Origin of the sequence: Cellulosilyticum sp. WCF-2, assembly GCF_003990395.1 — a bacterium.
Classification (GTDB): Bacteria; Bacillota; Clostridia; order Lachnospirales; family Cellulosilyticaceae; genus Cellulosilyticum; species Cellulosilyticum lentocellum.
This window is the reverse complement of record NZ_CP034675.1, coordinates 576,715-692,057: the sequence shown is the minus strand read 5'-3', so window position 1 is coordinate 692,057 and position 115,343 is coordinate 576,715. Positions and strand designations below refer to the sequence as shown.

Annotated in this window: 95 protein-coding genes, 9 tRNA genes, 3 rRNA genes and 1 riboswitch (1 of these 108 running past the window's edge); of the genes, 62 read left to right on the top strand and 45 right to left on the bottom strand. The window is 33.2% G+C overall.

The window, feature by feature from the left end:
* Position 1 precedes the first annotated feature (1 nt).
* From EKH84_RS03050 to EKH84_RS03030, 5 genes are all read right to left on the bottom strand, one after another.
* Positions 2–1,162, bottom strand: coding sequence for an ROK family transcriptional regulator (locus tag EKH84_RS03050; protein WP_127065101.1), 1,161 nt, complete (start codon positions 1,160–1,162; stop codon positions 2–4).
* Between the two features lie 98 nt (positions 1,163–1,260).
* Positions 1,261–2,583, bottom strand: coding sequence for a xylose isomerase (xylA, locus tag EKH84_RS03045; protein WP_127065100.1), 1,323 nt, complete (start codon positions 2,581–2,583; stop codon positions 1,261–1,263).
* Positions 2,584–2,618: 35 nt separating this feature from the next.
* Positions 2,619–4,160: a xylulokinase gene (xylB, locus tag EKH84_RS03040; RefSeq protein WP_127065099.1), complete on the bottom strand. Its 1,542-nt coding sequence runs from the start codon at positions 4,158–4,160 to the stop codon at positions 2,619–2,621.
* A gap of 224 nt (positions 4,161–4,384) precedes the next feature.
* Positions 4,385–4,987: a pentapeptide repeat-containing protein gene (locus EKH84_RS03035; protein ID WP_127065098.1), complete on the bottom strand. Its 603-nt coding sequence runs from the start codon at positions 4,985–4,987 to the stop codon at positions 4,385–4,387.
* A gap of 178 nt (positions 4,988–5,165) precedes the next feature.
* Entirely contained in the window at positions 5,166–5,939 is a 774-nt protein-coding gene (locus EKH84_RS03030) for an endonuclease/exonuclease/phosphatase family protein (protein WP_127065097.1), read from the bottom strand.
* Between the two features lie 247 nt (positions 5,940–6,186).
* Here EKH84_RS03030 and EKH84_RS03025 point away from each other — a divergent pair, with 247 nt between their 5' ends.
* The 5 genes from EKH84_RS03025 to EKH84_RS03005 all read left to right on the top strand — a co-directional run bounded on the left by EKH84_RS03025 (position 6,187) and on the right by EKH84_RS03005 (position 9,549).
* The gene (locus tag EKH84_RS03025; RefSeq protein ID WP_013655085.1) at positions 6,187–6,474 is read left to right on the top strand and encodes a hypothetical protein; all 288 of its coding nucleotides are present in this window, start codon (positions 6,187–6,189) and stop codon (positions 6,472–6,474) included.
* 101 nt (positions 6,475–6,575) lie between these two features.
* Positions 6,576–7,010 carry a hypothetical protein gene (locus EKH84_RS03020; protein WP_013655084.1) on the top strand — a complete coding sequence of 145 codons (435 nt, stop codon included), beginning with the start codon at positions 6,576–6,578 and terminating at the stop codon, positions 7,008–7,010.
* Between the two features lie 179 nt (positions 7,011–7,189).
* Positions 7,190–7,594 carry a DUF4342 domain-containing protein gene (locus EKH84_RS03015; protein WP_127065096.1) on the top strand — a complete coding sequence of 135 codons (405 nt, stop codon included), beginning with the start codon at positions 7,190–7,192 and terminating at the stop codon, positions 7,592–7,594.
* Between the two features lie 67 nt (positions 7,595–7,661).
* Entirely contained in the window at positions 7,662–8,375 is a 714-nt protein-coding gene (locus tag EKH84_RS03010; protein ID WP_270049180.1) for a response regulator transcription factor, read from the top strand.
* The gene (locus EKH84_RS03005; RefSeq protein WP_127065095.1) at positions 8,362–9,549 is read left to right on the top strand and encodes a sensor histidine kinase; all 1,188 of its coding nucleotides are present in this window, start codon (positions 8,362–8,364) and stop codon (positions 9,547–9,549) included. Before EKH84_RS03010 ends, EKH84_RS03005 begins: the two co-directional genes overlap by 14 nt.
* 161 nt (positions 9,550–9,710) lie before the next feature.
* Here the strand turns inward: EKH84_RS03005 and EKH84_RS03000 are convergent, their stop codons facing one another.
* The 29 genes from EKH84_RS03000 to dnaA all read right to left on the bottom strand — a co-directional run bounded on the left by EKH84_RS03000 (position 9,711) and on the right by dnaA (position 35,048).
* The gene (locus EKH84_RS03000; protein WP_127065094.1) at positions 9,711–10,403 is read right to left on the bottom strand and encodes a TIGR00266 family protein; all 693 of its coding nucleotides are present in this window, start codon (positions 10,401–10,403) and stop codon (positions 9,711–9,713) included.
* A gap of 150 nt (positions 10,404–10,553) precedes the next feature.
* Positions 10,554–11,396, bottom strand: a complete 843-nt coding sequence (gene rsmI, locus EKH84_RS02995; protein ID WP_127065093.1) for a 16S rRNA (cytidine(1402)-2'-O)-methyltransferase — start codon at positions 11,394–11,396, stop codon at positions 10,554–10,556.
* A 598-nt stretch (positions 11,397–11,994) separates the two neighbouring features.
* Entirely contained in the window at positions 11,995–12,756 is a 762-nt protein-coding gene (locus tag EKH84_RS21840; RefSeq protein WP_013655078.1) for a tRNA1(Val) (adenine(37)-N6)-methyltransferase, read from the bottom strand.
* Entirely contained in the window at positions 12,725–13,621 is an 897-nt protein-coding gene (locus EKH84_RS21835) for a PSP1 domain-containing protein (RefSeq protein WP_013655077.1), read from the bottom strand. Before EKH84_RS21835 ends, EKH84_RS21840 begins: the two co-directional genes overlap by 32 nt.
* Positions 13,618–14,637 (bottom strand): DNA polymerase III subunit delta', encoded by a 1,020-nt coding sequence (gene holB / locus EKH84_RS02985; protein ID WP_127065092.1) that lies wholly within the window; start codon positions 14,635–14,637, stop codon positions 13,618–13,620. The genes EKH84_RS21835 and holB overlap by 4 nt, the downstream gene beginning before the upstream one ends.
* Before the next feature lie 99 nt (positions 14,638–14,736).
* Positions 14,737–15,183, bottom strand: a complete 447-nt coding sequence (locus tag EKH84_RS02980) for a YaaR family protein (protein WP_127065091.1) — start codon at positions 15,181–15,183, stop codon at positions 14,737–14,739.
* 514 nt (positions 15,184–15,697) lie between these two features.
* Positions 15,698–16,285: a guanylate kinase gene (locus tag EKH84_RS02975; protein ID WP_127065090.1), complete on the bottom strand. Its 588-nt coding sequence runs from the start codon at positions 16,283–16,285 to the stop codon at positions 15,698–15,700.
* Between the two features lie 160 nt (positions 16,286–16,445).
* The gene (locus tag EKH84_RS02970) at positions 16,446–17,834 is read right to left on the bottom strand and encodes an aminotransferase class I/II-fold pyridoxal phosphate-dependent enzyme (RefSeq protein ID WP_190283466.1); all 1,389 of its coding nucleotides are present in this window, start codon (positions 17,832–17,834) and stop codon (positions 16,446–16,448) included.
* A 150-nt stretch (positions 17,835–17,984) separates the two neighbouring features.
* A complete protein-coding gene (locus EKH84_RS02965; protein WP_127065088.1) occupies positions 17,985–18,308 on the bottom strand; it encodes a hypothetical protein in 324 nt (107 codons plus the stop codon).
* Between the two features lie 91 nt (positions 18,309–18,399).
* Positions 18,400–18,867 carry a transcription elongation factor GreA gene (gene greA, locus EKH84_RS02960; protein ID WP_013655071.1) on the bottom strand — a complete coding sequence of 156 codons (468 nt, stop codon included), beginning with the start codon at positions 18,865–18,867 and terminating at the stop codon, positions 18,400–18,402.
* 121 nt (positions 18,868–18,988) lie between these two features.
* Positions 18,989–19,061: transfer RNA gene (locus tag EKH84_RS02955), tRNA-Lys, on the bottom strand.
* Positions 19,062–19,064: 3 nt separating this feature from the next.
* Positions 19,065–19,140 (bottom strand) — tRNA-Phe (locus tag EKH84_RS02950).
* Positions 19,141–19,143: 3 nt separating this feature from the next.
* Positions 19,144–19,220 (bottom strand) — tRNA-Met (locus tag EKH84_RS02945).
* Between the two features lie 12 nt (positions 19,221–19,232).
* A tRNA-Tyr gene (locus EKH84_RS02940) sits at positions 19,233–19,313 on the bottom strand.
* A 34-nt stretch (positions 19,314–19,347) separates the two neighbouring features.
* Positions 19,348–19,420: transfer RNA gene (locus tag EKH84_RS02935), tRNA-Thr, on the bottom strand.
* Between the two features lie 7 nt (positions 19,421–19,427).
* A tRNA-Val gene (locus tag EKH84_RS02930) sits at positions 19,428–19,500 on the bottom strand.
* 60 nt (positions 19,501–19,560) lie between these two features.
* Positions 19,561–19,634, bottom strand: a tRNA-Asp gene (locus EKH84_RS02925).
* A gap of 55 nt (positions 19,635–19,689) precedes the next feature.
* Positions 19,690–22,592 (bottom strand): 23S ribosomal RNA (locus EKH84_RS02920).
* Positions 22,593–22,824: 232 nt separating this feature from the next.
* Positions 22,825–22,897 (bottom strand) — tRNA-Ala (locus EKH84_RS02915).
* Positions 22,898–22,901: 4 nt separating this feature from the next.
* Positions 22,902–23,019 (bottom strand): 5S ribosomal RNA (gene rrf / locus EKH84_RS02910).
* A gap of 79 nt (positions 23,020–23,098) precedes the next feature.
* Positions 23,099–24,623 (bottom strand): 16S ribosomal RNA (locus EKH84_RS02905).
* The 16S, 23S and 5S rRNA genes sit together here with 9 tRNA genes alongside, the layout of an rRNA operon.
* 207 nt (positions 24,624–24,830) lie before the next feature.
* A tRNA-Ser gene (locus EKH84_RS02900) sits at positions 24,831–24,920 on the bottom strand.
* 421 nt (positions 24,921–25,341) lie between these two features.
* The gene (locus EKH84_RS02895) at positions 25,342–26,361 is read right to left on the bottom strand and encodes a C39 family peptidase (RefSeq protein WP_127065087.1); all 1,020 of its coding nucleotides are present in this window, start codon (positions 26,359–26,361) and stop codon (positions 25,342–25,344) included.
* Between the two features lie 12 nt (positions 26,362–26,373).
* Complete coding sequence (gene gyrA / locus EKH84_RS02890; RefSeq protein WP_013655069.1) at positions 26,374–28,908, bottom strand: DNA gyrase subunit A; 2,535 nt, start codon at positions 28,906–28,908, stop codon at positions 26,374–26,376.
* 18 nt (positions 28,909–28,926) lie between these two features.
* Entirely contained in the window at positions 28,927–30,831 is a 1,905-nt protein-coding gene (gene gyrB, locus EKH84_RS02885; RefSeq protein ID WP_127065086.1) for a DNA topoisomerase (ATP-hydrolyzing) subunit B, read from the bottom strand.
* Between the two features lie 111 nt (positions 30,832–30,942).
* Positions 30,943–32,025, bottom strand: coding sequence for a DNA replication/repair protein RecF (recF, locus tag EKH84_RS02880; RefSeq protein WP_127065085.1), 1,083 nt, complete (start codon positions 32,023–32,025; stop codon positions 30,943–30,945).
* Between the two features lie 17 nt (positions 32,026–32,042).
* Entirely contained in the window at positions 32,043–32,249 is a 207-nt protein-coding gene (locus EKH84_RS02875; protein ID WP_190283465.1) for an RNA-binding S4 domain-containing protein, read from the bottom strand.
* A gap of 103 nt (positions 32,250–32,352) precedes the next feature.
* Entirely contained in the window at positions 32,353–33,459 is a 1,107-nt protein-coding gene (gene dnaN / locus EKH84_RS02870) for a DNA polymerase III subunit beta (protein WP_013655065.1), read from the bottom strand.
* 248 nt (positions 33,460–33,707) lie between these two features.
* Positions 33,708–35,048: a chromosomal replication initiator protein DnaA gene (gene dnaA, locus EKH84_RS02865; RefSeq protein WP_127065083.1), complete on the bottom strand. Its 1,341-nt coding sequence runs from the start codon at positions 35,046–35,048 to the stop codon at positions 33,708–33,710.
* Between the two features lie 1,309 nt (positions 35,049–36,357).
* Here dnaA and rpmH point away from each other — a divergent pair.
* The 14 genes from rpmH to EKH84_RS02795 all read left to right on the top strand — a co-directional run bounded on the left by rpmH (position 36,358) and on the right by EKH84_RS02795 (position 50,229).
* On the top strand, positions 36,358–36,492 hold the full coding sequence (rpmH, locus tag EKH84_RS02860; RefSeq protein ID WP_013659213.1) for a 50S ribosomal protein L34: 135 nt from the start codon (positions 36,358–36,360) through the stop codon (positions 36,490–36,492).
* A 53-nt stretch (positions 36,493–36,545) separates the two neighbouring features.
* Complete coding sequence (gene rnpA, locus EKH84_RS02855) at positions 36,546–36,884, top strand: ribonuclease P protein component (protein ID WP_013659212.1); 339 nt, start codon at positions 36,546–36,548, stop codon at positions 36,882–36,884.
* Positions 36,885–36,914: 30 nt separating this feature from the next.
* Positions 36,915–37,193: a membrane protein insertion efficiency factor YidD gene (yidD, locus tag EKH84_RS02850; protein WP_127065082.1), complete on the top strand. Its 279-nt coding sequence runs from the start codon at positions 36,915–36,917 to the stop codon at positions 37,191–37,193.
* A gap of 10 nt (positions 37,194–37,203) precedes the next feature.
* Entirely contained in the window at positions 37,204–38,388 is a 1,185-nt protein-coding gene (locus EKH84_RS02845) for a YidC/Oxa1 family membrane protein insertase (RefSeq protein WP_127065081.1), read from the top strand.
* A 58-nt stretch (positions 38,389–38,446) separates the two neighbouring features.
* Positions 38,447–39,235: an RNA-binding cell elongation regulator Jag/EloR gene (jag, locus tag EKH84_RS02840; RefSeq protein ID WP_013659209.1), complete on the top strand. Its 789-nt coding sequence runs from the start codon at positions 38,447–38,449 to the stop codon at positions 39,233–39,235.
* 44 nt (positions 39,236–39,279) lie between these two features.
* Positions 39,280–40,662 (top strand): tRNA uridine-5-carboxymethylaminomethyl(34) synthesis GTPase MnmE, encoded by a 1,383-nt coding sequence (mnmE, locus tag EKH84_RS02835; protein WP_127065080.1) that lies wholly within the window; start codon positions 39,280–39,282, stop codon positions 40,660–40,662.
* 10 nt (positions 40,663–40,672) lie between these two features.
* Positions 40,673–42,583, top strand: a complete 1,911-nt coding sequence (gene mnmG / locus EKH84_RS02830) for a tRNA uridine-5-carboxymethylaminomethyl(34) synthesis enzyme MnmG (protein WP_127065079.1) — start codon at positions 40,673–40,675, stop codon at positions 42,581–42,583.
* Complete coding sequence (gene rsmG, locus EKH84_RS02825) at positions 42,583–43,299, top strand: 16S rRNA (guanine(527)-N(7))-methyltransferase RsmG (RefSeq protein WP_127065078.1); 717 nt, start codon at positions 42,583–42,585, stop codon at positions 43,297–43,299. The genes mnmG and rsmG overlap by 1 nt, the downstream gene beginning before the upstream one ends.
* A 944-nt stretch (positions 43,300–44,243) precedes the next feature.
* Complete coding sequence (gene noc, locus EKH84_RS02820) at positions 44,244–45,044, top strand: nucleoid occlusion protein (RefSeq protein WP_127065077.1); 801 nt, start codon at positions 44,244–44,246, stop codon at positions 45,042–45,044.
* Positions 45,045–45,440: 396 nt separating this feature from the next.
* A complete protein-coding gene (gene argS, locus EKH84_RS02815) occupies positions 45,441–47,156 on the top strand; it encodes an arginine--tRNA ligase (RefSeq protein WP_127065076.1) in 1,716 nt (571 codons plus the stop codon).
* 467 nt (positions 47,157–47,623) lie between these two features.
* Complete coding sequence (locus EKH84_RS02810; protein WP_127065075.1) at positions 47,624–48,388, top strand: ParA family protein; 765 nt, start codon at positions 47,624–47,626, stop codon at positions 48,386–48,388.
* A gap of 2 nt (positions 48,389–48,390) precedes the next feature.
* Positions 48,391–49,260 (top strand): ParB/RepB/Spo0J family partition protein, encoded by an 870-nt coding sequence (locus EKH84_RS02805; protein WP_127065074.1) that lies wholly within the window; start codon positions 48,391–48,393, stop codon positions 49,258–49,260.
* A gap of 24 nt (positions 49,261–49,284) precedes the next feature.
* On the top strand, positions 49,285–49,788 hold the full coding sequence (locus EKH84_RS02800) for a DUF4446 family protein (protein WP_127065073.1): 504 nt from the start codon (positions 49,285–49,287) through the stop codon (positions 49,786–49,788).
* A gap of 42 nt (positions 49,789–49,830) precedes the next feature.
* On the top strand, positions 49,831–50,229 hold the full coding sequence (locus EKH84_RS02795; RefSeq protein ID WP_127065072.1) for a GtrA family protein: 399 nt from the start codon (positions 49,831–49,833) through the stop codon (positions 50,227–50,229).
* Between the two features lie 445 nt (positions 50,230–50,674).
* Here EKH84_RS02795 and EKH84_RS02790 read toward each other — a convergent pair whose 3' ends face one another.
* A complete protein-coding gene (locus tag EKH84_RS02790; RefSeq protein ID WP_127065071.1) occupies positions 50,675–51,175 on the bottom strand; it encodes an SseB family protein in 501 nt (166 codons plus the stop codon).
* A gap of 73 nt (positions 51,176–51,248) precedes the next feature.
* Positions 51,249–51,626, bottom strand: coding sequence for a hypothetical protein (locus EKH84_RS02785; protein WP_127065070.1), 378 nt, complete (start codon positions 51,624–51,626; stop codon positions 51,249–51,251).
* A gap of 197 nt (positions 51,627–51,823) precedes the next feature.
* Here EKH84_RS02785 and EKH84_RS02780 point away from each other — a divergent pair, with 197 nt between their 5' ends.
* From EKH84_RS02780 to EKH84_RS02755, 6 genes are all read left to right on the top strand, one after another.
* A complete protein-coding gene (locus EKH84_RS02780; protein WP_127065069.1) occupies positions 51,824–52,966 on the top strand; it encodes a metallophosphoesterase family protein in 1,143 nt (380 codons plus the stop codon).
* Between the two features lie 275 nt (positions 52,967–53,241).
* A riboswitch (glycine riboswitch) is annotated at positions 53,242–53,333 on the top strand.
* Positions 53,334–53,556: 223 nt separating this feature from the next.
* Positions 53,557–55,017, top strand: a complete 1,461-nt coding sequence (locus EKH84_RS02775; protein ID WP_127065068.1) for an alanine/glycine:cation symporter family protein — start codon at positions 53,557–53,559, stop codon at positions 55,015–55,017.
* Between the two features lie 257 nt (positions 55,018–55,274).
* A complete protein-coding gene (locus EKH84_RS02770; protein ID WP_127065067.1) occupies positions 55,275–55,664 on the top strand; it encodes a GntR family transcriptional regulator in 390 nt (129 codons plus the stop codon).
* Between the two features lie 50 nt (positions 55,665–55,714).
* Positions 55,715–56,413, top strand: coding sequence for an ABC transporter ATP-binding protein (locus EKH84_RS02765; RefSeq protein ID WP_127065066.1), 699 nt, complete (start codon positions 55,715–55,717; stop codon positions 56,411–56,413).
* Positions 56,407–57,171 (top strand): ABC transporter permease, encoded by a 765-nt coding sequence (locus EKH84_RS02760; RefSeq protein ID WP_127065065.1) that lies wholly within the window; start codon positions 56,407–56,409, stop codon positions 57,169–57,171. Before EKH84_RS02765 ends, EKH84_RS02760 begins: the two co-directional genes overlap by 7 nt.
* Before the next feature lie 58 nt (positions 57,172–57,229).
* A complete protein-coding gene (locus EKH84_RS02755) occupies positions 57,230–57,439 on the top strand; it encodes a zinc ribbon domain-containing protein (RefSeq protein WP_013659191.1) in 210 nt (69 codons plus the stop codon).
* Positions 57,440–57,520: 81 nt separating this feature from the next.
* Here the strand turns inward: EKH84_RS02755 and EKH84_RS02750 are convergent, their stop codons facing one another.
* From EKH84_RS02750 to glnA, 4 genes are read right to left on the bottom strand one after another with little or no spacing between them, the layout of a single operon-like run.
* Positions 57,521–58,729, bottom strand: coding sequence for an LL-diaminopimelate aminotransferase (locus EKH84_RS02750; protein ID WP_127065064.1), 1,209 nt, complete (start codon positions 58,727–58,729; stop codon positions 57,521–57,523).
* A gap of 1 nt (position 58,730) precedes the next feature.
* A complete protein-coding gene (dapF, locus tag EKH84_RS02745) occupies positions 58,731–59,576 on the bottom strand; it encodes a diaminopimelate epimerase (protein WP_127067956.1) in 846 nt (281 codons plus the stop codon).
* Positions 59,577–59,599: 23 nt separating this feature from the next.
* Entirely contained in the window at positions 59,600–60,169 is a 570-nt protein-coding gene (locus EKH84_RS02740) for an ANTAR domain-containing response regulator (protein WP_127065063.1), read from the bottom strand.
* Between the two features lie 41 nt (positions 60,170–60,210).
* On the bottom strand, positions 60,211–61,527 hold the full coding sequence (glnA, locus tag EKH84_RS02735) for a type I glutamate--ammonia ligase (RefSeq protein ID WP_127065062.1): 1,317 nt from the start codon (positions 61,525–61,527) through the stop codon (positions 60,211–60,213).
* A gap of 474 nt (positions 61,528–62,001) precedes the next feature.
* Between glnA and gltB the strand changes: the two genes are divergently transcribed.
* The 8 genes from gltB (at position 62,002) to EKH84_RS02695 (ending at position 76,305) form a co-directional block, all read left to right on the top strand.
* Positions 62,002–66,552 (top strand): glutamate synthase large subunit, encoded by a 4,551-nt coding sequence (gene gltB / locus EKH84_RS02730; RefSeq protein ID WP_127065061.1) that lies wholly within the window; start codon positions 62,002–62,004, stop codon positions 66,550–66,552.
* Between the two features lie 11 nt (positions 66,553–66,563).
* Entirely contained in the window at positions 66,564–68,051 is a 1,488-nt protein-coding gene (locus EKH84_RS02725) for a glutamate synthase subunit beta (RefSeq protein ID WP_127065060.1), read from the top strand.
* A 488-nt stretch (positions 68,052–68,539) separates the two neighbouring features.
* Positions 68,540–68,824 (top strand): Asp-tRNA(Asn)/Glu-tRNA(Gln) amidotransferase subunit GatC, encoded by a 285-nt coding sequence (gatC, locus tag EKH84_RS02720; protein WP_013659184.1) that lies wholly within the window; start codon positions 68,540–68,542, stop codon positions 68,822–68,824.
* Between the two features lie 18 nt (positions 68,825–68,842).
* Positions 68,843–70,303: an Asp-tRNA(Asn)/Glu-tRNA(Gln) amidotransferase subunit GatA gene (gatA, locus tag EKH84_RS02715; protein WP_127065059.1), complete on the top strand. Its 1,461-nt coding sequence runs from the start codon at positions 68,843–68,845 to the stop codon at positions 70,301–70,303.
* 9 nt (positions 70,304–70,312) lie between these two features.
* Positions 70,313–71,752, top strand: coding sequence for an Asp-tRNA(Asn)/Glu-tRNA(Gln) amidotransferase subunit GatB (gatB, locus tag EKH84_RS02710; protein ID WP_127065058.1), 1,440 nt, complete (start codon positions 70,313–70,315; stop codon positions 71,750–71,752).
* A gap of 22 nt (positions 71,753–71,774) precedes the next feature.
* Positions 71,775–73,091 (top strand): aspartate--tRNA(Asn) ligase, encoded by a 1,317-nt coding sequence (aspS, locus tag EKH84_RS02705; RefSeq protein WP_013659181.1) that lies wholly within the window; start codon positions 71,775–71,777, stop codon positions 73,089–73,091.
* 59 nt (positions 73,092–73,150) lie between these two features.
* A complete protein-coding gene (locus tag EKH84_RS02700) occupies positions 73,151–75,238 on the top strand; it encodes a glutamine synthetase III family protein (protein ID WP_127065057.1) in 2,088 nt (695 codons plus the stop codon).
* A gap of 251 nt (positions 75,239–75,489) precedes the next feature.
* Positions 75,490–76,305 carry a CAP domain-containing protein gene (locus EKH84_RS02695; RefSeq protein WP_207669754.1) on the top strand — a complete coding sequence of 272 codons (816 nt, stop codon included), beginning with the start codon at positions 75,490–75,492 and terminating at the stop codon, positions 76,303–76,305.
* An 83-nt stretch (positions 76,306–76,388) separates the two neighbouring features.
* Here the strand turns inward: EKH84_RS02695 and EKH84_RS02690 are convergent, their stop codons facing one another.
* Positions 76,389–77,897, bottom strand: a complete 1,509-nt coding sequence (locus tag EKH84_RS02690; RefSeq protein ID WP_127065056.1) for an IMP dehydrogenase — start codon at positions 77,895–77,897, stop codon at positions 76,389–76,391.
* Between the two features lie 358 nt (positions 77,898–78,255).
* Between EKH84_RS02690 and EKH84_RS02685 the strand changes: the two genes are divergently transcribed.
* Positions 78,256–79,572 (top strand): IS4 family transposase, encoded by a 1,317-nt coding sequence (locus tag EKH84_RS02685; protein ID WP_127065015.1) that lies wholly within the window; start codon positions 78,256–78,258, stop codon positions 79,570–79,572.
* 215 nt (positions 79,573–79,787) lie between these two features.
* Here the strand turns inward: EKH84_RS02685 and EKH84_RS02680 are convergent, their stop codons facing one another.
* Complete coding sequence (locus EKH84_RS02680; RefSeq protein WP_127065055.1) at positions 79,788–80,387, bottom strand: HEAT repeat domain-containing protein; 600 nt, start codon at positions 80,385–80,387, stop codon at positions 79,788–79,790.
* A 429-nt stretch (positions 80,388–80,816) separates the two neighbouring features.
* On the opposite strand from EKH84_RS02680, the gene kduD reads away from it, so the two are divergent.
* The 3 genes from kduD to EKH84_RS02665 all read left to right on the top strand — a co-directional run bounded on the left by kduD (position 80,817) and on the right by EKH84_RS02665 (position 82,849).
* Positions 80,817–81,584 (top strand): 2-dehydro-3-deoxy-D-gluconate 5-dehydrogenase KduD, encoded by a 768-nt coding sequence (kduD, locus tag EKH84_RS02675; RefSeq protein WP_127065054.1) that lies wholly within the window; start codon positions 80,817–80,819, stop codon positions 81,582–81,584.
* 195 nt (positions 81,585–81,779) lie between these two features.
* Positions 81,780–82,541: an IclR family transcriptional regulator gene (locus EKH84_RS02670; protein WP_127065053.1), complete on the top strand. Its 762-nt coding sequence runs from the start codon at positions 81,780–81,782 to the stop codon at positions 82,539–82,541.
* An 11-nt stretch (positions 82,542–82,552) separates the two neighbouring features.
* On the top strand, positions 82,553–82,849 hold the full coding sequence (locus EKH84_RS02665) for a hypothetical protein (RefSeq protein ID WP_127065052.1): 297 nt from the start codon (positions 82,553–82,555) through the stop codon (positions 82,847–82,849).
* 143 nt (positions 82,850–82,992) lie between these two features.
* Here EKH84_RS02665 and thiT read toward each other — a convergent pair whose 3' ends face one another.
* On the bottom strand, positions 82,993–83,658 hold the full coding sequence (gene thiT, locus EKH84_RS02660) for an energy-coupled thiamine transporter ThiT (RefSeq protein WP_127065051.1): 666 nt from the start codon (positions 83,656–83,658) through the stop codon (positions 82,993–82,995).
* A 737-nt stretch (positions 83,659–84,395) separates the two neighbouring features.
* Between thiT and EKH84_RS02655 the strand changes: the two genes are divergently transcribed.
* Both EKH84_RS02655 and EKH84_RS02650 read left to right on the top strand, forming a co-directional pair.
* The gene (locus EKH84_RS02655) at positions 84,396–86,102 is read left to right on the top strand and encodes a proline--tRNA ligase (protein WP_127065050.1); all 1,707 of its coding nucleotides are present in this window, start codon (positions 84,396–84,398) and stop codon (positions 86,100–86,102) included.
* A 140-nt stretch (positions 86,103–86,242) separates the two neighbouring features.
* The gene (locus EKH84_RS02650) at positions 86,243–86,542 is read left to right on the top strand and encodes a hypothetical protein (RefSeq protein WP_127065049.1); all 300 of its coding nucleotides are present in this window, start codon (positions 86,243–86,245) and stop codon (positions 86,540–86,542) included.
* Positions 86,543–86,771: 229 nt separating this feature from the next.
* Here EKH84_RS02650 and EKH84_RS02645 read toward each other — a convergent pair whose 3' ends face one another.
* Together EKH84_RS02645 and asd are read right to left on the bottom strand one after the other, a co-directional pair.
* A complete protein-coding gene (locus EKH84_RS02645; protein ID WP_243118635.1) occupies positions 86,772–87,776 on the bottom strand; it encodes a patatin-like phospholipase family protein in 1,005 nt (334 codons plus the stop codon).
* 365 nt (positions 87,777–88,141) lie between these two features.
* Complete coding sequence (asd, locus tag EKH84_RS02640; protein WP_127065047.1) at positions 88,142–89,233, bottom strand: aspartate-semialdehyde dehydrogenase; 1,092 nt, start codon at positions 89,231–89,233, stop codon at positions 88,142–88,144.
* Between the two features lie 359 nt (positions 89,234–89,592).
* On the opposite strand from asd, the gene EKH84_RS02635 reads away from it, so the two are divergent.
* From EKH84_RS02635 to EKH84_RS02525, 23 genes are all read left to right on the top strand, one after another.
* Positions 89,593–91,134 carry an FAD-dependent oxidoreductase gene (locus EKH84_RS02635; protein ID WP_127065046.1) on the top strand — a complete coding sequence of 514 codons (1,542 nt, stop codon included), beginning with the start codon at positions 89,593–89,595 and terminating at the stop codon, positions 91,132–91,134.
* A 90-nt stretch (positions 91,135–91,224) separates the two neighbouring features.
* Entirely contained in the window at positions 91,225–91,677 is a 453-nt protein-coding gene (locus tag EKH84_RS02630; RefSeq protein ID WP_127065045.1) for a DUF6882 domain-containing protein, read from the top strand.
* A gap of 95 nt (positions 91,678–91,772) precedes the next feature.
* Positions 91,773–93,551 (top strand): M3 family oligoendopeptidase, encoded by a 1,779-nt coding sequence (locus tag EKH84_RS02625; protein ID WP_127065044.1) that lies wholly within the window; start codon positions 91,773–91,775, stop codon positions 93,549–93,551.
* Between the two features lie 65 nt (positions 93,552–93,616).
* Positions 93,617–94,726: a stalk domain-containing protein gene (locus EKH84_RS02620; RefSeq protein ID WP_127065043.1), complete on the top strand. Its 1,110-nt coding sequence runs from the start codon at positions 93,617–93,619 to the stop codon at positions 94,724–94,726.
* Between the two features lie 93 nt (positions 94,727–94,819).
* The gene (locus tag EKH84_RS21830; RefSeq protein WP_190283464.1) at positions 94,820–94,957 is read left to right on the top strand and encodes a hypothetical protein; all 138 of its coding nucleotides are present in this window, start codon (positions 94,820–94,822) and stop codon (positions 94,955–94,957) included.
* 207 nt (positions 94,958–95,164) lie between these two features.
* Positions 95,165–97,327: a GNAT family N-acetyltransferase gene (locus EKH84_RS22700; protein ID WP_190283463.1), complete on the top strand. Its 2,163-nt coding sequence runs from the start codon at positions 95,165–95,167 to the stop codon at positions 97,325–97,327.
* Positions 97,328–97,470: 143 nt separating this feature from the next.
* Positions 97,471–98,031 carry a biotin transporter BioY gene (locus tag EKH84_RS02600; protein WP_127065042.1) on the top strand — a complete coding sequence of 187 codons (561 nt, stop codon included), beginning with the start codon at positions 97,471–97,473 and terminating at the stop codon, positions 98,029–98,031.
* Positions 98,032–98,134: 103 nt separating this feature from the next.
* The gene (locus tag EKH84_RS02595; RefSeq protein WP_127065041.1) at positions 98,135–98,458 is read left to right on the top strand and encodes a hypothetical protein; all 324 of its coding nucleotides are present in this window, start codon (positions 98,135–98,137) and stop codon (positions 98,456–98,458) included.
* A gap of 157 nt (positions 98,459–98,615) precedes the next feature.
* Positions 98,616–99,500 carry a YitT family protein gene (locus tag EKH84_RS02590; protein ID WP_127065040.1) on the top strand — a complete coding sequence of 295 codons (885 nt, stop codon included), beginning with the start codon at positions 98,616–98,618 and terminating at the stop codon, positions 99,498–99,500.
* Between the two features lie 131 nt (positions 99,501–99,631).
* Entirely contained in the window at positions 99,632–99,997 is a 366-nt protein-coding gene (locus tag EKH84_RS02585; protein ID WP_013659159.1) for a hypothetical protein, read from the top strand.
* A 313-nt stretch (positions 99,998–100,310) separates the two neighbouring features.
* Entirely contained in the window at positions 100,311–101,075 is a 765-nt protein-coding gene (locus EKH84_RS02580; RefSeq protein ID WP_127065039.1) for a DUF2087 domain-containing protein, read from the top strand.
* A 111-nt stretch (positions 101,076–101,186) separates the two neighbouring features.
* Entirely contained in the window at positions 101,187–101,486 is a 300-nt protein-coding gene (locus EKH84_RS02575; protein ID WP_127065038.1) for an ATP-dependent Clp protease adaptor ClpS, read from the top strand.
* A gap of 3 nt (positions 101,487–101,489) precedes the next feature.
* A complete protein-coding gene (gene clpA / locus EKH84_RS02570) occupies positions 101,490–103,742 on the top strand; it encodes an ATP-dependent Clp protease ATP-binding subunit ClpA (protein WP_127065037.1) in 2,253 nt (750 codons plus the stop codon).
* 263 nt (positions 103,743–104,005) lie between these two features.
* The gene (locus tag EKH84_RS02565; RefSeq protein WP_127065036.1) at positions 104,006–106,459 is read left to right on the top strand and encodes an ATP-binding protein; all 2,454 of its coding nucleotides are present in this window, start codon (positions 104,006–104,008) and stop codon (positions 106,457–106,459) included.
* A gap of 58 nt (positions 106,460–106,517) precedes the next feature.
* Positions 106,518–107,657, top strand: coding sequence for a 3-dehydroquinate synthase (gene aroB, locus EKH84_RS02560; protein ID WP_127065035.1), 1,140 nt, complete (start codon positions 106,518–106,520; stop codon positions 107,655–107,657).
* A 116-nt stretch (positions 107,658–107,773) separates the two neighbouring features.
* Positions 107,774–108,655, top strand: coding sequence for an SPL family radical SAM protein (locus tag EKH84_RS02555; RefSeq protein WP_127065034.1), 882 nt, complete (start codon positions 107,774–107,776; stop codon positions 108,653–108,655).
* A 175-nt stretch (positions 108,656–108,830) separates the two neighbouring features.
* Positions 108,831–109,256, top strand: a complete 426-nt coding sequence (locus EKH84_RS02550; protein ID WP_127065033.1) for an HIT family protein — start codon at positions 108,831–108,833, stop codon at positions 109,254–109,256.
* A gap of 115 nt (positions 109,257–109,371) precedes the next feature.
* Positions 109,372–109,719 carry an NUDIX domain-containing protein gene (locus EKH84_RS22725; protein ID WP_330547583.1) on the top strand — a complete coding sequence of 116 codons (348 nt, stop codon included), beginning with the start codon at positions 109,372–109,374 and terminating at the stop codon, positions 109,717–109,719.
* Positions 109,720–109,755: 36 nt separating this feature from the next.
* On the top strand, positions 109,756–109,947 hold the full coding sequence (locus EKH84_RS22720) for a hypothetical protein (RefSeq protein WP_330547582.1): 192 nt from the start codon (positions 109,756–109,758) through the stop codon (positions 109,945–109,947).
* A 429-nt stretch (positions 109,948–110,376) separates the two neighbouring features.
* On the top strand, positions 110,377–112,017 hold the full coding sequence (gene abc-f, locus EKH84_RS02540) for a ribosomal protection-like ABC-F family protein (RefSeq protein ID WP_127065032.1): 1,641 nt from the start codon (positions 110,377–110,379) through the stop codon (positions 112,015–112,017).
* Positions 112,018–112,385: 368 nt separating this feature from the next.
* The gene (gene rsgA, locus EKH84_RS02535) at positions 112,386–113,459 is read left to right on the top strand and encodes a ribosome small subunit-dependent GTPase A (RefSeq protein ID WP_127065031.1); all 1,074 of its coding nucleotides are present in this window, start codon (positions 112,386–112,388) and stop codon (positions 113,457–113,459) included.
* Position 113,460: 1 nt separating this feature from the next.
* On the top strand, positions 113,461–113,994 hold the full coding sequence (locus EKH84_RS02530; RefSeq protein ID WP_013659148.1) for a GNAT family N-acetyltransferase: 534 nt from the start codon (positions 113,461–113,463) through the stop codon (positions 113,992–113,994).
* Positions 113,995–114,120: 126 nt separating this feature from the next.
* Positions 114,121–115,343, top strand: partial view of a methyl-accepting chemotaxis protein gene (locus tag EKH84_RS02525; RefSeq protein WP_127065030.1) — the 5' portion only. Its footprint extends 487 nt past the window's final position; 1,223 of the gene's 1,710 nt are visible here — the first part of the coding sequence; it begins with the start codon at positions 114,121–114,123; its stop codon lies off the right edge, out of view.

Sequence of the window (115,343 nt, the reverse complement as noted above, 5' to 3'; positions counted from 1 at the left end):
TTTATGCTTCACTTTCATTACTAATTTTATAGAAATCTAAGATTGGTAGAAGTGCTGCTCCTAAAGTAGTCGTATTCTTGATATCTGAAAAAGTAATATCCAAATCTAATCTTTCCATAATTTCATTGTATTTGTTAACAACATTTTGTAAGACAGTAGGTTGCGTCTTTATTAATCTTCCTACCTTTCCACCTATGATAAGTGTCTGAATATCTAAGACCATCGTGAGGTTATAGATAGTCATCATCAAAATCTCTATACCTTCTTCAAGTATCTCACATGCAATAGGATCATTCATTTTCACTAGCTTTTCAAATTTTAAAAAGCTCTTTATATTTTCTCCTGTACGTTGTTTGTAGCGATTAAGTAAGCTACGAGTAGATATATGATCCTCCACTTTATACGCTCGTCCAGTATCCTTTTCTACTAAACGCATATGGCCAAATTCACCCGCACGTCCACTTGTTCCTGTGTAAATTTCTCCATTTACAAAAATACCGCCACCTAAACCTTCATTTATACCAATATAAATCAGATTTTTAAGTTCTTCATATTTACCAAGATTCTTTTCTGCTAATAAAGAAAGATTGGCTTCATTTTCTACATATACTGTATCGTCAAACAAATCATAGATTTGATTTAATGGAATTTCTTTATATCCCATATTTGTTTGTTCTATAGTACCTGAATTCTGATTAAGTGTTCCAGGAATAGAAATGCCAATACCTAATAAATTTTCTTCTGGTATTTTAAGTTCTTCTATAACTTCATCTACTAGCTTTTTACCTTTTATGAAGTAAGTCATGAGTTGCTCTTCTTCGCAATCAACCTCCTTAGAAATAAGTACTTCATTTAATAAGTTCATTGCAGCTACTGCTACTTTATATTTCGTAATGCTCATCCCAATAGAAATTCTCGCATTAGGAATAAGCTTAATAATCTTAGGCTTTCTTCCACCTGTATAAATATCAGATTCTACCTCTTCAATAATACCAGCCTCTTTTAATTCGTTAATATTAGTAGTAACAGTAGGGATGCTAATTTTGAGTGTATAGGCAATATCTAGTTTGGTTAGGTTTTCACCTTTACCTATTAACTTTAGGATTTTCTTATAATTTGTTTCTTTTATTAAATTACCTTTTAAAATGACTCTTTTATTCATTACTCCTCCCCTTTACACTGTTATTTCTGTTTATATTATATATGATTTAAGTCTCTAAAGGTAGTTAAATCTGCCTTTAGAGACTTATTAATTCATATTTATTTATTGTTATAGATATATTGGTTAACTACGGTTTCTAACCATTCTTGTCTACCAGACTTATTAACGATAGGTTGTTGTTTAAGTGCATATGCTTCTAACTCTTTAAAACCTACGTTACCACTTACAATATCTTTACCAATACCTTCATTAAAGCTTGCATAACGATCTGCTACAAAATCTTCTAACACGCCATCTTTTAGTAAGTTATAAGCTACTTTTAAACCTTTTGCAAAGGTATCCATACCCGCAATATATGCGATAAATAAATCCGCTTCTTCAAATGAGCCTCTTCTTACTTTTGAGTCAAAGTTAAATCCACCTGGTGCAATACCGCCTGCTTTTAACACTTCGTACATAGCCAGTGTTGCATCATAGATATTTGTTGGGAATTGGTCTGTATCCCACCCTAGCATAAGGTCTCCCTGGTTCGCATCAATACTTCCTAATACGTTGTTAATTCGGCTCATATTGAGTTCATGTTGGAAAGTATGCCCTGCAAGTGTAGCATGGTTAGCTTCGATATTCATTTTGAAGTATGTATCTAAGTTGTATTTTCTAAGGAATGCAAGTACGGTTGCTGTATCAAAGTCGTATTGATGTTTTGTAGGTTCTTTTGGTTTTGGCTCGATAAGGAATTGTCCTGTGAAACCAATTTCTTTAGCATAATCTACTGCCATTTGTAAAAGTCTTGCAAAGTTGTCAAGTTCAAGACCTGTATCTGTGTTTAAGAGTGTTTCATAACCTTCTCTACCACCCCAGAATACATAGTTTTCTCCTCCTAATTCTTTTGTTACTTCGATTGCTTTCTTAATTTGAGCTGCCGCATAAGCAAATACTTCTGCATTGCAAGTTGTTCCTGCACCATGCATGAAACGTTTGTTATTAAAGCAGTTAGCTGTTCCCCAAAGAAGTTTAATGCCTGTTTCTTGCATTTTAACTTTGATGTAAGCTACTACTTCATCAAGAATTTGATTAGTTTCAGCAAGGTCTTTACCTTCTGGTGCAATATCTCTATCATGGAAACAGAAATATTCAATCCCTAATTTTTGCATAAATTCAAAGCCAGCATCTACTTTAGCTTTTGCCATTTCAATAGGATTAGCTATTTGGTTCCAAGGTCTAGCTGCTGTAGTAGAACCAAATGGATCTCCACCTTCAGCACAAAGTGTGTGCCAGTAAGACATTGCAAAACGTAAATGTTCTGCCATTGTCTTATCACCTACTTTTTCGTCTTTGTTATAATGTTTGAATGCAAGTGGGTTTACTGAATCTGCCCCTTCAAATGGGATTACCCCAATTCCTTTAAAAAATTCTGCCATTTTTTATTCCTCCTTAGGATTAAAATTATTTTATTTTAGTTATTTAAGCCACTAAGCTTATCATGATGTTCTTTAAAAGTATCTTTTAGCTGGGTATATAAAGTCTTATAAATTGGATAGAAGTTCTTATAATAAGCTACATTTTCTGAAATAGGTGCTTGTGTTGTTTTAATGCCTATTATTCTTTCACAAGCTTCTTTCTCATCTTTATAAATACCAGTTCCTACACCGGCCAGTATAGCTACACCCAAAGCAGGTCCTTCTGATACATTGATTGTTTTGACTTCTGTATCAAATAAATCAGCATGGATTTGACGCCATACATCACTTTTACCACCGCCACCTGATATTTTTACACTAGTGATTGGAATATTGTTAGCTTTAATGAGTTCGAAACAGTCTAATAAGCTATATCCTACACCTTCCATAATAGCTTTTACCATATGACCTTTACCTTGAGATGCTCTTACGCCAAAGAATACACCACTTGCGTAAGGATCCATATGTGGTGTGCGTTCCCCCATAAGGTAAGGTAAATAAATAAGGCCTTCACTACCTGTACTTACTTCTCTAGCCTGATCAGTCAAAATTTCATATACATCACAATTTTTTTCTATTGCTATTTCCTTTTCTTCTTTGCAAAAAGTATCTCTATACCACTTCAAAGATAAACCAGCGCCTTGTGTAACTCCCATAACATGCCAGGTATTAGGAATAGCATGACAGAAAGTTTGTATACGTCCTTCTGGATCTGTTACAACTTCATCTGTATAAGCAAATACAACTCCTGAAGAACCAATAGTTGCTGATACATCTCCTGTAGCTACAATACCATTTCCTATAGCTCCAGCTGCTTGATCTCCTGCTCCTCCTACTACGGCTGTTGTTTCACTTAATCCTGTTTCAATAGCCACCTTGCTTGAAACATAGCCCGTTATTGCATGAGATTCTACTACTGGTGCCAAAAGAACTTTATCAATATCTAGAATTTCTAATAGTTCATCGCTCCAATCTCTCTTATGTATATCTAACATCTGCATACCACTAGCATCCGATACTTCTGTCATAAATTCTCCGGTTAACTGGTAGCGAATGTAATCCTTTGGCAAGAGTACCTTATGAATACGTGCATAAACTTCTGGCTCATGTTTTCTTACCCAAAGTAGTTTAGATAAAGTGAAGGCTGGTATAGCTACATTTCCAGTTATAGAAGCGAGTTTTTCTCTACCTACCTGCTCTTCCATCTCCTTAGCTACTTCTGTTGTTCTATTATCACACCAAATAATAGCATCTCTTAATACTTTGCCATTCTCATCTAATAGCACTAAGCCATGCATTTGGCCTGAAAGTCCTATACCCTTAATTTCACTTGTATCAATAGCTGACTTTTTTACAATCTCTATTAAGCTTGCCTTAGTTGCTTCCCACCACGACTCTGGATCTTGTTCGGCCCAACCAACCTTTTTTTGAATAATGTCATACTCTTTCAATGAGCTACTGATAACCTCTCCTGCCTCATCAAATAGTACAGTTTTAGTTCCAGATGTACCTATATCTATCCCTATTAAATATGCCAAGCTCCTTCCCTCCTTTTATTTTAATTAACTTGATTTTAATACTTTTCAAATTATTTTTCAATACTTTTTATAACTATTTTAAAAAGTTTTTTATTTATTTTGTTTAACTAGTTTTCAAACGGAATATTACTTATGTTTTTCACTACTTTTTTCATATAAAAAAAGCAGTAGTCAAGTTGCTTTCAACCTTACCTACTGCTTTTTAACTATAAACAATCTAAATCCTATATACTGCCTTCTCTTTCCTCCATCACCTGTATTCCTAACATCTTACTAAAGTCCACAGCTTGGGTTGGTGATAATCTTAATCCTCTTACATCTTCTATCCTTAAATTAATACCGTCAATAATGCAGCTACTTAGATCTATGCCTTTTAGCTTTGTTCCGCTTAACTCTGCTCTTTGCATTTCACAATATTTAAACTGTACATTGTTCATCTTGCATACGCTAAAACCTGCTTGATTCATACGACATTCATTAAAAGTAACACCTTTTAGATTGCTTCCTCCTAATACAAGGTAATCGCACTGACAACCATTAAAAAGTACTTCTCTCATAGAAGATTCCATTAAATGTGTTCCTATTAATTTACAACTAATAAACTCGCTATGATGAAAAATGGCTTTATCAATGTTAATATTAGATAAATCACAGTTTTCAAATCTCACATGAAGAAACTCAGTACTTTCCCAATCAATATCCATAAAGCTAACATTTTTAAAAACTACATCTCTAAAAATAACATTACATGCATTTGACTCCTCTATACTACAATCTTTGATTGTTAGCTCATTGAATTCATCCTCATCATTAATGATATAACTCATTGTATTTCCCCCCTTATCATTTTGTATTTCGCCTCTGTATCTTCTGTAGTCTTATATATTTTGGGTTTTATCTGATTCCAATAACTCTTTTTACTACCTACTTATCCTATTTATTACATTCTATTTTTTAGACAGTCTCCCTTTTTATTATTATGACATATGCTATGGGTATACCTTATCACAAATTAATCTCTGCTAAAATAGGATAATGGTCTGAGGGATATTTATTATTTTTTTGATATTTGATAATCTCTACATCTTTAATTTCAAATTCCTCTGATACAAAAATATAGTCTATGTGTAACCCTCTTGTTTTTCCTTTGAAATGCCCCATTGTCGCCTCATTGTAAATTTCCTTCTTAACATCTTGAACTGCTATAAAACGTTTATCGCTATAGCTTCCCTGTGAAAACTGTTGGATTAATTTACTTTGTGGCCCAGCATTAAAGTCCCCCATTAAAATACAAGGTAATTTTTCCTTTTGATAACACTCCCCAACATACTCTCCAATCTTTTTTAAACCATATTCTCTAGCAGATGGTAGTAAACAATCAAGATGTGTATTATAAATTCTTATTTTTAAGTTATTAGCTAATTGAATAACAGCCGTAGTACAAATACGAGGAAACATAGAATACCAGACAGAACTTCCTGTTTTGCTAGGTGTTTTTGATAACCAAAAGGTTTCCTCTTCTAAAAGATTATAATCCTCTTTAACCAATAAATTATTCCTCTCATTAAAATAACGTTTTGTTCTACCCTTGCCTATCATATAGTAGCCATCTATGGCTTTATTTAAATCCATATACATACGATCTGTTACTTCTTGTAAGCCTACTACATCACAATCATACTTTTTGATAACTTCATAAACTATCTCGGAACGATGCCTCCATCTATTACGTACATCCAATATACTATCTGCTCTTACATTAAAACTCATTACTTTCATTTTTAGTGCCTCTTTCTCCATCGTTTATATCTACTATTTTATTGTGTCTTAAAATTTATTCTTTGAAACCATGTATATTATTTAAATTTTAGCAAATACTATGTTTCTAAGTTTCCTATTTTTTAACATATCTGTGTTACTTGCCTCATAGTTATAATAATAGGGACTTTAACCTTAGTTATAATACATCATCTAAAAATAATCCATAGGTTATTACACTATAATAAAAAGGAGGTTATGTATAGCTATGGACAAAAAACAACAACTACTTCAATATCTTAATTCTCACCTTTTTCTACCTGTATTAGAATCCCCCTATGCATCCTCACAACTCAAGTATGATTTTGAGCATACTAGACAAACCTTAGAAGAGTTCTCAGCCGAAGGCATATTGTTTTACATTTGGAACTCCTTTGCTAATAGTGAATCTCAAAGGATTTTATCTAATCGATTACTAGATGAAGGATTTATTAACTATGAGCATACTCTAGATCAATTTAAGAATGAATACACTTACGAATGGCTTATGTCTTAATATTACAAAGTTGATACTCTCCTTTAATTTGGTTATAATAAGATTAATAGAATTTAATATCAATCTTAATTAATCCACGAAGGATAAGGAGCTACTATTTTATGAGACGCTACGCCAAATTATCATCTATTGATAAAAAACTTTTCATAGACATTCTTAAATTCTTTTTTGATAAATGTGATAAAGTGAATATCTATTTTCCTAATACAACTAAAAATGCCCAAGCTAAAGAAATTAATACTTTTAAAACAAATTTTTTAGCTGCTACTCATATCATTGAAAACCCAGAAGAACTAGGAAACCTAGAAGAATCACTTGAAGAAAAAGATGGTTTCTCTATGATTATTGCTTCTCTCACTGAAGAAGTAAAAGAGCTTATTATTCAGATGAAATCTAATCTTTCTTTAAATCTTGGCCTTATTCAAGGTGATAAAGTGCTTTTCTATCTAGGGGATGAAGATGAATGTGTTGTTGAGGCAGATGAAGATTCTGATATCTTTAAGTCTACCCTCTTTGATACTTTTAAAACGATTTAATCTAGAATACATGATTTTTCTTAAAGCCATATTCTCCTACTTTACAGAGAATATGGCTTTATTGCTTTTCTCATTAATTTTTAATAATCCATTTATGTTACTCTCATGAATAAAGGGTATATTATTACTATAGGAATATATCCTATTCATTAATAAACTTATAGAAAGGAGTTTACCTCATGGGAAATATAACTTTAGAACAAATTGATCTTATCATGCAACGTACACATGTTTCTTATTCAGAAGCTAAAGAAGCCTTAGAACAAGCTAATGGGGATATTCTAGAGGCATTGCTCCTACTAGAAAGAAAAGAAAAAGCGCCTAAAAAGGATAATCACTCTACTACCGAAAAGGTTACTTCTTTTGTCGATAATCTTAATAATACTACCTTTATTATGGAAAAAGATGGGCGTACTTATATAGATGTTCCTTTGTCTATTGCTATCATTACATTTATTCTTTGTTTTCATGTATCTCTTATTGCTTTGGTTATCTCTTTAATCATTGGTATAAAAATTCAGGTTAAAGGTGAGAATGAAATTGCTCGAAAAATTAAATCTACCTTTGACGATTTTACTAAATAATTTAGACTGACTAAATTTCTTTTAATTTCTTTTATTATGGTATAATAAAAGAAAACATTTAAGCTTTTTGTTTATTTATAAAGAGGGTGATTTTATCAAACGTATATTAATCATTGAAGATGAGGTAAAAATTGCACGTTTTCTTCAGTTAGAACTCCAGCATGAAGGCTATGAAGTTAATATGTCTCATGATGGACGCGAAGGCCTTAATATGGCACTTGAAAATAACTATGATCTACTTATTTTAGATGTTATGCTTCCTTCTTTAAATGGTATGGAAGTTTTAAGGCGTATTAGACAAGTTTCAAGTTTGCCTGTTATTATGCTAACAGCTAAAGATGATGTCATGGATAAAGTAATGGGATTAGATTTAGGGGCACAAGATTACATGACTAAACCTTTTGCCATTGAAGAACTTTTAGCTAGAATCCGCGTACTTTTTAAATTAAAAGCTACTACTCCAACTGCTACTCCTGAAGTTCTTAAATGTGGCCAGTTAACTTTGGATCCAGAACGTTATGAGGTAAGCTATAATAATATTCCTTTAGCGCTTACTAAAAAGGAATTCGAATTACTTCAATTCCTTATGCTGAATAAAAATTTACTTATTACTAGAGAACAAATTCTCGAAAAGGTATGGGGATATGACTATTTAGGGGATACTAATGTTGTAGATGTTTATATCCGTTACTTAAGAAATAAAATTGACCAAAGGTTTGAAGATAAATTAATTTATACGGTTAGAGGAATGGGGTATCAAATAAAAGATGGAGAAAGCTAATTCTAAGAAAAAATCACCTGTTAGACTTATTGGCTCCGGCTTTATTTTTATCCTGAAAATTTTAGGTGCCATTTTAAATGGTACCTTTCTTGTTATCTTTAATCTTATAGGTTCTTTTTTTAAGAAATATCGTTTTTCTATTAGTTTCAAGGTCAACTTACTTTATAGCGTACTTTATACCTTCCTTTTTTGTTTAACTTATTTTACTACTCAATCTATCTATGTTTCGCACTTTAGAGATAATGCCGCCTTGCACCCTATTCTTAGAAATTTTAATGTACTTTTAAGTGTAGCTATTTTAATATCTTTACCTCTATTTTTAAGTATAGGACATTACTTGGTAACCATGATGCTTACTCCTATTAAAGATATGACTACTAAAGTGCAGAATATTAACGGTAATGATTTAATGACTAGATTAGATACAGACCTCTCTAAGGATGAATTAAAGGACTTAGCTATTACCTTTAATCAAATGATGGACCGTATTCAAGTTTATGTAGAACGACAAAAACAATTTGCTTCGGATGTCTCTCATGAGCTGCGTACGCCTCTCGCTATTATTCAAGGCTACGCTGATATGCTGGAACGTTGGGGAAAAGACAATCCTCAGATCCTAGAAGAAAGTATTTCTTCAATTGCCGAAGAAACAGCCAATATGAATACCCTTTTGGAAAAGCTTCTTTTCTTATCTCGTAGTGATAAACATACTTTAAAGGTGGATATCAATACCATAGATTTATCTGCTCTTTGTAATGATATCTTGAGAGAAACCAGCTTTATTGATGATGCTCATGAACTTATCTCTAAAGTCAGTCCTAATGTTATGCTTAAAGGGGATAGTGCTCTTATTAAAGAACTTATTCGTATACTAGTAGACAATGCTTTAAAATATACTCCTGAAGGAGGTAGTATTACACTAGGTTGTGCTACCACTAATCAAAATATCGTATTATCCGTCAAGGATACTGGTATAGGTATTCCCAAAGAACATATTCCTAAACTCTTTGAACGCTTTTATAGAGTAGATGAGGCCCGAAATAAAAACACTGGTGGAACAGGCTTAGGTTTAGCTATTGCACATGAAATTGCCGAGACCCATCAAGCTAAGATTTTTGTTAATAGTGATATTGATGAAGGTACAGAATTTGTTATCTTTTTTCCACACGAATAGTTCTAATAGTGTGAAGGAATCTTTGAATAGAAAAATACCTAAATAAATTTCTCTTATGGACATAGAAAAACGTCTTAAAAAAGCTATAACCTAATTAAGACGTTTTTCCATAAACAATTTTACTTCACACACATACTTAATGAATAAGCTAACAATGATATTTAATTATGACTTGCCTTTGTAAATCCCATTTTACATAACCAACCATCAAAGCCTTTAGGATTACGAGTCTGAATTAATACAACTCCTGGCCCACGAAAGCGACATACGAGACATTCTCCGGAAGCAATACTCCTTAACCAGCCATTATTAGAAGCTTTTTCAATATTATATTGCATATAATCGGCCCATGCTACCAGATGTCCATTATCTACTATGTACTCTTCTCCTGGTTCTAAATTAATGGCATGAATAGAACCATACGAGCTTAAAAACACAGTTCCTCTTCCACTCACATTTAAAATGAAAAATCCTTCTCCTGAAAACATACCTCGAACTAAATTTTGAGCTTTGGTACTTACCTCAACACCTTCTGTAGATGCTAAAAATCCATCTTTTTGTACACGTAAACCATATGACCCATCTAATTCTACATCAATAATACCTCCTGGAAGAGGATGTCCAAATAATACTTCTCCATCCCCTCTGGCAGCAGTCAAATATTGAAAGAAGAAACTCTCTCCCGCTAACATACGTGTAAGACCTCTTACAATGCCTCCTTCTGTTCCTCCTGTAATATCAATCGTATTAGACATGCCTATCATGGCATCTGATTCTGCCTTGATTCGTTCGCCTCTACTTAATTGACACTTTACAATAGGAAAAGCCCCTTCATACAAAATTTCGTACTTCATTTCTTGTCCCCCTTAAATTAATAAAAAATATATTTCTAGCTATATCAACTCTGCCTATGAAAATGTTAACAATCTTATATTACTTATATTTATATTACTTATACTTATATTACTTTTTTACGTATTCTTATTCTTTAACAAATACGACCACTACTGATGAATAACAGCATAAATATCTCTTTTACTCACACCTCTATCCTTTGCTACCTGTTTCATCGCATTCTTTTCATCCATTCCTTTACTGGTATAGATTTTCATATGCTCTTCAATAGACATGTTACTCCATCCTTCTTGGATTTCCTCTTGAAGTTCTTTTTCATCTTTACCTGCTAGAATTAATACATATTCTCCTCTAGGTTCGTCTATTTCAAAGTGTCCAATAGCTCCTGATAAAGTAGTTTTCAATACAGTTTCGTACTTCTTAGTCAATTCTTTAGTTACTGTAATCCCTCTATCACCTATTGCTTCATATAAGGTTTCCAAAGTCTTAATTAAACGATGTGGTGCTTCATACAGAATTACTGTTCTTGTTTCATCTTTTAATCTATCTAGAACTTGAACTTTTTCTTTTTTATTAGTTGGCAAGAAACCTTCAAATATAAATCTTCTTGTAGATTGTCCAGAAATAATAAGTGCTGTAATCCCTGCTACTGCTCCAGGTGCAGAAGTTACAGTAATACCTTCCTCTAATGCTAATCTAGTTAAATCTTCCCCCGGATCCGAAATACCTGGTGTCCCTGCATCTGTTACTAAAACGATATTTTTTCCTTCTTTTAAAAGATGAATTAATTCTGGCCCTTTTTCTATTTTATTATGTTCATGATAACTAATTAATTTTGTATGAATATCAAAATGATTTAATAATTTCTTTGTATGTCTAGTATCCTCTGCTGCAATAAAATCTGCTTCTGTTAGTAATCTAACTGCTCTATATGTTATATCTTCTAAATTACCTATTGGTGTCGCACATAAGGTAAGTATGCCATAATCCATTTCATGGTCCTCTCTTATCTTTCGTATTAATACTCTTTTTATATTATATAGCCTTTTTTAAAATTTATATACCCTCCTATATAGAACTTATTATTTTAAGATTATATGGTAGCACACTTATCTCACCATTTAATTTTATAAAAGTACTAATCTTTACTATGCACCATTTATTTTATATGAAGCTATCTACTATGCTACTACCCTTTTTCCTCTAGTATATCTATTTTCTATTCTAGATTTCCTATTAAATATCATATTTGTACATCTTCTCCTGCCGATATGATAGATTAATAAATTCAATTTATTTACTATATTTATCATGTTATTTATACCTCAGAGATTTGCCTACTCCTTATTAAATATACGAATCATATCTTACATATTATAGTTTGCTCAATACTTTTATCATTTTTTATACTGCAAATGTCTTTCTTATAAAAAGAGCTTTTAAAAATTAGTGTCTATTAATCTCAATAAATAAAAGCGCTATATAACTAGAAATTTATACTAGTTATATAACGCTTTTATATTTAGAAAAATCCCTCTTCTATTTCATAGAGTATTTATGCATTTCATGGCTGAGCTTTTATTCTAAGCCTTATTCTTGACGGCCCTTTTTTCCATAAATCTCATTAATTTCATCGGTATAAGTGCCATCCTCATTATAGACGGTTAAAGGTGATTGAACCCTTAATTCAGGTTTCCCATTCTTAACCCCCTCTACTAATACCATAGTTGGTTCCTTGCCTTGCTTAGGATAAATCATTCGCATAACCTTTGGCTCAATATTATATTGTCTCATGGTAGCAAAGATATCCACCAAGCGATGAGGTCTATGAATCATACACATCTTTCCACCATATTTTAACATATAGCTTGTCGCAGAAATAATATCTTCTAATGTACATGCTACTTCATGCCTAGCAATGGTTTTCGAAGGATGTTCATTTTTAAGACCTGCATGTCCTTTCATATATGGTGGATTACAAGTAATAATATCAAAATAGCCTGTGCTAAAGTGTTCCTTATAATCTTTAATATCCATAACCTTCATTGTTACATCTGTATCTATTTCATTTAACTTAACGGACCTGCTTGCCATTTCTATCATTTCTTCTTGAATATCAATACCTGTAAAATGACCTTTACCATAAATAGCATGCATGACAATAGGAATAATTCCCGTTCCAGTACCTATATCTAATACCTTCTGCCTTTGATTATTTACCTTTGCAAAATGAGCCAATAAAATAGCATCAATCCCGAAGCAAAATACCTCGGGATTTTGTATTAATTTATAACCATTTCTCTCTAAGTCATCAACTCTCTCATTCGAGCGTACTAAAGTCAAATCCTTCATACTCTTTGTCTATTTCTCCTCCATTGTGGCAACCTCCACATTTCTTCTTCTTAACAATCTTAAGGTCTGTAGAATGATACATAATTGCCTCTTTTTCATCTTTATCTTTCTTCTGAACAGCTACTTTAATTTGCTCACGAAGAACATTTACAGACAATACTTCACCTTTTCCATCTGGTGTTATAACAATATCGCCTACAACAGGTAGACGTCCTCTGATTTCAACATAGCAATCCTGCTCATACTTTAAACAACACATTAATCTACCGCAGATTCCTGATATCTTAATAGGATTAAGTGATAAACTTTGCTCCTTCGCCATTTTTATAGATACAGGTTGAAAATCTCCTAAAAATGAGTTGCAGCATAAAGAACGTCCACAAATTCCTATACCACCGCACATTTTAGTTTCATCTCTTACACCTATTTGTCTAAGTTCAATACGTGTCTTAAAGATAGAAGCTAATTCTTTGACTAACTCTCTAAAATCTACACGTTCGTAAGACGTAAAATAAAATAGAACTTTATTATTATCAAAAGTATATTCTACATCGATTAGTTTCATATCTAATTGATGCTTGATAATCTTTTCTTTACAAATAAAGAAGGCCTCTTTTTCCTTTACTTTATTCTGCTTATATCTCTCATCATCTTCTTCTGTTGCCAATCGAATTACCTTTTTTAGAGGTTGTACCACTTCTTCTTCCGCTACCTCTTTATTAGGAATTACGACTTCTCCATATTCTACTCCCCTTGCTGTTTCAACAATGGCATGTTGCCCTTGATTATATAACACATTATCCTCGGGTGCAAAATAATAGACTTTACCGGCACGTCTGAATCTTATACCAATAACAGTTATCATTTTTTTCTCTCCTTCAATTTGAGTAATAAATTCTCTATAACAAACGTACTATATATATTCTGCTTTATATCTAAAATTGCATGTTTAATCGATTCTATATTCTGACTAACTTTATTATACGTTAATTTTTGGGACATGTCCAACAACTGTTTTTGGTAATCCAAATAATATAAATCTCTACTATTAGTGGTCTTTATTACTGCTATATCTCTATACCAAAATAACCAAAATTCTAAAATTTTCTCTATGTCTTCTTTTTGGTCTGTTATTTCCTTTACTAAGTCATATAATTGTAATAAGTTGGCTTTATTTAGTCTCTCTATATACTCTACACTTTGCTTTCTAAGTTGTAAATAAAGTTCATCTTGAAGAATATCATTGATAACGCCTATGCTACCTTCTGACAGCTTAGTATATACCTCTTTTTCTTCTCCACTTATACCTTTACGTTCCAAATACGAACTCATTTTTTCCTTACTTAATGGATTAAATCTTACTGTTATACAACGAGATTTAATAGTAGGTAACATGCTAGCTAAATTCTCACAAACTAAAACAACAATACCATAGCTAGGTGGCTCCTCTATAGTTTTTAGCATTGCATTTTGACCTTGTACATTAATAGTATCTGCTGCATTAACAATAATAATTTTATGTTCAGCCTGATAAGGTTTAATCTCCATTTCTCTTACGATATTCTCTCTAATGTTATCTACCTTTGTAACCTTTGTATCTTTTTCAATCGTAATAATGTCAGGATGAGTTCCTGCTTCAACCATATGGCAAGATTGACACTCATTACAAGCCTTATCATTTTTTCTTTGCTCACACAAAATAGCCTTTGCTAACTTTCTAGCAAAAGTTTTTTTTCCTACACCATAAGGCCCTTCAAATATATAGCTATGGGATAAATGATTTTTAGTTAATGCTTTAATGAAATATTCTTTTGCATCTTCATTACCTATTATATCTTGAAATTCCTTCATTCCCAGTCGCAGTAAGGAAATATTCCTCACTACCCTCCTTTTATCTTAGTAAACTTTAAATACCCTATTAATCCGTCTTTAAATACATATTTTATTGTATTAAAAATGTTCGTGAACTCTTCACGAACATTAAGTAATAATATCTAATACTAACCCCTGTATCTCACCGATACGGTCTAAAATATTAACTTGGTTTTTTTCTGAACTAATTAATTCCTGTGCTAATTCATCTAGCTTATCATTTACTAGCCTAACAATACCGTAAACACGATGTCTACCTCTTTTATCTAGAAAGTTCTCTCGAGAAAATTTATGAGAATTTGCTACTACCTCATTAATAAAATTAGAAATCATCGTCCTATAAACTTTTAAATCTCTAATATCCATATGCTCTGAAATTTTTTGACCTTGCTTAGTAATTTCGTCAACCATTTCCTTAAGTTTTTCTTGAAGCTCTGACTGATCAATTTGACTCAGTAGGGTAAATTTAAAACCTTTATCCACCTTAGCTTCAGATACTGTAGAAATTTCTCTTAGAGTTGGCATCTGAACCTGATTAATTTGTATGTTAGCCATAGTAAATTCCCCCACTTTCCCTTTTTTAATGCAACTTCCTTCAATTTATTCTATGATAATAATCTATTAATTGCAAGCATGTACGTTATCTTAATCGACTTATTTTAACTTATAATATATTCTTATACCTATATTTATATTATCTTCTATAGTATATAAACTATATATTATATCTAACCCCTAATCTATAATACACTTATTGCTTTCTTGAATCGGATTTTTTATTATCCTTGTTTAAATATAATCTTTTCTGTACAAACCAATGGATCTTTATAGATATGAATCTAGGTTTATAATCCCATAATCTTACTTATACATATGTAAGTTTATAGGCTCAAACACCTACATTCAAATAGAGCTTGGCTTATATACCATTATAAAAAACATAAACTTATCAATGTAGATACTATATAAATACTAGTTTATAAACATATATATCTAATTTACTCTTAATCTAATTAAAGCATATCCATTCTTTTATCTATCTAATCACTTGTTTAAACTTATTACATTATTAACTAATCGTCCTTATTCTATCTTTAATCTCTTTAATACATTGATCTAAGTTTAAATTCTGATATCTTTTGGTTATTCTATTAATATTGAGCCTTTCCTCACTAAAATCTTTATTATCGGCTAAAAACCTCCTACATAACTCATCATAGTTGGGCTGAATTTGTTGCTTTTCCCTACTTAAGGCTCTTTCCAAACGTAAACCATCTTCTACTTCTATATATATCGGGATGATATTTTCCATATTAAAGTATTTTAACAAATTACTATATGCCTCTAACGTGACAATAACAATATAATTATTATTATTCAAATCGATTTGTCCATCATCTATAGTGGCATAATACCAATTCCCATTAATAGTTTTATAACATCTTTGTTCAATAACTTTTCCTTCTCGAGTATAATGCTCTAACTTCTCTATATCTATGAAATAATAAGCTTCTCCATCTAATTCGTTAGTTCTTTGCGGTCTTGTTGTATAGGGTACAATAGGCTTTAAATTTAATACCCTATCATTTTTTAGCGCTTCAAAAATAGTATCTTTTCCTGTACTACTTTTTCCCATTAAACAAAATATTTTACCCATAATTACCTCCCTACATTTTATTCTTAAACTAAAATGCTACTATTTCTTAGTTTTACTTTAGATATGATTCTTTAATTTATATATTTACTTATTTTTGAAATCATTTAGCCCATCTACAACCTAATCTTATTTCATATAAAATTATTAGCTTATATAAATTCTATATTGTATAAATCAATATTTCATCATCTATTAATTGAATACCTTGTAACTTGTCTTTAAAATAATAAATTAAATCTATATGTTGCTGCTCAATCAATTCTCCTATGCAAACTAAAGGTATCCCTGGTGGATATAACATGATATTTTTAGCTGATTTTCTTGTTATTGCATCTTTAATACCTACCCATGCTTTATCACTATAGTAAATTTTTCTAGGACTAAATCCTTTTATAATGTCTGATACAATAAAGTTATTTATACCTTTGTTACTCTTACCTACTTCTAGTTCTTTATCTATCTCTTCTAGGGCTATTCTTAGTCTTGTCATATTCGAGCTATTATCTGCCATTGTCGTCATTAAAATAACATATGTTTCTAATGCTGCCTCTACTGAAATATCATACCTTGTATTTAGTATGTCAGCTAATTCATATCCATCTATGTTAGATTCTATCGTTGAAATAATTATCTTACTCTTATCATATTTTTCTTTTTCCATATCTAATAGCCTTAAAACCATAAGATGATCATTTAATTCTTTTCTAAATACTAGTAATTCATCTACATATTGCTGTTGTATCTTATTCTTGTTTTCTATAATATACGATCTTATATAATCCATAAGCCCCATCATCATATATGAAGGGCTACTAGTTTGTATCATTCTAAGACTTTCTATAACATTATCATATCTTATTCGTTCAGAACATATATGTAATAACCCACTTTGTGTAAGTGCTGGTAAAGTCTTGTGCATACTGTTAATGACTAGGTCTGCTCCTTGATGTATACTACTTAGTGGAAAATCTTTCCCTAATACAAAATGTGCACCATGGGCTTCATCTACAATAAGTACCTTGTTATATTTATGAACTACTCTAGATATCTCTTTGATATCTGATACTATCCCTTCGTAAGTAGGGCTAACCACTAATACCCCCTTTGCCTTAGGATAATCTATTAGCGCCTTTTCAATTATATCTGCACTTATCTCTCCCAACATATCGTCTTCAGGTCTGTACTGTGGACTAATATATATAGGAGTAATTCCCCCTAAAATAAGTGCACTCCAAACGCTATGATGAGAATTTCTTGCTATAATTAATTCATCACCATCCTTGCAAACAGATAAAATACTTGCTATTATTCCACTAGTTGAACCATTTGTTAAGAATAATGTTTCTTTAGATCCATAAAAATTAGCCATTAATTCCATTGCTTCCTTTATAATGCCCTGTGCATCATATAAATTATCCATACCTATAGCTTCTGTATTATCTAATTCAATTATACTAAGATTATTAAGTTCTGCAGCAATTCCAAACTTATGCCCAGGCATATGAAATGCCAATTTTGACCTACTATATTGTAGTAATTTGTCATACAAAGGTGTATTCACCTAATCAACCCTTTTCTATTATTAATTATTACTTCTTATAGTTTACCTTACTATAGCTTCAAATACAAACGACTTAAAAGTTAAAGTAATTAGTAAAATAAGAATAAATAATGGACCAAGCTAAACTAACTTGGTCCATTATTTATTCTTATCTCCTTCTGGCGTCGAGAGTATAATCTCTTTAGCTACATTATAAAATTGGTCTACTAAAATAGACTCATTCTTTCTATGATATTCACATAATCTACTAAATTCTATTTCCAATCGTTCCCTACTCTCTTCAAATAAACCTACATTAACACAATCTTTGCTATATCTCCTAATAATTTCTTGATATCTCTCAGGATTTTTCTTCACTTGGGTTAAATTAACCCCTTGATTAGCTAAAAATGTTTTTAGTTTATCAATTTCTTTTGCATTCTCTTGTGCACGTTTAAGTATTTTAAACTCCATCTGATTCATATAACATCCCCCATAATCTATTTATAAATTATATTCTAGCTTGTCGCTGTTTATTCTCTATAAATAGATTTATCTACTAAGTATGTTATATCTAACTTTTCCTTATTGATTGTATACGTACACTATATTCTCCATCTGGAGAGTCTATATTTACTATATCGCCTACTCTCTTTTTATAAATCATCTTTCCTAAAGGCGATTCAATACTTATTTTATTATTTATAGCATCGGTTTCCATAGTAGTAACTATTTCATACTCTATATTCATATCATCTTCTATAAAATAAACATCTACTAACTTTCCCAGTCCAACTTCTCCTGCCTCTGTATTATCAGTAATGATAGTTGCTGTTTTTATCATTCGCTCTAAATATTTTATACGCCCCTCATTCCTACCTCTTTCACGTTTAGCGGCCTTGTATTCATAATTCTCGCTCAAATCCCCATGTGCTCTGGCTTCTTTAACTTCTTCATTCCTTTGTTTTCTTACCACTACTTTTCTATATTCTATCTCTTTTTTCATATTATCAATGTCTTGTTGTGTAAGATAATTGTTCATATTATTCCTGACCCTTTTTACTCTTATATATTATAAAAAATTATAGAAAAATACTTTTTTTACTTAAATACTAAAAAGGTCTTACAACTAACAATTTGTTAACTGTAAGACCTTTGATGTATGAGCCACCCGGGAATCGAACCCGGGACAACTTGATTAAAAGTCAAGTGCTCTACCGACTGAGCTAGTGACCCACATGGTGCCCAGAGCCGGAATCGAACCAGCGACACGAGGATTTTCAGTCCTCTGCTCTACCGACTGAGCTATCTGGGCATGTGGTAGCGGGAACAGGATTTGAACCTATGACCTTCGGGTTATGAGCCCGACGAGCTACCTAGCTGCTCCATCCCGCGTTATAAGGTATATGGAGGGAGAAGGATTCGAACCTTCGAAGCTATCGCAACAGATTTACAGTCTGCCCCCTTTGGCCGCTCGGGAATCCCTCCATATTAATACAAAGACCATATTAGTCCTGTATCAAGCCGACGATCGGACTCGAACCGATAACCTGCTGATTACAAGTCAGCTGCTCTGCCAATTGAGCCACGTCGGCATGTAAATGGTCGCTATAGGGCTCGAACCTATGACCCCCTGCTTGTAAGGCAGGTGCTCTCCCAGCTGAGCTAAGCGACCATATCTAATAAGTAATAATTATTACTTATTCTAATATATTTAATACATTAAGTATTAAAACGACCCAGAAGGGACTCGAACCCTCGACCTCCGCCGTGACAGGGCGGCGTGCTAACCAACTGTACCACTGGGCCATTAGAAGTTTATACTTCCAAAACTAAACACAATTTTTATTCAACCTTTATTATCTAGGTCAAACCCTCGAACCGTTAGTATTGGTCACCTTAATGTATTACTACACTTACAGCTCCAACCTATCTACCTCATAGTCTCTAAGGGGTCTTACTCCTTTCGGATGGGAAATCTTATCTTGTGGTCTGCTTCACGCTTAGATGCCTTCAGCGTTTATCAGATCCAGACTTGGCTACTCTGCTATGCCATTGGTATGACAACAGATGCACCAGTGGTCCGTCCATCCCGGTCCTCTCGTACTAAGGACAGCTCCACTCAAATTTCCTGCGCCCACGACGGATAGGGACCGAACTGTCTCACGACGTTCTGAACCCAGCTCGCGTACCGCTTTAATGGGCGAACAGCCCAACCCTTGGAACCTGCTTCAGCTCCAGGATGCGATGAGCCGACATCGAGGTGCCAAACCTCCCCGTCGATGTGAACTCTTGGGGGAGATAAGCCTGTTATCCCCGGGGTAGCTTTTATCCGTTGAGCGATGGCAATCCCACTTTCATACCACCGGATCACTAAGTCCTACTTTCGTACCTGCTCCACCCGTCGGTGTCGCAGTCAAGCAACCTTATGCCTTTGCACTCTTCGAATGGTTTCCGACCATTCTGAGGTTACCTTTGAGCGCCTCCGTTACTCTTTAGGAGGCGACCGCCCCAGTCAAACTGTCCACCTGACATTGTCCCAGACCCGGGTAACGGGCCATGGTTAGAAGTTAAGTATTACAAGAGAGGTATCCCACCGGCGACTCCACCTAGACTGGCGTCCAGATTTCTCAGTCTCCCTCCTATCCTGTACATGTAATACCCAACCTCAGTATCAAGCTACAGTAAAGCTCCACGGGGTCTTTCCGTCCTGTCGCGGGTAACCAGCATCTTCACTGGTACTACAATTTCACCGGGTGCGCTGTCGAGACAGTGCCCAAATCATTACGCCTTTCGTGCGGGTCAGAACTTACCTGACAAGGAATTTCGCTACCTTAGGACCGTTATAGTTACGGCCGCCGTTTACTGGGGCTTAAGTTCAAAGCTTCGTCCTTAGACTAACCTCTCCCCTTAACCTTCCAGCACCGGGCAGGCGTCAGCCCTTATACATCACCTTTCGGTTTAGCAAAGACCTGTGTTTTTGTTAAACAGTTGCTTGGGCCTATTCTCTGCGGCCTACCTAAGTAGGCACCCCTTCTCCCTAAGTTACGGGGTCATTTTGCCGAGTTCCTTAACAACGCTTCTCCCGTCGGCCTTAGGATTCTCTCCTCATCCACCTGTGTCGGTTTACGGTACGGGTACCTATCACGCAATAGCAGCTTTTCTCGGCAGTGTGGATTCAGCAACTTCTCTACTTTTATTTCGATCCCCATCACACTTCATCCTCGCCTAACGGATTTGCCTGTTAGGTGCGACTTTGTGCTTGGCCCAGGATACCATTCCTGGGTTTGCTTATCCTCCTGCGTCCCTGCAGTTCTGATAATAGGTAGTACTGGAATATGAACCAGTTGTCCATCGACTACGACTTTCGTCCTCGCCTTAGGTCCCGACTTACCCAGAGCAGATCAGCTTTACTCTGGAAACCTTGGATATTCGGCCTACAAGATTCTCACTTGTATCTCGCTACTCATTCCGGCATTCTCACTTGTAATTACTCCACAGCTCCTTACGGTACTGCTTCTGCGTCGTTACAACGCTCCTCTACCAATCCACTATTGTGAATTCCATAGCTTCGGTGGTGTGTTTTAGCCCCGGACATTTTCGGCGCAAGATCTCTCGACTAGTGAGCTATTACGCACTCTTTGAATGAGTGGCTGCTTCTAAGCCAACATCCTAGTTGTCTTCGAAATCTCACATCCTTTTCCACTTAACACACACTTGGGGACCTTAGCTGATGGTCTGGACTGTTTTCCTTTTGACCACGTGTCTTATCACTCGTAGTCTGACTGCTGACGGTATCTTGATGGCATTCTTAGTTTGATATGCTTCGGTAAGCTTGTGGGCCCCCTAGGCAATTCAGTGCTTTACCTCCATTAGACTCCTATCAACGCTAGCCCTAAAGCTATTTCGAGGAGAACCAGCTATCTCCGGGTTCGATTGGAATTTCTCCGCTACCCACACGTCATCTCCACCTTTTTCAACAGATGTGAGTTCGGACCTCCATTACCTTTTACGGTAACTTCATCCTGCACATGGGTAGGTCACCCGGTTTCGGGTCTACTAACAATGACTATTTTGGCGCCCTATTCAGACTTGGTTTCCCTTCGGCTTCGTACCTCCTGGTACTTAACCTTGCCACAGCTAGTAACTCGCCGGACCGTTCTACAAAAAGTACGCGGTTGCGCATCATATGGCGCTTCCACTGCTTGTAAACATAGAGTTTCAGGTTCTCTTTCACTCCCCTCCCGGGGTTCTTTTCACCTTTCCTTCACAGTACTATGCGCTATCGGTCACCGAGGAGTATTTAGGCTTGGGGGGTGGTCCCCCCGGCTTCCCACAAGGTTTCTCGTGTCTCGTGGTACTCTGGATACTGCTAGGCTTCACTTGGATTTCGCTTACGGGATTATCACCCTCTTTGATGAGACTTTCCAGACTCTTCAGCTATCCGCAGTCTTGCCATGACGCAGTCCTCAACCCCAGATTACAAGTAATCTGGTTTGGCCTGTTTCCCTTTCGCTCGCCGCTACTTAGGAAATCGATGTTTCTTTCTCCTCCTGAAGGTACTTAGATGTTTCAGTTCCCTTCGTTCCCTTCCTATAGTTATGGATTGGCTATAGGATGACAGAGGTTTGCTCTGCCAGGTTTCCCCATTCGGATATCTACGGATCAAGGTTTATTTGCAACTCCCCGTAGCTTTTCGCAGCTTATCACGTCCTTCATCGGCTCTCGGTGCCAAGGCATCCACTCTACGCTCTTAGTAGCTTGACCTATAATGATTAACTTTCGTTAATCGGTCGTTTGTGCCTTGTTAATCAACTTTCGTTGAATACAAAGAATATTTATTATCGGTTAAATTGTAGATTTTACACCCTGACAAACATTTTGCATTATACAATGCGTGTACATTTATCGTTAGGCGCAAGTTATATTGCTATAACTTACAAATCTATTTTAATTGTGTTTAGTTTTCAAAGTACAAATTGTCCTATTGTAAGGACAGTGGAGATTAAGGGATTCGAACCCTTGACCCCCTGCGTGCAAGGCAGGTGCTCTCCCAACTGAGCTAAACCCCCATAAATGTGGCAACCACTTACTCTCCCAGTCAGTCTCCCGACAAGTACCATCAGCCGCTTAGGTCTTAACCTACGTGTTCGGAATGGAAACGGGTGTTTCCCCTAAGCGCATCATCACCACAAATGAGTGAAATATTCATTTAGTTCAATGAACTTTCAAAACAAAATAGCAACTAACAAACCTTCGATTTCTATCCTTAGAAAGGAGGTGATCCAGCCGCACCTTCCGATACGGCTACCTTGTTACGACTTCACCCCAGTTATTGGTTTTGCCTTAGACGGCTCCCTCCCCGAAGGGTTGGGTCACCGGCGTTGGGCCCCCCCAACTCCCATGGTGTGACGGGCGGTGTGTACAAGACCCGGGAACGTATTCACCGCGACATTCTGATTCGCGATTACTAGCGATTCCAACTTCATGTAGTCGAGTTGCAGACTACAATCCGAACTGGGACTGCTTTTTTGAGGTTTGCTGACTCTCGCGAGATCGCTTCCCTTTGTAGCAGCCATTGTAGCACGTGTGTAGCCCTAAACATAAGGGGCATGATGATTTGACGTCATCCCCACCTTCCTCCAAGTTATCCCTGGCAGTCTCTCTAGAGTGCCCAACTTAATGCTGGCTACTAAAGATAGGGGTTGCGCTCGTTGCGGGACTTAACCCAACATCTCACGACACGAGCTGACGACAACCATGCACCACCTGTCACCAATGTCCTAGCAAGCTAGGAAAGAAGGCATTACCCTTCGGTCATCGGGATGTCAAGTTTAGGTAAGGTTCTTCGCGTTGCTTCGAATTAAACCACATGCTCCACCGCTTGTGCGGGTCCCCGTCAATTCCTTTGAGTTTCAATCTTGCGATCGTACTTCCCAGGTGGAATGCTTAATGTGTTAACTTCGGCACCGAGACCCGTAAGCCCCGACACCTAGCATTCATCGTTTACAGCGTGGACTACCAGGGTATCTAATCCTGTTTGCTCCCCACGCTTTCGTGCCTCAGCGTCAGTTATGGTCCAGAAAGCCGCCTTCGCTACTGGTGTTCCTCCGAATCTCTACGCATTTCACCGCTACACTCGGAATTCCACTTTCCTCTCCCACACTCTAGTTCATCAGTTTCAGAAGCAGCTTAGAGGTTGAGCCCCTAAATTTCACTTCTGACTTAACAAACCGCCTACGCACCCTTTACACCCAGTAAATCCGGATAACGCTCGCTCCCTACGTATTACCGCGGCTGCTGGCACGTAGTTAGCCGGAGCTTCTTAGTCAGGTACCGTCATTTTTTCTTCCCTGCTGATAGAAGTTTACAATCCGAAGACCTTCTTCCTTCACGCGGCGTCGCTGCATCAGGCTTGCGCCCATTGTGCAATATTCCCCACTGCTGCCTCCCGTAGGAGTTTGGGCCGTGTCTCAGTCCCAATGTGGCCGTTCACCCTCTCAGGCCGGCTATGGATCGTCGCCTTGGTGGGCTGTTATCTCACCAACTAGCTAATCCAACGCGGGTCCATCCTATGCCGATAAATCTTTACTATAATAATCATGCGATTACCGATAGTTTATGCGGTATTAGCGTTCGTTTCCAAACGTTATCCCCCTGCATAGGGCAGGTTACCCACGCGTTACTCACCCGTCCGCCACTAAGTTCTAGGAGCAAGCTCCTATCACTTCGTTCGACTTGCATGTGTTAAGCACGCCGCCAGCGTTCATCCTGAGCCAGGATCAAACTCTCATAAAAAAGTTTGTCCGTGTAGTATTTCTACTACTGACTATTTTACTTAGTACAAGTTGTACTGATTCTCATCTCTTATTAGAGACGTAATGAATCGACTGGTTTATAGTTACTATTTTGTTTTCAAAGTTCATTTTTAAGCACTTTCATAAGTATAAATTATACCTTAACTTATGTCAAGCTTTTTTGTTTTTTCTTCAAAAAAAAACAAAGCGGAGAAGGAGGGATTCGAACCCTCGCGCCGGTTAACCCGACCTATACCCTTAGCAGGGGCACCTCTTCGGCCAACTTGAGTACTTCTCCGAATTATCAATATTTATTATTCCCTGTTTTCTCAGGACAAGATATATATTATCAAATGTTATTCTTTATGTCAAGCCTTTTTTAATATCATTTTTTTAATATAAAAAGACCCTTCCGTATTAAAACGTAAGGGTAAAATTTGTTGGAATATCTTTGATGCTTTACCTTTCACGTATAAAAATATCTTAACTCATTTATTAATTTGTTATTTGCACAGTTTCTTATTTCATAGGAAAAGAATACTTTTTACTAGCTTATATTCTTATTCCAATTTAAATGAGTAAAGTATTTGTTGGAATGATAAATAATAACATCTTATGTATTATGATATCATCTTATACAGTAGTTTACAATTAATATTTAGTATAAATTAAATATTTTTAAGTAAAATAAGAATTTTTATTATTATTCCTCCCTATTTCTATTTTATAATTGTAATTGCTTGATGTCCCATTTGTTCCCACGCTAATTTAAAATCATTTTTATTTACGGCTTTATTAGGATAAGTCGAAAAAGGATCATTAATATATACATTCTCTTTATCAATACCAGTTATTATAACAGCATGTAATTTATTAGTCGTTTTTACAATTCCAGATGGAGTATGCCAGATTTCAAAATATGTATCATCTAGAGGTTTATATGTTGCATTAGTAATCACCCATATAGGATATCCCTGTTTTAAAAAATAAGTAATGTCACTAAATTCTACTCCTGTTAAATCGATTGCACTATCTCCAACATATTCTTTAGCTAACTCAGTTATTGGTCCATGATACACACCATATCCATTATTTTTGATATTGTACATGTCTCCCACAAATCCATCATATGGATTACCATAATAGATTCTTCCCTTATTATCTTTATAATAAGGAGTATCGTCTTTTTTTATGTTTTTAGCCAATGTCATTTTATCAATATCTATATTCATATATTGAAGTAGCATTGCAAGTGAAGTTACTTCACAGCCTCTGGGTAATTCTGGATATTGCCTAATCAAAGGAACATTAAGGGGCTCTATCTCTATTTCCTTATTTTGATTTTTCCAAATAAGGTTTGAGTCACTATTAAAATAGATTTTATCATGATTATTATCTTTAGCATAATTAACTGCTTCTTTAAAGTTATCAAAGTCATGCACTGCTGTATCTGTAATAATAAGAAAAGGTTTAAAACTACTATAAACCCATTCATTATTCAATGTATTAATCGCTATACTCCTTTTAATCTTTTCTGCTTTTGACACAGCTTCTTCTTCAGTATCAGCCTCTGCTACAATGTTCCCTGCTTTTTTGATGATATACTTTTTACTTGATGTAGGTTTATTTATAAAAGTAGGCAGCGCACCACCATTATGTTTAACATAATAGATATATGCCCCACCTACACTTGTTATTATTAATACTGTGCAAAGAATAAATAAGATTACCTTCTTCATTTATTCCTCTACTTATTCTTGTTCATCAACAATGTCTTCATCAGATACTTCTGTTATAGAAGCTTCTTCAACATTATCATCAATGAATTCTTCATTTACTTTTTCCATACATACAACCTGTACATCATCAGCAACATTTATTAATTTAACACCTTGAGCATTACGGCCTATAGAAGAAATTTGTGCAACTTTAATACGAATAATAATACCCTGAGAAGTAATAAGTAGTAACTCATCTTCTTCACTTACTGAAGCAACACCAATAATACAACCTGTTTTTTCAGTAATTTTATTAATTCTTAAGCCCTTACCACCACGTTTTTGAGCCCTGAAAGCTTCTATTTGTGTTCTCTTTCCTAACCCTTTTTCTGTAGTTGTAAGAATCTGTTCACCTTCTTTTGGTACAGTTGCTCCTATTACCTCATCAGTTTCACCTAGATTAATAGCACGTACACCTCTTGCTGTTCTACCCATTGGTCTTACATCTGTTGCATCGAACATAATACCTTGACCATTTCTAGTGGCTACCAAGATAGCATCTTTTGATGTAGTTTGATGTACATCAACTAGCTCATCTTCTTCGTTAAGAGAAAGTGCAATAAGCCCACCTTTCCTAATGTTCCTAAAATCCTTTAGAGGTGTTTTCTTAATTTGTCCTTTTTTAGTAACCATTGTTAAGAATGTATTATCTTCAAATTCTTTAATTGGAAATACTGCAGTAATTTTTTCATCTTTATCTAACTCTAATAAGTTAACAATAGCTGTTCCTCTAGCAGTTCTTCCTGCTTCAGGAATTCTATAACCTTTTATACGATATGCCTTCCCTTTATTAGTGAAGAACATAATATAATTAAAGTTAGTGGTTACGAAAAGTTGTTTGATAAAGTCATCCTCAATTGTATTAACACCAATGATTCCTTTACCGCCTCTATTTTGATTTTTATAGGTATCTAATGGAATACGTTTGATATAACCTAATTGAGTGATTGTTACAACGATATTCTCTTCATCAATAAGATCTTCAATATCATATTCATCTTCATCAATCGTAATATCAGTTCTACGCCCATCACCATATTTTTGTTTTACTTCTGTAATTTCATCTTTAATAACACTTAATAATTTATACTCGCTAGCTAAAATTGATTTTAAGTATTCAATTTTTTCAAGGAGTTCTGCATACTCTTGATCAATCTTTTCTCTTTCAAGACCTGTTAAAGCACGAAGCCTCATCTCAACAATTGCCTGAGCTTGAATTTCAGTAAGCTCAATAGCTTCCATTAACTTATCTTTAGCTTCTTGAACATTTGCTGATTCACGAATAAGAGAAACTACTAAATCAATATTATCTAAAGCTTTACGAAGTCCTTCTAATATGTGTGCTCTAGCCTCAGCTTTATTTAATTCAAACTGCGTTCTTCTTGTTACAACTTCTTTTTGATGTTTTAAATACTCTTCAAGAATTTGCTTTAAGTTAAGAACTTTAGGTTTATCATCTACTAAAGCAAGCATATTGATACTAAAAGTATCTTGTAATTGGGTATATTTATAAAGCTGATTTAAGATAACTGTTGGATTTACATCTCTTCTAAGCTCAATCACCATAGAAATACCATTTCTATCTGATTCATCGCGAATATCTGTAATACCATCTATTTTTCTTTCTTTAACTAAGTCTGCCATCTTTTCAATAAGTGATGACTTATTAACCATGTAAGGAATCTCTGTAACAACAATGCGATTCTTTCCACCTTGCATTGCTTCAATTTCAGCTTTAGCTTTAACTTTTACTTTACCTCTACCGGTCCTATAAGCTTGGTCAATTCCATATCGTCCATATATAGTAGCACCTGTAGGGAAGTCTGGGCCTTCAATGATAGCCATAAGCTCTTCTATCTCTGTTTCACGGACTTCGTGCTCTTCATTTTCTCCCATATAGTTATCGATCATTCTAATAACACCGTTTACAACCTCAGTCAAGTTATGAGGTGGAATATTAGTTGCCATACCTACAGCAATACCTGATGAACCATTAACCAATAGGTTTGGAAATCTTGATGGTAAAACACAGGGTTCCTTAGATGATTCATCAAAGTTTGGTCTAAATTCAACCGTATCTTTATCAATATCAGCTAGCATGAGAGCTGTCATTTTACTCATACGTGCTTCAGTATAACGCATAGCAGCTGGACTATCGCCATCAATAGAACCAAAGTTACCTTGTCCATCTACAAGAGGATATCTCGTAGAGAATTCTTGCGCCATACGTACCATCGCACCATAAATTGAAGAGTCACCATGAGGGTGATATTTACCCATGGTATCCCCGACAATACGTGCTGATTTTCTATATTGTTTATCTGAACCTAACCCTAATTCACTCATAGAGTATAAAATACGACGATGAACTGGTTTTAATCCATCTCGTACATCTGGAAGGGCACGAGATACGATTACACTCATAGCGTAATCAATATAACAGTTTTGCATCTCATCGTTAATATCTCTATGAATAATTCTGTCATAAGTTACATCATTTGTATCCATTTATTATTCTCCTTGCCCTTAAATATCTAGATAAGTTACTTTATGAGCATGTTCATTAATGAACTGGCGCCTTGGTTCAACATCATCACCCATAAGCTTAGTAAAGATTTCATCTGCTGCTGCTGCATCATCAATATTTACTTTAACAAGTACTCTTGATTCAGGATCCATAGTTGTTTCCCAAAGCTGTTCAGCATTCATCTCTCCTAGACCTTTGTATCGTTGCATACGGGTAATACCTGTTCTACCAACTTCTTCGAGTAACTTTTCTAATTCTTTATCATCAAATGCATAATGCTTTTTCTTATTTTTTTCAACTAAATAAAGTGGTGGTTGAGCAATGTATACATGGTCTTGCTCAATAAGTTCTCTATAGTATCTGTATAAGAATGTAAGTAGAAGGGTCCTAATATGGGCACCATCTACGTCGGCATCAGTCATGAGAATGATTTTTCCATATCTTAATTTACTAATATCAAAGTCATCACTAATTCCAGCACCAAACGCTGTAATCATATTACGGATTTCTTGATTTTCTAGCATCTTATCAATTCTAACTTTTTCTACATTAAGAATTTTACCTCTAAGTGGTAAGATTGCTTGTGTTTTAGGGGAACGTGCACTCTTTGCAGAACCACCAGCTGAATCCCCTTCGACAATATATATTTCACATTTTGAAGCATCTTTTTCTGAACAATCTGCAAGTTTGCCTGGAAGGGCATTTCCCTCTAAAGCACTCTTTCTACGTGTAAGCTCTCTTGCTTTACGTGCTGCATCTCTAGCTCTTGCTGCCATTACACCTTTTTGAACAATTACTTTTCCTACATTAGGATTTTGTTCAAGGAAATAAGTTAATTGGTCACCAAATACAGATTGAACTGCTCCAGCTGCTTCACTAGATCCAAGTTTGGTTTTAGTTTGTCCTTCAAATTGAGGATCTCCGATTTTAATACTGATAACAGCAGTCATACCCTCACGGATATCATCTCCTGTTAGGTTTTTATCTGAGTCCTTTAAAAGACCCATTTTTCTTGCATAATCATTTAGATTTTTTGTAATTGCCGTTCTAAATCCTGAAAGGTGAGTTCCACCTTCTGGTGTATTTATATTATTAACAAAACTAAAAAGGTTTTCAACGTAACTATCATTGTGTTGGAACGCTACTTCTACTGCTATTCCGTCCTTCTCTCCTTCACAATAAAAGATCTCGTCATAGATAGGTGTTTTATGTTTATTAAGATGTTGTACAAACTCCTTAATACCACCTTCATAGTGGAAGGTCTTATTTTGCTCTTGACCTTCTCTCTCGTCTACTAGTTGAATCTTAAGAGCTTTAGTTAAAAACGCAGTTTCTTTTAAGCGTTGTTCTAAAACTTTATAATCAAAAATAACTTCTTCAAAGATCTCAGTATCTGGTTTAAAACGTACATAAGTTCCAACTTTATCAGTATCACCAATAACAGTGAGAGGTTGTACTACATCACCTCTTGAAAACTTTTCTTGGTGTACTTTTCCATCTGTATACACTTCTACTGTAAGCCATTCTGAAAGTGCATTTACTACTGATGCACCTACACCATGTAAACCTCCAGATACCTTATAACCTCCACCACCAAATTTTCCACCTGCGTGTAAAATGGTAAATACGACTTCTACTGTTGATATGCCTTTTTGTGGGTGAATTCCTACAGGAATACCACGCCCATTATCGATAACAGATATTGTATTATCTGCATGTATCGTAACTTTAATAAAGCTACAAAATCCAGCTAATGCCTCATCAACTGCATTGTCTACTATCTCATATACTAGATGGTGAAGACCTTTGGAAGAGGTACTGCCTATATACATACCAGGCCTTTTTCGTACCGCCTGCAGCCCCTCTAATATTTGTATTTGATTTTCATCGTACGTTGCTGCCATAACTAAGATCTCACTCCTTTAATATTTACTCATAATCATCCAAGTTTTATTATATACCAAAGTATTAATAAAGGCAAATTTACTAACAATTATAAAAAATACACCAAATTATTATATGCCGATATTTTCTATACTTCCTGCTTTTACATTATATAGTTTTCCAATTTTTTGTGTATTCCATACACTTTGTTCAATTCCTGTGCAAGTTATTAAGGTTTGAATATTTTGTGTGTACTTAAATAAGTCCCCCTGCCTATTATGATCTAATTCAGAAAGAACATCATCAAGTAAAAGAATAGGCTCTTCCCCTATATATTTTTTCATAATATTTAATTCTGCTAGTTTCATAGAAAGAACTACACTGCGTTGTTGTCCTTGAGAGCCATAGGTCTTAACATCCATATCATTAATCAAAAAGGTTAAATCATCTCGATGCGGACCTATAGAAGTTGTCTGATAAAGAATATCTTTCTCTCTATACTTTAACATTTTCTTTCCAAAGTCTCCAACTTCTACGTTAGGCTCATATATAACTTGAAGCTTTTCTTTATGACCAGATATATCATCATGAATTTTAGAAGCAATTTCATTAATTTCCTGGATAAATTCATGCCTTTTCTTAATAACAGCAGAAGCATATTCTTCAAGTTGCATATCCCATACATCTAGCATAGATGCGTCTTTATTACTAAAGTATTGCTTTAGAGCTAAGTTACGTTGTTTAAGAACCTTATGATATTGACGAAGAGAGTAATAGTATAATTTATCAATTTGACACAATTCAATGTCTATAAAACGCCTGCGTTCTTTAGGACTATTTTTTATAAGCTGCAAATCTTCAGGAGAAAACATCACAATATTAAGACATCCGAATAGTTCACCTAATCTACCGATTGGCATGCGATTAATTATAGCCGACTTTGCCTTAGATGTTAAATGAAAATCGATAATATCTTGTACATAATTTTTCTGAACGGCAAGCTTTACATGTGCACTTTCTTCATTCCACCTGATAATTTCTTTCTCTTTATGAGTCCTATGTGATCTAGCAGTTGCACAAAGGTAAATAGACTCAAGAATATTGGTTTTTCCTTGAGCATTATCACCTTTAAAAATATTAATACCTTTATCTAGGGAAATGTTTAGCTCTTCATAATTTCTGAAATTCGTTAAAGCTAACTCTTTAATATACATAAAGCCTCCCTCGTTAGTTAATTAACTTTATAGGTTTCTCCATCAAACAAGACCTCATCACCAGGTCTTATTTTTTTGCCTCTTTGAGTACAAATCTCTCCATTCACTAAAACTAACTCTCCTGCAATAAGCATTTTAGCTTCTCCGCCAGTTTGTACCATTGACGCATATTTCATAAGCTGATCTAACTTAATAAACTCAGTATCAATCTTAATCTCTTTCATTTTCATTCTCCTTCGCTTTTAAAGTATATTGTATACAAAATACCAATGAATAAATCGCTCTAAGATTCTAAAATGAATTGTAGAGCGATTATATCTCATATAATTATGCATTTACACGGATTGGTAAAATTAAATATTTATAGTGTTCCCCTTCTTCAGGTTGAATAATACAAGGTGTAAGGGATGAGATAAAGTGAATACATACATTATCATCATCAATTGCTTTAAGTGCATCTATTAAGTACTTAGGGTTAAATGCAATTGTAATTTCCTTACCTTCAAGTATTACATCAAGTTCCTCACGAGCAGTACCAAGCTCAGCATTAGAAGTAATAATCATCTTTTCACCATTAATTTCTACGCGAATAGGATTCTTCTTACCTTCTCTAGAAATTAAAGCTGCACGTTCAATACTCATTAAGAAGTTTTTACGATCTACCAAGATTTTTGTTTCATAATCAGGCGAAAATACTTGCTCATATTTAAGGAATTCACCTTCAAGTAAACGAGAAACAACTTTACTATCTCCTAAATCAAAGAGTACATGTTTATCGCCAAAATAAACTGTTACATCTTCTTTTTCTTCACTAGTCAAAATTTTATTGATTTCAGATAATGTCCGTCCTGGAATGACAACTTCAATTTCACCATTCTCATTTGAGAGTTGAAGCTGTCTATATGAAATACGATAACCATCCACAGATACCATATTTAGATTATTATTTTTAATTTGTAGCATTTCACCTGTAAGAATAGGCCTCGTTTCATCTTGTGCTACTGAGAAAATGGTTTGGCGAATCATTTCTTTAAGGGCTAATTGATTAACAGTGCAAATATTTGCTTTTTCTACGTCCGGAAGAGCAGGGAAATCTTTACCCGATTGACCAGCAATCTGGAATTTAGACTTTTCACTAATAATACTAGTCATAAAATTATCATCTGTTGAAATTTCAACAACTTCTCCGGGCATTCTTCTTATAATTTCTGAAAAAATCTTAGACTCTAGAGCAATATAACCTTCATTGATAACATCAGCATCAATAGTACTTTCGATTCCTAATTCAAGATTATTACCTACTAAAGTAAGTTTGTTATTAGAAGCCTTCAAAAGAATACATTCTAGAATAGGCATCGTAGTTTTTGTTGAACATGCTTTAAGCACAGTATTGATGCTATTAAGCAAAAGATCTTGTCTGCAATAAATATGCATGTGGATATCTCCTTTCGTGTAAAACCAATACAATTATTAAAGTTAATTTAGCAATAATAGTAGTAGGGGGTGTGGGTACTGTGGATAACCCCTTCAAGCCATTACTATCGTTATAAAAAATGATGTTTATACACATGTGGATGAGTTAAAGTTTTACTTTAGGCTTATCCACAATACTAACATCAAAAAAAAATCACAAAAATAATCCACAAAACATTCACGTTAATTTCACATGAATATACACAGATTTATTTAGCTGTAATTTTAGATTCAAGTTCATTAAGCATTTGAGTAAGCTCAATATCAGTTTGAAGTTCCCTAGAGATTTTTTCAAAGCCATGAATAATAGTAGTATGGTCACGACCACCAAATTTTTCACCAATCTTAGGTAATGAGAGATCTGTGAGCTTTCGACAAAGATACATTGCTATTTGTCTTGGATAAGCAATATTACGAGTTCTCTTAGAAGATTTTAGTTCTTCTGGTTTGAGGTGAAAGTAAGTTGCTACTATTTCTTGAATATATTCAGCTGTAATAATTTTAGGCCTGTCCTTAGAAATAAGATCTTTAAGAGCTTCATTAGCAAGCTCTACTGTAATAGGTTTATTAGTAAGAGAAGAAAAAGCTAAAATGCGATTTAAAGCACCTTCAAGCTCACGAATATTAGATATAACAGTTTTAGCAATGAATAAAAGAACGTCTTCAGGTACAGATAAGCTTTCTATTTCGGCTTTCTTCCTTAAGATGGCGATTCTAGTTTCTAAATCAGGACTTTGAATATCAGCAATAAGGCCCCATTCAAATCTAGAACGTAAACGCTCTTCTAAAGTTTCAATTTCTTTAGGAGGACGGTCACTAGAAATAATAATTTGCTTATTAGCTTCATAAAGTGCATTGAAAGTATGGAAGAACTCTTCTTGAGTACGTTCCTTACCTGTGATGAATTGAATATCATCTATTAAAAGCACATCAATATTTCTGTATTTATTACGAAAACTTTCGTTTTTATCATCACGAATTGAATTAATAAGTTCGTTAGTAAATTTCTCAGAAGAAGCATAGATAATTTTAGCACTAGGGTTTTGATCCAAAATATAGTGAGCAATTGAATGCATAAGGTGAGTCTTACCAAGACCTACACCACCATATAAAAAGAGTGGATTATAAGCTCTAGCAGGTGCTTCTGAAACAGCTAAAGCTGCAGCATGAGCCATACGATTACTATTACCTACTACGAAACTATCAAAAACGTATCTAGGGTTTAAGTTACTAGGATTATTTAAAGGGTCTTGAAGCTGCTCATTTCTTTTTGCAGCTTTTTGTTCAGTAGTAGTTTGTTCATTTGGAAGCATGAACTTTATATTGTAATCCTTATTAAGAACTTGGAGAGCACTATTACGAATAAGCTCTATATAGCGTGTATTAAGAATTTCCTTTGTAAATTCGTTTTTTACACTAATGAATAGAGTATTATCTTCTATAGATAAGAGCTCAGTTTCTTTAAACCAAGTATTAAAGCTTACACTTGATGTCTCCAGTTCTATAATACTAAGGATAGCTTCCCATTGCTTTTGATACAGCGGCGACATACTTAATCCTCCTATTTTATTTATTTATGCACAAGTTATTAAAGTATTGTCAACATGTGAATAAAGTAATCAACATATATGATAAAAATTTAAAATTTAAAAAGTGAAATAAACGTACTAAACAGTGTGTGGATAAAGTTATTAAGATGAAAAAAAACCTTAAAACATTAAAAAATGCAAAAAAAAAGGAAAAAATATAAGTTATACACAACTTTATCAACAGAATGTGAATAACTTAATGAAATTAACAACTTATCTACAAGTAATTTTATAATATCAAATTACCTGTGGAAAATCAACCTTAGATAAAAAATATCCACAAGATAGGATGTCAAAAAACATGTGGATATTTTGTGTAATAAATATAGAAAGAAATATTTCAAGAGAAATAAGAAAAAAAATAAAGAGAAAAAGATGAAATTAAAGAAAAACTTGAAGTTTAAGTAAAGAAAAGGAAAAAAGTGTAGAAAGGAATAAGTTAAAGTGAATAAATAAGTAAATAGGAATAAAAGTAATAAAGATAATGGAGAGGTGATAAGTAAAATGTAAAGGGAGTAAAGTTTAATGATCTAAGATATAAGGGGGAGATTATGAATAATTAGAGGAGTAAAAATAAGAAAAAAGATTATTAAGGTAATGAAATAAAAAGAGGTATATTAGTAGGATAAGGTTATAAAAGAAGTCATAAAAAAAGAGTAGGAGTTTGTTAATTAAAATGATTAAAGTAAAAGTAGCATTAAAGAAGTGGATTAGTAAGTGAATAAAAATATTGATATAAATAAAAAGGATAGTTAGTAAATAAAATAAGTATATTATTACAGAAGTAATTAAATTATTCGTAGACAAAATAGTAGAAGCATATAATTGAAAGAGTAAAGAAGATAATAATAATATGAAATGAGCAATAAGAGATCAATAATGGGAGATTTAATATAAAAAGTAGAGAGCTACTATTAAGGAAAGAATAATTTTTATAAAAGTAGGTAAGGTTAAAAAAGAGTATGAATAATGAAAAGCTATCACAAATATTGTCGTATAAAATATACAGAATTGATAAAACATAAAATAGCATATATAAGGAAGAGGAAATTTAAATTACCAGTTATTTATTCTGATAATATAGTAAGTAAGGCTTGACTACAAATTATAAATCTTCTATACTATCCATAGTGCTTATTTACATTCAATAAGTTTAATGTAAATATTTTTTATTATTGGTGTGAAGATAGATAGCGCATGTGCAGTGGCTATTTATCGATTTTTATGTGCATATTGTGTGGTAACTTATCCAATAAAGGAGGTGCTCACAATGAAAATGACTTATCAACCAAAGAAACGTCAAAGAAGTAAAGAACATGGTTTTCGTAAAAGAATGAGAACTAAAAATGGTAGAGCGGTACTCGCTAGAAGAAGAGCAAAAGGTAGAAAAAAACTAACAGCATAAAACAAGGCCGCTTATGTGGCCTTGTTTTGCTATAAAATTTAGGAGTACTAAGTATGAAATATGCGCAGTCGCTAAAGAAAAACTACGAATTTAGAACTGTATATAGAAAAGGAAAATCTTTAGCAAATAAATATTTAGTGGTTTATAGATATAAAAACAACTTGCCTGAGAATCGCTTAGGTATTTCAGTGAGTAAAAAAGTTGGAAATAGTGTAGTACGTAGTCGCGTAACTAGACTTATTAGAGAAAGCTATAGGTTAAACGAAGAGTTTATTGATAAAGAAGGCTGGGATTTTGTAGTTATTGCAAGATCAGCAGCTAATGGTGCATCATATCAAGATATTTCTAATGCACTGATAAATTTATTAAAACAACATAAAGTGTATGTATAATATACAATATTGTGTTAGTGAGATATTGCTATGGCTACAGAAAGGATTGTAATTATGAAAAATATCCCTAAGAAAGTAGCACTTATACTTATTAGATTTTATCAAAGAGGAATATCACCTATGCTTGGAGGACACTGTAGGTTTACTCCAACATGTTCACAATACACTTACGAAGCTATCCAAATTCATGGTTTTATAAAGGGCACATTTCTTGGAGTAAAGAGGATATTAAAATGCCATCCATTTCACTCAGTTATGTATGATCCAGTACCAGAGAAAAAGGTAAAAAATAGCGATAAGAAAAACTAGGAGGAATAAAATGGGATTTATTAATGACATTTTTGGTGCCATACTAAGCTTTATTTTTGATGGGGTTATCCTTATATCTCCAGTAGCTGCACTGGGTATATCAATTATTTTATTTACATTAGTAGCACGTATACTTTTAACACCACTTCAATTATCTTCTCAGAGAACATCTAGAGGTATGAGTAAGATTCAACCAGAGATGCAAAAGATACAAAATAAATATAAAGGGAAAAAGGATCAAGAATCTCAGCTTAAACAGAGCCAAGAGATGCAAGCTTTATACAAAAAGTATAAAATTAATCCTTTTGCAGGTTGTTTACCATTATTAATTCAGTTACCATTAATTATGGCTTTATTTAATGTATTACGTGAGCCAGCTAAATACATTGCAAAATTAGGACAAGAGTATACTGTTATTGCAGATAAAATTATGGCCTCTGTATCTAACTATGTAAGTTTACTAGAACCATTTAAATCCAATATTGAGATGACTACTCGTGCAACATTTGATTTAAATAACAACGTGCAGTTAGGACAATTTCTAAGTCATTTAAATACAACACAATGGAATGAATTCTTAAATAAAATGGGTGGTACAGCAGATGTTGTAAGACCGGCTTTAGATCTTAAATATAGCATTGAAAACTTCTTAGGTTTTAATGTAGTAGATACACCAAGTGTCTTAATGAGCACACAATGGTGGGTAATATTAATTCCTATTATTGCAGGTGCATCAACATATATCTTTACTAAACTTACTATGGCAGCAAATGGACAAGTTCAAAGTGCAGCAGCTACTTCAAACAATGGAGCAGCAAATCCAGGTGAATCTATGATGAAAACGATGAATATCGTTATGCCAATCATGACAGGTGTATTTGCATATACTATGCCTATAGGTTTGGCTTTATACTGGATTGCAGGTAACGTGATTATGATGGGACAACAATGGATTGTTAATAAGATTCTAGAAAAACAAGATGCAAAACTTGATGCTCAGCTTGAAAAAGAACGTGAAGAAGCTAGAAAGAATAATAAAATTCAAACTAAAAAAGTAATGAAAAAAGTTCCTGTTGAAAAGAAGCCAGTAACTAAAGTAGAAGCTCCAGTGGAGAGTGATAACAAGCCAAAAACTTATACTAAAAAAGTAATGAAAAAGGTACCTGTTCAAAAGAAAACAGACAGTCAAGAATAGCCCAAAATGAAGGTAAGTAGTTAAAATAATAAACCTATAAAGAGTTGGGGGTATGGATATGAAATCTATTGAAAAAGTAGCAAGAACCGTTGATGAAGCTATAACAGAGGCTCTTATTGAACTTGGAGCAAGTACAGATGAAGTTAATATTGAAATTATATCTAAAGGTTCAAAAGGATTATTAGGAATAGGTGCAAAACAAGCTAAGGTTAAAGTTACACTTAAAGAAGATGTAGTTAAAGAAGATATTGAGCTTCAAGTAAGCAAAGTTGAAGCAAAGGTAGAACCGGTTATTAAAGAAAAACCAGCATCAACTAAAAAAGCCGAAGTAATAAAAGACTCAGAAGATGCAGTTATAGTAACTGAAGAAGAGCTAAATAGAGTCATAGAACGTGCCAAAGACTTCTTATATAAGTTATTAAAAGAAATGAATATTGATTGTGAAGTAAAAGCTCAGGTTGTTAATAATAACCGTATCAGTATTTGTTTAGAAGGTAAAAATATGGGTACAATAATAGGTAAGAGAGGTGAAACTCTCGATGCTATTCAATACCTTGTTAATATTGTTGCCAATAAAGAAAGACAAGAGTATATTAAAATTATGTTAGATACTGAGAACTATAGAGCAAGAAGAGAAGAAACACTCAAGAATCTTGCTTATAAACTCAGTAAAAAGGCTCAGAAAACGAGAAAACCAATTATACTTGAACCAATGAATCCATATGATCGTCGTATCATTCATTCAGCACTTCAAGATAGTAAAATTGTAAAAACGCATAGTGAAGGTAAAGAACCATTTAGAAGAGTGGTTATTACACCTAACTATCAAAATAGATCATATAGATAAAACCAGTTTAATACTGGTTTTTTTTTTAGAAAGGATGAACCACGTTGTTATTTGAAGATACTATTGCAGCTATATCTACTCCAATTGGTGTTGGTGGGATTGGCATTATTAGAGTGAGTGGAAAAGAAACAATAGAAATTGTTGATAAAGTATTTAGAGCGGCCAATAAAAAATCTCTTAAGGAAGTGGATTCCCACACAATTACCTATGGACATATTGTAAGTGATAGTGGTAAAGTTCTAGATGAGGTACTAATCATGTTAATGAAAGGACCTAGAACTTTTACAAGAGAAGATATTATAGAAATTAACTGTCATGGTGGTCCAGTACCATTAAATGCAGTGTTAATGGAAGTTATTAAAGCTGGAGCAAGAATGGCTGATAATGGAGAGTTTACAAAAAGGGCTTTCTTAAATGGTCGTATAGATTTAGCACAAGTAGAAGCTATTATGGACATTATTGAATCTAAAACAGAACTTTCATTGTCACAAGCAGTTGGTCAGCTTGAAGGAAATTTGTCAAAAAAAATTAAGGAATACCAAGATACTTTAATTCAAGTGATAGCTAGAATTGAAGTATCTATTGACTATCCAGAATATGATGATGATGAGCCAATTACTAATGATTTCGAAGCTGAATTAAAAGACTTGCTAGAAGAATTACGAGAACTTTTAAGAACAGCTGATACAGGAAAAATGATTAGAGAAGGTGTTAAAACCGCTATTGTAGGTAGACCTAATGTTGGTAAGTCATCCTTGCTAAATGCCTTACTTGAAGAAAATAAAGCTATTGTTACTGATATTCCAGGTACTACAAGAGATGTAGTAGAAGCTTATTTAAATATTGATGGTATACCATTTCAATTACTAGATACAGCAGGAATTAGGGAGACAGAAGATATAGTAGAAAAGATAGGTGTAGAAAGATCTAAATCTTCTATTGAAGAAGCAGATTTAGTATTAATGTTAGTAGATAGTCATGTAGGACTTCTAGATAAAGATCAAGAGATATTAGAGCAAGTAAAAAATAAGCATGTTATTTATATTTTTAATAAAACTGATTTAGAGAGCAATATTACCCAGGAAATGTTAGAGACTCACTTTAGTAATGGTGAAGTTATAAAAGTTTCAGCTAAAGAGCAGTCAGGCCTTAATGAATTAAGACAAGCTATGAAGCATTTTGTGATTAAAGGTAGTGCCGCTGTTCATAATGAAGCTACCATTTCTAATCAAAGACAAAAACAATCTCTTATTAATGCAATTAAGAGTTTGGAAAAAGTAATAGATGCTATTGAATTAGGGCTTCCTGAAGATTGCTTAGCGATAGATTTACATGATGCATTCGGCCATCTGGGGATGATCGTAGGTGAATCGTTAAAGGAAGAGATTATTAATCAGTTATTTAGTAGATTTTGTTTAGGAAAGTAGGAGAGAAAAAATGTATGTTGCAGATAAAGTAGACATTGTTGTAATAGGAGGCGGTCATGCGGGTTGTGAAGCTGCACTTGCAGCAGCTCGTATGGGTAAGAAAACTATTATGTTTACAATGTCATTAGATAGCATTGCTATGATGCCATGTAATCCTAATGTAGGGGGAACTTCAAAAGGGCATTTAGTAAGAGAGATTGATGCGCTTGGTGGAGAAATGGGAAAGAATATTGATAGAACATATATTCAATCTCGTATGCTTAATACAGCTAAAGGACCAGCTGTACACTCACTTAGAGCACAAGCTGATAAAACTAAATATAGTCATGCAATGAAAAAAGTACTTGAAAACGTAGAAAAATTAATAATTAAACAACAGGAAGTTGTTGAAGTACAAGTAGAAGATGGTAAAGTAAAAGGTGTAGTAACTAATACAGGAGCAATATATGAATGTAAGGCAATTGTTTTAGCAGGAGGTACTTATGTACGTTCTAGATGTCTTACTGGTGAATGTATTGAATATACAGGTCCTAATGGTCTTAAAACTTCTAATAAGTTAAGCGAGGCTTTAAAAGAATTAGGTATTGAATTAAGACGTTTTAAAACAGGAACACCAGCGCGCGTTGATGCTAGAACAGTCGATTTTTCTAAGATGGAACCACAACACGGAGATGAACGCATTGTACCATTTTCTTTTGAAAACAAAGAAAAGGATATTAAAAGAGATCAATATCCTTGCTATTTAACTTATACAAATGAAAAAACACATCAAATTATTAGAGATAATTTACATCGTTCTCCAATGTATTCAGGTGTTATAGAAGGAACAGGGCCAAGATATTGTCCTTCAATTGAAGATAAAGTGGTACGTTTTGCAGATAAAGAGAGGCATCAAGTATTTATTGAGCCAGAAGGCGAAGATACAACAGAGATGTATGTTCAAGGGATGAGTTCATCTTTACCAGAAGAAGTACAAATTGCTATGCTTAGAACGCTTAAGGGACTCGAAAATGTTGAAGTAATGAGAATAGGTTATGCTATTGAGTATGATTGCATTAATCCAATGCAACTTAAACATTCACTTGAACTTAAAGCTATTGAAGGTTTCTTTAGTGCAGGACAAATGAATGGAAGTTCTGGTTATGAAGAAGCAGCAGCACAGGGACTTGTAGCAGGTATTAATGCAGCTTTAAAAGTAGATGGTAGTGACCCTATGATTATTGATAGATCTGAGGGATATATAGGTGTTCTAATAGATGATTTAGTAACCAAGGGAACTAAGGAACCTTATCGTATGATGACATCAAGAGCTGAATACAGATTACTTTTAAGGCAAGATAATGCAGACCTTCGTTTAACGCAAAAAGGTTATGAAGCAGGTCTTATATCAGCGGGAAGATATGAACATTTTGCAGCTAAGAAATCAGCGATTGATGCCGAGCTTGAAAGATTAAAACATGTATATGTGGGAACAAGTGAAAAGGTACAAGCTATATTAGAGAAAAAAGGAAGTACACCTCTTCGTTCAGGTATTGCATTAGCTGAAATTTTAAAACGACCAGAGCTTGAATACGAAGATTTTACTGAAGTAGATACAGATAGACCAGATTTATCACTTGATGTTATTGAACAAGTTATGATTGAATTACGCTATGAAGGCTATATCACAAGACAAATGCGTCAAGTAGAGCAATTTAAAAAGCTAGAAAAAAGACTTATTCCAGCAGATATCAATTATGATGATGTCTATAGTTTAAGACTTGAAGCTAAACAAAAACTTGAACAAGTAAGACCTATTTCTATCGGTCAAGCTTCACGTATTTCAGGGGTTTCACCAGCTGATATTTCAATGTTATTAGTTTATTTAGAGCAAAGAAACCGCAGCCACAAAGATGAAAGTACTGAGAAAGAGGAAGTTTAATGAAACAATTATTATTAGATGGAGCAAAAGAATTAGGAATTAACCTAACTGAAACTCAATTAAATCAGTTCATAATGTACAAGTCATTGTTACAGGAATGGAATGAAAAGATGAATTTAACAGCTATTACAGAAGATAGAGAAGTAATGACAAAACACTTCCTAGATTGTATGACCATTCAAAAAGCAATTGACATGAATACTCAAAAAACAGTCATTGATATTGGAACAGGTGCAGGTTTTCCTGGTTTAGTCATTAAAATAGCATTTCCTCATTTAGAAGTAACCTTAGTTGATGCTTTAAAAAAACGATTAACTTTTTTAGAAGAAGTGATTAATCAATTAGGACTTAAAGGAATAAAATGTATTCATTCTAGAGCAGAGGATTTAGGTAAAAATAAAGCTTACCGTGAAGGATTTGATATCTGTGCTTCTAGAGCAGTAGCGAATTTAGCTGTGCTTAGTGAATATACTCTACCTTTTGTAAAAATAGATGGCTATCTTATGGCCCTAAAAGGTCAAAAGATAGAGGAAGAATTAGAGCAAGGGAAAAAAGCAATTAAAATATTAGGTGGTCAACTTGAAGAAGTTATTCATGCAGGCGTACCATTTACAGATCTAGATCATAAAATTGCTAAGATTAGAAAAGTAAAACCAACCGCGACTAAATATCCAAGAAAAGCAGGAGAACCGACAAAAGCTCCTCTTGGAGTATAAAATGTAACATGTAAAATTATAGACTATTAGTTATCAGGATAATAGTCTATAATTTTTTTATATAGGAACCTGCATCAGGGATAAAGATAATAGTCTAGAAGAATATATAATGTGGATAAATAAATAAAAAATAAGTTGTGGATAATAATAAAATAAAAGGTATAAAATTTATCAACAGGTATAAGATGATTAAAAAGTAAGGGGACTATATGGTTTTATCAAATACAAAGGATACAATGATGTTGGTTGTAACGGGGGATGAATTTCCAATAAGCAGGTAAGTTATTTTAGATACTTATATAAAATCCACAGAGAGATAAGTTACATAAGGAGAGGTTAAGAACACAACTAGGAAAAAATACTTTAAAAAATTAGGTGAATACCATACTGATAACATATATAAGTGAAGTAAATAAGATAAAGCTTTCTAGCATCCCCAGCGCCAATTATCAGCTACTATTGTAGTCAGCTCTAGCACTTGCGGTCAATATAAGTTGAAAAGAAAGATTGAGTAGCTTATTCCTCTATATTGTATTACCAGTTTCCAAAGTATGAAAGCTTTCGGGCCCATAACATATGGATAGCTTTTATGTACCCCTCCTTGGTAAATGTTTTTTTGAACTACCTTATATGTTTTGAAGATCTTCTGAAGGAAACTGAGGGATATTCCTAAGGCCGATAGAAAAGATGTAAAAGTAGTGTTGACCAAGATACCAGGTTGGGTATTAAAATAAGCTTAAGTGCATATAAAAATGAACTTAGGCTTATTTGCAGTGTATATTTTAATAGATTTTTAGGCTATAACAGATACTATGGTCTGTTTTTGTTTATATCATATAAAAAAGTAGAAAAGTGTTCGACTTATTATATTATGGCTTTTATAGGTAAAATATGTTATACTGATAGATAGCAAAACTGTTATTTTAGAGGGGAGCAGAACTTAAATGCAAAAAGATTTAAAAATAGAACATGTTGCAATTGACCGCGTTATACCTAACCCATATCAACCTAGAAAGGTATTTAGTGATGCGGCATTACAAGAACTTGCAGATTCTATTTTAGAACATGGACTAATGCAACCTATTACAGTAAGAATGATAGGTAACTCCTATGAGCTTATTGCAGGAGAACGAAGATTAAAAGCATCTAAATTAGCTGGACTTGAAACTATACCTGCAGTAATTGTAGAAGTAACCACAAAAGATAGTGCTGTACTTGCTCTAATTGAAAATTTACAGCGTGAGAACTTAAATTTCCTAGAAGAGAGCCAAGCTTATCATAAAATTATGCAAGACTATGGTTATACCCAACAGGAATTGGCAGCAACATTAGGTAAAAATCAATCTACAGTAGCTAATAAACTAAGGGTATTAAAATTGTCTCCAATGGTTCAAAAATTACTAATAGAAAACAATTTAACAGAAAGACATGCAAGAGCACTGTTAAAGTTACCTAATGAAGAATATCAGTTAATGGCTTTAGAAAAGGTCATTAAACAGGAGCTTAATGTAAAAAGAACAGAACAAATCATTGAACAGATGCTAGTGGATATCACCAAAGAAGATATGATTAAACACAAAGCTAATCAAAAGGTAAAATCATATATAAGAGATATGAGATTAGTTACTAACACAATTACAGAAGCTGTTAATTTAATTCAAAAAGCAGGTGTAGATGCAAAATACACTATGAAAGAACATGCAGACAGCTATGAAATTAGAATTAAAATACCAATCAACCAATAGTTTACATAAAAATCATGCGACTTCTAGTTAGAATAGAAAGTCGCTTTTATTTTGAGTAAAAGATTAATTTAATCAAATGCTTAATATGTATTACTATAGGTAACAATAAGGCAATGAGGTATTTTATTTCTTGTAGATTTCAAATATGAGGAAGAGTTTAATGTAATAATAGAACAATGAGACTTATATTGAAAGGTAGAATGAATGGTTGCATTAAACAGATAAATAGGTATTGATCGTAGAAAAATAAGATAAAGACAATCACTAATTAAATTTGAAAGGCTATGAGTAATATGATGAGTAGGTTAATAGAAGATAATCTGTAATATAACTTGATATAATGTGTATATTTCGATAAAATATAATAATACATTGAGTGGACGAAGGAGAATATAAATGAAAGATTTTAAATTAGAGTTAGCCAAGCTTTTAAATACAAAAATTGATACATTATCAGTAGAAGAAATTTATAGCATGATTGAAGTACCTAATAATGTGGCTATGGGTGATTATGCATTTCCATGTTTTAAATTAGCTAAAGCTTTAAGAAAGGCACCTCCTATGATTGCAAAAGATATTGTAGATACTTTAAGTGAAATTGATTTTATAGAAAAAGCTGAGAACGTAAATGCTTATATTAACTTTTTCCTTAATAAATCTGTGTTTGTAAAAGAGATTTTATTAGCAGTATTAGCTGATAGAGAAAGTTATGGTTTGGCAAAAGAAAAGAATAAAGGAAATGTTGTTGTTGACTATTCTTCACCAAATATTGCGAAGCCATTTCATGTAGGACACTTGCGTTCGACAGTAATAGGTAACAGTTTATATCATATTTTTGAAGCATTAGGGTATAATTGCATAGGTGTTAATCATTTAGGTGACTGGGGAACACAGTTTGGTAAATTAATTGTAGCTTATAAGAAATATTCTAGTAAAGAAGAAGTTGAAGAAAAAGGTATTTCTGAGTTACTTAGAATTTATGTATTATTCCATGACGAAGCAAAAGAGCATCCTGAAATGGATCAAGAAGCAAGAAATTATTTTACAAAAATGGAACAAGGTGATGAAGAAGCATTAGCACTTTGGAAATGGTTTAAAGAAGTGAGTTTAAATGAATTTGAGAGAGTATATAAGATGCTAGGTGTAACTTTTGATAGTTACAATGGCGAAGCTTTTTATAATGATAAGATGGATGCAGTTATTAAAGACTTAGAAGATAAAGGACTTATTGAGATAAGTGAAGGTGCAAAAATCGTACGTTTAGATGAAGAGAATATGGCACCATGTTTAATTACTAAAAATGATGGTAGCTCATTATATGCTACTCGTGATATTACAGCAGCTAAATATCGTAAAGAAACTTATGATTTTAAAAAATGTATTTATGTTACTGCACTCCAACAAAATCTTCACTTTGCACAATGGTTTAAGGTGATTGAAAAAATGGAATGGGAGTGGGCAAAAGATTTAGTTCATGTACCATTCGGTATGGTAAGTATGGAAGGTGGTGCTAAATTATCTACCCGTTCTGGAAATGTTATTTTCTTAGAAGATATCTTAAAAGAAGCAGTAGATAAAACAAAGAAAATTATTGAAGAAAAAAATCCAGATCTTGATAATAAAGATGAAGTTGCAAATCAAGTAGGTATTGGTGCAGTTATTTTTGATGATATGTATAATAATATTATTAAAGACATTCAATTCTCATGGGAACGTGTTTTAGACTTCCAAGGAGAAACTGGTCCATACGTACAATATACTCATGCAAGGGCGTGTAGCTTACTTAAAAAAGCAGGATTAGATATTGATAATTTACCAGATCTTGAAATATCAGAATCAGCGATTGCAGATGATACTGTTTTAGCAGTAGCAAAAGAATTAGCTGATTTTAAAAATGTAATTGAATCAGCAGCAGCTAATTTTGAACCATCTTATATTGCAAGATATGCAGTAGATTTAGCACAAGCTTTCAATAAATTTTATAATGAACAACCAATTCTAGTAGAAGATGAGGCAGTGAAAAATTCAAGATTAGCAGTTGTTATAGCTACAAAGTATACTATTAAGAACGCGTTACACTTACTAGGAATTAAAGCACCTGTACAAATGTAATATTATGGCGAAAGGTAGAAAATCTAAGTCGGATTTTCTACCTTTTTTGATATGTTTCACGTGAAACATCTATGTTAATGTTTTAAAATGTTTCACGTGAAACATATAGGAAGTACATATTATCGAAAATAACAAAACAAAAAGTAAATAGAAATTAAAACAGATATTTCTAACATAATTAGCTAATAAAATGACTTGTTATAAATTAGTATAATGAATTACGCTAGTTCAGTATGAGAATAATTATAAAGTAATTTAGTTATAAATTATGGAATGGCATAACGAGAAAAATAGATTCTTCCTTTGTAATAAAATATATAATATGAAAGAATAGATAGTACTGAGAGATAAATATGGAAAACTTTATAAATAAAACTTATCAAAATACTAGCATAAACAGTTTATAAAAAAACTATCCTATGATATACTTGATTAAAGAAGTACAGAAGAAAAAGAAGGAGAATGTTATGGGTAAAATCATTGCAGTAGTTAACCAAAAAGGTGGAGTTGGAAAGACAACTACAGTTGTCAATTTAGCAGCTGCACTCGTTGAAAAGAAGAAAAAGGTTCTAATTGTAGATATTGACCCGCAAGGAAATGCAACAAGTGGTTGCGGTGTACTAAAAGGTCAAAACCAAGCAACAATATATGATATTTTAGTAAATGAAGCAAATATAAAAGATGTAATAAAAAAAGCAGAGCATGAAAATATATACATTATACCTTCCAATATGAATTTAGCAGGAACAGAAGTAGAGCTAGTAAACACAAAGCAACGTGAATTTATCCTTAAGAAACAGCTAGAGACAGTAAGCAATGAGTATGATTACATATTTATTGACTGCCCGCCAGCAGTTAATATCCTTACTATTAATGCTTTAACTGCTTCAAATTCTGTACTTATACCAATGCAGTGTGAGTATTACGCATTAGAAGGGTTATCACAATTAGTACAGACTATTGGATTGGTAAAAAAGAATACGAATAATAAGTTGGTTTTAGAAGGAATTCTATTTACTATGTATGACAATAGAACTAACTTATCTTCACAAGTAGTAAAAGAAGTAAAAAATCATTTTAGTAGTACAGTATATAATACTAAAATTACAAGAAGTGTAAGATTAAGCGAAGCACCAAGTTTTGGGATGTCTTGTATTTGTTATGATCCAAAATCAAAAGGTTCAGAACAATATAGATCATTAGCAAAGGAATTTATAGAAAGGAACAAATAATAATGAAGCCACAAAGAGGATTAGGGAGAGGATTAAATGCGCTCTTGTCAGATGAAGCACTAAATATAACAGCAGAAGGCGAAGCAACAATTAAAATTGTAGATATCAATGATATTGAACCAAATTTTGGACAACCAAGAAAGAAATTTAGTGAAGAAGAATTACAAGAGTTAAGCCAATCTATATTAGAATATGGTGTCATACAGCCGCTCATTGTAAGAGAAAAAAATAATAAATATGAAATAGTAGCAGGAGAAAGACGTTATAGAGCTGCAAGATTAGCTGGTTTAACAGAGCTTCCTATTATTATTAAGCTCTTTTCTGATCAACAAACTCTAGAAGTTGCTTTGATTGAAAATATACAGAGAGAAGACCTTAATCCTATGGAATTAGCTTGTGCATATAGCTTATTAATGGAACGCTTTGATTTAACACAAGAACAAGTAGCTGATAAAGTAGGTAAAAGTAGAACAGCTGTAACTAATATCATGAGATTATTAAAATTAACGCCATATGTACAAGAAAAGTTAAGAGAAGATGCTATTAGCTATGGGCATGCGAGAGCTATTCTTGCGGTAAAGGATATAAAACTGCAAAAACAACTTACTGATTTAGTAATTGAAAAACAACTAAGTGTACGAGAAATAGAAAAATATATTCAAAACTTATCAAGTAATAAGGATAAAAAGAAAAAAGATAAAGAAAAAGAATTATACAATCCATTCTATAGAGAAATACAAGAAGACTTACAACGTGTTTTAGGAACAAAAGTAGCTATTTCTAAAGGGGCCAAAAAGGGGAAAATAGAAATAGAGTATTATTCAGATGAAGAATTATCTAGAATCATACAAATTATTAATGCTAATAAGTAAAATGAAAGAAGATGAGTAAGTGACATGGAACAAATAGAGTTACTATTAAATGATTATTTAATTTATATCGTATTAGGGTTAGGTTTATTAGTTATTATACTTATGATTTTAGTATGTGTTAATGCGGCTAAAATGAAAAAAATTCAGCGTAGGTATGAAATGTTTATGTCTAAAGAAGATATTAATTTAGAAGAACTGTTAGTCCAGTATACTAAGAAACTCAATGTTTTATTACAAAATGAAAAGGAAATGCAAACCTCTATTGAATATATGGAAAAAACCGTTAAGAATTGCGTTCAAAAAGTGGGAGTAGTGAGATATCAAGCTATTGCTAATATGGGAGCCGATCTATCATATATAGTGGCGTTATTAGATGAACAGAATGATGGAGTAGTATTAAATGGAATCTATGGTAGAGATGGATGTTATACATATGCTAAACCAATCAATGGAGGTAAGTCTACTTATAATTTATCAGAGGAAGAAATTCAAGCAATAGAACAAGCAATGAATAAAAAGAGTATGTAATTCACATACTCTTTTCTTATAAAAGGATAAAGGAAAGTTAAAATGAATGGAATAACAAAAGTAAAACAAATATTCTTTAATAAACAGTTTATATGTTTTTTAATTATTGGATGTATCAATTCATTGAGTGGTATTGTTTTTTCGTGGTTTTATTCAGAAATCATGGGACCTATTATTGCCTTTATACCGGGTTATATAAGTGGAATTGTTGTGTCATATGTTTTAAATAGTGTATTTACCTTCAAAGAAGGATTCTCATTAGAGAAATTTATTAAATTTGTACTCTCTACGATTCCTAATTTCTTAATACAGTTTATTGCCGTCTTGATTATTGTTAATCTATTAGGGCTTCATAAATTGGTTGCTTATGCATTAGCAGCTATAGTGGGTGTACCAGTGACTTTTATTATCTTAAAACTTTTTGTATTTATAAAAAGATAAGAGAGAAAAAGAGCTATAAATGATTTAAATCATTTTATAGCTCTTTTTCTGATATATAATGAGTAATACGATAAGGATTGTTACTAAAATACTAAATAAATTGAACCATTTAATATTTAAGATACATAAGAAAAACATTAATAAAAGTAAAAAGAAGTGAAAAATACATATCATACGAATGATTTTAAAGGTATCTTTTTTTTCATACATATACCAAGTATATACAAGTAATATAATTTGCAAGATGATGAGAATAAGTATATAGAGCAATACATAGGTGGTCAAAGGTATATACCAGGGCGAAATAGGTATTTTAGAAGAAAAAAGGAAAAAAGATATACCTAACAACAAGTATTGCAGATAACGGCAGATGGTTAGATTCTTTGTTGAAAGCTTAGAATTCATTTAAATAGCCTTTCTAGATAAAGTAAGCATTAATAGACATCTAATCATGAATAATGTCATCTAAAAGTGAACGAATGTGGTCGTAATTAATAGTCCAACCAATACTTCCAGGGTTAATAACAATACCTGCAAAATTATTTTGAGATAAAACAAATTTCCATAACCATTCCGCAGGAACAGAGATTGTATTAATAGATTCCGTACACCAATTTTGAAGTTCAGTAGTAGTAGTAAAGGCTGGAAGGTATACTTCTCGCTCTTTGGTAGAGCAGATTAGTAAATGTAAATCATCATATTTACTAATAGTTATCTGAGTAGAATTTTCAGCAGAATTATCACTAGGGAAAAAGCCAATCAGGTAGTTAATGGTGTTTAAATAACTACCAAGCTTGTCTTGGTTTTCTTCAGTAGGATGATCTGCATAAATATTAAATAATTCATAAAATGTATCATTATGTAGTGGTAGATTAATATCTAAGGTAACGTGATTAGAGGTTTCAGGTGATGAATGATTAGGATTAAGATTATAAAAGTTATACATAGAAAGTCCCCTTTAATAAAATAAAATTTATATTTATCATAGCATATATAACGTAAAAATGGAATGTGAACCTTTATTTGGAATTTTGATTAGCCATAAATTCTTTAATATATGGAGAGGTAAGTAAAAGAGCGCCTGAAACAAGATAAATTATACTTATAATAAGAAGGATGAAACTACCTGAACTAGTATATTGTAAGAGTAGTATAATACTTGAAAAGGCAAGAATAACACATAATATCCATTTTGCCCAAGCATGACCTTTATAGCAGAATATGACTAAAGCAATCTCGATTAATAATCTAAAAATACCCTGACTAATAGTGTAGCTGATAAGACTCGGTTCTTTAAGGAATGTATAGATAGAAAAAACAGTAGATAGCAAATCAAATAAAATAGCGATACAGCCAATAGTAAGAAGCAAGTTTCTACCTTTAATTTCAGATTTCATAAAAGCCTCCTTGGATTATACAAAAGAATATAAATATATAAGTGTATCATAGCATAATTAGTGTGAAAATAGAATCAGATATAAGAAATACCAGAAAAAAAACTTATTATACAAGGACAATATTAATTAATTTGTATTATTGACGAAATAAATAATAGAAGAGTCAGTTAAAGAGATTTGGGGAGGTCTATTTTTGTATGAAAGCAAAAAAAGTAGCAGTTATCTCAGACCTTCATGCTAGCTTATCGATGCTAGATGCATTTATAAGTTATATAAATAAGCAAGATGTAGAGCTTATTTTAAATTTGGGGGATTATATCAGTAATGGGCCAAATCCATGTGAAGTATTTGATCGGATTTGGGTAGATAAAAGATTTATAAACATTAAAGGCTATGACGAAGATAGTCTATTTCATAGTGTGAAAAAATCAGAAGGAATTGCTCAAGGAGAATGGATAAGAAAAAAACTGGGTAAAGATAGATTAAAAAAAATAGAATTATCACCTAGTATAAAAATGATAAATATTAATAATAAGAAACTGTTAATGTGTCATATAAATGGATGGGCAGAAATTCTTCAAAAGTCAGCCCATCATATTATGGGAAAATTAAAAGATGAGGATTATAACTATATTTTAATGGGTGGAAGTCATAGACCAGAAATGACTTATCAAAATAAGATTTTTTTAAAAGGAAATGTTATTGATCCGGGGGCTATGACAAGTAGTGAAAATAGAGGAAATTTTGTTATATTAGATTTTAGTCAAGAGGAGCCTAATATCAGTTTTCATAGTCTATATGCAGAAAAAATTCATTTAAATCAAATAAATAGTAAAGAGCAAAGAGATATAATAAAAGAAGAAGTAGAAGAAAATACCTTAAAAGATACTCTACTTTATATACATGGAAAGAAGAAAAGTGGAGAGGTATATATAGACCAGGATGTTGTACAGAGAATACTAGAAATAGGATTAGAACAAAGTAAGTATATCTGTATTGGATGCTGGAACCATGAAAAGCAGATTATTAGAGAGTTATTATACTATCTTAAGTGTAGAAAAATAAAAGCATCTGAAGAGGGCTCTCAAGAATGGTATATAGGAGAAGTTACTGATCAGGTAAGGGAACTAGTATTAAATAGACGCTTATTACCATGTGGAAGATTAAAGTGGTTTGAAATATCCTTTCAATATCATATTAATAGTACAGCACCATTATATAGTATCTATCATTATGGTAAAGAAGGATTTATAAAGAGATTATCATTGAAGGAATTATATAGTATGGAAGAGATGTTAAAAAGATATGATATTCCATATACTATACCAATAAACCAATAAATAGAAAAATTTATTATGAAGTAGACCCATTATTATAGAAGAGATATCCTAATTTTAAATTAGAATGTAAGACCTAGTTATTATGACAGTGGCCTACTTTTTATGTCTAAAAAAGACATTAAACTAAAAATATTGACAACTAAACAATAATAAGCTATCATCACTTTATGTAATATAAATACTGGATGAAGCTATACAGAAGAGTGGCCGTAAAGCCCACCGAAGGAGTAACACTCTCAGGTACTTATAAATATTATAAGTGGTGACTGCATAGCTGACAGTACTCTGGAGAGACTCAAGTTATGAGCGCCGAAGGGGCAAAAGCAATTTTGCTTAATCTCTCAGGCAAAAGGACAGAGCAGGCTATATTAATCATAATTAATTATTAATTAGGGATAAAGACATATTTTTTTAGAATAAATAATCAGTTTATTTATGGAAACAATAATGCTATAAGTTGATTAGAGTAGTAATCTTTACTTATAGTATTTCAGTTATTGAAAAGTATGGGATTAATATGGAAAGCAAGTCTATAAACTTAAGGAACTCCTCTTATTTTAAGGTTAATTAAAAGAAGGGAGTATTTTTTTATGGATTTATTAAAGGTGTTAAACACAATTAACGATTTTGTATGGGGACCACCATTATTGGTTCTATTAGTAGGAACAGGCATTTTATTAACTGTTAGATTAAAACTAATTCAAGTATTAAAATTACCAAAGGCCGCTAAACTTATCTTTAAAGCAGAAAATAAAGGGAGCGGAGATATTAATAGCTTTGCAGCTCTATGTACAGCTTTAGCTGCAACTGTAGGAACTGGAAATATTGTAGGGGTTGCTACAGCTATTGGTACAGGTGGCCCAGGAGCCTTATTTTGGATGTGGATAGCAGCCTTTTTTGGAATGGCAACTAAATATGCGGAAGGTGTACTTGCTATTAAGTATAGAACAGTAGATGCAAATGGTCAGATTTCAGGTGGACCGATGTATTACATAGAAAAGGGACTTGGGAGGAAATTTAAACCATTAGCGATTTTCTTTGCAGTAAGTGGTATTTTAGTGGCTTTATTGGGAATAGGTACATTTTCACAAGTAAACTCGATTTCTACAAGTATTAATATGGTAGCTGGTATTGATGTTTACGTAGGAAATATAATAGTAAGCATGTTAGACCAATTACATATTTTATCAGGAGCAAGAGAATGGATTGCAACAAATGGTTTTCCTGTTATTAGTATGGTAGTAGCCATACTTGTAGCTATTATTGTTTTTGGTGGCATTAAAAGTATCTCAAAAGTATCAGAAAAAGTTGTACCAGTGATGGCTATTGTATATATTGTCTTATCAGGTATTATTTTAGGTGTGAACTATCAAAGTATTTTACCAGCATTAGGAGAAGTATTTACTGGAGCTTTTTCAGGAAGAGCAGCCGTAGGAGGTTTCTTAGGAGCAACCATGGCTAAAGCTATACAAAAAGGGATTGCTAGAGGTGTGTTTTCGAATGAATCAGGTCTTGGTAGTGCGCCTATTGCAGCGGCAGCAGCAAAAACAGAGTGGCCTGCTGAACAAGGGCTTATTTCTATGACAGGAACATTTATTGATACAATTATTATTTGTACATTAACAGGTCTTACTATTCTTGTTACTGGGACATGGTGTCAAGAAGGTATAGAAGGAGCAGCAGTAACACAAGCAGCCTTTTTACAAGTATTTCCTAAAACAGGATCAATACTTATTACGATTTGTTTAACCTTGTTTGCATTTACAACTATACTAGGATGGTGCTATTACGGGGAACGTTGTTTAGAATATTTAGCTGGTGTAAAAGGAATTAATATCTATCGTTGGGTATTCATTGGCATGCTGGCTATTAGTGGTTTCTTAAAATTACAAGAAATCTGGGCTTTAGCTGATATTGTAAATGGACTTATGGCATTTCCAAATCTTATTGGTTTAATAGGTCTCTCTGGGGTAGTAGTAACTGAGACAAGACTTTATATGGAACATTTGAAAAAACAGGAGATAAAAGAATCGCAAAGCAAAGTAGCATAAAGAGCTAAAAATAAAATCAAGGGATTATGATAAAATTCATAGTCCCTTGATTTTATTTTTGGATTTAAATATTGAGTTAATCTTATATTTATATGAAATTGGAGGACATATGATTTTATTTATATTAGAGGAGAACTATTAGAAGCACATTATAACGATATTAATATAAGTTCAAAATAAAATAAAAAAGTGTTGACAATTTAAAACGGGAGTCATATTATTGTATTAAGTAATTAATACAGTAAGGAGGTAACACAATGCCATGGGACTTTGATAATAGCAAACCTATTTATATACAATTAGTAGAAGAATTAAAACTAAGAGTTATATCAGGGCGGCTAGCAGCAGGTAGTAAACTTGATTCTGTAAGGGACCTAGCAGAGGAAGCAGGAGTTAATCCTAATACCATGCAAAGAGCATTAGCAGAATTAGAAAGAGATCAATTAGTGTATAGTCAAAGGACAAGTGGGCGTTTTGTGACAGAGGATATGGAATTAATAAAAACCATGAGAAACCAATATGCAACCACTAAAATTAAAGAAGTAACAGTAGCACTATTACAACTAGGCTATACCAAGGAAGAACTTTTAAAATTGATTGAAGAAGACTTAAAAGAGCAAGAAGAGAAAAAGATAGAATATATATAAAATTCATGAGTAAGGGTTTTGGCATAAAAAGAATTAGAGGAGGCAGTTAAATGAGTGAGCTTTTAAAGTTAGAAAAAGTGAGTAAACAATATGCTCATAAAGAAGCACTTAAGAGCGTAGATATTACCATACCACCTGGTAAAATAGTGGGGTTACTTGGGCCAAATGGTAGCGGTAAAAGTACAATGATCAAGTTAATTAATGGATTACTAGAGCCTACATCAGGAATGGTAACTATAAATGGATATAAACCAGGGATTGAAACTAAAAAAGTAGTGGCATATTTACCAGAGAGAACTTATCTTAACAACTGGATGACAGTAGAAGATTTATTAAACTTCTTTAGTGATTTTTATAGTGACTTTGATATGAATCGAGCACTAGATATGTTTGATAAGTTAAATATTGATTTAAAAGCTAAGTTAAAAACAATGTCTAAAGGAACTAAAGAAAAAGTACAACTTATTTTAGTCATGTCAAGGAAAGCAGAGCTTTATATTTTGGATGAACCTATTGGTGGCGTTGACCCAGCTGCTAGAGATTATATTATTAAAACAATTATTAAAAACTACTCTGATACAAGTTCTATTTTAATCGCGACTCATTTAATTCAAGAGATAGAAAATATTTGTGATGAGGTTATATTCTTATCAAAAGGCGAAGTAGTACTAAAAGGTAATGTAGATGAGATTAGAGAGGAAAAAGGTAAGTCAATTGATGCCCTCTTTAGGGAGGTATTTGTATGCTAGGAAAATTATTAAAGTATGAATTTAAAGCTACTTCGAGAACATTTTTACCTATTTATGGTGCATTAATACTAGTAGCTTTAGGGAATCGTCTATTTAGAATGGGAAATATAAATTTAGGATTTGGGTTAACGACTGCAATACTAGTAGGCTTGTTTGTGGCTCTTGGTGTATTAACACTTATGGTGACAATACAAAGATTTAATAGAAATTTATTAGGTGATGAAGGGTACTTAATGTTTACTTTACCTGTAGGGCCTAATCAATTAATTTTTTCTAAGCTTATAACAACTGTTATTTGGGGAATTTTAAGTGGAATTGTAGGAGGAATGACATTTGTTATATTAATGGGTGACTATCAAGTATTTAGAGAATTTATAAATGCATGGCCTGAGTTATGGAATGAGCTAATGAAAGGAATACAAACAGAGTTTAATGGGCAAGTAGCATTAGTATTAGTTGCTATTCCGGTAATAGGGATACTTTCTTATATAGAAGGCATATTGATGATTTATTTAGCATTAGCGACAGGGCAATTGCCAATATTTTCAAGGTACAGAGGAATCATTTCTTTTATAGCATTTTTTATTATTAATAGTGTATTACAATTAATAACCGGGCTAATTGGGAATTTCATACCATTTGAAACTATGTCTAGTACGACAACTTTAATGGTTGTTATGAGTGGAATAATGGTATTAGATGTAGCATTATTTATGGGAATTAATTATATAGTAAGTAAGCATTTAAATCTAGAATAAGGTATAGTATAAATAGAGTACTTATATAAAGCTAGCTAGATGCTGAGGGGGAAATAGAATGGAAAAAAGAGAATATAGCTGTCCTAAATGTCAATGTAGTACGTACGAAAGTGATCAGTTCCAAGCTACAGGTGGTAACTTTGCAAAAATATTTGATGTACAAAATAAAAAGTTTGTTACCATAAGTTGTACAAAATGTGGATATACAGAGCTTTATAAAGCACAGACTTCAGATGGATGGAATATCTTAGATTTCTTCACGAACTAAATAGAATAATAAAGATTAAATATCTAAAAAAGTGATATCCTAAGCAAATAGCAAGGATATCACTTTTTTTGTTATCAATAATTATTTTTTATATAGGGTTTTAAATCTTTCCATAGCTTCTACTGTATTATCAGCATCACCAAATGCTGTTAAGCGGAAGTAACCTTCACCATTAGAACCAAAACCAGCACCAGGTGTTCCAACTACAGCAATCTCATTCAAGAGGTAATCAAAGAAATCCCATGACTTCATATTATTTGGACACTCGAGCCAAATATATGGAGAATTATCACCACCATAATAAGTGATGCCACATTCCTCCATAGTAGCAGCAATAGTACGTGCATTTTTCATATAGTAATCAATGTTTTCTTTAATTTGTTTTTGACCCTCTTCAGTAAAGACAGCAGCAGCACCTTTTTGAATAATATAAGGTACACCATTGAATTTAGTTGTTTGCCTTCTAAGCCAAAGCTTATTTAAGCTTACAGCATCACCATCAACGGAAAAAGCAGTAAGTGATTTAGGTACGATTGTATAACCACAACGCGTACCTGTAAAACCAGCTGTTTTAGATAAACTGCAGAATTCAATAGCACATTCTTTAGCACCTTCGATTTCATAGATGCTTTTTGGAAGAGAAGGATCATTAATGAAACATTCATAAGCTGCATCATACAGGATAACAGCACTATTTTCATTAGCATAGTTAACCCAAGCTGTTAATTGTTCTTTATTATAGACAGATCCAGTTGGGTTATTTGGTGAACATAAGTAGATAAGATCTGGGGCGATTTCATCATCAGTTGGTGGCATAGGGCAAAAGTTATTTGTAGCATTAGAATCTAAATAAACAATATCTCTTCCAGCCATAATATTTGTATCAACATATACAGGATATACAGGATCTGGAATCATAACAATATTCTCATTTCCAAAAATATCTGTAATGTTACCAACATCACTTTTAGCACCATCACTAGTAAATATTTCATCTGATGATAAATCTACACCGTGACTTTTATAGTAGGACTGAACAGCATCATGAAGAAAACTATAACCTTGTTCAGGTCCATATCCTTTAAAAGTCTCTTTTTGGCCCATTTCATCAACTGCATCATGCATTGCTTTAAGTACAGCTGGAACTAAAGGGCGAGTAACGTCGCCTATACCCATGCGAATAATTTTTTTATCAGGGTGAGCTGCTACGTATTCATTTACCTTTTTTGCAATAGTAGAGAATAAGTAGCTATCTTGTAATTCTAAATATTGATCATTAATAAATGCCATTTTAAGCCTCCTCGTATTCTATAGTACCCTCAAAGACCTTAGTAGCAGGTCCTTTCATTAAGACAGTACCATCTTCCTTATAGGTGATTTTTAAGTCACCTCCACGTAATTTAACAGTAATTTCTTCATTGATTTTGCAGTAGCCATTTAAAACACAGCTTACAGCAACAGCACATGCGCCTGTTCCACAAGCCCAAGTTTCTCCAGAACCTCTTTCCCAAACACGCATTTTAACAGTGCTATCATCTATTATTTGCACAAACTCTGTGTTTATTCTTTCAGGAAAGAGTGGATTAAATTCAAATTTGGGTCCAATACTTTCTAAAGATAATAGGTCTACATCTTCGCAGTAAACTACTACATGAGGATTACCCATTGAAACACAAGTACCATAATAAATTTCATTATCAATAGAGATAGGTGTATTAATAAAGGTTTCTTGATCAGAGATAACAGGAATATCTTGTGGTTTAAGAATAGCTTTTCCCATATCAACCTCTACATAAACCACCTTTCCATCTTCGACTGTAAGTGTAAGATATTTAATACCACTTAAAGTTTCGAGAGAAATATTTTTTTTATCAGTATAACCTGTTTCATATACAAATTTGCCAATACATCTAGTAGCATTGCCACACATTTTACCTTCTGAGCCATCTGCATTAAACATACGCATTCTAAAATCAGCTATTTCAGAAGGTAGAATGATTACTAACCCATCTGAACCTATGCCAAAATGGCGGTCACTAATAAATTCAGAAAATGCATTGGGATCTTTTAGTGTTTGTTTGAAACCATCTACATAAACATAGTCATTGCCTATGCCATGCATTTTAGTAAAATTAATTTTCATGTCTTCACATCCCTACATTATATTTCATACGTTTTAAGAATATTATCTGCCACTGCACGCTGTGCAATACGCAGGTCCATAGCTTGTTTTTGTATATACCTGTGAGCTTGTTTTTCATCTAGACCTAAGTATTTGATAAGACAAAACTTGGCACGTTCAATGACTTTTACATCATCCACCTTACGTTTAAGTGCTTGGTTTTGTTCACGTAAAGTAGCAATGATTTGTTTTGAATTTAATACAAACGGTATTGTTTGCAATAAGACTTGGCGATTAATAGGCTTTCCTACTACAAATGCGCCTGTAACAGAAACTTTATCTTGTACTTGCTCCTTGATGTCTGATTTAACTAGTAAAAGAATGGCAGATAAAGATTTTTCAGCTATATCTAAAGCAAGATCTGTACCAAATTCATCGCTTAAAGGAGTATTAATAATAGTGAGGTCAAAATCCATATAATCAAACTTTCTTCTTGCTTCACCACCGGAAGCAGCGTAGTCGTAACTAGAAAAATCAAGAGGTTTGATAATATCGAATAAGGTGTCTGAAGACTCTTTTTGGGTCGAAATAATTAAGACCTTTTCCACGGTTCCAGCTCCTTTACAATAGTTTCACAATGCCTCTTTTCCTAAAGATAGTTTTGAATTTCCCACTGATGTACGGTCTGATTGTAGTCATTCCATTCTTTAGTCTTTTCTGCTAAGTAACTATCAAAGAGATGTTCACCCAGTATGTTTTTAACAAATTCACTTTGTTTCATGCATAATAGAGCATCATTTAAATTAGCTGGTAATAAATTAATTTCTTTACATAAAAGTTCTGTTGGAGACATTTCATAAGCATTTTCTGTAAGAGCAGGAGGAAGTACTAATTGTTTATCAATACCCTCTAAGCCAGCAGCTAACATAAGCGCTAGAGTAAGGTATGGATTACACATAGAATCAGGGCTACGGAGTTCGATACGATTGTGACCATGCATGGTAGCAGGCACTCGAATTAAGCAAGAACGATTTTTATAAGACCAAGCAATATGTCTAGGAGCTTCAAAGCCAGAAGCAATACGTTTGTAGGAGTTGACAATAGGATTACTAATGGCAGTCATTTCTTTAATATGTGTTAAAATACCAGCTATAAATTGTTCAGCAATAACTGGAAGGGTACCATTTTGTTTGCTCGTAAAAATGTTTTCACCATTTTTAAAGAGTGACATATTAATATGCATACCTGAACCACTGGTATTCATGAGAGGTTTTGGCATGAAAGTAGCATGAAGACCGTTACGACCAGCAATGGTTTTAACAACAGTCTTAAAGGATAATATATTATCAGCAGATTCTAACACACTATCGTATTTAAAATCTATTTCATGTTGACCAAGAGCGGATTCATGATGAGAAGATTCAATTTCAAATCCCATTTGTTCAAGTGTTAAGCAGATTTCACGCCTCGTATTTTCACCCTGATCTAGAGGAGCAATATCAAAATAAGTAGCTTTGTCAGTAGTTTCTAGTGTAGGATTTCCTTCTGCATCTGTTTTAAATAAAAAGAACTCGCATTCAGCGCCTACTTTAAAAACAAAGCCTTTTTCTTTTGCCTTTTCAATAATACGTTTTAGTATATAGCGACTATCTCCCTCGAAGGTTTTTCCCTCAGAAGTCTTTATATCGCAGAAAAATCTAGCTACCTTACCATGTTGAGGACGCCAAGGAAGAATACAAAGGGTAGTAGGATCCGGGAATAAAAATAACTCTGAATCTTCAATAGGAGTAAAACCAGTAATTGATGAAGCATCAAAGGCTACACCTTCATCGAAGGCTTTGCTAAGTTGGTTCGAAGTAATAGAGATATTTTTAAGTTCTCCAAGTAAATCACAAAACTGAAGTCTAATAAATTTAACATCATTTTCTTCAATAAATCTTAAAGCGCCAAGCTTATTATAAGACATAAATCATTCCTCCTTATATCTTTATCGACTTACCTAAATAGTTAACAACATTTTAAGTGATTTAGTAGGACGTGTAAAGTAAATTATATTTTCAGCTAAAAATTTTAGAAGCATTATTTCTTTACACTTTTCTTACTAGGTAAATAAAAAGCAACAGGAAATAATAAATTATAGAATGCATATTTATTAGAATGAGGATATAAAAAATATTTTTAAAAAATAATAGCAAAATAACTTGACAATTTTCAGATTATATAGTATATTTAACTCCAATTGTTTTGGATGTTATTTTGGATATAATTGAATAAGATTATGAAACTGATTTTTGTGTTATGTTTCATTTACAAGTTATGAAATCAAAATTTGTATTTTTACAAGTTCTATTCTTTATGCAATTTTTAGCATAAAGGAGAAGTTGTATAAATCGGTTTTGATTTTTTTCGCTATATACACTAATTTATAGGGGGATTAACTATGAAGGATAACTTTAAAAATCAAAATCCGTATCAGCAGCAGGGTCTCTACGACCCAAGATTTGAACATGATAATTGTGGTATCGGAGCAGTCGTAAACATTAAGGGCATTAAGTCAAGAGAGGTTGTTGAGAATGCACTTAGAATTGTTGAAAATCTAGAACACAGAGCGGGAAAAGATGGTGAAGGAAAAACTGGAGATGGAGTAGGTATCTTACTTCAAATAAGTCATGATTTCTTTAAACAAGAGGCAAAATCAGTAGGGATAACTATTGGGAATGAAAGAGATTATGGTATTGGTATGTTTTTCTTCCCACAAAACGAATTAAAAAGGAATCAAGAAAAGAAATTATTTGAGGTCATTGTTCAAAAAGAAGGAATGGAATTCTTGGGCTGGAGAACAGTACCTACTAATCCAGAAGTTCTTGGACAAAAAGCTTTTGATAATATGCCTTGTATTATGCAAGGTTTTGTAAAGCGTCCTCATGGATGTAAAAAGGGAATTGAATTTGATCGTAAACTCTATATTGCAAGGAGAGTATTTGAACAAAGCTGTGAAGGCACTTATGTGGTATCCTTGTCAAGTCGTACAATCGTGTACAAAGGAATGTTCTTAGTAAAAGAACTTCGTCAATTCTTTGATGACCTTCAAAGTGAAGCATATACTTCAGCTATTGCTACGGTACACTCTCGTTTTAGTACCAACACAAATCCAAGCTGGCAAAAAGCACATCCTAATCGTTTTATTGTACACAATGGAGAAATCAATACCATTACAGGTAATGCAGATAAGATGCTAGCTAGAGAAGAGTCTGTAAGTTGCAAACCACTTAAGGAACATATGCATAAGATTCTTCCTATTATAGATACTAATGGTTCTGACTCTGCAAGACTTGATAATGCACTAGAATTTATGGTGATGTCAGGTATGGAGTTACCACTTGCGGTTATGATTATGATTCCTGAACCATGGAATAATAATAGGGCAATGTCACAGGAGAAAAAAGATTTTTACCAATATTATGCAACGATGATGGAACCTTGGGATGGGCCAGCTTCTATTTTATTCTCAGATGGTGATCTCATGGGTGCTATCTTAGATAGAAATGGTCTTAGACCTTCACGTTATTATATTACAGATGATGATCATTTAATCCTTGCTTCTGAAGTTGGAGCAGTGGATATCCCAGCAGAAAAAATCATCAGAAAAGAGAGATTAAGACCAGGTAAAATGCTTTTAGTGGATACTAGGAAAGGTCAACTTATTGATGATGAAGACCTAAAGACAGAGTATGCAAGTCGCCAGCCTTATGGAGAATGGTTAGATAGTAATTTAGTAGAATTAAGTTCTCTACATATTCCAAATAAAAACGTAGAGAAATACTCAGAAAAAGAGCTTAAAAGATTACAAAAAGCATTTGGATATTCCTACGAAGACATTAGAACAACGATATTACCAATGGCTAAAACAGGAGAAGAACCAGTAGCAGCTATGGGTGCTGATAGTGCATTACCTCCACTTTCTAAGACTAATCCACCACTATTTAATTACTTTAAACAGCTTTTTGCACAAGTAACCAATCCTCCTTTTGATGCAATACGTGAGGAAATTGTAACTTCTACATGTGTTTATGTAGGAGCAGATGGTAATATCCTAGAAGAAAAGGCAAAAAACTGCCATGTACTCAAGGTAAACAATCCAATTTTAACAAGTACAGATATGCTTAAAATTAAATCTATGAAGGTACCAGGTTTTAAAGTAGAGGTACTTCCTATTACTTATTACAAAAATACTTCATTAGATAAGGCAATTGAGCATTTATTTATCGAAGCAGATAAGGCCTATCGAGATGGTGCAAACATCTTAATTCTCTCAGATAGAGGAGTAGATGAATACCATGTGGCTATGCCAGCTTTATTAGCTGTTTCTGCTATGCAGCAGCATTTAGTATCAACGAAGAAGAGAACTTCTGTAGCGATGATTCTTGAAAGTGCAGAGCCTAGAGAAGTACATCATTTTGCTACACTTTTAGGCTATGGTGCTTGTGCTATTAATCCTTATTTAGCACAGGATACAATTAGAGATTTAATAGATACAAATGTGCTTGATAAGGATTATTATGCTGCAGAATACGACTATAACAAATCTATTCTTAAGGGTATCGTAAAAATAGCTTCTAAGATGGGTATTTCTACAATTCAATCATACCAAGGCTCAAAGATATTTGAAGCTATGGGTATTAGTAAAGAAGTTATCGATAAATATTTTACTAATACAGTAAGTAGAGTGGGTGGTATTACCCTTAAGGACATCAATAAACGCGTACAACAGCTTCACTCAAGTGCTTTTGATCCATTAGGATTAGATGTAGCTAGTGATGTAGATAGTATTGGTAGCCATAAGTTAAGAAGTGGAAAAGAGGAGCATTTATATAATCCAGAGACCATTCATTTACTTCAAGAAGCAACAAGAACAGGTGATTATAATACTTTCAAAGAATTTAGCACAGCTATTAATAAAGAAAATCGTACAATGAATCTTAGAAGTATATTAGACTTCAACTTTGCTGAAGATGGTGGTATTCCTATTGAGGAAGTTGAAAGCGTAGAAAGTATTGTAAAACGCTTTAAAACTGGGGCTATGTCTTATGGTTCTATTTCTCAAGAAGCACATGAAACAATGGCTATTGCAATGAATAGAATAGGTGGTAAGTCTAATAGTGGTGAAGGTGGAGAAGATCCAGAACGTTTAAAGGATAAGATAAGATGTTCAGCAATTAAACAAGTAGCATCAGGGCGTTTTGGTGTAACTTCAGAATACCTTGTAAGTGCTAAAGAAATCCAGATTAAAATGGCACAAGGTGCAAAACCAGGTGAAGGTGGTCAATTACCAGGTGCAAAAGTATATCCATGGGTTGCTAAAACAAGGCATTCAACCCCAGGTGTAGGTCTTATTTCACCACCTCCACATCATGATATTTATTCAATCGAAGACTTAGCACAACTTATTTATGATCTTAAGAATGCCAATAAAGATGCTCGTATTTCTGTAAAACTTGTTTCAGAAGCAGGAGTAGGAACTGTTGCAGCAGGTGTAGCTAAAGCTGGAGCTGGTGTTATCCTTATTTCAAGTTTTGATGGTGGAACAGGAGCAGCACCAAGAAACTCTATTTATAATGCTGGTCTGCCATGGGAGTTAGGTCTTGCAGAAACCCATCAAACACTTATTATGAATGGACTTCGTTCAAAAGTAGTTATTGAAACAGATGGAAAGCTTTTAACGGGACGTGATGTAGCTGTAGCAGCACTTTTAGGCGCAGAAGAATTTGGTTTTGCAACAGCACCACTTATTACAATGGGCTGCGTTATGATGAGAGTATGTAACTTAGACACTTGTCCTGTAGGTATTGCAACTCAAAATCCAGAATTAAGAAAACGCTTTAAAGGTAAACCAGAATACGTTGTTAATTTCATGCACTTTGTAGCACAAGAGCTTAGAGAATATATGGCTAAGTTAGGTGTTCGCACAGTTAATGAATTAGTAGGACGTTCAGATTTACTAACAGTCAAAGCATTCGATGAAAATGATAAAGCAAGTAAGATTGATATGAGTAATATCTTAAATAATCCATATGTTAATCAAGATCTACCAAGAATATTTAATCCAAAGGATGTTTATGATTTTGAACTTCAAAATACAATTGATGAAAGAGTTATTTTAAGCAAGTTACAAAATGCACTTAAACATAAACAGCCTAAATCTATAGAAATTGATGTAAAAAATGTGGATAGAACAGTAGGCACTATATTTGGTTCAGAAATTACGAAACTCTATGGTAATACTTTAGGGGATGATACGTATGTTATTAAATGTAATGGTAGTGGTGGGCAAAGCTTTGGGGCCTTCATTCCCAGAGGTTTAACTTTAGAATTAGTAGGAGATAGTAATGACTACTTTGGTAAAGGTCTATCTGGTGGCAAGTTAGTTGTTTATCCGCCAAAAGGTTCTAAGTTTAAACAAGATGAAAATATTATTATCGGAAATGTTGCTTTATATGGTGCAACAAGCGGTAAAGCCTTTATTAATGGTGTAGCAGGTGAACGTTTCTGTGTTAGAAATTCAGGGGCACTTGCGGTTGTTGAAGGTGTAGGTGACCATGGCTGTGAATACATGACAGGTGGTAGAGTTGTTGTCTTAGGTAAAACAGGCAAAAACTTTGCAGCAGGTATGAGCGGCGGGGTAGCTTATGTTCTAGATGAAGACCGAGACTTGTATAAGAAATTAAATAAGTCCTTAGTTTCGCTAGATGAAGTTACTGAAAAATATGATGTCCTTGAACTTAAACAACTAATTGAAGAGCATGTGGCTCATACTCATTCTGTTAAAGGTAAAGAGGTACTTGATCATTTTGATGAGTATCTATCTAAATTTAAGAAGATTCTTCCTCATGATTATGCACGTATGAGACAGACGATTTTGCTTATGGAAGAAAAAGGTATGAGTAGTGAACAAGCACAAATTGAAGCATTTTATGCTAATACCAGGAAATAAGGAGGCCGCATATGGGAAAGCCAACAGGATTTATGGAGTATGATAGAACAACAAGCAGGAGCATTGCCCCTGCTCAGAGAGTGAAAAATTTCAAGGAATTTCACATACCACTTGCTAAAGAAAAGCAGGAGGTACAAGGAGCAAGATGTATGGATTGTGGCGTGCCTTTTTGCCAATCAGGAATAATGCTTAAGGGAGCAACATCAGGTTGTCCTCTTAACAACCTGATTCCTGAATGGAATGACCTAATTTTCAATGGACAATGGGAAGAAGCAGCTAGAAGGTTACTACTTACTAATAATTTCCCAGAGTTTACAGGTAGAGTTTGTCCAGCACCTTGTGAGAATGCATGTACATGTTCGCTTAACGGAGATGCAGTTGACATTAAAGAAAATGAAGAAGCTATTATTGAAAATGCATTTGCTAAGGGACTTATTAAGCCTAAAAAGCCTTCTGTCAGAACAGGAAAAAATGTTGCTATTGTAGGATCAGGTCCAGCAGGACTTGCAGCAGCAGCACAACTTAATAAAAGAGGTCATACTGTCACTGTATATGAGAGAAGCGACAGGGTGGGCGGATTATTAATGTATGGTATTCCTAACATGAAAATAGAAAAGCATATCATAGAAAGACGCGTAGATTTAATGGTACAAGAAGGTATTAAGTTCATTACCAATGCAGACATAGGAAAGAAGTATAAAGCAAATAAGCTTTTAAAAGAATATGATGCAGTTATTTTAGCTTGTGGTGCTTCTAATCCTAGAGATATTAATGCACCAGGTAGAGATGCAAAAGGAATTTATTTTGCAGTAGATTTCTTAAAATCAACAACTATGAGTTTATTAAACTCTAATTTAGAAGATGGAACTTATATGAGTGCAAAAGATAAAAATGTAGTTGTTATTGGTGGTGGAGATACTGGTAATGACTGTGTAGGGACTTCTATTAGACATGGCTGTAAATCTGTTGTTCAGATAGAGATGATGCCTAAACTACCAGATCAAAGAGCAGATAATAATCCTTGGCCGCAATGGGCAAGAGTTTGCAAAACTGATTATGGCCAAGAAGAAGCTATAGAGACCTTTGGCTCTGATCCTAGAATTTATGAAACAACAGTTAAAGAGTTTTGCAAGGATGAAAATGGTGATTTAGTAGGTGTTAAAGTAGTTAAAGTGAAGTTTGCTACTAATGAAGAAACAGGCAGAAGGGAAATGCGAGAAGTGGAAGGTTCTGAGCAATTATTAGATGCAGACCTTGTTTTAATTGCAGCAGGTTTCTTAGGTTCTGAAAACTATGTAACAGATAGCTTTGGGGTGGATGTAGATGCCAGAACAAATGTAACTACTGAGCTTGGAGAGTATAAGACTAACATAGAAAAAGTATTTACAGCAGGAGATATGCATAGAGGACAGTCTTTAGTTGTATGGGCTATTAGAGAAGGACGAGAAGCAGCTAAAGAAGTAGATGAGTACTTAATGGGATATACTAATTTAAGATAATAAATAAAGGAGGTTAAAGTAACCTCCTTTATTTATGCTTAAGAATAAAGTAAATGATTAACGTCCACTAAAGTAAAAATAGATAATATTTTAACTTGTCCAATGAATTTTTTGTAAATTAGTGAAAAAATGAAAATTAGGTCTTGATATTTTGAAAAAAACGTTATAATATGGTTTCAATAGAACATGAACTTAGCAAAGGCGCTAACTTTAAACACAATTTATTTGTGTTTAGTTAGCGCCTTTATTTTTGTTTCTGTTCTTGAGGAGTAACTTGTATTGAGAGTAGAAGACAGGAGTAGGAGTAAGCAAAACAAATAACACAAAAGTATTATTCAAAAATCCAAAAACAATAACAAACCAAACAATCCAAAGAACAATTGAAAACCAAAGTAAGAAAACAATGAAGTAAGCAAGAAAGACTAGGAGTAGTTAGAAATTAAAGTAAAAAAATGAATTTGGAGTAATCATGAGGCAGGTGATAGGAGTTGTTAGACACAGACTTAATTACTTATTTAGCTAAACTGTCTAAGATAGAAATTGATGAGACAGAAAAAGAGAGATTAGTATCTGAGATGAGCGCAATAGTAGAACTAATGGACACCATGAATGAGGTAACTATGGAAGGTGATGAAAATCTTAATGGTGAAGGAGTAAGCCTAAAAGATTTAAGAGCAGATGAAATAGTATCTTCTTATGACAGAGAAGTCGTTCTAAATAATGCTTCTCATAAGAAAGATGGATTTTTCGTAGTACCGAAGATTATGGAGTAGTTAGTGAGGAGGAGAGTTATGTCACTATGTGATAAGAGCCTATTTGAGCTCAGAGAGATGCTTGATCAAAAAGAAATCACGTCAGTAGAGTTAACCAAGTATTATTTAGATAGAATAAAACAATTAGATGATCAGATAGATAGCTATATTACAGTTTGTGAAGAAGAAGCAATCAAAGCTGCTGAAAAAGCAGATAAAAGGATTGCGGAAGGTAACAGCAACCTACTTACAGGTATTCCAATAAGTATTAAGGATAATATTTGTACAGAAGGTATCTTAACAACCTGTGCTTCAAAGATGCTATATAATTTTGTACCACCTTATAATGCAACGGTCATCAAAAAGTTACTAGCTGAGGATGCAGTTATCTTAGGTAAAGTAAGTATGGATGAATTTGCTATGGGTGGTTCAACACAAACCTCATATTATAAGAAAACAAAAAATCCGTATGATATAACGAGAGTACCTGGTGGTTCTTCTGGTGGGAGCGCAGCAGCAGTAGCTGCAAAACTTTCAGTAGTAGCCCTTGGTTCAGATACAGGAGGTTCTATTAGACAACCAGCTGCTTTTTGTGGCGTAACAGGTATGAAACCAACTTATGGCACAGTTTCTCGTTTTGGTCTAGTTGCTTTTGGTAGTTCCTTAGATCAAATTGGACCTATTGCACAAAGTGCAAAAGAATGTGCAGCACTTTTAAAAGTTATATCAGGTTACGATGGTCATGATGGTACATCATCTCATAAAGAAATAGATTTTAGCAGTCAATTAGATATGGATATAAAAGGTCTAAAGATTGCTGTTCCAAAAGAATTTTTTGGAGAAGGTATAGATGAAGAGGTAAAAGAATCTGTATTAGAAGCAATTAAGAAATATGAAAGTTTAGGGGCAGAAATCGTAGAGGTTTCCATGCCAAGCTTAAAATATGCTATTGCAGCCTATTATCTTTTATCATCAGCTGAAGCAAGTTCAAATCTTTCTAGATATGATGGTATCAAGTTTGGTTATTGTACACCAAAAGCAAAAACTTATGAAGAACGTATTACACGTACACGTAAGGAAGGCTTTGGTAATGAGGTAAAAAGAAGAATTCTTCTTGGAACTTATGCTTTATCAAGTGGCTATTATGATGCTTATTATAAAAAAGCATTGTATATTAGACAAAAAATAAAGCAAGAATATGAAGAAATCTTTAAAAGCTGTGATGTCATGATTACACCAACAGCACCTACAATTGCATATAAAATAGGAGCTATTGAAAATGACCCAGTTAAGATGTATTTAGCTGATATTTGTACTGTAACAGTTAATATTGCAGGACTTCCAGCTATTAACACAACATGTGGTTATGATTCAGATGGTATGCCAATAGGCATGTCTATCGTAGGTAAAGCTTTCCATGATGCAAAAGTGATAGGAGTAGCTAATGCATTTGAAAAAGAATTTACGAGGATAGATCCTAGTATGCTAAAGAAAGTGTAGGTGATTAATATGGTAAATTATGTTCCAGTTATAGGACTTGAAATACATGCTCAGCTTCTTACTAAAACAAAAATATTTTGTAGTTGTGAAGTGGATTTTGGAGGCGAGCAAAATACACGTTGTTGTCCAGTTTGTACTGGACTTCCAGGTACTCTACCAGTTATTAATCAGCAAGTTGTTAAATATGGTATTAAAGCGGCACTTGCTTTAGGCTGTGGTGTAGGAAGCTTTACTAAAATAGATAGAAAAAATTATTTTTATCCAGATCTTCCTAAGGCTTATCAAATTTCACAATTTGATTTACCTATTTGTTTATCAGGTAAGGTAAAAATAGAAGCTGATTTAGGAGAAAAATATGTTCGTATTCATCATGCACATATTGAAGAAGATGCAGGTAAGCTTATTCATGATGATATTGAAAATACAAGCCTAGCAGATTATAACCGTTGCGGCGTACCGCTTTTAGAAATCGTATCTGAGCCAGATATGAACTCTGCAGAAGAAGCAAGAGCTTATATTGAAAAAGTAGCAGGACTTCTTCAATATGCAGGGGTTAGCCTTTGTAAGATGGAGGAAGGTTCTTTAAGAGCTGATGTTAACATTTCTCTTAGAAGAGCAGAAAGTAATACTCTAGGAACAAAGGTAGAAATAAAAAACTTGAACTCACTTAAATCTATTGTAAGAGCTATTGATTATGAAATAGAACGTCAGACTAAGCTTTTAAATAATGGAGAAGAGATTGTTCAAGAAACAAGAAAGTTTAATGATAATAGAGGTATTACCTTACCAATGCGTTCAAAGGAAGATGCTCACGATTATCGTTACTTTAAAGAGCCAGATGTAATGCCTATTGTAATTACAGATGAAGATATAGAAACTATTAAAGCAGAATTGCCTGTACTGATTGATGAAAGAATGGAGATTTATCTAAATAGTTATGGTTTAAATCAGGCAGATGCCAACATTCTTGTAGCAGACAAAGCTATATCTGATTTTTATAATGAAGCAGTAACAAGTTATTCTAATTATAAAGCAGTTGCTAATTTTGTAGTAGTAGAGCTACTCAAATATGTAAATGAAGGAGAATTAGATAGCAAAAATATTCCCTTCACAGCAGAAGCATTTGCTCATCTGGTAAAAATGGCAGAGGAAGATATTGTTAATAGAAACAATGCAAAAGCCATTCTGAAATTAATGTTAGAACAAAATAAATCACCTGAGCAAATAGCTAAGGAAGAAGGTTTCCTTATGAATGATAATCAGGAAGAAATAAAAGAAGTAGTTTTTGGAGTAGTAGAGGAGTTTACTGCTGAAGTAGAAGGCTATTTAGCAGGAAAAGAAAAGTTATTTGGATTCCTTATGGGACAATGTTCAAAGAGACTTGCAGGTAGGGCCAATCCGAAAACAATTAAAGGTTTACTTGAAGAGGAATTAATGAAGCGCAAGTAGCCTTGGAAAGGAGAGTAGTGTTATGCAGAGTATAGATGGAGTATCGCTTAAACGAGTATTAGATGTAGAGGGCATTAAGAAGAACCCAGATGAATTAGTCATTATAGAAGCTTGCGTTCATAAAATAAGAACAATGAGTGAGTTTGCGTTTGTTATTCTTAGAACTGGAAGATATATTGTGCAAGCTATTTATGAAAAAGATAGATGTAAAGCAAGCATTGAACAGCTTAAAGTTGGTGCTTATGTAAGAGTTAAGGGTCATATTAGAGAGGATGAAAGAGCTAATTTAGGCTTTGAACTTCAACTTGAAGACCTTGAGATTTTAAGTATGCCAGCAGCAGATTATCCATTAAATGTAGGACATAAAAAATTAGGCTGTGGTTTAGAGGCAAACTTAGATAATCGTAGTGTGGCTCTCAGAAATCCTTATGAAAGAGCAATCTTTAAAGTGCAAGAAGGCGTCGTATCTGGGTTTAGAGAGTTTATGGAAAGCCAAGGTTTTACTCAAGTGCATACGCCAAAGATTGTAGCTGCAGGGGCTGAAGGTGGTGCTAATATCTTTAAGTTAGACTACTTTAACCAGGATGCTTTCTTAGCTCAAAGCCCACAATTTTATAAACAAACTTGTGTTGCTTTTTTTGATAGAGTTTTTGAAATAGCACCAGTCTATAGAGCAGAGAAGCATAACACTTCTAGACACCTTAACGAATATATAGGCCTAGATTTTGAAATGGGATATATAGATAGTATGTACGATGTTATGGAGATGGAAACAGCCATGATTAAGTATGTAATGAATTATTTAGAATCTCATTGCAAGGAATACTTAGACTTATTAGAGGTTAAACTCCCTATTATTAAGGATATTCCTTCTATAACTTTCGTTGAAGCTTTGGACCTTATTAAAGGTAGAGGTGGAAAGAATAAATATGATTTAGAGCCAGAAGATGAAGTACTTCTTTGTGAATATGCAAAAGAGCATTGGAATAGTGAATTCCTATTTATCACTCATTTTCCAGCTTCTAAAAGACCATTCTATGCGATGAATGATAAAGAGGATAGCAGATTTGCACTAAGCTTCGACTTACTTTTTAGGGGACTAGAAATTACAACAGGTGGGCAACGTATTCATGATTACCAGCAACAAGTTGATAAGATGAAAGAAATGGGTATAGATCCTGAAGAATTGAGTCATTATCTGAGTATTCATAAATATGGAATGCCACCACATGGTGGACTTGGTATAGGACTAGAGAGGTTCGTTATGAAGCTCTTAGACCTACAAAATGTAAGGCAAGCAAGTATGTTCCCTAGAGATGTACATCGCTTAGAACCTTAAGTAAAAAATGGTGATATCAAGTAAAAAAATATAAAGAGATATTTGAGGAGGAATTTAGTATGGCAAATGTAAGTGAAATTTTTGGATGTAACGTATTTAATGAAACAGTTATGCAAGAAAGATTACCAAAAAACACCTTCAAAGCATTGAAGAAAACAATGGCAGAAGGTAAAGAACTTAGTAGAGATATTGCTGATGTAGTAGCAGCTGCTATGAAAGACTGGGCAGTTGAAAAAGGAGCTACACACTATACACACTGGTTCCAACCTATGACAGGTATTACAGCAGAAAAACATGATGCATTTATCTCACCATCTGCAGATGGAAAGGTTATTTTAGAGTTTTCAGGAAAAGAACTTATCAAAGGTGAACCAGATGCTTCTTCATTTCCATCAGGTGGTCTTCGTGCAACATTTGAAGCTCGTGGATATACAACTTGGGACCCAACATCGTATGCATTTGTAAAAGATGACACCTTATATATTCCAACAACTTTTGGGTCATACGGTGGAGAAGTACTTGATAAGAAAACACCACTTCTTCGTTCAATGGAAGCACTTAACAAACAAGCGATTAGAATTCTTAATAAATTTGGTAAATCAGTAACTAGAGTAACAACAACTGTTGGACCAGAACAAGAATATTTTCTAGTAGATAAAGAAATGTACGCAAAACGTAAAGATCTTATCTTAACAGGTAGAACACTTTTTGGTGCTAAACCAGCAAAAGGTCAAGAATTAGAGGATCATTACTTTGGTAATATCAGAACTAGAGTATCTGAGTACATGAAAGATTTGGATAATGAGCTTTGGAAATTAGGTATTTTAGCAAAAACAAAGCACAATGAAGTTGCACCAGCACAACATGAATTAGCACCTATCTTTGGTACCACTAATATTGCAACAGATCATAACCAATTAACAATGGAAATGATGAAGAAGGTAGCAGAAAGACATGGTCTTGTATGCTTACTTCATGAAAAACCATTTGCAGGTGTTAATGGTTCAGGTAAACACAATAACTGGTCAATGTCTACAAGTGAAGGAGAAAACCTGCTTGAGCCAGGTAAATCACCAAAGGATAATACTCAATTCTTATTATTCTTAGCTGCTGTTATTAAAGCAGTAGATGAATATGCAGATCTTTTAAGAGTATCTGTTGCTAGTGCAGGAAATGATCACAGACTTGGAGCTAATGAAGCACCTCCAGCAATTATTTCTATGTTCTTAGGTGATGAGCTTACTAATATCTTAGAATGTATTGAAAAAGGTGAAGCAGCTAGTGAAACAGCTAGATGCTTTATGGAGACAGGAGTATCTGCACTTCCTAGATTTGTAAAAGATACAACTGATCGTAATAGAACATCTCCATTTGCTTTCACAGGTAATAAATTTGAATTTCGTAGCCTAGGTTCATCAGTATCTATTTCTGGCCCTAACATTGTGCTTAACACAAGTGTAGCAGAAGTACTTGAAGAATTTGCAGATAGATTGGATGCAGCGACTGACCTTGAAGCTGAAGTTATGGCAATTGTAAAAGAAACTATGAAAGACCATAAGAGGGTTATTTTTAATGGTAACAACTACAGTGATGAATGGGTAGAAGAAGCAGAAAGAAGAGGTCTTCTTAACCTTAAAACATCTGTGGACGCTATTCCTAGATTTGGAATGGAGAAAAGTATTAAACTCTTTGAGAAACATGGTATTTTCACAGCAACAGAAGTTAAATCACGTTGTGAAATCCTATTAGAAGGCTATGCTAAAACAATTAATATAGAAGCATTAACAATGTTAGACATGGCACAAAAAGAAATTTTACCAGCCGTGCTTAAATACAACAAAGAAGTATTTGAAATACTTAAAGTTAAACAAGAGCTTGGCTTAAATGTAAGTGTTGAAAAAGAAGTAAGCTATGCTACTAAATTATCAAATCTTACAGAATCATTAATGAGCAAAATTGAAGAGCTCGATAAAGTATTACTTGAAGCTAAAAACTATGAAGATGCTCTTGAATCAGCTAAATACTACAGAGAATATGTATTTGAAGCAATGCAAACTCTTAGAGTAGTAGCTGATGAATTAGAGACAATGGTAGCTTCAGTTGCTTGGCCATTTCCAACATACGTAGACCTACTCTTCTACGTATAATCACATAGATACTCCAAAAAAAGGCGCCGCTACTCCCGGCGTCTTTTTTTTGTGCTATTATGGTTGAATCACAATCATAATATGTAATAAATATGTAATAAATGCAGGAGGATGGAATTAATAGGAAGCTAATAAAGGTTGAAAATATGGTGAAATCATGTATAATAAATATTACAAAGTTGTTACACGAATTAAACAAAATGTAATAATTTTGAATCCAAATTGAGACCAACGATAAGAGGAGAAAAAACATGAAATCAAAAAAATTAGTTACAAAAGCAATGACATTAACACTTATTGGAGCAACTATCTTAGGATCAAGCTCTTCCTTATATGCAAAAAGCCATAGACCAGGAGGTAGTCGTCCTCATAATCAAGCGAGCCACAAACCAGGAACAGCTACTAAACCACAAAAGCCAAATAATAGTACAAACGTTGGAACAGATAACGAAATAAGCAATGATACCAATACAGGAATTGATTGCGAAATAAACAATGGAACAAATGCAGGAACTAATAATGGGACAAGCAATGGAGGAAATACAGATACTGATTGCGAAATAAACAATGGTAACAATATAGGAACGGATAACGGAACTAATAATGATACTAGTACAGGGACTGATAACGGAACTAATAATGATACAAACACAGGAAATGACTCTACTACAGATACTGATGTAAGCACACAAACAGCTTATGAGAATAAAGTACTAGAACTTGTAAATGCAGAAAGAGCAAAACAGGGATTAAAACCACTTGAAATGGATGAAAGTGTGAGAAACGTAGCACGTCTTAAATCACAAGACATGAAGAAAAATAATTATTTCAGTCATACAAGTCCAACTTATGGAACGCCATTTGAAATGTTAAAGAAATATGGTATTAGCTATAAAAGTGCGGGAGAAAATATTGCACAAGGATATCAAACACCAGAGCAAGTTGTAAAAGGCTGGATGAATAGTTCAGGCCATAGAGCAAATATTCTAAATGCTAGCTATACTCATATTGGTATTGGTTATGAAGCAGATGGAAACTATTGGACACAAATGTTTATCGGTAAATAAGCTATGTCATTAAAAGTATAAAATAAGGAGGTCTAAGTATTAGCTTAGACCTCCTTATTTTATCTTAATAAAATCACTATTAGTTATTTTACTGGAAAACGATGTTGATCTTTTAGAAGAACATCATGAGCGCCACCTTCAATAATACTTGTGTTGGAAACAAGGGTAATCTTAGCATTTTTTTGAAGCTCAGGAATAGTAAGTACACCACAATTACACATAGTAGACTTTACTTTATTAAGAGTAAGTCCTACATTATCTTTAAGGCTACCAGCATATGGAACATAAGAGTCAACACCTTCCTCAAAGGAGAGCTTGCTATCTCCGCCCATATCATAACGCTGCCAGTTTCTAGCTCTGGCAGAACCTTCGCCCCAGTATTCTTTCATATAGTTACCATTAATATTAACTTTATTGGTTGGGCTTTCATCAAAACGAGAGAAATAGCGTCCCAACATAATGAAATCAGAGCCCATTGCTAAAGCTAAGGTAACATGGTAATCATGAACAATTCCACCATCTGAACAAATAGGTATATAAATACCAGTTTCTTCAAAATACTCATCTCTAGCCTTAGCGACTTCAATAACAGCAGTAGCTTGACCACGACCAATACCTTTTTGTTCACGAGTAATACAGATAGAGCCTCCTCCAATACCTACTTTAATGAAGTCAGCACCTGCTTTTGCTAAGAATAGAAAGCCTTCTTTATCAACTACATTACCAGCACCAATTTTGACAGTATCGCCATATTTTTGACGAACAAATTGCAAGGTGCGTGCTTGCCATTCAGAAAATCCTTCTGAAGAGTCAATACATAGTACATCAGCTCCAGCTTCTATAAGAGCAGGAATACGTTCTTCATAATCACGAGTATTAATACCGGCACCCACCATATAACGTTTAGAACCGTCTAAGAGTTCGTTAGGATTTTCTTTGTGAGAATCATAGTCTTTTCTAAATACAAAATAAAGTAACTTTTGTTCATTACTGATGACAGGAAGAACATTAAGTTTATGATCCCAAAGCATATTATTAGCTTCAGAAAGGGTAATGCCCTCATGACCGTATATAAGCTCATTAAATGGTCTCATAAAGCTGCTAATAAGTGTGGTAGGTTCCATACGGCTTACACGATAATCACGGCTTGTAACGAGTCCTACAAGCTTTCCATTAGCAGTGCCATCATCAGTAATAGCTACGGTGGAATGACCAGTTTTCTTTTTAAGTGCCAAAATATCGGCTAAAGTTTGCTCTGGTCTAAGATTTGATATACTTTCTACAAAGCCTGCTTTATAGCTTTTTACACGTCTTACCATAGCGGCTTCATTTTCGATGGATTGTGATCCATAGATAAAAGAAATACCACCTTCTTTTGCTAAAGCAACAGCCATCTTATCATCAGACACAGATTGCATAATAGCAGATACAAGAGGAATATTAAGAGAAATAGCTGGGGTTTCACCTTTTTTAAATTTAGTGAGTGGGGTTTTTAAACTTACATTTTTAGTCATGCATTCTACAGAGGAATACCCAGGAACGAGAAGATATTCACTAAAGGTACGAGAAGGTTCTTCAAAATAATATGCCATTTTAAATTGCTCCTTATTATTAAATTTAGTGAATATTATAGTATTTTAAAAAGAAAAATACAATATAAAAATAAATATTTTTATTAAGTTTGTACACTATCATAGAATAGATGAAGATATTGAGTGATTTTATGTGAAAAACATAATTAAAAAGGTATGCCTCCTATGAGAGCAATGTCATTAAGTTAAGATGACGAAAAAAGATCTCTATACCAATCAAATGGTATAGGGATCTTTTTTTGAAAAAGTAGTTGACAAGACAAAGAAAATGTGTGGCCGCTCTCACTACTGATTGAATAAAGAGGTAGTGAGAGCGGCCCTTGTAATTAAAGGAAACTTAGTTACAAGGAGGACACATATGAAACCCAAACAAATTAAAAAGCTTTTAGTAGATGAAATCCAAAAGTTAGCTGACAATCCGCAAGATTATTGTACCAATCCAGGTAGTGATTTTTTACGCAAAAGAAAATTGCCCATGAATAAAATTTTAGCTGGAATTATTGGAATGGGAAGTGGGAGCCTTACAAACGAATTATTAGATCTATTTGGTGCATCTGCAGATACACCCACTTCTTCTGCGTTTGTTCAGCAGAGGAAAAAGATAAAGCCCGAAGCGTTTAAGAAGATATTTGACGGCTTTTCAAGTAAACTTATAGATAACTTTAATGAAGATATGCCCATACTTGCTGTTGATGGGTCTGATGTACAGATTCCTACCAATCCTGATGATTTAAATTCATTTCATTCTGGAAAAGATGGAAGAAAATCATATAATCTTCTGCATATAAATGCGTTGTATAATATAAATTATTCTATTTATCATGATGTGATAATACAAAAATCTAAAGAAAAGAATGAACATAACGCTCTACAAGAAATGGTTGATCGTTCTGAAATTCCTAAAGCACTCGTGATAGCTGATAGAGGTTATGAATCTTTCAACAGCATGGCTCACATTCAAGAAAAAGGATGGTTCTTTCTTATTCGTGTCAAAGATGGAATTAATGGTATAAAGAATGGATTGGATTTACCCAAAACAGACTGTTTTGATATTGATATTTCTTTAAAACTTACAAGAAAGAAAACGAATGCAGTCAAAGAACTTTTCAAAGACAAAAATCATTATCGAAGTGTTTCTTCAGCCCAACCGTTTGATTATTTACCACTTAAAAACAAGAAATCTGAACCTGCTAAATTCTATGAATTACACTTCCGAATAGTGAGATTTCCTATTTCAGAAACTTCCTATGAAACAATAGTTACAAATCTAAATAGTGAAAAGTATCCTCCTGATGAGGTAAAAAAACTGTATGCTTCTCGTTGGGGGATTGAAACATCTTTTCGAGATTTGAAATATACGATTGGAATGTTAGATTTTCATTCAAAAAAGGTGATGTGTATCCAACAAGAAATCTATGCACATATGATAATGTATAACTTTGCAGAAATGATTACCTCCCACGTAGTCATTGAAAAAAAGCAAAGAAAGCATACATATAAAGCAAATTTCTCAGTTGCAGTGCATATGTGTAGGTTATTCTATCATGGAAAAGCAACATCACCTGATGTAGAAGCCATAATTGCAAAAAATCTCATTCCTATAAGACCTGATAGGCATAGGGAACGAAACTTAATTGTTAAGATTTTTCATGGCTTCCTTTATAGAGTAGCATAAATCTTTGTAAAAGAATATAAATTTTGAGTCAGATGCAAATCTGTCTATTTGTGGTACCTGGAAATAGAAAAAGAAGCTGAAGAAATAAATCTTCAACTTCTTTTCCTAGGGATGCGTTTCTATCACAATGTTAACTTAATGACATTGCCTATGAGAGAGACATACCTTTTTAAAATATCTATATTAGGAGTGAGCATGACATATTTATAGAAGAGTTAAAAGTAACTTTTATACTTTTCCCACCATTCTAAAGCTATCATTTTTTGAGCGTTATGAGTATTAGTATTAAAGTCTAAATGAGTATGGATATAATCATTCCCCGTAAAAACTTTAACATTTTCAGCTTGAGAAGCTAGAAGAAGAGCATAAAATACGAGTGACCGTTCATAGGGATTAGTAGTATCTAAACGTTTAATAAGAGCAGGGATAGAAGGTTTTCCTAGCTCTCCAAGTGCTTCTGCTGCAGTATACCAAGTATAGTCTGTATTATAAGTAGTGACATAAGTAGGATCTGATAATTTATCCATATAATAAGAAACCAACATTGTTTGAGTAGTAGTGATGTTGCTTTCTACAATAGAGAGCCTTTGGTTATAAGAATTGAGGCTATCAGAGGTTTTAGCTAAGTCTAGTTTTAACGCTTCTAATGTGGCTTCTAAATCTTTTTGTTTGATTGCTAAACTTTCTAAACTAATAGATTGATGCGTAGTAGCTGCCTCTATGGTATTAAGGCCAGGATAAGCAAGTAATACACAGATTATAGAGCAAAAAAGCAGCAAAAAAATGCAGGGTGTAAATATATTTAATTTTTTCATTTGTACCTCTCTCCATGAGTTTTTTAAAAGTGTAGCATAAAAACTGTAAATAATTAGGCGAATTAATGTAGCGTTATCTATAAAATTATCTACACAATAGTACAAAATTAATCATATAAAATGCTTAAATTGGGAGATGGATGACGAGGCTGAGGAAAGGAATATACTTTGATATAAACTTAACTAAGTCTTTGATAATCAATAGATATCGTTAAAAAAATAATTAATAAAATAGTGTTGACGTCTAGATATAAAAGTAATATTATTACATTATAAGAAACATTGTTACATATAATGAAATAAAATGAGCAACCGTATTGCAAGGTGAAACAAAAAATAATAAATTTCGTAAACCTATTTATCAAAAATAAGCTCATCTAGAAAGAAGATTAGAGGGCAGAAATAGAAACAATAATGGAGGGATATAGGATGAATAATATATTGAATAAATTTTCATTAGCAGGTAAAGTAGCAATTGTAACTGGCGCAACAAGAGGTTTAGGGCAGGGTATAGCAGTAGGATTAGCTAGTGCAGGAGCGGACATCGTTGGGGTTGGAACAACAGATTTGTCAGGGACAGAAGATAAAGTAAAAGAATTAGGAAGAAGATTTATTGGAATCAAAGCTAACTTGATTTCACAAGAGTCAATAGCTGAGATTCTACAAGAAACATTAAAGGCATTTGGGAAAGTTGATATTTTAGTAAATAATGCGGGGATTATTAGAAGAGAAGATACTATAGACTTTTCAGAGAAAAACTGGGATGATGTTATTAATATTAACTTAAAGACAACATTCTTCTTATCACAAGCAGTAGCAAAACAGTTTATTTTACAAGGAAATGGCGGAAAGATTATCAATATAGCTTCTATGCTATCTTTTCAAGGTGGGATTCGTGTACCTTCCTATACAGCAAGTAAGAGTGCCATAATGGGTATTACAAAATCAATGGCAAATGAATGGGCGGTGCATCATATTAATATTAATGCTATTGCACCAGGCTATATGGCAACAGATAATACAGCAGCTTTAAGAAGTGACGAAGAGAGACAAACAAGTATTTTAGAACGTATACCTGCTGGGCGTTGGGGAACTCCCGAAGATTTAGCAGGAGCAGCAGTCTTTTTAGCTTCAGAAGCAGCAGAGTATATCAATGGATATACTCTAGCAGTAGATGGAGGATGGCTAGCGAGATAAAAGGTAATAATGATTAATAAGGATTTAATAGAGCATTCGAGTATTACATGAAAGATATAACCATTAGAAAGGTTATATCTTTTATTTTTGCAGTAAATAAATACATGATTAGTCATGAAACGGTAGATTGTTTTATATTATTCATTCATATATAATAGGAGTTAAATAATATAGACAGAAAGCTGGGTGAGATGTATGGCTAAGGCGATACTGCAGACAGTAGACCGTGCATTACAACTTTTAGAAATCTTAGCAGAGCATCCAGAAGGTATGCAGCCCAAAGAATTTGAAAGTATTTTAGAATTAAATAAAATAACAGTTCATCGTTTATTAGCTACACTAGAAAATAGAGGGTTTATTGAGAGAGAAGGCAATAACTATAAGGTGGGTCTTAAACTAGTAGAATTAAGTAGTATGAAACTCAACAATATTGAGCTGAAAACAGAAGCGGCACCTTATTTAAGAAAATTAGTTCATATTTTAGGCTTACCTGTTCAGATGGCTATTTTAGAGGGGAATGAAGCGGTATTTATAGAAAAGATAGAAAGTATAAATGCATTTCGTATGTACTCTCAAATTGGCAAAAGAATTCCTCTGTATGCATCGGGAGTGGGTAAGATTCTTCTATCTCAGAATACCGATGAAGAAATTTTGAGTGAACTATCCAAAGTAACATTTGAGATATTTACTCACAGGACATTAACATCACCGGAAAGTGTATTGGATGAAATCAAAGAAGCTAGAAAACAAGGTTATGCTATAGATAACGAAGAACATGAGGAAGGTATTTTTTGTATAGCAGCACCTATTTATGATTATAGAGGGCAGATTATAGCCGCTATTAGCGTAGGAGGAAAAGAACCTCAGTTCATTACAGATAAAAGAGCAGAACATATTACATTAATCAAAGAGACAGCAAGGGATATATCAAGAAGGCTAGGATATACTAAGTATTAGGAGGATGGAAGATGAGTAAATGCAAAGTACTAAGAACTATAGAACTAATTTTACAAGTAGTAACGATTATAAGTAGCATTCTAGCTATTGTAAGTATAGTGAAGAACTATAAGTACAAGAGTAAATTAAGAGAAAAGGCACAAGTCTACTTAGATGAAGAACTAGGTGAATTTCAGGACGTAGAGAGAAAGGTCTCTGTGTTTTCTCCAGAAGTCAAGGAACAAGAAGGTAAAGTAAAGAAGCTTTTACTAGTAGCTAGTGCCAGTCTAATATCACTGTTTGTAATCCGGGTTTTAAAAAGAGACTAAGTAAAAAAAGTGAATTATAATAAGAAGGTTTGCAAGGTAACAAACGAGTAAATAATGAGATTATAGTAGAAAAAAAGGTAAGTCTGTGAAGAAAAATTTCTTAGCAGGCGTACCTTTTTAAAGTTAATTTATAAAAAGAGTTATTATATAAATGTTGAACGCTTTAATTGTGAATAGACAGGGGTGGAGACAATAATTAGGGCAAGTACTAAAGTAATAATTAATTCAGGAACTAGGTAAGAAGCATTATAAATGATGGAGTAAATCAAAGGTGACTGTTCTCCTGCATACTCAGCAAAGAAAACCACACCAGAAATAATATGCATGATAGCACGGCTAAGTACTGAGATGATGATACCAATAGTAGTTCCTACCTGGATATTTTTAGAAAGTTTTGGTGCAAATCCAGCAAGACCAAGGCAAGCGAATGCTAAAGGATAGTCTAGGAATAATTGTGCCCAGTGAACCATACTAGGATCTTGAATAAACTGCATAAATCCATATGCAACACCAGCAATAATACCAGGAACAGGCCCGAAAACGAGAGAATATAAAATAATAGGAAACATGCTAGCTAAAGTAATAGAACCACCTTGAGGCATTTTATAAAGTCTGATGTAAGACAGAATAAAGGAAAGGGCGACACACATACCACCATAAACAATCGTTTTAGTGGTGATGGTAGAGCTGGCATGCTTATCCTTCTTTGAAATAATTAATAATCCACCAATAGATAAAATAGCAATAACAAAAATAATACTCCATGATACTAAACTAACTTCGCTTAATTTAGCAAAAATATTAGGCATAATAAAACCCCCTTCAAATATATTTAATTTGCTAGGGGGTACAAAGTAGCATAAAAATAACCACACGAATGTGTGGCAAAACTAATCGTATCGCACATTCGCTTCCTTGCTGCGGCATTATCCGTGGACAAGTTAAAGGGTCTGCACCATATGCACTCTCAGCTCTAAAGCTCCCCTAGCATCATATTTATTATTGAGCAAATTATAGCACCATAGGGATAAATAGTCAAATAATTATGATTAACTTAAATTATCCTTTTAAATGCGAGTGAGTTAAACCTAATGAATTAATGGAATGAGTTCGGAAAGCGCAATTTATGGTAGGTACTTGACAAGGCTATGAGGGATGTTTATTCTTATAATAGATAATTAATACTGATAAACTAGTGATGACGAGAAATCAATAAGTGAGATTTGCTTTCAAGTAATTATAAAGAGAGGAAGCCCACCGGGTGAAAGGCTTCTAAAGCAAGCACATATTGTCCAAGCTCTAAGCTCTGCATGAAATCATAAGTGCAGCGGGAACTCCCGTTATAGAGAAACTTGAGATATTCATAACTTCTATTAAGCTAATAATTGATAGACATGTTGTGATTAATTAGGGTGGTACCGCCGGATAGATAAAGGCCCCTATGCATATTTGATGCATGGGGCCTTTTTTGATGAAGTATCTGCTTGGAATAGACAATTGATGAAGTGATCATGAATAAAATAATAAAAGAAAAGGATGAAGTGCTATGTTAATGAGTAAGCTCCTAGGAGAAAGATTCAAAGAAAAACCAGGCGAAGCAACTAGTATTAGTCATATTTATTTATTAAGAGGTGGTTATGTAAGACAAGTAACAAATGGTATTTATTCTCTATTACCACCAGCAAAAAGAGTCGTATCTAAGATTGAAAATATCATTCGTCAAGAAATGGATGCTATTGATGGTCAAGAAGTTCTCTTTCCAGTGGCTTTACCAGGAGATCTTTGGAGAGAGTCAGGACGTTTTGATGCAGTAGGAAGTGAACTTGTTCGTTTCAAAGATAGAGGCGGCAAAGACATGGTATTAGGTATGACACATGAAGAGGCAGCTGTTCATTTAGCTAGAACAGAAGCTAAATCTTACAACAACTATCCATTTATGATTTATCAAATCCAAACTAAATTTAGAGATGAACCAAGAGCAAGAGGTGGTCTTATCCGTGTGCGTGAGTTCACAATGAAAGATGCTTACTCTTTCCACACTTCACAAGAAGACTTAGAAGCTTACTATGAACAATGCTTACAAGCATATCATAGAATATTTGCTAGAGCAGGTGTGCCAGAAACAGTATGTGTACAATCAGATACAGGTATGATGGGTGGTAAAGTAGCACATGAGTTCATGCTTCTTACAGATATCGGAGAAGATACAATCATTATTTGTGATAGCTGTGACTACCAATCTAATATGGAAGTTGCAACAGGTAAATTACCAGTAGCAACTACAGAGGAAGGTACTATTGAAGAAGTACACACACCAAATGCACATACCATTGAAGAAGTAGCAAATATGTTAGGCGTAACAGCTGACAAAACTTTAAAAGCTTGTGTATTTGAGATGGAAGGACATAAAGAACCTCTTATTGTATTTATTAGAGGAGATCTTCAAGTTAATGAAGCTAAATTACAAAAGGTAGTTAAAGCTACTATTATACCATTTGAGAAATACGAAGATACTCCAAATCTTTGTTTTGGATTTATGGGACCATACAATCTAGATGCAAGAGATGCAAAGATTATCTTTGATGAGTCACTTAGAAATGAGAAAAACCTTGTAGTAGGTGGCAATAAAAAAGACTATCATATTAAAGGTATTAGTATTTCAAGAGACATTAAAGATGCTGACTTCCATGATGTGGCAGAAGTATTAGAAGGTCAAGAATGTCCATGTTGCCATGGTAAATTACAATTTAAACGTGGTGTAGAAGTGGGAAATATATTCCAGCTTGGAACAAGATATTCTGAAAGTATGGGAATGATCTATATTGATTCAGATGGTAAAGCTAAAACACCTATTATGGGTTGCTATGGAATTGGTGTAGGTAGATTGCTTGCTTGTATTATCGAAGCGCGTCATGATGAATGGGGACCAATTTGGCCAATGTCAGTAGCACCATGGCAAGTGCATATCTGTGTACTTAAGAGTAAGAAAACAGATATGGATGCTATCGGAAATGAAATCTATAACAAACTTAGCAGTAAATATGAAGTAATCATGGATGATAGAAATGTAGGTGCAGGTGTACAATTTGCTGATGCAGACTTACTTGGTATTCCAGTAAGGGTAGTTGTAGGTGAAAAGAATCTAAAAGAAGGTAAAGTAGAGCTTATGACTAGAGATAAGAGCGTTAAAAAGCTTGTAGACCTTGGAGATGTAGAAAAAGAAGTAGCTGCTCTTATTGCAGAATTATCATAAGAAATTCATAAGAGTAATTGATAATAGAAGTAGTACATGAGTCGCTTGCATAGGATTATGCAAGCGACTTTCTATTTAAAGAAATGAGGCTAAAAAATCAATAAAGGTATTTAACATAAGATAACTAGGGAGGAACAGGCATGATTTTTTTAGGTATATTACTTGGATTTATTTCATTTAGTTTCCTTTGTGAAGGTTTTAATAAAATGGAGATAAAAGTATTTGAATCTTTACAAAAGAAAACGAGAGCATTATTAAAAAAGAAAAAAGTATATCAATATACTATATTTGGGGTATTAGCAATTATAGCGCTGTTTATAACTGTTTTAGTAGGGGCCGGAGAGTTTCCGCAAGGATTTTTATTGGGAACCATATGGGCTTTAATTGATTTTGTTTTTGAAGATAGTTTGTTTGATAAACTAAGAAATAACTTAAGGTAATAATTAAAAATGGAGGCAATGGTATTAATACTCATTGCCTCTTTTTTATTTAAAGCTTATGGCTTTATGCGCTACTTAACTTTCTTTGTCACTTATTTTATGACCTTAAAAAGACCAAATAAGCATATTTAACAAACAAAAAACACATAAACAAAAATATTAAAAATATTATGTTTTAAAGAAATGTGAAATATTATATTTTGTTTAATTCATATTTTAAATTAAGCACTTAGGATAAAAGAGAAAAGAATACCTCTGTTCCGAGATAGCCTTGTTCGTATAGGAAGAGATAAGTTGGATCCCCTACAGTAATGTTGAAATTCATAGGTTGAATATCGCTAGTAAAAATCGGTATACTACGAGCAAGGTTAGATTTGTTTTCCTGAAATAGTAGTGCTTGAAGCCTTGTTGTGCATGAGATGGTACTAGAAATAAAATCTACTAGATTATTGATAGAAGCAGGAGGCAGCGCATTTTTGAAATAAGTTCCTAGAGTTTCTTTTTGTGGTGAAAGGCTATCAAAAATATTAATGGGATAGTTATAAAGGAGGCCGCCATCTACATAAACTTGAGGTGAATCTTTTGAAGAAGAAAATGGTGAGGATTTAATGGCTTCAAATAAAAGGGGAACAGACATAGAAATGCGTACGGCTTCTGCTACTTCCATATTCGGAGTAAACTCGTAAGAAAAGATGATGGAAGTACTTTTGGAAGAGTCGGTCCCTACTATATACAAATCTTTAAATGGATTTTGGTCTTTATGGATAGCGGTATTTTTAAAATCAGAAAAAGTATATGGTGGTGATTTTAAATCAGAGTTAAATTGACTAGCAATCTGTTCCTTTATCCATTCATAAAGATAACTAGAAGAATACCAACCAAACTGTGTAATGAGTCTATAAACACACTCAGCATTACCAAAAATATTATCCAGGTGTGATTTGATTGATTGTGTAAAATACCTAGGGGGTGACTTTGAATCAACACTAACATCATCTTTACCGGGGACCTTATTATAATCTAGTGAATCAGCTATTTCTTTTAGATCATCAAAGGAAAGATTAAAAGAAGTGAGACAAGCAGTTATGGCTCCTGCAGAAGTACCAGCCACACGTAATATTTGTGGGGGAAGATTGATTTTGTATAAGTAGTCTAATACACCTAGGTAAGCAATGCCTAATACGCCACCGCCAGAGAAAACAAGATTTTTATAAGGAAGACTCAAGAAAATCACCTAATATTTATAACTCTAACAATATTATATTTAGAATAATTAAATATTAGAATTCTATAAATAACCAATTACAATATTTTGATAATTAATATATATTTATTCTGCAAATTAAATACATGGTATCTTAATGAAAATATATAAGCACAAATATTTATTTAGAATTGTTTATTTTATAATAATAAAGATAAAATTAAATAATGATTATATTGAATCAGTTTGTTGTAATGATAAATGGCACAATCTATGGTTAGGTTGGGTAATACGAATAAAAGGTCGATGAAACTAGTTTAAATATTCTAGTTTCATCGACCTTTTATTCTTAAACACTTATAAATATTAATTATGCAACAGCACCATTTTGTAATCTAAGCTTCTTTACTTGTAATATAGCCTTCAGCTGTAAGAAGTTCAGCGATAAGAACAGCACCGCCAGCAGCACCTCTTACAGTATTATGAGAAAGACCTACAAATTTGTAATCATAAACAGTATCTTCTCTTAAACGACCCACACATACCCCCATACCTTTTTCAGTATTACGATCCAAACCTGTTTGAGGTCTGTTATCTTCTTCGAAATAAGTAATGAATTGTTTTGGTGCACTTGGAAGATTAAGCTCTTGAGGTTTACCTTTATAATTTTTCCAAGCTTCAAGGATTTGTTCTTTAGTTGGTTTTTTCTTGAATGAAACAAACACAGTTGCAAGATGTCCATCTAAGACAGGTACACGAATACATTGTGTTGTAATAACAGGGCTAGTAGCTTTAACAATTGCATCATTTTCTACTTTACCCCAAATTCTAAGAGGTTCTTGTTCACTTTTTTCTTCTTCTCCACCAATGTATGGAATAACATTATCAATCATTTCTGGCCATTCTTTGAAGGTCTTACCAGCGCCAGAAATAGCTTGGTAAGTAGAAGCTACCACAGTAGTTGGTTCATAATCAAGTAAAGCAGAAAGCATAGGTACATAACTTTGAATAGAGCAGTTTGGTTTAACTGCGATGAAACCTTTTGTTGTACCAAGACGTTTTCTTTGAGCCTCAATAACTTTTAAGTGCTCATCATTAATTTCAGGAATAACCATTGGTACATCTGGTGTCCATCTATGAGCAGAGTTGTTTGAAACAACAGGTGTTTCAGTTTTAGCATATGCTTCTTCTAAAGCTTTGATTTCATCTTTTTTCATATCAACAGCACAGAAGATGAAGTCAACTTGAGAAGCAACTTCCTCAACCTTAGCAGCATCTAATACAATTAGATTTTTTACAGTCTCAGGAATAGATGTACTCATTTTCCATCTGCCTTCAACAGCTTTTTCATAAGTTTGACCAGCAGAACGACTGCTTGCAGCGATTACTTTTACATCAAAATAAGGGTGGTTTTCAAGTAAAGCTAAAAAGCGTTGACCTACCATACCAGTACCACCAACGATACCTACTTTTAATTTTTTCTCCATCATTAATCACCTTTACCTTTTTAATATCTTACTAATTACTCTATTTTACTAAGTAAATAACTAAATGACAATATATTATATAATTTTTTGATAAAATTGACAAATTATTATGAATATCTATAAAATGTGTAGTATTTTTATTCATATTTCACAGTGGATTATTAAGACAACTCTAAAATAGAATTTACACTAAGGGTAACATACAATATTACTTATTAGAATATGAAATATAAGGATAAAAAGAGTTTCTCTAATGAAATAATCCTATAAGAAAAACAAGGATAATAAATTAGAAAAGCATTCATAATAGTTATTAAATAAAACACTACAGATGAGTCTTGTAGAGGAAAGGAATAGTGATGAGTAAGTTGGAGAAACATGCCCCTATTTTTTTAAATAATACAGAAAGTAAATTATATCCTTGTTTAAAAGAAGATATGGAAGTAGAGTTTGCAATAATTGGAGGAGGTCTAGCTGGTATAACACTAGCATATTTATTAAAGCATATGGGGAAAAGAGTGGCTGTTTTTGAAGCGAATCAGATTGGGATGGGTACTTCCTTACGTACAACAGCTAAGCTAACGATACAACATGGGCTTATTTATGATAAATTAATGCATACTAAAAGTCCAGGAAAAGCAAAACAGTATGCAGATGCTAATAGGAAAGCTATAGAATTTGTTAAAGAAACTATTTCTAAAGAACAAATTGAGTGTAATTTTATGAATATGCCATCGTATATTTATACGACGGATGAAAAGTACATCAAGGCTATTCAAGATGAAGCAGAAGCATACAAAAGGTTGGGAATTGAGGTCAATTATAAGGATCAGATTCCACTTCCTATAAAAGTAAAGGCTGCATTAGAATGGGAGGGCGCTGCATTATTTAACCCTAAGAAGTATATATCCAGCTTGGCAGAAAAATTTACAGCAGATGGGGGATGTATATTTGAAGAAACACCAATTACTAGATTGGTGCCAGGAGAAGTAAGTGTGTTAGAAACAGATAAAGGCTGTAAAGTATCTGCTAGGAGAATAGTTATAGCTTCTCATTATCCTATGTATGATGGTCTGGGCTTATATTTTACAAGGCTTAATATGCAAAGAATATATGTACTAGGTTTAAAGGTAGACAAAGAAAAATTACCTAAGGGCAGTTTTATTTCAGTAGATAGTCCTATTAGATCTATTAGGCCTATTTACGAGCAGGATATAGTCCTTATAGGTGGAGGGCATCATAGAGTAGGAGATGATCAATATGAAGCTACTCATTTTGAAGAATTAAAGCAGTTTGGAAAAGAAGTATTTAATAGCGATGAGGTATATAGTCAGTGGTCTTTGCAAGACTATGTTACACCCGATAGCGTTCCCTATATTGGATACTTAAATAGTAGCAAATATCATAATATATATGTAGCTACAGGATTTAATAAATGGGGAATGAGTAACGCCACCAATGCAGCACTTGTTCTAAAAGATTTATTATTAATGGGTACGAGTCCTTTTGAAGACTTATTTAATCCGCAAAGGGTGTCAGCTTACAAAGGAAAAACTTTTATTAATCATAATATAGAGGGAATTAAAAACTATATCCAAGGAAAATTAAGAACCGTCCCCAAAGATACTTTTCCAGATAAGGGGGAAGCTATAGTAGCAGAGCTAGAAGACGGTAATGTATATGGTATTTATCAAGACGAAGAAGAACATTATCATATTGTGGATATTATTTGTCCTCATGTAGGTGCTAGATTAAGATGGAATAGTGCTGAAAAGAGTTGGGATTGTCCATTCCATGGTTCAAGATTTAATATAGATGGGGAGGTTCTAGAAGGACCAAGCACTCATAAATTAAATGGATATAAGGAAGGTAAAAATAAAATACATCCTAATCTAATTTAGCATAGAATAGGGTTAGTAGTGTTCACAAAAGAAGGAAAAAGTGTTAAGTTAAGAGTAGGAAGTAAAAGAAGTTGTTTAAAGGAGAAAGTAATGACGGATAAGGATTTTGAAGCATTTTTAATGAAGTGTCAGCAGGAAGTTAAAATAAAACAAAGTAACTTAACACAGAAGTATGCTCTGAATACGTATCAAGCCTATAGCTTTAGTCAAGCTAACAAAAGTCTTGAATTAAAAAAGGATAATGGAGAAGTATTGCGCTTTGAAGTAGCTTGCATTGGTTCATGGGGATATGAAGATCATAGTTGGGTATGGGCGTGGAATAATGAAAATCTATCAGAGAGTATTAGAGAAGAAGCTAATACCCTAAAAGATTTAGCTCAGGAAACAGGATATAATGTATTTGAACAGGGTAGTTTTGAATGTGAGGAAATAGTAGCGAAGGATTTAGCTTTTGTGAGCGTCTATAAGCTTAAAGCACAAGGCATCTATCGCATTGTAGCTGATGAAAGCTATCTTTTTCTAGCACTTAAAAATGTAAAATAGTAAGTATAAACCATTGATAAACATATGAGTTTTGATAGCTGAATATGTTTATTAATGGTTTTTTAGAAATATATAAGCAGAAAGGGAGAAAACAAATGGATTTGAATTGGAGTTTAAAGGAATTATATGAGTCTTTCTCAGGAGAAGCTTTTCAAGGAGATTTAGCAAAGTTAGATACGTATATTAAAGAAATGAACAAGTTAGCAACAGAAATGACTGAAAATCACGAAGACGAGCAGAAAAAACTAGAAGCTTACATAGCATTAGCTGAGAAGATAAGCTTAACCTTTGAAAAGTTGGGTGTATTCTCAGAACTTACTGTAAGTGTTAATTCTAAAGATGAGGAAGGTAACAAATACGCTGATATTATTGACCAAAAACAAAGTGATTTGGCAGAAGCAGAAACTAAAATTAGCAAGTGGATTAGTGAAATCAAAGATATTAATGCCATTATTGATCACTCTACCTTTTTACAATCTTTTAGATTTTTCCTTCAAGAAATAGTAGAACATAGTAAACATCTCTTGAGTGAGAAAGAAGAAGTACTGTTAGCTAAAATGAAAAATACAGGTTCAACAGCTTGGGTAAATTACAAGAACTTACTTATTTCTAATCATAAAGTAGAAATTGAGGTTGAAGGTAAAAAGGAAGAATTACCATTAACGGTAGTACTTAATATGGCATATGAAAAAAATGCAGACCTAAGAAAAAAGGCTTATTTAGCAGAAATTGATTCTTATAAAAAGATAGAAGATGGAATAGCAGCAGCATTAAACGGCATTAAAGGAGAAGTTATTACTGTTTCCAAAATGAGAGGTTATGAGTCACCACTTGCTATGACATTAGAAGACTCAAGAATGAGTAAGGCGACCTTAGATGCTATGCTTAGTGCTATGAAAGAAAGCTTACCTACCTTTAGAAAATATCTTAGAAGAAAAGCGGAGATGCTAGGATATAATAATGGCTTACCATTTTATGAGCTGTATGCACCTGTTATTGAAAAAGAAATGAAGTATTCTTATGAACAAGGAAAAGCTTTTGTTGAAAAACAATTTAGAAGTTTTGATAATAGTTTAGGGGATTATGCTAAAAAGGCGATGGAGCATAAATGGATAGATGTACTACCTAAAGAAGGTAAGGTAGGTGGAGCTTTTTGCTGCGCTGTTCATAGCATTGGTGAAAGTAGAATTCTCCTTAACTATGGGGATAATCTAGGCGATACTATTACCATGGCACATGAGCTAGGACATGGTTTTCACGGAGAATGCCTTAAGGAGGAAAGTATTTTAAATACTAACTATCCTATGCCTTTAGCTGAGACAGCATCTACTTTCTGTGAGACAATCGTCAAAAAAGCTGCTATTAAAGAGGGATCAAAAGAAGAAGCGTTTGCTATTTTAGAAACAGAAATTAGCGATAGTACTCAGGTTATTGTAGATATTTATTCTAGGTATTTGTTTGAAACTAATGTATTTAAAGAAAGAGAAGATAGTCCTTTAACAGTAAAACGCATTAAAGAATTAATGGTAGAGGCACAAAAAGAGGCTTACGGAGATGGACTAGATCAAGAGTACTTACATCCATATATGTGGACGTGGAAGAGTCATTATTATTATGCAGATGCTAATTTCTATAACTTCCCTTATGCATTTGGTCTTCTTTTTGCTAAAGGTCTATATGCGGAGTATCTTAAAAGAGGAACTAGCTTTGTGGAGGATTATAAAAAGCTATTAGCTGTAACAGGTAAATTAAAGATAGAAGATGTTACAAGAACAATTAATATAGATGTAACTGATGCAGCATTTTGGAAGAATTCATTAGCTATTATTGAAGAAGATATCAATGAATTTATGAAGTTAAGTTATGAAATTTAAGTTTTATCTAGATTAAGACGATAAAAATGGTATAGCTTTAAATTTTATACAGGGGGAGAATTGTTATGCAATTAATAAATAAGAAAAAGTGTTTGATAGCAATTACAGTAGGAGCATTACTTGCCTGTATTCCTATGCAAGCAGCAGGATATAAAAAGAATAAATCGGTTAATTATCATCCGGTTAACTTTTATTACAATGGAGGGCAAAAATATTTATCTACTGTTCCTATTTCAATTGATGGAACCACCTATTTACCAGCAAGAACATTCTGTGATGCAGTAGGCTTAGAAATTAATTGGGATCAATCAAATGGTAATTTATATGTTACAAGTGGTTCTAATTATTCTTCGGTTTTAAGTTTACAAACAGAATTAAGAGCTAAAGACTATGAAATTGCCTCCCTTAAACAAGAATTAGCAAAATTAAAATCAAGTGGAGTTACTTCTACCTCTAGTAGCAGTGGGTATGACCAAACCTCAGGAACAGATATTTTAGGAACAGAGCTTACTGCGACTGAAAATGAGCTAGAGAGGCTGTACGAAGATTACTTTGATGATATAGAACTAGACTTTAGAGTAAGAGTCTCTGGAAATAGACTAAGTGTTAAGATTTCTTATGATACATCTGCTGAGAATAAGGCTTTCAATAAGCTATCAACTAGGGAAATCAAGAATTTTGTAGAGGATGTATGTGATACTGTACGAGACAGACATGATGATATTATTATTGATGGAACTATTATTTATACAGGAAGTAATACGAATAAATACGAATTCTCATATTCTAAAAAAGATACTTTAACTTATGGAAGCAACTATGATTTTGATGAGACTGATGTTATTAATGCTGTTAAAATGACAAGTAGCATTAATATTAAAGATTATAGTCAAAGTATTAGTATCAATAAGGTTGAGGCATCTATAAGTGATAGTAGAGAGATAGTTACTTTTAAAATCTACATTGATGTGACATCATCTATTAAAGATGCATGGAATATGAATAAAGGATTAGATACAGATACTACTCTTAGAACATCTTTAAGAGATATTGCTAGAGATATAGAAAGTGAAACAGATTATGATATACAAGGCATTGTATATGATTCTAATAATAATACTACAATAGCAACTTATGACTATGAATATAATGAAATTAATAAGTATGGTATATAATGAATAGTTTAAAATACATAGGGCAAACTCTTATAGAGAGTCAAGATAATACAAAATTAATGAGTTAGTGACTAACTAGTATAGGAGAATACCATGTCGAAGAATAGAGATTTAGCAAGCGAAATGCAAAGCAGAATAGATAATACAAAAGAAGCGAAAAATTCTACTAGTGGGTATAAACATACCGTAAGCTCTGGGACTCAAGGTGTAGGGGGTATTCTTAAAAAGTAATAAAAAAAGTCATCGTATAAAATCTACATATACGATGACTTTTTTTGTTCAAAATTTAATTTAAAATATTAAGAATATATTCAAAAATCTATTGATGATACAAGATAATTACAGTATATTTTTTATATAGGATATTTTACTAAAGTACAATAGGAAAAACTTATAAGAGGGAAGTCAGAAGCACCTATTTAAAGGGGGATATATAGCATGGAGCTTACTATAAGAAGAGCATTAGCAACAGACGCATTATTCTTAACGAGTATATCATTTGGAGCAAAGCGTTATTGGAATTATCCAGAAGAATATTTTGAAGTATGGCATGATGAACTTACTATAACGGAGGATTACATTGAGCAGAATATTGTGTATGTAGCGCAGAAGAAAGATACCATTATCGGATATTTTTCTATTGTTGAGGTAAATCAAGAACATTGGAATGGTGAAGTATTTATTAGACAGGGTTATTGGTTAGACCATATTTATATTCGCCCAGCTTATATAAGAAGTGGCATTGGAACAGAATTAATGGAATACGCCCAGGAGTATTGTAGAGAAAATGGTATAGAGAAACTATACATATTTAGTGACCCGTTTGCTAATGGATTCTATGAAAAATTAGGGGCGACTTATATTAAGGAATCACCATCTTCTATAGAAAATAGAACAGTATCATTATATGAATATCGTATACCAGAGAAAAGTAAGGAACAAATAGAAGAAGAGGAATTATTACAGAAAATACAGGAAGAAGCGGAAAGATTAAGACAAGAAGCAGAGGAAGCAGAAAGATTAAGGCAAGAAGCAGAGGAAGCAGAAAGATTAAGGCAAGAAGCAGAGGAAGCAGAAAGATTAAGGCAAGAAGCAGAGGAAGCAGAAAGATTAAGGCAAGAAGCAGAGGAAGCAGAAAGATTAAGGCAAGAAGCAGAGGAAGCAGAAAGATTAAGGCAAGAAGCAGAGGAAGCAGAAAGATTAAGGCAAGAAGCAGAAGAAGCAGAAAGATTAAGGCAAGAAGCAGAAGAAGCAGAAAGATTAAGGCAAGAAGCAGAGGAAGCAGAAAGATTAAGGCAAGAAGCAGAAGAAGCAGAAAGGTTAAGGCAAGAAGCAGAAGAAGCAGAAAGATTAAGGCAAGAAGCAGAAGAAGCAGAAAGATTAAGGCAAGAATCAGAAGAAGTAGAAAGATTAAGGCAAGAAGCAGAAGAAGCAGAAAGGTTAAGGCAAGAAGCAGAGGAAGCAGAAAGGTTAAGACAAGAAGCCGAGGAGACAGAAAGGCTAATACAAGAAGCTGAGAAAGCTAGAGAGATATTACAAGAAGAGGATGCAAAGCAAAAAAGAAAGTCTATTTTTGGTATACCAATAGAGAAGATAAAACATCGTCCAATTAAGTTAGAGCATGAAAGTTTAGAACAAAAAATTTCTGAATTAGATCAAGAATTTGAAGATGATTTTGGAGATATAGAAGAAGTAGCGGAAGAAGCTACTTTATATGAAATCGATGAAAGTGAAGAATATGATGAAGATCATGAAGAATACAGCGATGATGAAGATGATGAGGACTATAGTGATGATGAAGATCATGAAGAATATAGTAATGATGAAGATGACGAGGACTATAGTGACTACGAAGATGATGAAGAATATGCAGAAGATGAATTGATAGAGGATGATAGGGAGATACAAATACCTAAACTACAGCTAGATGAAGCAGAAATAGCGGCGCTTATTAGACCTGTTAAAGATGATACTAGTGAAGAAGAAAAAATCCTTGAGAATATAGGTACAGCATCGACAGAGATAGAAGTACATATTAAGACTGAAAAAGAAAAGATGCTAGCAGGTGAACTTTATATTGCATGGGGAGATGAGTTCGCTAATGATAAACGACGTGCAAGAAGGTTATTAAGAGAGTTTAACAATACTGATGTAGAAGATAAAAAGTCTACTATAAAAATATTAAAAGAGCTTTTTGGTTCTACAGGAGAATATATACACATTGAACCTAATTTTAGATGTGATTATGGCTATAATATTCATATTGGAGATAATTTTTATGCTGGTTATGAATGTGTTATTTTAGATAGTTGTCAGGTCAAAATAGGCGATAATTGTATTTTATCTCCTCAAGTAGGAATTTATACCTCCGCATACCCTTTAAATCCTGAGAAGAGAAGTATAGGTTATGAATATGCTAAACCTATTACCATAGGAAATAATGTGTGGATTGGTGGAGGCTCAATCATTAACCCAGGTGTTACTATAGGGGATAATGTGGTTGTCGTACCTGGCTCAGTAGTATTAGCAGATGTGCCAGATAATGTGCTAATAGGTGGTAATCCTGCAAAAGTAATTAAAGAAATTGAAACTGAAAAGTAAGATATAGAAAAAGGACATTTCCAATGTCCTTTTTTCTAATGATAATTGTAAACCAGTAAAATTAAATGTGTTGACAAATTGGCGGTAAGGCTCCTATAATAACAGAAAAAGGGGAAGTTTATTATACAAGGAGGAATAAAAATATGCAAAAGTTAGATAACAAAAAATCTCAAACTTATCAAATGGTACTTATAGCTTTAATGGCAGCAATTACATGTATTCTAGCGCCATTATCTATTCAATTACCAGGTGGAGTACCTATTTCATTAACAAATTTAGTAATCTACATAACAGTGTTTATATTGGGTTCCAAAAAGGGGACAATAAGTTATTGTATCTACTTATTAATTGGTCTTATCGGTCTTCCTGTATTCTCAGGATTTACCGGAGGAGTAGGAAAACTAGCAGGTCCTACAGGAGGCTATTTAATAGGCTTTATTTTCTTAGCTATTATTAGTGGTTATTGCATAGAGCGATTTGAAGGAAAAGTATATATGTATGTTGCAGGAATGATTTTAGGAACGGCTATAGCCTATGCATTAGGAACTATTTGGTTTATGTATCAAATGAAAGTAAGCTTAGTAGGGGCATTAAGCAGTTGTGTGCTTCCATTTTTAGTAGGTGATGGCATTAAAATTATAATAGCCACTGTCGTGGGCCCTATACTCAAATCATCTCTAAAAAAAGCAAATTTATGCATTTAGAATTTAACAATATGTATCGTCATTAATAATGAGGTGTTGACACTAAAATAATAAGAGGATAAGGTAAATATAAAAAAAGATTGATTATTAGAAAGGGTAGTCCATGGAACATGAATTATTCAGAACTAACTTAGAGGCAAGAGTTATTGAGAGGGAAGGAGATCAGGATTTTTTTATTGAAACATATTCCTATCCTCTTAATCTAAATTTAGAAGTAGCAGGAATGTCTCGTATACAGTTTCCTATGTCTAGAGCAATATTGGTTCGTACAACACCTCTTTCTAAATGGGTGACTGTTCATGTTTTAAGAGATGTTGATTTGTTTTCAAGCTTTGCCAATTTTGAGCTCCATTTAGAGGCAAAGAAGTTAAGCATTCAAAAAGAAGAAGGGTACATTACAATGCAGATCGAATCTCAAAGTAGATAGAGGTATGAAATTATTTGGATAATAGGATTATACAAAATATGTTTAATAGGTTATAATAAGTAAAAAAGGGAAAAGCTGTTACTAATAACGGCTTTTCTTTTTGTGTGTATAAAGCTAATTAATGAACTTACTAAGCACAGCAGAGGAAGGAGACAACATGAAGAAGTTATTAATTACAAAAAAAGAATTTCTAATGATTTTGCTAGGAACTACTATACTAGCATTAGGCATTAACTGGTTTACATCACCATTAGGACTTGTTACAGGTGGCTTATCGGGTATAACGATTATAGTTAAAGAAGTATCTGTAGAGACTTTAGGGTTTGAAATTCCATTATGGGTTACCAATTTAGTTTTAAATATTCCACTTTTTATTATTAGTATTAAGCAAAGAGGATTCGAATTTGCAAAAAAATCACTATGGGCAGTAGGTTTATTAACTGCAGCACTTTGGTATACAGAATTTATTCCTAATATATTGAAGGTTAATAATGATCTTTTATTAGGAGGAGTATTCGGTGGTGCTATTCTAGGGTTAGGTATAGGTGTTGTGTTAAAAGCAGGGGCTACCACAGGTGGCACGGATATGTTAGCAACTATTATTAAATTTAAGCATACCAGATTTCCTATTGCAAAATTAATGTTAGCTATTGATGCAATTATTATTTTAGCCGGAATGATGGTTTTTGGTTCAACAAAAGCAATGTATGCTATTATTGCAGTTTTTATTACTTCTAAGGTTATTACCAATGTACTTGAAGGAATGAATTATGCTAAGGCGGCATTTATTATGTCAGACAAAAATGTAGAGATTTCAGAAGCAATTATGCAAAAAATACCTCGAGGTGTAACGGGGATTAAGGCAAAGGGAATGTATACAAAGCAAGATAAGGAAATGTTATTTGTTGTTGTGTCACAAAAAGAGATCACCAAGCTTAGAGAGTTAGTAAGAGAGATTGATAAAGCCGCATTTGTGACGATAGCAGATGTAAGAGAGGTATTAGGAGAAGGTTTTATAGAGGAATATAATTCATTAGCATAGGGTTTAGCATAATAGGACTATCATAGGATAGTCCTATTATGTTGTACTTGATTAATAGAAATATACAAAATATTTACATTGGTATATAATTATTTATAGAGTTAAATAACAACAATAAATGAGGTGATCGAGTGCGCATTAAGGGAAGCAAAAATGAGTGGTTTATTGGTGGAATTATAATCATAATGTTAATATTATGTTTTGTGAGTCAAGTAGGAATATGGACGATAGCCCTATGTGCAGGATGGTTTATCTACTATGTAACAGTCATATGGATAAAAGAAATTGAAATTAGAGATAATGAGATAGAAATAAAGAGATTAGGAAGAAGTATTAAAATATATACATATAATATCTCAGATGTTGCCCTTAAAAGAAATAGTATTATTATTTTTAAGGGACAATATGGAGCTATCAATATTTTAAAATATCAGATCAATAAAGAGGATAGGCCGCGCTTGATAGAATACTTAGAGCAATATAAGGAACGGACATAAAATAGATGTGCCTAGAAGTTAATACTTGTTAATGCAGATGAAAAAAGCTCTATATAGCTAGAAATGTATACTAGTTATATGGTGCTTTTTTGTTTGAAAAAGTTTTAATTATTTTTATAGGATAATTATATGCTTCACAATAGTTTCAAAGAAAAACCTATTTCAACCTAATGTAGAGCCGGAGATAAGTTCATATCAACGAATGGATAAAATGTTCTTAAAGTTGTAGACAATTTATGGAAAAAGAGTTATTATAATAAAAATGTAAAAAAATTACAATAATAGAATATGATTACAAAAGAGGAGGAGAGTCATGCAATTAGAGATAGCATTATTTGAAAATGCCTCAAATGAAGAATTATTAAGGGGATATAAGGAAGGGGATCGAGGGTATACCTGTCTTTTATGTGGACAGTATTTTTCTAAGGGAGAAATTTATTCTATACATGGTAAATTATTTGATGCTCAGAAAGCAGTTCTGTTACATATTCAAGAGGTACATCATTCAGTATTAGCATATCTATTAAAAATGTCTCCAAATACTATGGGTTTATCAGAATTACAGCTAGAGTTAATCAATCTATTTGCAAGTGGTTTATCAGATAAGGAGATAGCTAATTATTTAGGGGTGGCAGGATCGACTATTCGTAATCATCGTTATAAATTAAGAGAAAAGGAAAAACAAGCAAAAGTATTTTTGACAGTAATGAGTTTACTGGGGGAAAAGCAAAATACGGAGCATAGCTCATGGGATGTGTGTTCAAATCAAGAAGGATATATTTATACCATTAATCAGAATCTAGGCATGCCTGATCGAGATAAGAGGAAGATACTTGAGAATCATATAACACCTTCAGGTAGATTAAGAAGTTATCCTAATACAGAAAAGGCAAGGAAAGTTATATTAGAATATATTACAGAGCATTTTTCAAAAGGAGAGAAATACGAGAATGTAGAAGTTAACCGTCTATTAATGAATATTTATATTGATTATTCACTTTTGAAAAGAGAACTATTAGAGTATGGCTTTTTAAGCCGTACAGAAAAAGGTGGTATCTACTGGGTAAAGGGTGCATAAAATAATAGTATAATAAAAAGATAGCTTGTTCCAAGAAGTAAGGGAGGAAATAAGCTATCTTTTATTTTGATGTGATATAATAGTATCAATAAGCTATTGGAGAGGAAATTTATGAAACCAAATCATGATTTAAACCAAAAAATAAAAGCTAAGGTAAAATTGCCTAAGCAATATCAGGTTATTATGTTTAACGATGATTACACAACAATGGAATTTGTTGTTGAGGTATTAACACAGATATTTAATAAGAGTGCAGCAGAGGCAGAAAAGATTATGATGGATGTTCATAAAGCAGGACATGGTGTGGCTGGTATTTACTCATATGATATTGCAATGACTAAAGCTGGAACAGCTATATCTTGGGCAAAAGAAGAAGGATTTCCATTTAAACTAAGTGTAGAAGAGGTGTAGAAGGTGTATATTTCAAAGGTCGTCAGTAGGCTTATTATGAAAGCTAAAGAACTGGCTTGTAATTATAAACATGAATACATTACGCCTGAGCACATATTGCTAGTTATGTGTGATGTATCTGTATTTTGTGATGCATTTGAAGCTTGTAATGGAGATATTCAAGTGCTCAAAACTAATTTAGAAGGATATCTGGAAGAAAACCTAGAAAAGAAAGAAGATATAGAACCAATAGAAAGTTTTAGCTTACAGCAAGTATATATACGAGCAAGTGAACAGGTAATTAATAGTGGGAAAGAACAGATTGAATTAGATCACTTGCTATCAGGGATTATGGGTTTGCCAGAAAGTTATGGTGTTTATTATATTTTAGAGCAGGGCGTTACTTTAAGGGATTTATTATTCGAGCTTTGTCATGCACAAGATGATGATAGCACACAACTAGAGAAACCTTCTGATGAAGAGGAAGAGCAAGAGGAACAAACTACTTCAGAAGAAAAGGATATAGAGAGTATAGCCAAGTATGTAACCAATTTAAATAAAGTTGTAGCAGCAAGTAATGAGCCACTTATAGGACGAGAGGAAATCTTAAAACGTACAATACAAGTACTTTGTAGAAAAAACAAGAATAATCCTATTCATATAGGTGAACCTGGAGTGGGAAAAACAGCTATTACAATGGGAATTGCACAATTATTAAATGAGGGAAAGGTTCCTAAAGTATTAGAAGGGGCTCAAATTTTCAGCTTGGATTTAGGAGCCACTTTAGCAGGTACACAATATAGAGGAGATTTTGAAAAGCGTTTAAAAAAGATTTTGGATATTTTAAAGAAGCAATATAAACCTATTGTTTATATAGATGAGATTCATAATATCGTGGGAGCAGGTTCTTTAGGAGCAGGTTCTTTAGATGCATCTAATTTATTAAAACCATACTTAACAGAAGGAAGTATAAAGTTTATTGGTGCGACTACTTTTGAGGAATATAAAAAGTATGTTGAAAAAGATAAAGGACTTGTTAGAAGATTTCAAGCTATTGAAGTAATAGAACCTAGTATAGAAGAGGCTATTACTATTTTAAGAGGATTAAAGTCTAGTTATGAAGCTTATCATGGGGTAACCTATACAGATGAAGCCATTAGAGGTGCTGTACAATTAAGTCAGCAATATATGAATGATCGATTTCTACCAGATAAGGCTATAGATTTACTTGATGAGGCAGGAGCCTATTATACAGTATATGATAGTGGTTCTAAAGATCGTAAAAAGAAACCTATTATAGATTTATCTATTATAGAGCAGACATTATCTAAGATATGTCATATACCGCAGCAAAAGATAGAAAAAAATGAAGTACAGGTATTAGGACAATTAGAACAGAACCTAAAAAAACAAGTGTTTGGACAGGATAAAGCAATCGAACAAGTAGTAATGAGTATTAAATTATCTAGAGCAGGGCTAAGTGAAATGAATAAGCCTATAGCTAGCTTGCTTTTTGTAGGACCAACAGGAGTAGGTAAAACTGAAGTTGCAAAATGTTTAGCTAATGAGTTAGGTATCAAGCTGATACGTTTTGATATGAGTGAATATACAGAAAAGCATACTGCCTCAAAGTTAATAGGTTCACCACCTGGATATATAGGATATGAAGAAGGCGGTTTATTAACAGATGCAATTAGAAAGTCTCCCTACTGTGTACTTTTGCTTGATGAAATAGAAAAAGCACATCAAGATATCTATAATATCTTACTTCAAGTCATGGACTATGCAACGCTTACAGACAATAAGGGGCGCAAGGCTGACTTTAGAAATGTTATTTTAATTATGACATCTAATGCAGGTGCTTCAAGAATAGGTAAAAACCTTGTGGGATTTGGTGAAAGAAAGATTCAAGGAGAAGCAATTAATGATGAAGTTAAGAAAGTATTTTCTCCTGAATTTAGAAATCGTTTATCAAGTATTATTGCATTTAATCATATTACAGAAGATATGGCATTATTAATTGTACGAAAAGAGCTTAGTAAGCTTAAAAAAGTGGCAAAAGAAAAAGGAATTAAACTAAGCTTTAATCAAAAATGTATAGAATATATAGTCACAAAGGGAATTTCTGCGGAGTATGGAGCACGAGAAATTTCACGTTTAATAGAAAGTAAAATAAAGCCTCTTTTGGCACAAGAAATTTTATTTGGAAGTTTAAATGAAGGTGGAAGTTGTAAAATCAGTTTAGTAGAAGAAGAGTTTAAAATAAAAGTTAATTAAGATAAGGAAATCGATAGACTGTAATGGATGTACTGTCTATCGATTTTTTATTGTAGAGAAATAAGTTACATTTATAAATCTATTTTAAAATAGGTTTAATAAATAATAATAACCATGAGGTGTATTTAGCACCTGTATTTTTTAAAAAATTACAAAAATTACTATTAAATGTTTAACTTTTGTATTAAAATAATAAATAATTAAAAAAAAAGTAAAAATGTAAGATTGTGTAATATTATAGTAGGTTATGGGAGAAGGAAAAAATGAAAGAGTTTCTAGATAAAATAAGAGATAGAATTTTAATTGTTAATGCTGAGGGTAAAATAGAATTTTGTAACAAATGCTTACTAGAAGACTTACAATACACATTATCTGCTTATCAAGAGAAGAAACTAGATAAATTCCTGATTCCAGGAGAAGTAAAATTTATAAGTTGGGAAGAGTTATTAAGACTTGGGCATACTAAATTTTTAGTAAGTTTGAGGAATATAAATGATGAGGAAATAAGTTATGAAGGTATATTAAATATAGGGAAATGGAACGAAAAGCAAATATATTATATTATTTTGAGAGAAAATGAACCCATATATAATGTAAAAGAGCTAGAAAGATTATTAGATAAATTACCTTTTGTAGTGTGGCTTAAAGATCAAGAAAAAAAGTATAGGTTTGTAAATGAATGCTTTATTAATAAAGCATCAGCACTAACACAGCACTTAGAACGAAGCAGTATACTAGGAAAGAATGATGAAGACATCTGGAACCAAGAATTTACTCGTATTATTCAAGAGGGAGAAGATGAACTTCTAATAAAAAAAGAGGCAATTTGTTATGAGAAAGTTATAGAAATAGACAATAAACAGAGATGGTATCAATTTAATTTTATTCCTATTACAAGTAGTTCAGGCCAGGTCCAGTACATTTTGGGTATGAGAGAAGAGATAACACTATATAAAAAAATGGAGCGTCAGCTAGATAAAAATTATTATAAAGAGTATATGAGAAATAAATTGTATACCCAAGATATAGAGCTTGGAAGTGAACACATTAAATACTTATATCAGATGAAGGGGATTAATGGAAGTATTCAAGAAGTATTAGAAGAAATTGAGTCAGATGGCATCATTATAGGTATTTATAATAAAGCTAAAAATAGTTTATACTGTACATACAAAGAAGGAATGGAATCTTGTGAGTTAGATTTAATGGATGAAATTAAATTAACTAATAGTTTTAGAGATGAAATGATAAGTGGAGGTAACTTATGGGGCATAAAATTAGCACATGACTATTATAAGTACATAGACATTGAACAGAGAGAGGCATTCAAAGTAAAAGATTTAAGCTATCTAGGATGTTATCCTATAGTGCTAGAAGATGAGCTTTTAGGAATCCTTATCTGTAGCTATAGTAACTTAGATAATACTAATCCAAGTAGGGAAACACAAATTTTCAAGATTTCAAGACAACTGGCATTAATTATACAGAATGAGGTATTAACAAAAGTTGTCAAGAGAGAACTAGAGAAGCGAGAAGAATTAGAGGAAGAATTACAGAACTTTGCAGAAACTGCAAGTGACCTTATGGCCATAATAGCAATGGATGGACGTATTGAGAAGGTAAATGGAGCATGGGAATCGGTATTAGGTTGGACACCTAGTGAACTGATAGGACACCCTTCTAACGAGTTTGTTTATAGAGAAGATCAGCAACGCTTTTTTGAAAAAAAATTTTGTATAAACAATAAGCGCGCTGTAAGAGGGATTATATGTAGAGGTTATTGTAAAAATAAAAGTTATAAATGGATTGAGTGGAGTATAAAATATACTAGTAATAAGCAGTATTATGTCTGCACAGGTAGAGATATCTCAAAGCAAAAAGAACAGGAAGAGGCAAGAAAAGTCTACGAAGAGGCACTGCAAATAGAAAAAATAAAAAGTGAATTTTTTGCTAATATGTCACATGAATTCAGAACACCACTTAATATTATTCTAGCAACAGTACAATTATTAGAAAAGGGGATAAAACAAGGTCATATCAATGTGCAGCCTAATTTTGATTTGGTGAAATACTTAAGCACGGTTAAGCAGAATACTTATAGAATATTAAGATTATCTAACAACATTATGGAACTAACAAGTATTGATACTGGACATTACAAGATGAAGCTAGAAAATTTAAACATTGTTAATGTCATAGAAGAAACAACTTTATCTGTAGCAGATTACATTGAGAGTAGAGGGATTACTTTACTGTTTGATACAGATGTAGAAGAAGTTATTACAGCATGTGATGCGGAGAAGCTAGAACGCATCATATTAAATATCTTATCTAACTCCGTTAAGTATACATATAGAGGAGGAATAATATCAGTTAATCTCTCATTGCAAGATGAAGGTCTTATAGTAGTAGTAAAGGATACCGGGGTAGGTATTCCAAAAGAAAAGCTTACTACTATATTTAATCCATTTATTCAAGTTGACTCTCTTTTAACCAGAAAGTGTGAAGGGAGTGGAATTGGACTAGCATTGGTTAAGTCACTTGTGAAGATGCATGAAGGAACAATTGATGCGAAAAGTGAATTGGGTAAGGGAACTGAGATTGTCATAAAATTCCCTATTAGAGTGCTTGAGGATAGCGAGGTTGAACCTTTAGAGTTTGAACCTAGAATAGAACAAACCAAAATGGAGTTCTCAGATATTTATAATTTATATTAAAAATTTAGAAACATGTGTTAGAATAAGGTATATTATAATACATAAAAGGAGGCTGATTATGAGTAAATTCTACGTAGAACTAAAAAGAGTGGTAGATGATTCTTATGATATTGAAATAGGGTATAACCTTTTTAATACACTTATTAGAGAGTTAAAAGGAAATTTAGGACAAGGCATTAGCAGATATGCTATCATAACAGACTCAATCGTAAAAGAATTATATGGTGATAAGCTGTATGAACTAATGCTTAAGGAAGGGTTTAATGTAGATTTATTAAGCTTCCCAGCTGGAGAAACTTCTAAAGTAAGACATACTAAGGAAATATTAGAAGATACTATGTTAGAAAAAGGACATAAAAGAGATAGCTGTATTATCGCATTAGGTGGGGGCGTAGTAACAGACCTAGCTGGATTTGTTGCAGGAACTTTTGGTAGAGGGATTCCTTTTATTAATTATTCAACTACTATTTTAGGTGCTGCAGATGCTTCAGTAGGAGGAAAGACAGCTGTAGATACAGAGCTTGCTACCAATTTAATAGGTCTTATTTATCAACCTAAAAAAGTATATATTGATTTAGCAACTTGGGGCACTTTGCCTATTAAACAAGTAAGTAATGGATTAGCAGAGACTATTAAACATGCTTGTATGGCAGATATAGTTTTTTTTGAATTCTTAGAAGAACATATAGCCCAGCTTTTAACCAATGAGGGTGTTACAGAGAAGCAAAAAGAAATATGTACCCATATTGCTGAAATGAATTGTAAGATTAAGTATGAGGTAGTTAAGCTAGATGAAAGGGAAGCAAATTTAAGGCAGATTTTAAATCTAGGTCATACCGTAGGTCGTGCTATAGAAACCTTAAGTGACTATACGCTTTTACATGGTGAGGCTGTTGCTATTGGAATGGCTAGCCAAGTTAGAATAGGACAAAAACTAGGATATATAAGTGAGAAAGAAGCTGATAGGGTTATTGCACTTTATGAAAAAACAGGACTTAGTACTCATATTCCAGCGCATATTACAACTCAGGAACTAGTAAGTAAATTATATACAGATAAAAAGGTAAGAAAAGGGAAAATACGTTTTGTTTTTCAAGAAGGAGTAGGTAAGATTAAGCAATATGATGATGGGAACTATTCTATTGCTCTAGAGGAGACATTTATATCTGAAGCTATTGAGGAAATGCGAAATAAATAAGTCCTCCATTTCATTAAACTAAATATGGTACAATAGAGGCATTAAATGTGACGTACATCTGTCATATTTAATGCCTTATATTATAAGTATTAAAAGTAGGACTAAGGAGAATAAAAATGGAATTTATACCAGCAAAGACCATGTTATCCTATGCTAAAGGAGAACATTGGTTTGGAATAGACTATAATATGAATATTTATAAAGGCTGCTGCCATGGATGTATTTATTGTGATAGTCGTAGTAGCTGTTATGGCATAGAAAGCTTTGATGAGGTTAAAGCAAAGAAAGATGCGCTTTTAATACTGCATAATGAACTGAGGCGTAAGGTAAAAACAGGCATTATAGGTACAGGAGCTATGTCAGATCCTTATAATCCATTTGAAAAACAATATGGGCTAACAAGAGGTGCATTGGAACTTATTAATCAATATGGTTTTGGAGTAGCAATTGCTACCAAAAGTCCGTTAATTACTAGAGATATAGATATTTTAAAAGCAATCAATAATCATTCACCAGTCATTGCAAAAATAACTATAACTGCTTATAAAGATGATTTGTGTAAAATCATAGAGCCGAGAGTAGCCCTCTCATCTGAAAGATTCAAAGCAATTAAGGCTTTAGCTGAAGCAGGTATTTTTACTGGAGTATTGATGATGCCAGTACTTCCATTTATAGCAGATAATGAAGAAAATATTAAATCAATTGTAGTTAAGGCGGCAGCTTCAGGTGCTAGATTTATCTATCCTGCTATTGGAATGACCTTAAGAGAGAATCAACGAGAATGGTATTTTGAAAAATTAGATCAATATTTCCCGGGAATTAAAGAGGAGTATATTCAGCATTATGGTAATCAATATGAGTGTAGGAGTGTTGATTTTGCTAAGCTTAGAAAGCTATTTGTCAGAGAGTGTGAAAAGTATGGTTTGCTATATAAGATGCCAGATATTATTAAAGCCAGTAGGAAAAATCATGAAGTAGAACAGTTAAGTCTGTTTTAATATAGTATAGGAATAGGCTGTAAGATAATACTGATTTATCGAAGTGATGATAGGTATAAAAATAAGCTATAATTGTAAGATTTAAGTCAATGAAGACAAAATATGAAAAGGTAATTTGTTTTAAATTATATATAATAAAATCAGTTGTAAAAATTAAAACTAAAGGAGAAAGAATATGAATTTTGATAATGACTGTTTTTATTGTGTGAAAGACCATCGTTTAACAGATATTATGATTAAAATCTGTGATCTAGAGGCAAGTACTCTGTATTTATTTAAGGAGCAAACTTATAGAGGCAGATGCTTAGTTGCGTATAAAGAACATAAAAGCGAGTTATTTGATTTAAGTGATGATGAAAGAAATGCCTTTATGAAGGATGTGGCTAGAGTAGCTAAGGCAATGAGTGAAGCTTTTGGTGCTTATAAGATTAACTATGGTGCTTATGCAGATAAGATGACTCATTTACACTATCATATTGTTCCTAAATATGAAGGGGGACCAGGTTTTGGAGGAACTTTTGAAATGATGCCAGAGCCTAAAGTACTTTTAAGTGAAGCAGAATATGAAGAACTTATTAGAAGAGTTAAAGAAAAGCTTTAAGATAGTATAAGGAGCCTAGTGTACCATGTATTAACTTATGCTATTATAAAGGTGTAACTAAAAGTAGATAGCAGTATACGACTTAAGATATTAGCTAAGTATAGTGGAGGACCGAATGAATTATAAGCAAGAAATATTAGCTTATTCACCTGTAAATGCTCAGGAAATGAGCGAGAAGAAAGTGATACTAGAATATATTGAAAGATTCCCTGAGACTATATTATTGAGAGAGAATGAATTTGCTCATCTTACAAGTTCAGGCTTTATTATGAATGAGATGCTAGATAAGGTACTTATGGTCCATCATAATATTTATAAGACATGGGCATGGACTGGAGGACATGCTGATGGGGATGAAGATTTATTACATGTAGCACTTAAAGAAGCAACAGAAGAAACAGGGGTAAAGCATATTAAACCACTCATGAATACCATAGCTTCATTAGATATTCTACCTGTATAGGGGCATATTAAAAGAGGATGTTATGTACCGACACATATGCATCTATCAGTTGCCTATATACTTATTGCAGATGAAAAGGAAGCTGTAGAAATAAATAGAGAAGAAAATAGTGGTGTCATGTGGATTCCGATAGAAGAACTTGAAAAGTATTGCAATGAACCAGAAATATTAGTGGTGTATCATAAGTTGATACAACAGGCCAAAAACTATGTGGCCAATAAAGCATAAACACGAGCTACATTAAGTATAGTACGAAAAAGGGCTTGAAATATAGCAGTTAAAGTTGTAGTATGAAGGTAAATATGAAATGAAGAAAAGGAGAATGAAATGAGAATGATTTTAGCTTAATGATGAGATTATTTTTACAATTAAAGAGAGAGCATACTCTTTCTTGTTGTGCAAAAATCTATGAAGCTAATCATACTCATAAGTCATTGTCCAAGATTTATATATAGATTAATTGTGTAGCCTTTTGAAAAGCGTATTTTAGGGCTACAGGTCTATGGAAGTAAATAAGGATTATTAAAAGACTGTAAATGAGCATGAGTTCATTTGCAGTCTTTTTTAAATCTAAACTAATAGACAAGAAGATGAGAAATAAAGAGATGGAGATGCATAACAAAAGAGGTGTGCTTTCGTAAAATATGAGGTGAAATGATGACAGCTATTTTACAAGGAAAGCATATTAGTAAAGAGTTTGGTGACAAAGTAATATTAAATGATATTAATTTTGAGATTGAATCAGGAAAAAAGATAGGAATAGTAGGAAGTAATGGGGCAGGCAAAACAACGTTAGCCGATATGATTACCAATACAATTAAACCTACAAGTGGCCAGCTTCTTTGGCAATATAATGGCATGGATATAGGATATATGAAGCAAGCCACAGAGTATTTAGATTTAGAGGAGACATTAAGTGGGGGGGAGAGAACAAAGAAACTTTTAACGCAGCTCCTTTATAGCAAGAAAGACTTTCTAGTGCTAGATGAACCAACTAATCACCTGGATTATGAAGGGGTAAAGTGGCTTATTAAACAAATAAAAGCTTTTAAAGGGGCAGTTGTTATCATATCACATGACCGCTTTTTTCTAGACCAATGTATTGATAGTATTATGGAAATTGATCAAGGGAAGATCGTTAATTATAACGGAAATTATTCCTTTTACATAGAAGAGAAAAGGAGACGATATGAGAGTCAGCTCCATTTATTTATGGAACAAGAGAAACTTAAATCACAAATTAGAGGACAAATAGAAGAACTAAAGGGATGGTCTGAAAAAGCTCATAGAGAGTCTCGTAAAAAGGCAATTGCTACAGGAAATAAGTTCGGGGGAAAAGAGTACAATAGAGTAAAAGCTAAAAAAAAGGATAAGGCAGTTAAGTCTAGAATTAAAAGATTAGAAAAAATAGAAGTAGGTGGCTTAATAAAACCAGAAGAAGAAATAAAAGTATTATTTCAGCTAGAAGCCACTAAAAAAGTTGGAGATACTATCTTACAAGCAAAAGATATTCGTAAATTCTATGGGAATAAGTTGATTTTTAACCAAAGTTCCTTTTACGTCAAAAGAGGAGAGAAGATAGGGGTATATGGTGTTAATGGTTGTGGCAAATCAACCTTAGTTAAAGCAATATTAAAACAAGTACCACTTGAAGGAGAAATAAGAATTAGTGAAGAAAGGAAGATTGGCTATATCAGCCAGGATGTTTTAGATATAAAGGAGGAGAAAAGTATCTTGCAGGTGTTTGAAGCCACCAATAAAGAAGAAGAGCGTCAAATACGTATGGCACTTGTACAAATGGGTTTTTCCAATGATCGCTTGTATGATAAAGCCGAGGTTCTTAGTTTAGGAGAGCGTATGAAGCTCAAATTATTGATTCTTATTCGTCAAGGATGTGAAGTACTTATTCTAGATGAGCCTACTAATCATATAGATCTTCATGTTAGAGAGCAGCTAGAAGAGACACTTAAAGATTACAATGGAACCCTGATTTTGGTAACACATGACAGGTATATGTTAGAGCAGCTGTGTGATAAATTATTAGTTTTTGAAAACCAGATCATTAGACGTTATGAATATGGCATTAGAGAGTACTTAGAAAGAAAAGAACAAAAACAAGTAGCACAAGATGAAGCTCATAGAAAAGAAATGAAGAGCAATAAAGAAGATAAGATGTTATTAGAAAATGAAATAGCATACATCATAGGACAGTTAAGTAGAGAAAAGCAAGGAACACCAATGTATGAGGAGCTAGATAATAAATACCAAGAATTAATAAAAAAAAGAAATGGATTTTGATTAACAGGCTTGAAAAAAGGTATTAAATATGTTAGAGTTTGAAAAGTAAAACAACTTTCTATGTTAAGAATTAAATGCTTTAATGTAGAAGCGAAAGGAGTGTTGTATGATGACTAATAATAAATTAATGGTGGTAAACAACTAAAATCAAATAGTGGCAAAGCAAATGCTAAAGGTGACTCTAGCCCTTTATTTGTGATGCCGTTTTGTGAAACCTTTCGTGAATACTGTGGCCAGTAAAGACACATCACATAGGTGTGTCTTTTTTGCATGCATTTTTGAAAGACAAACGGTATAAAAGTATTTGACACTATTGATTTTAGTAAAAGCGAGCAAGCTAACTAAAACATAAAATAGTGGAGGCAATCATGATAGATTTAAGAAGATTAGGATATAATGAGCAAGTAGTTGATATTGAAGGAGATTACCTATTAGGACGTATTGTTGCAGTTCATAGAGAACTTTATAAGGTGATATGTAATAGTGGAGAAAGAGATGCCGTATTAAAGGCGAGTATTTATCATCATGGAGAAGCAGGAGAGATATTTCCGACAGTAGGAGACTTTGTACTTATTGATTATAATGCAAGTGGTAGTAGCCGTATCGTAAAGACTTTAGAGCGCAAGTCTTACTTTTCTAGAAAGGATCCAGATGTAGGCAGAGGAGAGCAAGTAGTAGCTGCTAACTTTGATTATGTGTTTATACTGATGTCTTTAAACCATGATTTTAATTTAAAACGTTTAGAACGTTACCTAGCAGCAAGTTGGCAAAGTGGGGGCATTCCTGTAGTCGTATTAACAAAAGCAGATTTAACCCCTAACTATGAGGACTTAGTAAAGCAGGTAGCTGATACAGCAATAGGGGTAGAGGTAATTGTCATTAGTTCTAAGACAGGATTTGGTTTAGAAAACCTAAACAAATTTATACAACCTGGTAAAACCATAGTATGTTTAGGTTCATCAGGTGTAGGAAAATCAAGTTTAGTAAATGCTCTCTTAGGAGCAGATTGTATGAAGACTAGTGGCATAAGGGAAGAAGATTCTAAAGGGCATCATACGACTACTCATAGGCAATTATTATTTCTAGAAAATGGGGCTATGCTGATTGATACACCTGGAATGAGAGAATTAGGTATGTGGGATATTACTACAGGCCTAGGAGAGACCTTTGTAGATATAGAAGGTCTAATACAGCAATGTAAATTTTCTGATTGCACACATCATAATGAACCAGGTTGTGCTATTAATGAAGCACTGATAAATGGCGATTTATTACCTACAAGATGGCAAAGCTATTTAAAATTGCAGAAGGAAGCAGCCTATAGTGCTAATAAGGCATTATATTTTCAAAGAGTAAAAGAAAAGGCTAAAAGCAATGCCAAGTTTATTAAACAAAAGAAACAAGCCAGAAATAAGGATCAGTATAATAAGGGGGATTTTTAATATGCAACAATTAGAGACAGAACGATTAGTAATAAGACGCTTTAAAGAAGAGGACTGGAAAGATTTATATGAGTATCTTTCTGATGAGGAAGTGGTGCGTTATGAGCCTTATCAAGCTTTTTCTATAGAAGCAAGTCAAAATGAAGCTAAAAGTAGGGCAGAAAGTCCAGCGTTTTTAGCGGTTTGTTTAAAAGAAAATAATAAGCTCATTGGCAATATTTACTTTGCAAAACAAGAGTTTAAAACATGGGAAATAGGTTATGTGTTTAATCGGTCTTATCAAGGGAGAGGGTATGCTACAGAAGCAGCAAATGCTGTTATAGCTTATGGTTTTAATACTAGGGGAGCAAGAAGAATTGTTGCCATGTGTAATCCGCTTAATACAGCATCTTGGAGATTGTTGGAGCGTTTAGGAATGAGAAGAGAAGGTCATTTAAAACAAAACATCTATTTCAAAAAAGATGAAAAAGGAAATCCCATTTGGAGTGATACCTATGAATATGCCATTCTTAAAGACGAGTATATTAAACAATAGTCATAAAAGTTTAAAAAAATAAGCTTTATTTGTAGAACGATATGCCTAAAATGTATTGAATATGTTGAAAAGAGGGGGAACAGGGTTTATATTTTATATTAAGATACTGTAAATGGGGTGATATATATGAAAGAGCAAAAAGAAGGGACTAAAAAGAGGGAAATAAATATTTATTCTCTAAAGACAAAAATGGTTCTTTTACTACTAATTGTTATCATAATAACTACAGGCATAAATATATGGACCGCTATTCCTCTGGCAAGTGATAGCCTATCAAATGTAAATCAAAATTACTTATATGACTTAGTTGTAGCGTATGGGGATGAAGTTGACAAGATTCTATCCGAAAGTAATGGAGAGTATGTAGAAGCACTAAAAGAACTGGTAGCAGGTATAGGAATAAAGGGGATTGATTCAAGTTATGCTTATATAGTGAAAAAAGATGGAACTATGCTATATCATCCTACGACTGACAAAATAGGTAAACCAGTAGAGAATAAAGTAGTAACAGAGGTGGTAAAACAACTTAATGAAGGAAACGTATCAGAGCCAACTGTTGTTGGTTATGACTTTAAGGGGCTTAAAAAATATGCTGCTTATTATATAACAAAAAATACTAATGACATATTAGTGATTACAGCTGATGAAGCAGATATTCTAAAACCAATAGAGAGAATTATTAGGAGAAGCATATCAGGAGGGGGATTTGCTCTTGGTGTAGCTTTAATTATGGGATATGTTATTACAGGCTATTTAGTACGTCCTATTAAAAAAGCTACAACATTGGTAACAAGAATTGCAGAATTAGATTTTGTTGAGGATGAAGAGCAGAATAAACTTAATAAGCGTAAAGATGAAACAGGAGAAATGAGTAGAGCCATTACAACGTTAAGAGAAAGTTTATTAAAGGTTGTTACTCATATTAAAGAGCAAGGAAATAACTTATTTTCTGCGTCAGAACTTCTTAGCACCAATGCCTCAGAGACAGCTATAACTATAGAACAAGTAGAAAATGCTGTTCATGATATGGCAGCAGGGGCAACTAGTCAAGCAGAGGAAACACAAAAAGCAACAGACCACGTCATTGTTATAGGTGACATGATAGAAGAGACTAATAAAGCTGTAGCAACACTTAATGATCATGCTAAGCAGATAAAGATATCTAGTGAAGCAGCAACGGAGACTTTAAAAGAGTTAGATAATATAAATAAAAAAGCAAGTGATTCTATTGATGTCATTTATAAACAAACGAATACAACCAATGAATCAGCTCTAAAAATTAAAGAAGCAATAGCATTAATTACCTCTATTGCAGATGAAACCAATCTTTTATCCCTCAACGCATCTAT

Bases quoted from the DNA above. Each gene is read 5' to 3' on its own strand.
- EKH84_RS02690 (WP_127065056.1), bottom strand. From the start codon at position 77,897: ATGGCATATTATTTTGAAGAACCTTCTCGTACCTTTAGTGAATATCTT.
- rsmI (WP_127065093.1), bottom strand. From the start codon at position 11,396: ATGGATTATGGCATACTTACCTTATGTGCGACACCAATAGGTAATTTA.
- EKH84_RS03000 (WP_127065094.1), bottom strand. From the start codon at position 10,403: ATGAAGTACGAAATTTTGTATGAAGGGGCTTTTCCTATTGTAAAGTGT.
- EKH84_RS02780 (WP_127065069.1), top strand. From the start codon at position 51,824: ATGAAAGCAAAAAAAGTAGCAGTTATCTCAGACCTTCATGCTAGCTTA.
- gatA (WP_127065059.1), top strand. From the start codon at position 68,843: ATGTCACTATGTGATAAGAGCCTATTTGAGCTCAGAGAGATGCTTGAT.
- EKH84_RS02760 (WP_127065065.1), top strand. From the start codon at position 56,407: ATGCTAGGAAAATTATTAAAGTATGAATTTAAAGCTACTTCGAGAACA.
- EKH84_RS22700 (WP_190283463.1), top strand. From the start codon at position 95,165: ATGGAGCTTACTATAAGAAGAGCATTAGCAACAGACGCATTATTCTTA.
- EKH84_RS02680 (WP_127065055.1), bottom strand. From the start codon at position 80,387: ATGAAAAAATTAAATATATTTACACCCTGCATTTTTTTGCTGCTTTTT.
- EKH84_RS02725 (WP_127065060.1), top strand. From the start codon at position 66,564: ATGGGAAAGCCAACAGGATTTATGGAGTATGATAGAACAACAAGCAGG.
- EKH84_RS02810 (WP_127065075.1), top strand. From the start codon at position 47,624: ATGGGTAAAATCATTGCAGTAGTTAACCAAAAAGGTGGAGTTGGAAAG.
- EKH84_RS02765 (WP_127065066.1), top strand. From the start codon at position 55,715: ATGAGTGAGCTTTTAAAGTTAGAAAAAGTGAGTAAACAATATGCTCAT.
- EKH84_RS02965 (WP_127065088.1), bottom strand. From the start codon at position 18,308: ATGAATCAGATGGAGTTTAAAATACTTAAACGTGCACAAGAGAATGCA.
- recF (WP_127065085.1), bottom strand. From the start codon at position 32,025: ATGTATATTAAAGAGTTAGCTTTAACGAATTTCAGAAATTATGAAGAG.
- EKH84_RS02895 (WP_127065087.1), bottom strand. From the start codon at position 26,361: ATGAAGAAGGTAATCTTATTTATTCTTTGCACAGTATTAATAATAACA.
- EKH84_RS02700 (WP_127065057.1), top strand. From the start codon at position 73,151: ATGGCAAATGTAAGTGAAATTTTTGGATGTAACGTATTTAATGAAACA.
- noc (WP_127065077.1), top strand. From the start codon at position 44,244: ATGCAAAAAGATTTAAAAATAGAACATGTTGCAATTGACCGCGTTATA.
- xylA (WP_127065100.1), bottom strand. From the start codon at position 2,583: ATGGCAGAATTTTTTAAAGGAATTGGGGTAATCCCATTTGAAGGGGCA.
- asd (WP_127065047.1), bottom strand. From the start codon at position 89,233: ATGGAGAAAAAATTAAAAGTAGGTATCGTTGGTGGTACTGGTATGGTA.
- EKH84_RS02770 (WP_127065067.1), top strand. From the start codon at position 55,275: ATGCCATGGGACTTTGATAATAGCAAACCTATTTATATACAATTAGTA.
- EKH84_RS02590 (WP_127065040.1), top strand. From the start codon at position 98,616: ATGAAGAAGTTATTAATTACAAAAAAAGAATTTCTAATGATTTTGCTA.
- EKH84_RS02790 (WP_127065071.1), bottom strand. From the start codon at position 51,175: ATGTATAACTTTTATAATCTTAATCCTAATCATTCATCACCTGAAACC.
- abc-f (WP_127065032.1), top strand. From the start codon at position 110,377: ATGACAGCTATTTTACAAGGAAAGCATATTAGTAAAGAGTTTGGTGAC.
- EKH84_RS02785 (WP_127065070.1), bottom strand. From the start codon at position 51,626: ATGAAATCTGAAATTAAAGGTAGAAACTTGCTTCTTACTATTGGCTGT.
- EKH84_RS02580 (WP_127065039.1), top strand. From the start codon at position 100,311: ATGCAATTAGAGATAGCATTATTTGAAAATGCCTCAAATGAAGAATTA.
- gyrB (WP_127065086.1), bottom strand. From the start codon at position 30,831: ATGGCAGCAACGTACGATGAAAATCAAATACAAATATTAGAGGGGCTG.
- mnmG (WP_127065079.1), top strand. From the start codon at position 40,673: ATGTATGTTGCAGATAAAGTAGACATTGTTGTAATAGGAGGCGGTCAT.
- gatB (WP_127065058.1), top strand. From the start codon at position 70,313: ATGGTAAATTATGTTCCAGTTATAGGACTTGAAATACATGCTCAGCTT.
- yidD (WP_127065082.1), top strand. From the start codon at position 36,915: ATGGCTACAGAAAGGATTGTAATTATGAAAAATATCCCTAAGAAAGTA.
- aspS (WP_013659181.1), top strand. From the start codon at position 71,775: ATGCAGAGTATAGATGGAGTATCGCTTAAACGAGTATTAGATGTAGAG.
- EKH84_RS02620 (WP_127065043.1), top strand. From the start codon at position 93,617: ATGCAATTAATAAATAAGAAAAAGTGTTTGATAGCAATTACAGTAGGA.
- EKH84_RS02755 (WP_013659191.1), top strand. From the start codon at position 57,230: ATGGAAAAAAGAGAATATAGCTGTCCTAAATGTCAATGTAGTACGTAC.
- EKH84_RS02630 (WP_127065045.1), top strand. From the start codon at position 91,225: ATGACGGATAAGGATTTTGAAGCATTTTTAATGAAGTGTCAGCAGGAA.
- EKH84_RS02575 (WP_127065038.1), top strand. From the start codon at position 101,187: ATGAAACCAAATCATGATTTAAACCAAAAAATAAAAGCTAAGGTAAAA.
- EKH84_RS02625 (WP_127065044.1), top strand. From the start codon at position 91,773: ATGGATTTGAATTGGAGTTTAAAGGAATTATATGAGTCTTTCTCAGGA.
- EKH84_RS03030 (WP_127065097.1), bottom strand. From the start codon at position 5,939: ATGAAAGTAATGAGTTTTAATGTAAGAGCAGATAGTATATTGGATGTA.
- EKH84_RS03050 (WP_127065101.1), bottom strand. From the start codon at position 1,162: ATGAATAAAAGAGTCATTTTAAAAGGTAATTTAATAAAAGAAACAAAT.
- argS (WP_127065076.1), top strand. From the start codon at position 45,441: ATGAAAGATTTTAAATTAGAGTTAGCCAAGCTTTTAAATACAAAAATT.
- EKH84_RS02555 (WP_127065034.1), top strand. From the start codon at position 107,774: ATGGAATTTATACCAGCAAAGACCATGTTATCCTATGCTAAAGGAGAA.
- thiT (WP_127065051.1), bottom strand. From the start codon at position 83,658: ATGCCTAATATTTTTGCTAAATTAAGCGAAGTTAGTTTAGTATCATGG.
- EKH84_RS02975 (WP_127065090.1), bottom strand. From the start codon at position 16,285: ATGGGTAAAATATTTTGTTTAATGGGAAAAAGTAGTACAGGAAAAGAT.
- EKH84_RS03020 (WP_013655084.1), top strand. From the start codon at position 6,576: ATGAGACGCTACGCCAAATTATCATCTATTGATAAAAAACTTTTCATA.
- EKH84_RS02795 (WP_127065072.1), top strand. From the start codon at position 49,831: ATGAATGGAATAACAAAAGTAAAACAAATATTCTTTAATAAACAGTTT.
- EKH84_RS02655 (WP_127065050.1), top strand. From the start codon at position 84,396: ATGTTAATGAGTAAGCTCCTAGGAGAAAGATTCAAAGAAAAACCAGGC.
- EKH84_RS02650 (WP_127065049.1), top strand. From the start codon at position 86,243: ATGATTTTTTTAGGTATATTACTTGGATTTATTTCATTTAGTTTCCTT.
- EKH84_RS22725 (WP_330547583.1), top strand. From the start codon at position 109,372: ATGAATTATAAGCAAGAAATATTAGCTTATTCACCTGTAAATGCTCAG.
- EKH84_RS03005 (WP_127065095.1), top strand. From the start codon at position 8,362: ATGGAGAAAGCTAATTCTAAGAAAAAATCACCTGTTAGACTTATTGGC.
- EKH84_RS02595 (WP_127065041.1), top strand. From the start codon at position 98,135: ATGGAACATGAATTATTCAGAACTAACTTAGAGGCAAGAGTTATTGAG.
- dnaN (WP_013655065.1), bottom strand. From the start codon at position 33,459: ATGCATATTTATTGCAGACAAGATCTTTTGCTTAATAGCATCAATACT.
- EKH84_RS03015 (WP_127065096.1), top strand. From the start codon at position 7,190: ATGGGAAATATAACTTTAGAACAAATTGATCTTATCATGCAACGTACA.
- EKH84_RS02775 (WP_127065068.1), top strand. From the start codon at position 53,557: ATGGATTTATTAAAGGTGTTAAACACAATTAACGATTTTGTATGGGGA.
- kduD (WP_127065054.1), top strand. From the start codon at position 80,817: ATGAATAATATATTGAATAAATTTTCATTAGCAGGTAAAGTAGCAATT.
- EKH84_RS02750 (WP_127065064.1), bottom strand. From the start codon at position 58,729: ATGGCATTTATTAATGATCAATATTTAGAATTACAAGATAGCTACTTA.
- rsmG (WP_127065078.1), top strand. From the start codon at position 42,583: ATGAAACAATTATTATTAGATGGAGCAAAAGAATTAGGAATTAACCTA.
- EKH84_RS02805 (WP_127065074.1), top strand. From the start codon at position 48,391: ATGAAGCCACAAAGAGGATTAGGGAGAGGATTAAATGCGCTCTTGTCA.
- gyrA (WP_013655069.1), bottom strand. From the start codon at position 28,908: ATGGATACAAATGATGTAACTTATGACAGAATTATTCATAGAGATATT.
- jag (WP_013659209.1), top strand. From the start codon at position 38,447: ATGAAATCTATTGAAAAAGTAGCAAGAACCGTTGATGAAGCTATAACA.
- rnpA (WP_013659212.1), top strand. From the start codon at position 36,546: ATGAAATATGCGCAGTCGCTAAAGAAAAACTACGAATTTAGAACTGTA.
- EKH84_RS02800 (WP_127065073.1), top strand. From the start codon at position 49,285: ATGGAACAAATAGAGTTACTATTAAATGATTATTTAATTTATATCGTA.
- rsgA (WP_127065031.1), top strand. From the start codon at position 112,386: ATGATAGATTTAAGAAGATTAGGATATAATGAGCAAGTAGTTGATATT.
- EKH84_RS02670 (WP_127065053.1), top strand. From the start codon at position 81,780: ATGGCTAAGGCGATACTGCAGACAGTAGACCGTGCATTACAACTTTTA.
- EKH84_RS02845 (WP_127065081.1), top strand. From the start codon at position 37,204: ATGGGATTTATTAATGACATTTTTGGTGCCATACTAAGCTTTATTTTT.
- rpmH (WP_013659213.1), top strand. From the start codon at position 36,358: ATGAAAATGACTTATCAACCAAAGAAACGTCAAAGAAGTAAAGAACAT.
- EKH84_RS21830 (WP_190283464.1), top strand. From the start codon at position 94,820: ATGTCGAAGAATAGAGATTTAGCAAGCGAAATGCAAAGCAGAATAGAT.
- aroB (WP_127065035.1), top strand. From the start codon at position 106,518: ATGAGTAAATTCTACGTAGAACTAAAAAGAGTGGTAGATGATTCTTAT.
- EKH84_RS02530 (WP_013659148.1), top strand. From the start codon at position 113,461: ATGCAACAATTAGAGACAGAACGATTAGTAATAAGACGCTTTAAAGAA.
- dnaA (WP_127065083.1), bottom strand. From the start codon at position 35,048: ATGTCGCCGCTGTATCAAAAGCAATGGGAAGCTATCCTTAGTATTATA.
- EKH84_RS21835 (WP_013655077.1), bottom strand. From the start codon at position 13,621: ATGATAACTGTTATTGGTATAAGATTCAGACGTGCCGGTAAAGTCTAT.
- glnA (WP_127065062.1), bottom strand. From the start codon at position 61,527: ATGTCTTATAATAAGCTTGGCGCTTTAAGATTTATTGAAGAAAATGAT.
- EKH84_RS21840 (WP_013655078.1), bottom strand. From the start codon at position 12,756: ATGAAGGATTTGACTTTAGTACGCTCGAATGAGAGAGTTGATGACTTA.
- EKH84_RS02635 (WP_127065046.1), top strand. From the start codon at position 89,593: ATGAGTAAGTTGGAGAAACATGCCCCTATTTTTTTAAATAATACAGAA.
- EKH84_RS02875 (WP_190283465.1), bottom strand. From the start codon at position 32,249: ATGAAAGAGATTAAGATTGATACTGAGTTTATTAAGTTAGATCAGCTT.
- gltB (WP_127065061.1), top strand. From the start codon at position 62,002: ATGAAGGATAACTTTAAAAATCAAAATCCGTATCAGCAGCAGGGTCTC.
- EKH84_RS02695 (WP_207669754.1), top strand. From the start codon at position 75,490: ATGAAATCAAAAAAATTAGTTACAAAAGCAATGACATTAACACTTATT.
- EKH84_RS02665 (WP_127065052.1), top strand. From the start codon at position 82,553: ATGAGTAAATGCAAAGTACTAAGAACTATAGAACTAATTTTACAAGTA.
- EKH84_RS03035 (WP_127065098.1), bottom strand. From the start codon at position 4,987: ATGAGTTATATCATTAATGATGAGGATGAATTCAATGAGCTAACAATC.
- EKH84_RS22720 (WP_330547582.1), top strand. From the start codon at position 109,756: ATGCATCTATCAGTTGCCTATATACTTATTGCAGATGAAAAGGAAGCT.
- EKH84_RS02565 (WP_127065036.1), top strand. From the start codon at position 104,006: ATGAAAGAGTTTCTAGATAAAATAAGAGATAGAATTTTAATTGTTAAT.
- EKH84_RS02600 (WP_127065042.1), top strand. From the start codon at position 97,471: ATGCAAAAGTTAGATAACAAAAAATCTCAAACTTATCAAATGGTACTT.
- EKH84_RS03025 (WP_013655085.1), top strand. From the start codon at position 6,187: ATGGACAAAAAACAACAACTACTTCAATATCTTAATTCTCACCTTTTT.
- greA (WP_013655071.1), bottom strand. From the start codon at position 18,867: ATGAACAATTATCTTACACAACAAGACATTGATAATATGAAAAAAGAG.
- EKH84_RS02550 (WP_127065033.1), top strand. From the start codon at position 108,831: ATGAATTTTGATAATGACTGTTTTTATTGTGTGAAAGACCATCGTTTA.
- EKH84_RS02685 (WP_127065015.1), top strand. From the start codon at position 78,256: ATGAAACCCAAACAAATTAAAAAGCTTTTAGTAGATGAAATCCAAAAG.
- EKH84_RS02980 (WP_127065091.1), bottom strand. From the start codon at position 15,183: ATGGCTAACATACAAATTAATCAGGTTCAGATGCCAACTCTAAGAGAA.